Source organism: Microcoleus sp. Pol8_D6 (genome assembly GCF_036700965.1).
Classification (GTDB): Bacteria; Cyanobacteriota; Cyanobacteriia; order Cyanobacteriales; family Microcoleaceae; genus Microcoleus.
Genome location: NZ_JAUBPW010000013.1, coordinates 1 through 105,560, shown reverse-complemented (window position 1 = coordinate 105,560; position 105,560 = coordinate 1). Strand labels below are relative to the sequence as shown.

Annotated in this window: 88 protein-coding genes and 1 pseudogene; 32 read left to right on the top strand and 57 right to left on the bottom strand. The window is 47.2% G+C overall.

Annotated features, from left to right (window positions below):
• Positions 1-72: 72 nt before the first annotated feature.
• From QUA10_RS08240 to QUA10_RS08230, 3 genes are read right to left on the bottom strand one after another with little or no spacing between them, the layout of a single operon-like run.
• On the bottom strand, positions 73-1,017 hold the full coding sequence (locus QUA10_RS08240; protein WP_333082075.1) for a serine/threonine-protein kinase: 945 nt from the start codon (positions 1,015-1,017) through the stop codon (positions 73-75).
• A 39-nt stretch (positions 1,018-1,056) separates the two neighbouring features.
• Positions 1,057-1,500: a hypothetical protein gene (locus tag QUA10_RS08235; protein ID WP_333082076.1), complete on the bottom strand. Its 444-nt coding sequence runs from the start codon at positions 1,498-1,500 to the stop codon at positions 1,057-1,059.
• Positions 1,501-1,512: 12 nt separating this feature from the next.
• Complete coding sequence (locus tag QUA10_RS08230) at positions 1,513-1,911, bottom strand: hypothetical protein (RefSeq protein ID WP_333082077.1); 399 nt, start codon at positions 1,909-1,911, stop codon at positions 1,513-1,515.
• A 271-nt stretch (positions 1,912-2,182) separates the two neighbouring features.
• Between QUA10_RS08230 and QUA10_RS08225 the strand changes: the two genes are divergently transcribed.
• The 3 genes from QUA10_RS08225 (at position 2,183) to QUA10_RS08215 (ending at position 3,254) form a co-directional block, all read left to right on the top strand.
• On the top strand, positions 2,183-2,377 hold the full coding sequence (locus QUA10_RS08225; RefSeq protein WP_333082078.1) for a hypothetical protein: 195 nt from the start codon (positions 2,183-2,185) through the stop codon (positions 2,375-2,377).
• A gap of 69 nt (positions 2,378-2,446) precedes the next feature.
• Positions 2,447-2,992 (top strand): pentapeptide repeat-containing protein, encoded by a 546-nt coding sequence (locus QUA10_RS08220; RefSeq protein WP_333082079.1) that lies wholly within the window; start codon positions 2,447-2,449, stop codon positions 2,990-2,992.
• Between the two features lie 112 nt (positions 2,993-3,104).
• Entirely contained in the window at positions 3,105-3,254 is a 150-nt protein-coding gene (locus QUA10_RS08215) for a hypothetical protein (RefSeq protein ID WP_333086218.1), read from the top strand.
• A 1-nt stretch (position 3,255) separates the two neighbouring features.
• Here the strand turns inward: QUA10_RS08215 and QUA10_RS08210 are convergent, their stop codons facing one another.
• From QUA10_RS08210 to QUA10_RS08200, 3 genes are all read right to left on the bottom strand, one after another.
• Positions 3,256-3,546, bottom strand: coding sequence for a helix-turn-helix domain-containing protein (locus QUA10_RS08210; RefSeq protein ID WP_333082080.1), 291 nt, complete (start codon positions 3,544-3,546; stop codon positions 3,256-3,258).
• Positions 3,547-3,654: 108 nt separating this feature from the next.
• Positions 3,655-4,008: a helix-turn-helix domain-containing protein gene (locus QUA10_RS08205; RefSeq protein ID WP_333082081.1), complete on the bottom strand. Its 354-nt coding sequence runs from the start codon at positions 4,006-4,008 to the stop codon at positions 3,655-3,657.
• Between the two features lie 43 nt (positions 4,009-4,051).
• Positions 4,052-4,417, bottom strand: a complete 366-nt coding sequence (locus QUA10_RS08200) for a helix-turn-helix transcriptional regulator (protein WP_333057801.1) — start codon at positions 4,415-4,417, stop codon at positions 4,052-4,054.
• 136 nt (positions 4,418-4,553) lie between these two features.
• On the opposite strand from QUA10_RS08200, the gene QUA10_RS08195 reads away from it, so the two are divergent.
• Positions 4,554-4,970: a hypothetical protein gene (locus QUA10_RS08195; RefSeq protein ID WP_333082082.1), complete on the top strand. Its 417-nt coding sequence runs from the start codon at positions 4,554-4,556 to the stop codon at positions 4,968-4,970.
• Positions 4,971-4,985: 15 nt separating this feature from the next.
• Here QUA10_RS08195 and prfA read toward each other — a convergent pair whose 3' ends face one another.
• From prfA to rplC, 31 genes are all read right to left on the bottom strand, one after another.
• On the bottom strand, positions 4,986-6,080 hold the full coding sequence (gene prfA / locus QUA10_RS08190; protein WP_333039635.1) for a peptide chain release factor 1: 1,095 nt from the start codon (positions 6,078-6,080) through the stop codon (positions 4,986-4,988).
• 209 nt (positions 6,081-6,289) lie between these two features.
• Complete coding sequence (rpmE, locus tag QUA10_RS08185; protein ID WP_333059812.1) at positions 6,290-6,598, bottom strand: 50S ribosomal protein L31; 309 nt, start codon at positions 6,596-6,598, stop codon at positions 6,290-6,292.
• 317 nt (positions 6,599-6,915) lie between these two features.
• A complete protein-coding gene (gene rpsI, locus QUA10_RS08180) occupies positions 6,916-7,326 on the bottom strand; it encodes a 30S ribosomal protein S9 (protein ID WP_106147490.1) in 411 nt (136 codons plus the stop codon).
• Positions 7,326-7,781: a 50S ribosomal protein L13 gene (rplM, locus tag QUA10_RS08175; protein ID WP_172190410.1), complete on the bottom strand. Its 456-nt coding sequence runs from the start codon at positions 7,779-7,781 to the stop codon at positions 7,326-7,328. Before rplM ends, rpsI begins: the two co-directional genes overlap by 1 nt.
• 146 nt (positions 7,782-7,927) lie before the next feature.
• Positions 7,928-8,770 carry a tRNA pseudouridine(38-40) synthase TruA gene (truA, locus tag QUA10_RS08170; RefSeq protein ID WP_333082083.1) on the bottom strand — a complete coding sequence of 281 codons (843 nt, stop codon included), beginning with the start codon at positions 8,768-8,770 and terminating at the stop codon, positions 7,928-7,930.
• A 29-nt stretch (positions 8,771-8,799) separates the two neighbouring features.
• Entirely contained in the window at positions 8,800-9,150 is a 351-nt protein-coding gene (gene rplQ, locus QUA10_RS08165) for a 50S ribosomal protein L17 (RefSeq protein ID WP_242719721.1), read from the bottom strand.
• A gap of 125 nt (positions 9,151-9,275) precedes the next feature.
• Positions 9,276-10,220 (bottom strand): DNA-directed RNA polymerase subunit alpha, encoded by a 945-nt coding sequence (locus QUA10_RS08160; RefSeq protein ID WP_202798589.1) that lies wholly within the window; start codon positions 10,218-10,220, stop codon positions 9,276-9,278.
• Between the two features lie 174 nt (positions 10,221-10,394).
• Positions 10,395-10,793 carry a 30S ribosomal protein S11 gene (gene rpsK / locus QUA10_RS08155; protein ID WP_006634980.1) on the bottom strand — a complete coding sequence of 133 codons (399 nt, stop codon included), beginning with the start codon at positions 10,791-10,793 and terminating at the stop codon, positions 10,395-10,397.
• 84 nt (positions 10,794-10,877) lie between these two features.
• A complete protein-coding gene (rpsM, locus tag QUA10_RS08150) occupies positions 10,878-11,261 on the bottom strand; it encodes a 30S ribosomal protein S13 (protein WP_006634981.1) in 384 nt (127 codons plus the stop codon).
• Between the two features lie 83 nt (positions 11,262-11,344).
• Positions 11,345-11,458, bottom strand: coding sequence for a 50S ribosomal protein L36 (gene rpmJ / locus QUA10_RS08145; RefSeq protein ID WP_015178722.1), 114 nt, complete (start codon positions 11,456-11,458; stop codon positions 11,345-11,347).
• A gap of 367 nt (positions 11,459-11,825) precedes the next feature.
• Positions 11,826-12,050, bottom strand: a complete 225-nt coding sequence (gene infA / locus QUA10_RS08140; protein ID WP_006276978.1) for a translation initiation factor IF-1 — start codon at positions 12,048-12,050, stop codon at positions 11,826-11,828.
• Positions 12,051-12,343: 293 nt separating this feature from the next.
• Positions 12,344-12,928 carry an adenylate kinase gene (locus tag QUA10_RS08135; protein ID WP_333082085.1) on the bottom strand — a complete coding sequence of 195 codons (585 nt, stop codon included), beginning with the start codon at positions 12,926-12,928 and terminating at the stop codon, positions 12,344-12,346.
• Positions 12,929-12,933: 5 nt separating this feature from the next.
• A complete protein-coding gene (gene secY, locus QUA10_RS08130; RefSeq protein ID WP_333082087.1) occupies positions 12,934-14,238 on the bottom strand; it encodes a preprotein translocase subunit SecY in 1,305 nt (434 codons plus the stop codon).
• A 102-nt stretch (positions 14,239-14,340) separates the two neighbouring features.
• A complete protein-coding gene (rplO, locus tag QUA10_RS08125; RefSeq protein WP_333082088.1) occupies positions 14,341-14,787 on the bottom strand; it encodes a 50S ribosomal protein L15 in 447 nt (148 codons plus the stop codon).
• Between the two features lie 146 nt (positions 14,788-14,933).
• Entirely contained in the window at positions 14,934-15,482 is a 549-nt protein-coding gene (gene rpsE, locus QUA10_RS08120) for a 30S ribosomal protein S5 (RefSeq protein ID WP_190745441.1), read from the bottom strand.
• A gap of 162 nt (positions 15,483-15,644) precedes the next feature.
• Entirely contained in the window at positions 15,645-16,007 is a 363-nt protein-coding gene (gene rplR / locus QUA10_RS08115) for a 50S ribosomal protein L18 (protein ID WP_333039624.1), read from the bottom strand.
• Between the two features lie 2 nt (positions 16,008-16,009).
• Positions 16,010-16,558: a 50S ribosomal protein L6 gene (rplF, locus tag QUA10_RS08110; protein WP_333039622.1), complete on the bottom strand. Its 549-nt coding sequence runs from the start codon at positions 16,556-16,558 to the stop codon at positions 16,010-16,012.
• Between the two features lie 123 nt (positions 16,559-16,681).
• On the bottom strand, positions 16,682-17,086 hold the full coding sequence (gene rpsH, locus QUA10_RS08105) for a 30S ribosomal protein S8 (protein WP_332978141.1): 405 nt from the start codon (positions 17,084-17,086) through the stop codon (positions 16,682-16,684).
• Positions 17,087-17,108: 22 nt separating this feature from the next.
• Positions 17,109-17,654 (bottom strand): 50S ribosomal protein L5, encoded by a 546-nt coding sequence (gene rplE, locus QUA10_RS08100; protein WP_333082089.1) that lies wholly within the window; start codon positions 17,652-17,654, stop codon positions 17,109-17,111.
• Between the two features lie 142 nt (positions 17,655-17,796).
• Complete coding sequence (gene rplX / locus QUA10_RS08095; RefSeq protein ID WP_242719707.1) at positions 17,797-18,159, bottom strand: 50S ribosomal protein L24; 363 nt, start codon at positions 18,157-18,159, stop codon at positions 17,797-17,799.
• A gap of 1 nt (position 18,160) precedes the next feature.
• Entirely contained in the window at positions 18,161-18,529 is a 369-nt protein-coding gene (gene rplN / locus QUA10_RS08090) for a 50S ribosomal protein L14 (RefSeq protein ID WP_006634991.1), read from the bottom strand.
• A gap of 127 nt (positions 18,530-18,656) precedes the next feature.
• A complete protein-coding gene (rpsQ, locus tag QUA10_RS08085; RefSeq protein ID WP_015178711.1) occupies positions 18,657-18,905 on the bottom strand; it encodes a 30S ribosomal protein S17 in 249 nt (82 codons plus the stop codon).
• A gap of 37 nt (positions 18,906-18,942) precedes the next feature.
• Positions 18,943-19,254: a 50S ribosomal protein L29 gene (rpmC, locus tag QUA10_RS08080; protein WP_333082090.1), complete on the bottom strand. Its 312-nt coding sequence runs from the start codon at positions 19,252-19,254 to the stop codon at positions 18,943-18,945.
• 160 nt (positions 19,255-19,414) lie between these two features.
• Positions 19,415-19,834, bottom strand: coding sequence for a 50S ribosomal protein L16 (rplP, locus tag QUA10_RS08075; protein WP_333082091.1), 420 nt, complete (start codon positions 19,832-19,834; stop codon positions 19,415-19,417).
• 114 nt (positions 19,835-19,948) lie between these two features.
• Positions 19,949-20,677, bottom strand: a complete 729-nt coding sequence (rpsC, locus tag QUA10_RS08070) for a 30S ribosomal protein S3 (RefSeq protein ID WP_242719701.1) — start codon at positions 20,675-20,677, stop codon at positions 19,949-19,951.
• A gap of 114 nt (positions 20,678-20,791) precedes the next feature.
• Positions 20,792-21,151 carry a 50S ribosomal protein L22 gene (gene rplV / locus QUA10_RS08065; protein WP_006634996.1) on the bottom strand — a complete coding sequence of 120 codons (360 nt, stop codon included), beginning with the start codon at positions 21,149-21,151 and terminating at the stop codon, positions 20,792-20,794.
• Between the two features lie 97 nt (positions 21,152-21,248).
• A complete protein-coding gene (gene rpsS, locus QUA10_RS08060) occupies positions 21,249-21,530 on the bottom strand; it encodes a 30S ribosomal protein S19 (protein WP_006634997.1) in 282 nt (93 codons plus the stop codon).
• 131 nt (positions 21,531-21,661) lie between these two features.
• A complete protein-coding gene (gene rplB, locus QUA10_RS08055; RefSeq protein WP_333057787.1) occupies positions 21,662-22,525 on the bottom strand; it encodes a 50S ribosomal protein L2 in 864 nt (287 codons plus the stop codon).
• A gap of 175 nt (positions 22,526-22,700) precedes the next feature.
• On the bottom strand, positions 22,701-23,009 hold the full coding sequence (locus QUA10_RS08050) for a 50S ribosomal protein L23 (RefSeq protein ID WP_006634999.1): 309 nt from the start codon (positions 23,007-23,009) through the stop codon (positions 22,701-22,703).
• The gene (gene rplD, locus QUA10_RS08045) at positions 23,002-23,634 is read right to left on the bottom strand and encodes a 50S ribosomal protein L4 (protein WP_333082092.1); all 633 of its coding nucleotides are present in this window, start codon (positions 23,632-23,634) and stop codon (positions 23,002-23,004) included. The genes QUA10_RS08050 and rplD overlap by 8 nt, the downstream gene beginning before the upstream one ends.
• Before the next feature lie 183 nt (positions 23,635-23,817).
• Positions 23,818-24,453, bottom strand: coding sequence for a 50S ribosomal protein L3 (gene rplC, locus QUA10_RS08040; protein WP_333039608.1), 636 nt, complete (start codon positions 24,451-24,453; stop codon positions 23,818-23,820).
• A gap of 431 nt (positions 24,454-24,884) precedes the next feature.
• Between rplC and QUA10_RS08035 the strand changes: the two genes are divergently transcribed.
• The 3 genes from QUA10_RS08035 to QUA10_RS08025 all read left to right on the top strand — a co-directional run bounded on the left by QUA10_RS08035 (position 24,885) and on the right by QUA10_RS08025 (position 26,661).
• Complete coding sequence (locus QUA10_RS08035; protein WP_333082093.1) at positions 24,885-25,361, top strand: NAD(P)H-quinone oxidoreductase subunit N; 477 nt, start codon at positions 24,885-24,887, stop codon at positions 25,359-25,361.
• 118 nt (positions 25,362-25,479) lie between these two features.
• A complete protein-coding gene (locus QUA10_RS08030) occupies positions 25,480-26,082 on the top strand; it encodes a VWA domain-containing protein (RefSeq protein WP_333082094.1) in 603 nt (200 codons plus the stop codon).
• A gap of 72 nt (positions 26,083-26,154) precedes the next feature.
• A complete protein-coding gene (locus tag QUA10_RS08025; RefSeq protein WP_333082095.1) occupies positions 26,155-26,661 on the top strand; it encodes a salt stress protein, Slr1339 family in 507 nt (168 codons plus the stop codon).
• A 241-nt stretch (positions 26,662-26,902) separates the two neighbouring features.
• Here QUA10_RS08025 and QUA10_RS08020 read toward each other — a convergent pair whose 3' ends face one another.
• The 5 genes from QUA10_RS08020 to QUA10_RS08000 all read right to left on the bottom strand — a co-directional run bounded on the left by QUA10_RS08020 (position 26,903) and on the right by QUA10_RS08000 (position 34,412).
• A complete protein-coding gene (locus tag QUA10_RS08020; protein WP_333082096.1) occupies positions 26,903-27,442 on the bottom strand; it encodes a dCMP deaminase family protein in 540 nt (179 codons plus the stop codon).
• Complete coding sequence (locus QUA10_RS08015) at positions 27,439-28,968, bottom strand: thymidylate synthase (protein WP_333082097.1); 1,530 nt, start codon at positions 28,966-28,968, stop codon at positions 27,439-27,441. Before QUA10_RS08015 ends, QUA10_RS08020 begins: the two co-directional genes overlap by 4 nt.
• Before the next feature lie 98 nt (positions 28,969-29,066).
• Positions 29,067-30,398, bottom strand: a complete 1,332-nt coding sequence (locus tag QUA10_RS08010; RefSeq protein WP_333082098.1) for a response regulator — start codon at positions 30,396-30,398, stop codon at positions 29,067-29,069.
• Entirely contained in the window at positions 30,391-33,159 is a 2,769-nt protein-coding gene (locus tag QUA10_RS08005) for an ATP-binding protein (protein ID WP_445243565.1), read from the bottom strand. Before QUA10_RS08005 ends, QUA10_RS08010 begins: the two co-directional genes overlap by 8 nt.
• A gap of 629 nt (positions 33,160-33,788) precedes the next feature.
• Positions 33,789-34,412, bottom strand: a complete 624-nt coding sequence (locus QUA10_RS08000) for a Uma2 family endonuclease (RefSeq protein ID WP_333082100.1) — start codon at positions 34,410-34,412, stop codon at positions 33,789-33,791.
• A 144-nt stretch (positions 34,413-34,556) separates the two neighbouring features.
• On the opposite strand from QUA10_RS08000, the gene QUA10_RS07995 reads away from it, so the two are divergent.
• The 3 genes from QUA10_RS07995 (at position 34,557) to QUA10_RS07985 (ending at position 37,074) form a co-directional block, all read left to right on the top strand.
• Positions 34,557-35,126, top strand: a complete 570-nt coding sequence (locus QUA10_RS07995) for an HD domain-containing protein (RefSeq protein ID WP_333082101.1) — start codon at positions 34,557-34,559, stop codon at positions 35,124-35,126.
• Between the two features lie 51 nt (positions 35,127-35,177).
• Positions 35,178-36,311 carry an ABC transporter ATP-binding protein gene (locus QUA10_RS07990; RefSeq protein WP_333082102.1) on the top strand — a complete coding sequence of 378 codons (1,134 nt, stop codon included), beginning with the start codon at positions 35,178-35,180 and terminating at the stop codon, positions 36,309-36,311.
• A 358-nt stretch (positions 36,312-36,669) separates the two neighbouring features.
• Entirely contained in the window at positions 36,670-37,074 is a 405-nt protein-coding gene (locus QUA10_RS07985; RefSeq protein WP_333082103.1) for a hypothetical protein, read from the top strand.
• 86 nt (positions 37,075-37,160) lie between these two features.
• Here QUA10_RS07985 and QUA10_RS07980 read toward each other — a convergent pair whose 3' ends face one another.
• The 3 genes from QUA10_RS07980 to rbfA all read right to left on the bottom strand — a co-directional run bounded on the left by QUA10_RS07980 (position 37,161) and on the right by rbfA (position 39,900).
• Positions 37,161-37,394: a DUF4327 family protein gene (locus QUA10_RS07980; RefSeq protein ID WP_333057778.1), complete on the bottom strand. Its 234-nt coding sequence runs from the start codon at positions 37,392-37,394 to the stop codon at positions 37,161-37,163.
• 362 nt (positions 37,395-37,756) lie between these two features.
• Positions 37,757-39,394 (bottom strand): glycoside hydrolase family 3 N-terminal domain-containing protein, encoded by a 1,638-nt coding sequence (locus QUA10_RS07975; RefSeq protein ID WP_333082104.1) that lies wholly within the window; start codon positions 39,392-39,394, stop codon positions 37,757-37,759.
• A gap of 71 nt (positions 39,395-39,465) precedes the next feature.
• Positions 39,466-39,900, bottom strand: coding sequence for a 30S ribosome-binding factor RbfA (gene rbfA, locus QUA10_RS07970; RefSeq protein WP_333082105.1), 435 nt, complete (start codon positions 39,898-39,900; stop codon positions 39,466-39,468).
• 196 nt (positions 39,901-40,096) lie between these two features.
• Between rbfA and QUA10_RS07965 the strand changes: the two genes are divergently transcribed.
• Complete coding sequence (locus QUA10_RS07965) at positions 40,097-40,300, top strand: hypothetical protein (protein WP_333086217.1); 204 nt, start codon at positions 40,097-40,099, stop codon at positions 40,298-40,300.
• A 134-nt stretch (positions 40,301-40,434) separates the two neighbouring features.
• Positions 40,435-40,674 (top strand): regulatory protein SipA, encoded by a 240-nt coding sequence (sipA, locus tag QUA10_RS07960; protein ID WP_333082106.1) that lies wholly within the window; start codon positions 40,435-40,437, stop codon positions 40,672-40,674.
• Between the two features lie 122 nt (positions 40,675-40,796).
• On the opposite strand, the gene QUA10_RS07955 is transcribed toward sipA, so the two are convergent.
• The gene (locus QUA10_RS07955) at positions 40,797-44,159 is read right to left on the bottom strand and encodes an EAL domain-containing protein (RefSeq protein WP_333082107.1); all 3,363 of its coding nucleotides are present in this window, start codon (positions 44,157-44,159) and stop codon (positions 40,797-40,799) included.
• 530 nt (positions 44,160-44,689) lie between these two features.
• Between QUA10_RS07955 and QUA10_RS07950 the strand changes: the two genes are divergently transcribed.
• Positions 44,690-45,130, top strand: a complete 441-nt coding sequence (locus tag QUA10_RS07950; RefSeq protein ID WP_333082108.1) for a pentapeptide repeat-containing protein — start codon at positions 44,690-44,692, stop codon at positions 45,128-45,130.
• A gap of 152 nt (positions 45,131-45,282) precedes the next feature.
• On the opposite strand, the gene crtH is transcribed toward QUA10_RS07950, so the two are convergent.
• Together crtH and QUA10_RS07940 are read right to left on the bottom strand one after the other, a co-directional pair.
• Entirely contained in the window at positions 45,283-46,827 is a 1,545-nt protein-coding gene (gene crtH, locus QUA10_RS07945) for a carotenoid isomerase (RefSeq protein WP_333082109.1), read from the bottom strand.
• A gap of 270 nt (positions 46,828-47,097) precedes the next feature.
• Positions 47,098-47,271 carry a hypothetical protein gene (locus QUA10_RS07940; protein ID WP_333082110.1) on the bottom strand — a complete coding sequence of 58 codons (174 nt, stop codon included), beginning with the start codon at positions 47,269-47,271 and terminating at the stop codon, positions 47,098-47,100.
• A 37-nt stretch (positions 47,272-47,308) separates the two neighbouring features.
• Here QUA10_RS07940 and upp point away from each other — a divergent pair, with 37 nt between their 5' ends.
• The 3 genes from upp to QUA10_RS07925 all read left to right on the top strand — a co-directional run bounded on the left by upp (position 47,309) and on the right by QUA10_RS07925 (position 49,005).
• On the top strand, positions 47,309-47,959 hold the full coding sequence (upp, locus tag QUA10_RS07935) for a uracil phosphoribosyltransferase (protein ID WP_333082111.1): 651 nt from the start codon (positions 47,309-47,311) through the stop codon (positions 47,957-47,959).
• A 225-nt stretch (positions 47,960-48,184) separates the two neighbouring features.
• Complete coding sequence (locus QUA10_RS07930; protein ID WP_333074817.1) at positions 48,185-48,652, top strand: TMEM165/GDT1 family protein; 468 nt, start codon at positions 48,185-48,187, stop codon at positions 48,650-48,652.
• 59 nt (positions 48,653-48,711) lie between these two features.
• A complete protein-coding gene (locus QUA10_RS07925) occupies positions 48,712-49,005 on the top strand; it encodes a TMEM165/GDT1 family protein (protein WP_333082112.1) in 294 nt (97 codons plus the stop codon).
• 426 nt (positions 49,006-49,431) lie between these two features.
• On the opposite strand, the gene QUA10_RS07920 is transcribed toward QUA10_RS07925, so the two are convergent.
• Entirely contained in the window at positions 49,432-49,938 is a 507-nt protein-coding gene (locus QUA10_RS07920; RefSeq protein WP_333082113.1) for a hypothetical protein, read from the bottom strand.
• A gap of 315 nt (positions 49,939-50,253) precedes the next feature.
• On the opposite strand from QUA10_RS07920, the gene QUA10_RS07915 reads away from it, so the two are divergent.
• Positions 50,254-51,513, top strand: coding sequence for an MFS transporter (locus QUA10_RS07915; protein WP_333082114.1), 1,260 nt, complete (start codon positions 50,254-50,256; stop codon positions 51,511-51,513).
• A 274-nt stretch (positions 51,514-51,787) separates the two neighbouring features.
• On the opposite strand, the gene hisIE is transcribed toward QUA10_RS07915, so the two are convergent.
• On the bottom strand, positions 51,788-52,438 hold the full coding sequence (hisIE, locus tag QUA10_RS07910; protein ID WP_333082115.1) for a bifunctional phosphoribosyl-AMP cyclohydrolase/phosphoribosyl-ATP diphosphatase HisIE: 651 nt from the start codon (positions 52,436-52,438) through the stop codon (positions 51,788-51,790).
• A gap of 351 nt (positions 52,439-52,789) precedes the next feature.
• Here hisIE and hemL point away from each other — a divergent pair, with 351 nt between their 5' ends.
• A complete protein-coding gene (gene hemL / locus QUA10_RS07905) occupies positions 52,790-54,088 on the top strand; it encodes a glutamate-1-semialdehyde 2,1-aminomutase (RefSeq protein ID WP_333067929.1) in 1,299 nt (432 codons plus the stop codon).
• An 86-nt stretch (positions 54,089-54,174) separates the two neighbouring features.
• Here hemL and QUA10_RS29075 read toward each other — a convergent pair.
• The 4 genes and pseudogenes from QUA10_RS29075 to QUA10_RS07890 all read right to left on the bottom strand — a co-directional run bounded on the left by QUA10_RS29075 (position 54,175) and on the right by QUA10_RS07890 (position 56,467).
• Positions 54,175-54,669, bottom strand: a pseudogene (locus QUA10_RS29075) (IS630 family transposase).
• 197 nt (positions 54,670-54,866) lie between these two features.
• Positions 54,867-55,109, bottom strand: a complete 243-nt coding sequence (locus QUA10_RS29070) for an IS630 transposase-related protein (RefSeq protein ID WP_445243563.1) — start codon at positions 55,107-55,109, stop codon at positions 54,867-54,869.
• 313 nt (positions 55,110-55,422) lie between these two features.
• A complete protein-coding gene (locus QUA10_RS07895) occupies positions 55,423-55,824 on the bottom strand; it encodes a biopolymer transporter ExbD (protein WP_333082116.1) in 402 nt (133 codons plus the stop codon).
• Positions 55,808-56,467, bottom strand: coding sequence for a MotA/TolQ/ExbB proton channel family protein (locus QUA10_RS07890; protein ID WP_333082117.1), 660 nt, complete (start codon positions 56,465-56,467; stop codon positions 55,808-55,810). The genes QUA10_RS07895 and QUA10_RS07890 overlap by 17 nt, the downstream gene beginning before the upstream one ends.
• 762 nt (positions 56,468-57,229) lie before the next feature.
• On the opposite strand from QUA10_RS07890, the gene QUA10_RS07885 reads away from it, so the two are divergent.
• The 3 genes from QUA10_RS07885 (at position 57,230) to QUA10_RS07875 (ending at position 62,318) form a co-directional block, all read left to right on the top strand.
• Entirely contained in the window at positions 57,230-58,696 is a 1,467-nt protein-coding gene (locus QUA10_RS07885; protein ID WP_333082118.1) for a TonB family protein, read from the top strand.
• A 90-nt stretch (positions 58,697-58,786) separates the two neighbouring features.
• Complete coding sequence (locus QUA10_RS07880; protein ID WP_333086216.1) at positions 58,787-59,872, top strand: hypothetical protein; 1,086 nt, start codon at positions 58,787-58,789, stop codon at positions 59,870-59,872.
• Positions 59,873-60,230: 358 nt separating this feature from the next.
• Positions 60,231-62,318, top strand: coding sequence for an acylase (locus tag QUA10_RS07875; RefSeq protein WP_333082121.1), 2,088 nt, complete (start codon positions 60,231-60,233; stop codon positions 62,316-62,318).
• 220 nt (positions 62,319-62,538) lie between these two features.
• Here the strand turns inward: QUA10_RS07875 and QUA10_RS07870 are convergent, their stop codons facing one another.
• From QUA10_RS07870 to QUA10_RS07860, 3 genes are all read right to left on the bottom strand, one after another.
• Positions 62,539-63,801 carry an MFS transporter gene (locus tag QUA10_RS07870; protein ID WP_333082122.1) on the bottom strand — a complete coding sequence of 421 codons (1,263 nt, stop codon included), beginning with the start codon at positions 63,799-63,801 and terminating at the stop codon, positions 62,539-62,541.
• A gap of 325 nt (positions 63,802-64,126) precedes the next feature.
• Positions 64,127-65,269 carry a PepSY-associated TM helix domain-containing protein gene (locus tag QUA10_RS07865; RefSeq protein ID WP_333082123.1) on the bottom strand — a complete coding sequence of 381 codons (1,143 nt, stop codon included), beginning with the start codon at positions 65,267-65,269 and terminating at the stop codon, positions 64,127-64,129.
• A 435-nt stretch (positions 65,270-65,704) separates the two neighbouring features.
• Entirely contained in the window at positions 65,705-68,515 is a 2,811-nt protein-coding gene (locus tag QUA10_RS07860) for a TonB-dependent receptor domain-containing protein (protein WP_333082124.1), read from the bottom strand.
• Between the two features lie 126 nt (positions 68,516-68,641).
• Between QUA10_RS07860 and QUA10_RS07855 the strand changes: the two genes are divergently transcribed.
• The 11 genes from QUA10_RS07855 to QUA10_RS07805 all read left to right on the top strand — a co-directional run bounded on the left by QUA10_RS07855 (position 68,642) and on the right by QUA10_RS07805 (position 105,295).
• The gene (locus QUA10_RS07855; RefSeq protein WP_333082125.1) at positions 68,642-68,821 is read left to right on the top strand and encodes a hypothetical protein; all 180 of its coding nucleotides are present in this window, start codon (positions 68,642-68,644) and stop codon (positions 68,819-68,821) included.
• 499 nt (positions 68,822-69,320) lie between these two features.
• Complete coding sequence (locus tag QUA10_RS07850; protein ID WP_333082126.1) at positions 69,321-77,966, top strand: amino acid adenylation domain-containing protein; 8,646 nt, start codon at positions 69,321-69,323, stop codon at positions 77,964-77,966.
• 101 nt (positions 77,967-78,067) lie between these two features.
• Positions 78,068-82,747 carry an amino acid adenylation domain-containing protein gene (locus tag QUA10_RS07845; protein ID WP_445243564.1) on the top strand — a complete coding sequence of 1,560 codons (4,680 nt, stop codon included), beginning with the start codon at positions 78,068-78,070 and terminating at the stop codon, positions 82,745-82,747.
• Position 82,748: 1 nt separating this feature from the next.
• Positions 82,749-86,021, top strand: coding sequence for an amino acid adenylation domain-containing protein (locus QUA10_RS07840; protein ID WP_333082128.1), 3,273 nt, complete (start codon positions 82,749-82,751; stop codon positions 86,019-86,021).
• Between the two features lie 100 nt (positions 86,022-86,121).
• Entirely contained in the window at positions 86,122-87,810 is a 1,689-nt protein-coding gene (panP, locus tag QUA10_RS07835) for a pyridoxal-dependent aspartate 1-decarboxylase PanP (protein WP_333082129.1), read from the top strand.
• Positions 87,797-89,347 (top strand): condensation domain-containing protein, encoded by a 1,551-nt coding sequence (locus QUA10_RS07830; RefSeq protein WP_333082130.1) that lies wholly within the window; start codon positions 87,797-87,799, stop codon positions 89,345-89,347. The genes panP and QUA10_RS07830 overlap by 14 nt, the downstream gene beginning before the upstream one ends.
• 60 nt (positions 89,348-89,407) lie before the next feature.
• Positions 89,408-90,457, top strand: a complete 1,050-nt coding sequence (locus QUA10_RS07825; protein WP_333082131.1) for a TauD/TfdA family dioxygenase — start codon at positions 89,408-89,410, stop codon at positions 90,455-90,457.
• A 22-nt stretch (positions 90,458-90,479) separates the two neighbouring features.
• The gene (locus QUA10_RS07820) at positions 90,480-93,719 is read left to right on the top strand and encodes an amino acid adenylation domain-containing protein (RefSeq protein ID WP_333082132.1); all 3,240 of its coding nucleotides are present in this window, start codon (positions 90,480-90,482) and stop codon (positions 93,717-93,719) included.
• Positions 93,716-99,451, top strand: coding sequence for an amino acid adenylation domain-containing protein (locus QUA10_RS07815; protein ID WP_333082133.1), 5,736 nt, complete (start codon positions 93,716-93,718; stop codon positions 99,449-99,451). Before QUA10_RS07820 ends, QUA10_RS07815 begins: the two co-directional genes overlap by 4 nt.
• Before the next feature lie 64 nt (positions 99,452-99,515).
• Complete coding sequence (locus QUA10_RS07810; RefSeq protein ID WP_333082134.1) at positions 99,516-103,880, top strand: amino acid adenylation domain-containing protein; 4,365 nt, start codon at positions 99,516-99,518, stop codon at positions 103,878-103,880.
• Between the two features lie 59 nt (positions 103,881-103,939).
• Complete coding sequence (locus QUA10_RS07805) at positions 103,940-105,295, top strand: aminotransferase class III-fold pyridoxal phosphate-dependent enzyme (protein ID WP_333082135.1); 1,356 nt, start codon at positions 103,940-103,942, stop codon at positions 105,293-105,295.
• Positions 105,296-105,560 lie beyond the last annotated feature (265 nt).

Sequence of the window (105,560 nt, the reverse complement as noted above, 5' to 3'; positions counted from 1 at the left end):
CTTCAGTTTGATTGTTTACGAGATGCCATTGAAGATGTCTTACGTCAAGCGTCCTAACTGCCTTGGCGACTGCTATATACTAGGATTTTGTATAAAGTTAGTTACGGCTGTTTGTGAAAGTGACTTGACTCCTGTATAAGATAATTGGAGTTGTTGAGATATTGTCAGGTTCGGTTGAAGAAATTCTAACCACTCTTCTACAGTTTGTGGTCGATTTTTTGGATGAATTTCTAGCCCCTTAAGGATGGCTAAATTTATCCAATTACTAAGATTTTTATTGATCTGATTTGGTGGTACTAAAAGATCTTTTTTAAAGTTTTTTATGGAATCATCTCTATCTATAGATCGTGGTAATCGATGCTCATATCCTCCCTGGATATAACCAGTTAAGAGTACATAAAGTGTTGCAGCCAAAGCATAAACATCGGTATAATTTCCTGGTGTGTGTCGGCGATAATACTGCTCAAGTGGTGCATAACCCTCTGACAAAAACTGAGTCAGACTATTCGTTTGGTTAGGAGTAAATTCACGGGCAATCCCAAAATCGATTAGTACAACTTCTAACTGATTTTTTAAAACAATATTTTCTGGTTTTACGTCTCTATGTAGCATACCTTGTGAGTGAGCGAATGCTAACGCATCACCAACCTGCCGAATATATTCTAAGCCAACAGATAGCGATAAAACGCCTTTTTTTCTAACAAGATCTGCTAAATTTTCACCCTTAATATACTCCATAGCTATGCACCATAGTCGCTCCTCTAGAAATAAATCATAAAACTTGACGATATTCTTGTGCTGGTATTTCCTAAGCCGTTGTGCTTCATCCAGAAAACGCTTTTGAAATTCATTAAAGTCTGGACGCTTTTGCACATTAGCATTGAGGGTTTTAATAACTACTTCTTTTCCTGTGCTGTCTTTGGCTAGATAGGTGATACCAAACCCCCCCTTTCCTAGCTCTCTTTCTATGGTGTATTTACTATTATTTAATTTTTCCCCACGTTGCCAACCACTCATAATAAAAAATAATTATTTTATCGGTTTTATATATTTGCACTATTTGCGTAATCTAGACCAGGCAATAGGACTCAGGGTTACAAGGGCTGTTATTAACAGCAGTATCATTTTCTGCTCAAAAGTAGTTTTCTGCCAGACTTCGCCAAAACCAATAGTAATAAAAGCTGTTCTGCTATTCCTTAGTAAAATGGTTTGTGCAGTTCCTAAGTAAGAAGTATAAGCATCAAAAATTACAGCTACTATGTGAGATGGTCGCAGCACATCTCTCTGAAAGTCATCAGCAGATTTTGACCAAATTGCCCTTGAATTTGCACTCAGCCACAAAATCAACCCACTTCCTACTATGGCACTTATGTAAACTAAAAGATATTCTATTTTTAAATCAGTCACTCCTAAAATACCAACTATACCGAGCAAGCTTGTGACAAAATCCCAAAATACTCCTACTAGAAGTATCCAGCCGAACGTTCCTAATGATGACATTGATTTGCTCCTCTATCTTAAAGCCAAAATAATCCCTACAGCTATTATGGCTGCAATCCAAATGATAAAAAAAAGTAAATTAGTTGAGAGTTTGAACCTGGTTTTTTTAGGGTTATCATCTTTTCTGATTAATTCATATAGGGTAGGCATCTCTTGAATTACCCAGTCGGAGAGCAAAGAGTTAATTTTTTCTCTAGCTGTTGCTTGGTGCCTGTCTTTAGAAGATTTCCAGGAAGCATAGATAAACCATCGAGGTGATTTACCAAACTCTTTATGAAGATGGATAGAAATTAGATCGGGATTTTTTTTGAGAGATACTGCCACCTGCTCCCAATAATTGAGGAATTCTTTTGTTTGCTTAAGTGGCACTTCCAAAAAGTATATTTGTATAGTAGCCTTTTGAAACTTCAACTAAATCCTCCTGTTTCAATCCTAGTAATTGAGTCAATATACTGAAATTAAATTGGACAGATTGCTTGAGGTAGTTACAGGAAAAAAAACTATTTCATATCACTATACCAACACAACCTCAGCTTTGCAGCGATAAAAAGTGATAAAAAGTAGCGACATCGGCTCTGATGTGCTAAAATCTATCCACAGAAAGGTGCAAGGACGAGCAAAATCCTACGCATCCTCCGATCGCAACCTCAACTCGGACACTACCTTTAAGAGGATTTAACCCATGACTGTGGATGAAGCTCTCGCCCTTGTCGAAACAGTCCTAGATGACGACGAACAGTTAAACGACGTGCAAGAGCTAATTTTCAAACAGTGCTGGGAAGGCAGACAGTCTTATGAGGAAATTGCTAAACTTTCTAAATATGACGATGAATATATTAAAGCCGCTGGCTATAAACTCTGGAAGTTACTCTCATAAGCATTTGACGAAAAAGTAAAAAAAAACAATATTAAAGCAGTTATAGAACGATACTTGCGGCGACATAAAGTGATATTACATCGAACTCACGTTATTGGAGTTAACCTCAGCGGTGCTAATTTAACCGGAGCCCGACTATCATTCGCCAACTTAAGTGAATCTGATTCTTCAGCAGATTTACACGGTGCAATTTTATCTGATTATCATACAGTATCAAATGAAATTATCAAGGCTGAAGACGCGCATAACCAGGGAATTTCATCTAGCATAAAAGAACGGATTTATCACTGGAACGATCTGCGCTTTCACAGCCAAGAACAAGTGAAAATTGCCGAAGCACTCGATCGCACAAACACCCTATTCTTCCCCAACTCCAAAGCCCGCCTCACCACACCCGCAGGTAGACAAAACCAAGAACCAGATTTCCTCATATTCCACCAAGGCAAATGGGGTATTCTGGAAATATGGCATCCCGACACAGAAAAAGATGAAACGCGCGATCGACTGTTTGCATCTCACTGTATCAGCATCATCCACTACTGCGACGCTAACAGATGCACAGAAGAACCCGATCGCATTGTCCGAGAATTTTTAGACATCTTGAGTCAGGGATAGGGCGAGTGCTTTTTTCATAAGGGCGATCCTATAGGGGCCCAGAAACCGGGTTTTTTACGAAAAGACTGGTTGTCACCGACAGATTAGGTAAAAACCCGGTTTCTTTGTCGGAGTGCGTAAGTGCATAAGGGCGATCGCACTCCGTAACAAAGTAGATTTGACCTTGACAAATTACTCGATTTGTGATATGCACGAGTGGTGGAAATTTTTAAGGGCGATCGGGATCTACTTCTGCAAAACGGGCGATCGCGATCGATCCTAACTCATTCTCCAGCAGCCTCAGCCGACGCAGCGAATCTCTCCGCTACAGCTTTGCCAATTAGCGCCACCTGACTCAGAGGCAAGAACCTAATTTTATTGACAATATCTTGAATATCTAACGGATCTGAAACTGGCTTCCCATCCAAAAATCTCAGAAGTTCTTCCAGCGAATAACCAGCTCTCGCAGCGAGCTTAGCCAAGTTTTCAGTATCAGGAACCGTATCGCCCCTTTCCCAAAGCTGCACAGCGGTAGCGGAAACGCCCAAAAGCTTGCCAAACGCTCGCTGACTCATTGTTCCGCGCGCTGTTTTGATAATTTCACTAAGTTTTTGTCTATTTTGGATGTTCACGACTCGAAGGTTACTCAACCGTATCTACCAGTCTACTTACGAAGTGATACATCAACTATATTTCCCAGACGACTCAGCCGCCGCCGCGAGTCTATCCATCACGGCTCTACCAACCACGGCTAACTCACTAATTGGTATACATTGAATTTTTTTAAGCAGATCGTTAGTATCTACGGGTTCCTGCACCGGCTTGCCTTCAAGATGAGCCATGAGCTCTTCCATCGTAAAGCCTGCTCTTGTCGCAATCTGAGTCAAATTTTTCGTATCTGGAAGTACCTGCCCCTTTTCCCAATACAAGACAGAAGCAGCAGAAACTCCCAACAGCTTGCCAAAAGCAGTCAGACTCATCGAGCCCCGCGCTAATTTAACAACCTCACTCAGTTTTTTCTTAGCTTCTGCGTCCACGGTATCAGCGACGAGATAACCACAATTCCTACTTTACAGAATATCAACCATACTTCCCAGAAGCTACAGCCGCAGCAGCCAGTCGCTCCATACCAGCTCGAACAATCACTGCTAAGTCACTCAGTGGCATACATTGAATTTTCTTCAGCAGCTCATTGGTATTGACAGGTTCCGGCATTGGCTTGCCTTCGAGATGAGCCATCAACTCTTCCATTGTAAAGCCCGCTCTTGCCGCAATCTGAGTCAAATTTTTCGTATCCGGGAGTACCTGGCCCTTTTCCCAATACTGAACCGCAGACCCAGAAACTCCCAATAGCCTACCAAAAGCGCTAAAACTCAGGTCGCCACGGGCTAGCTTCACAACTTCGCTCAGTTTCTTCCTAGCTTCTGTGTCCACAGTATTAGTCACCAGATCAACACAACTCCTAGTTTACTTATCTACCAAAAAATCTGTCTTTCTTGCTTGACAGCAAAAAGTTTACCAGTTAGAGTGTAAATACTTTTGAAATCATAATTGTATTTGTATCCAATCAGGGGCAGTAAAAATGACTCGCAAGACACGCAATACACGTCAAAGCCTTACAGCCTCCGGTTGGCTCAAACCCATCTGCTGGCAAATCTCCAAAATAGAAGCAGCCGAAGCGCTGAGAATGCCCGTAAAACACATAGTCAAAGTTTACCCCAAACAACATCAAGTAATAGTCGTTTACCTGAACCAGAAAGGACAAAAATGCAGTTCCTTTTTTAGCTACAGACTATTTGCCAGATGGCAGCAGGAGGCGATCGCAGCAATTGCCAGTTGTCGAAACCAGCAAATCCTAACACCCCTAGAAGTCATTGTACAATACGACCTCGAACATTTCAAATATCCAGTGGCGATCGCCGATGCAATTTGGGAGGCTCTACTCAACCAGATCTCCCGCGTAACAAGGGAACTGAGGCTGAGCAAACAATGCGCCTAGCCCCCCATCAGTCCATCAATTAGTAGAAGCAGCCAACTCAGCCAAACGTTCCTGCTGATCCTGAGAAATGCAAGTTTGAATAATCCCCTCAATATCCCCTTCCAAAACACTATTGAGCGAGAAATTCTCCCCCAAACGGTGGTCTGTAGCCCGATTGTCCTTATAGTTGTAGGTGCGAATCTTCTCCGATCGCGAACCAGTACCAACCTGAGCCAAACGCCGCGACTTCACCTCATCCTGCTGCTCTCGCAACTTCATCTCATAGAGCTTAGCCCGCAAAATCTGCATCGCCCGCTCCTTATTCTGCAACTGACTGCGCTCCTCAGTACAGAAAATCCGAATTCCCGTCGGCTTGTGAAACAAATCCGCAGCAGTTTCCACCTTGTTCACGTTTTGACCGCCAGCGCCGCCCGATCGAGCCGTACTCATCTCAATATCCTTCGGATCGATGTGAATCTCCACATCATCAACCTCCGGCATCACAGCCACTGTCGCCGTCGAAGTATGCACCCGGCCGCCAGCCTCAGTCACAGGCACTCGCTGCACCCGGTGTACCCCAGCCTCAAACTTCAGCTTGCTGTAAACGCTGTCGCCTGTAACTTCCAGAATCACTTCTTTAAACCCGCCCATTTCCGCCAGCGACTCGCTCACCAACTTCACCTGCCAGCCTTGAGTTTGAGCGTAACGGGAATACAGGCGGAGCAGATCTCCAGCCCAAATACTAGCCTCATCTCCGCCAGTACCCGCCCGAATTTCCAGCATAATATTCTTGTCATCGTTCGGGTCGCGGGGGAGCAGCAAAACCTTCAAACGACTTTCCAAACTCTCCAACTTCGCCTCAAGTTCCTGAACTTCCAGCGCAGCCATTTCTTGCATATCTCGATCGCCCGCGGCTTCCTTGAGAACCTGTCGGGCACCTACTAAATCTTCCTGAGTGGTTTTCCACAAAGCAAAAGTATCGACCACTTCCTCCAAGGACGATCGAGCTTTTGCTACCCGTTGAAACTCTTGATTGTCCCTAGCCACATCCGGGTCAGCCATGCGGCGAGTCAACTCATTAAAAGTTTGCTCTACCGACTTCAATTTATCCAGCAAATAAGATTCAGCCATTGTCAGTTGTCCTTTGTCAATCGATTTTAGATTTTAGATTTTAGATTTTAGATTTTAGATTTTAGATTTGAAGAACAGTTGGGATAGAATCTCGATCGAACTCAACTGCCTGTATAGCAAGTCTTCAATCTAAAATCTAAAATCCGAGGGCCGTAAGTTGCCAGTAGAAAGAACTACTCTCAACAAACTGCGGACAAATGACAATCCGGCTACTTCTTCTTTTTGCCTTTACCAGCAGCCTTAGCAGCGTCTGCTTTCGGATCTTCCATTTTTAGAGGTCCAGAGGAAGCATCTGCCTTCGGCATTTCTACCTCAGTCATGCCGTATTTCCGCATAAAGCGCTCCACACGACCTTCAGTATCAATAATCTTCTGAGTGCCAGTATAAAAAGGATGATTTCCCGACCACACATCAACTTGAAGCTTTGGTCTAGTGGAACCAACAGTCATTACCAGTTCCCCGTTGCAATAAACCTGAGATTCCGGATACCACTCAGGGTGAATGCCATCTTTTGCCATTGTTTTTTACTCTCTAATTTTTGACTTTACAACCATTTTAGCTGCCGCAGGACTTGTACACCAACAACAGCAGGATTTTTGCCTTATATCTGTTGGAACCAGGAATCAGGAATCGGAAATAAACTTCAAAAAAAGGCAGATAAAATCTGGATAGATAATTTTTGCCTTTTCCTTCGTCCTTCTTCCTTCTTCCTTCTTCCGTCAATCCGTCAATCCGAACTTCCGTTACATCCGTTACATCCGTTAAAAAATCCGTTGCCGAACTTCTATTACATCCGTTACATCCGTTAAAAAATCCGTTGCCGAACTTCCCTCGATTACCGCTTCGAGTATTGAGGAGCCTTGCGAGCTTTCCGCAAACCGTACTTTTTCCGTTCTTTTGCCCGCGGGTCGCGAGTCAAATAGCCCTCTGTCTTCAGAGGCTTGCGGTTGTCCGGGTCTAATTGACAAAGTGCTCTAGCGACACCCAAGCGAATCGAGTCAGCTTGGCCTGTCAACCCGCCGCCTTCTACTTTCACCAAAATATCGTACTCATTTTCCAGACCCAAAGTTTCCAGAGGAGCCTTAGCGAGAGCCAAATAAGTAGGGTTGAATTGCAGGTACAAATCCCCCTCTTTACCATTGACAGTCAATATGCCAGTGCCCGGAACCAAGCGCACCCGCGCTACTGAACATTTGCGCCGACCGGTACCCCAGTACACAGCGCGGCCGGTATCTGTTGCTTGCATTAGTCATTTCCTCCCGGAATCGTGTGAACAATTAATTCTTCTGGTTTTTGAGCTTGGTGCGGGTGGTTGGGGCCAGCGTACACCTTCAGTTTAGTAAACAGTTGTCTGCCTAGAGAAGTGTGAGGTAGCATTCCCCGAATAGCTTCTTCGACAATTCTTTCGGGCAAACGTGCTTGCAATTTGGCAAAAGTTTCTGTTTTCATGCCGCCGGGTCTTCCAGAATGGCGGCGGTAGATTTTCTGGGTACGTTTTTTGCCAGTAACAGCGATTTTGTCGGCATTGATGACAATTACGAAGTCGCCGGTATCCATAGAAGGAGTGTAAGTCGGTTTGTGTTTCCCCCGGAGGTACATGGCAACTTCAGTTGCCAGACGGCCCAGCCGCTGGTCGGCGGCATCGACCACGTACCACTTGTGCTCTAGGGAGTCTTGAGTAGGGACGTAAGTTTTGTTCATTGTTTGTTGTTAGTTGTCTATTAACTGTTAACTGTTGTCAATTGTCAGTTGTCAGTTTTTAATTGTTAGTTGTCCTTAGTTTTTTATTAGTAGTTACCTAATGACTAATGACTAATGACTAATGACTAATGACTAATGACTAATGACTAATGACTAATGACTAATTTTGGCTGAGTGTCGTACCAGACCTCTGGGGGAAAGGGAAATTCTGAGTAGCCAACCCGCAGCAGGCACAAACCTTGAGCGGGAGCGGCATATTTTACCATTTCTCGGCGTTCGTTGACCCAGATATCTGTGAAATTGTCGATCGGCCTTTCCCCTTGACCCACCTGCACCAGCAACCCCACCAGCAGCCGCATCATCCCGTACAGAAACCCGCTCGCCTGAACCTCAATATAGATAAGAGGCCCAGAACGCTGACACTCTGCCGCTTGTACGTCCACCCAGGAATGGGGGCGGGCAGACCCCGCGCGGTGAAAAGCAGCCAGGTGATGCCGCCCGATGAGCGGTGTCAAAGCTGTCTGAATCAAAGATTCATCCACAGGGGCGTGATAGCAGTGCCAAGCAAAAGGACGCACAAACAAATTAGGGGTCGGATCTGTATAAATGGTGTAGCGATAGCGCCGCCAACTGGCTGAGAACCGAGCGTGCCAGGTAGGTTCCACCTTTGCCGAAGCTCGAATTAAAATATCTTTTGCCAGTCGAGAGTTGAGAACGCTTGCCCAGCGGTGAGCCGGAATTGGGCCGTGGGCGTCAAAATGGGCTACTTGAGCAGCGGCGTGAACTCCCGCATCGGTTCTCCCGGCAGCGTGCAGCGTTACCGGGCGTTCCAGAACAGTCGATATTGCTGTTTCAATTTCTTCTTGTACTGTACGCTGGTTCGGCTGTCGCTGCCAACCGTGAAAGTTAGTGCCGAGGTATTGGATTACTAGAGCAACGCGCTTTATCGATTGGGGATTTTCGATTGGGGATTTTGGATTGTCAGTCATAAATCACAAATCTCCAACCCAAAATTGAATTAAACCAGTTCAACGATCGCCATTTCGGAATTGTCTCCCTGACGGGGGACTGTTCGCACGACGCGGGTGTAGCCACCGTTGCGCGATCCATACCGTTCTTGTGCCGCCTCAAACAAGGCGTGTACTAACTGTTTATCGTAGATATAGCCCATAGCTTGGCGGCGAGCGGCCAAGGAGCCATCTTTGGCCAGGGTAATCATCCTGTCCGCCTCTGAGCGCAACGCTTTGGCGCGAGCTAGAGTGGTAGTGATTTTACCGTGGCGGATTAATTCGGTGGTCAGCGAGCGCAGTAGGGCGCGGCGCTGGTCAGCCGGTTTGCTGAGTTGGGGAACGCGACAGCGGTGACGCATAGCAGTTGGTAATTGGTAATTGGTAATTGGGTGCCGGGATAGTCCGCGAGTTTTGAGCGGTGAATTCTTTAACTTAAAAACTCACCTACTTAAAATTCAGAACTTTTTTACCCGTTACCCGTTGATTAACTTTTAGCTGATTTTTCCTGTGGCAAGGTAATGCCCAAGCGTTTTTGTAAAGCTTCAATCACTTCTTCGGCGGACTTCTGCCCGAAATTCTTGATCTCGAGCAAGTCTTCTTGGGTATAATCCAATAAGTCTGCAACTGAGTTGATCTGAGCCCGCTTGAGACAGTTGTAAGCCCGGACGGACAACTGCAATTCTTCGATCGGAATTTGGCTGGTAGGATCGGCTTCACCTGGATACTCTGGTTTGAGAGAATCTTGGGTGATGTCTTTGAGAGGTGCAAATAAATCTACCAGGATGTTGGCAGATTGACTCAAAGCTTCTTGAGGAGTGACGCTGCCATCAGTCCAGATTTCCATAATCAGCCGATCTTTCTCGACCGTACCGCCTACCCGAGCATCTTCAACGCTGTAGTTGACTCTGCGAATCGGCATAAAGATGGCGTCAATTTGGAGAAAATCCAAAGCCGATCCATCATCGCGACTGCGGTCTACTGCTCGGTATCCGATGCCTTTTTCAATTCTGAATTCCATTTCCAGAACTGAGCCGGGGGAGAGAGTTGCAATGTACTGGGATCGATCGATCAATTCCACCTCTGAGGGCAAATCGAATCGATCGGCCGTAACTGTTACAGGCCCCTCAATCCGCAACCTGCCGATTTGCGGCTGCTGAGAATGAGTTTTGAGGACCACCTCTTTCATGTTCAGGAGAATTTCTAGAACATCCTCACGTACCCCTTCGATCGTGGCAAACTCGTGATTGACGCCCGCGATTCGGACTGAAGTTACTGCTGTTCCTTCCAAATTTGACAGCAAAACTCGCCGAAGCGCATTCCCAACAGTTGTTCCTTGACCGCGATCGAGCGGTTCCAGGACAAATTTTCCGTACTGACTGCGGTCTTTGTCAGTGTTAGACTCTATACATTCAATTTGAAACTGCGCCACGGAGTGACCTCCCTTTTCCACTTTGGATTTTTGATTTTGGATTTTAGATTGCAGAGCATACCCCTGAACGGATTTCGGATTTTGGATGGACGGGGCAACAGTTAGAACCATTAGTTTTTGACTTTAAGCAGTTAGCCATTATCCAAAATCTAAAATCTAAAATCTCAAATCGTTTTAGACTCTACGCCGCTTGGGAGGGCGACAGCCGTTGTGAGGAATTGGGGTAACATCTCTAATCAGGGTGATTTCCAGTCCCGCCCCTTGCAGCGCCCGGATTGCAGTTTCTCTACCTGCTCCAGGCCCGCTCACCATTACTTCTATTTGGCGCATTCCTTGGTCGTTGGCTCTGCGGGCAGCACTTTCTGCTGCTGTTTGAGCGGCAAAGGGAGTTCCCTTTTTAGCTCCTTTAAAACCGCTGGAACCTGCCGATGCCCAGGATATCACTTCGCCGTTGAGGTCGGTAATAGTTACTATCGTGTTGTTAAAGGTAGACTGGATGTAGCCTACCCCATTGGGTACATTCCGTTTCTGCTTTTTTGCACCAGATTTCTTGCCTGTTTGTTGTCGCGCCATATTAGTCTCTTTAACGTTTCTCTCAACTAATGTCCCGAAGCGCTAGGAGCCAGCAGCCCCCAGCGTATTTTTCCCAAAAAGATGTTACTTCTTGGAAGGTGCCTTTTTCTTGCCCGCAACTGTTCGGCGGACGCCACGACGGGTTCTGGCGTTGGTACGGGTTCGTTGTCCCCGCACCGGCAGACCCAAACGGTGACGCCGACCGCGATAAGTTCCGATGTCCATCAGGCGCTTGATGTTCATTGACTCCCAGCGCCGGAGGTCTCCTTCGATTTGGTATGTTGTTTCTACATGAGCCCGCAGAGCTGTCACGTCGGCCTCTGTTAAATCCTTGACGCGAGTGTCAGGATTTACGCCTGTTGCAGCAATAATTTTTTGAGCCCGCGACAAGCCTATTCCGTAAATGTATGTCAGACCTATTTCGACGCGCTTATCGCGTGGAAGGTCTACCCCGGCAATCCGTGCCACACTTTTTGTCTCCCTAGTTTTCCTGTTTGGCTACAATGTTCAATTAGGATGCACCTGCGTGCATTGCCCAATCTTCCTTTTTTCTAACCTTGGCGCTGTTTGTGTTTCGGGTTAGTGCATATCACCATCACTCGACCGCGACGGCGGATGACGCGACATTTCTCACAAATTTTTTTGACAGATGCTCGAACTTTCATCTTTCTTCCTGCCTGGAGAACCCCGCTCTACCGGAGAGCAGGCACGCTGGGACTGCCCGTAGAGCGGTGGGAGGAGAGGCTGGGCAAGGTGTAGGCCTCTCCTCGATTAAATTGTATAAAGTGCGGGTTGTTTCATGAAGGAGCCCGCTTGCACCCACTCCCATTGCTGGGTAAAGTTCGCCTGCGCCAGAGTGTTGGCGAGCGATTCTTTTACGGTGTAACAATGACTTAACCCGGTACACCGGTGGGTTGTTGACGCCCTTCTCGGCAACACTACAAACGTAGCATTATAGCATAAATTTGAAGCTTTTTACCAAATTCTCTCTAATTAAACTTAGAATTAGTTTTTAGAAAGTTTTATCTAAGCCTATTTTTTCCGAAGGCGATAAGTAATCCTGCCTTTGGTCAAGTCATAGGGAGTCAATTCGACTTTGACGCGATCGCCAGGCAGAATTTTGATGTAGTTGCGGCGGATCTTGCCGGAAATGTGAGCCAGCACGTTAAACCCATTATCTAGGTCAACGCGAAACATCGCATTGGGCAGGGATTCCGTCACGGTCCCTTCCATTTCAATTAAATCTTGCTTAGACAATTTGGTATTTACCTCAACTCTACATTTGATTAACTAGGAGTGTCCCGGCGTTGGCCTCAAAACCTATTTACTGGTAGGAGTCAAACGGGAACGAGGGGCAATAATTAGGGCGACTCGATCAACTTAAAGACTCAATTAACCGCTCACTTTGGCTTTACTTGAGTAAAATTGTGGCAATTAGTATCGAGTTCAATCCGGTCTCTAGCAACCCTCACAAAACCTGATAGCACAAAAAGCTCCTAGTTAACATATCTTAGCAAAAGCTTGTGAGTAACAAGCTGTATTGAGAGGGTTCAAGAGTCGATCGAGAGAGCTTGCTGCAGTTCTGCGGTGATTAATTCCATGTCGCGATCGCCATCAACCGCAACTAACTGTTGGCGGGCGCTGTAAAACTCAATCAAAGGCTCAGTTTGCTCGCGATAAACTTGCAACCTCCGGCGGATCGTCTCCTCATTGTCATCGAGGCGACCCCGCGACAGCAGGCGAGCCACCAAAATGTTGTCAGGCACCTCCAAATTGACAGCTCTGAGATCGCAGTCCTTACCAGACGTACTTCCCCCAGCACCCCTAACATCACAAAGGAGTTTGTCAAAAAACGCTGCCTGTGCCACAGTGCGGGGAAAGCCGTCCAGAATCCAACCAGCACTAGCATCTGGTTGATTCATGCGTTCTTGCACGATATCCATCAATAACTCGTCGGGAACCAACTCACCACCATCCATGTAGGCTTTCGCCTTTAGACCCAGGGCAGTTTTGGCAACCACGCAGGCGCGCAGGATATCGCCCGTAGAAATGTGGGGTATTTTCCAGTGAGCGGCTAATATCTGAGCCTGAGTTCCTTTTCCCGCCCCTGGAGGCCCCATAAAAATCAATTTCATTGCGATTACTTCACCATTCCTTCATATCGCTGGGAGATGACGTAAGTTTGAATTTGCTTAGCAGTTTCGATCGCCACACCTACTAGAATCAGTAGGGAAGTTGCGCCAAAACCTCTAAAAGTTTGCACACCGATCGCGCTTTCTACAGCAGTTGGTACAATAGCCACCAGACCGAGAAAAATCGCTCCCAAGAAAGTCAAACGGTTCAAAACCTTCTCCACATAATCACTCGTTTTCTGACCCGGACGAATTCCAGGAATGCTAGCGCCCATTTTCTTCAAGTTCTGAGACATATCTACGGGGTTGACAATCAACGAAGCGTAGAAATAGCTGAAGAACAGAATCAAAGTTAGATAAAACAGCGCGTAAGCCCAAGGGGCAGGGCCGTTCGGACTCAAAACATTAGCAACTTGAACCAAAAACGGGTTATTGAGAGACTGAGCGAGGAAAGAAGGCACAATCAACACCGAAGATGCAAAAATAATCGGCATCACTCCACCTTGATTCAAGCGCAGGGGCAGATAACTCCGGCTCTCCCGATAAACTTTGCGGCCGACTTGGCGACGTGCCGAAATAATCGGAATGCGACGAGTACCTTCCTGAACAAAAACAATCCCAACAATCGTTACCAAAAAGACCAGCAGCAGAACGACTACGCGGCCGACAACTTGCGTGTCGCCGCTTTGAGCCAATTCAAAAGTTTGTCCCAAAGAGCGCGGCAATACCGACACAATATTGATAAAAATCAGGAGCGACGCTCCGTTCCCGATACCTCGTTCCGTCACCACTTCCGATATCCACATCACAAACATTGAGCCGGCTGTCAGAGCCAAAGCAGTTTGTGCTATGAATAAAGGCGCTGGAGATTGAGCAAAAGGGCTGACCCAAATCGCAATGCCAATACTTTGCAGAATTGCCCAGCCCAATGAAACGTAGCGAGTAATTTGAGAAATTTTGCGTCGCCCTGCTTCTCCTTCATTTTTCTGCAAGTCTTCTAAGCTTGGCAGAGCCGCAGTTAGAAGTTGCACAATAATTGAAGCATTAATGTAGGGCAAAATCCCCAACGCGAAAATCCCCAACGCTGACAAGCCGCCTCCTGAAAACAAGTCCAGAAAGCCAATTAAAGGGCTATTTTGGACGTTTTGGGCAAAGGCGACTCGATCGATGCCGGGGACTGGCAAGTGGACACCCAGGCGTACTAAAATCAGTAAGCCAACGGTTACGAGGATGCGGCCTCGCAAACCAGCAGCTTGAGCCATCTGCATGAACGTCTCTTGTGCAGTTGGCGCTTTCTCTCTACTAACGTCCATAGTTACGATTTTGGATTTTAGATTTGGGATTTTCGACTAAATCATTTTCTGATAGCAAGCTTGAGGATTTGAGATTTGGACAGACTCTCAAACCTCAAATCTTCACGCAACTAATTCGCAACTTCCGCCTGCAGCTTCAATTTTGGCGCGAGCACCTGCGGTAAAAGCCGAGGCGCGCACTTGCAAAGGTACATTCAGTTCACCATCTCCTAAGATTTTCAGCGGCCCGTCGTCTGTGGTGACAATTTTTGCTTGGATCAGAGATGTGAGAGTAACTTCGGTGTTTGCTGGCAGCGATGCTAATTTACTCACATTAATGGTAGTGTACTCTTTCCGGTTCACTAGAGGGAAGCTTTTCAACTTGGGGAGACGGCGGTAGAGAGGATTTTGACCTCCTTCAAAACCGGGTCTAGTGCCGCTACCGGCTCTAGATTTTTGACCGCGCATCCCTTTGCCGGAGCTCGCGCCTTGACCGGCAGAAATACCTCTGCCCAAGCGTCGGGGGCGCTTTTGGGAGCCTGCTTTGGGTCGGGCGTCTTGCAATCTCATAGTTTTAGTAATTGGTAATTGGTAATTGGTATTTAGAGAGGGGGTACGCAGTAGTTTTGAGTGCGTGAGTTTTAAGTTGCAGATTTTTTTATTTTCACCGCAAGCACTTAACACTCAAAACTTACAGTTTCCCATTCTCGCGTGCCCTAACCGTAGAGATTTTCTACTGGAATTCCGCGCTCTTGAGCAACTTCGGACAAGGTGCGGAGGGTGGAGAGGGCATTGACTGCGGCTCGGGCGTTGTTTAAGGGATTTCCAGAACCTAGCTGTTTGGCTAAGATGTTGCGGACTCCTGCTAGTTCGAGAACAGTTCGTACTGCTCCCCCTGCAATTACCCCGGTTCCTGGAGCGGCCGGCCTCATCATCACTTTAGCTCCGCCACCGTCACCGTTGATGGGGTGAGGGATGGAGTTAGATTTGGTGAGGGGGACTTCAATTAGGTGCTTTTTGCCGTCAGCAACGCCTTTTTTAACGGCACCGATTACGTCGCTAGCTTTGCCGACTCCTACTCCAACTTGACCGCGTTCGTTGCCAATAATGACTATGGCGCGGAAGCTGAGTTTTTTACCACCTTTGACTACTTTGGTAACGCGCCGAATCTGAACAACCCGTTCTTGCCATTCGGATTCTTTTTCGCGCCCTTTGTTGTTGCTGCTGCTTTTTTTCTTGTTGCGCTGTTCTTTTTGTTCTGCCATAGTTTTGTCCTGTGGGAATTAGTAATTGGTGAAAGGCGATCGGCAAGTGGTAATTGTTTGAGTAAAAAGTAAAAATAGAAGAAATCTGGATTTTGCCTTTTAACTTTCAACTTTTGACTTTTTACTTTTTAATTACTCATTACCCGCTACCCATTACCCCCTCTAGAAGTCTAACCCCGCTTCGCGAGCTGCTTCTGCGAGGGCTTTGACACGACCGTGATAGAGGTTGCCCCCCCGATCAAATACGACTTTGACTATGCCAGCGCTGGAACAGCGTTTGGCAATCAACTGACCGACTTGCACGCTCGCGGAGCAGTTGCCCCCAGAACTGAGAGTTGACTTCAATTCGGGATCGAGGGTTGACGCGGCGGCCAAAGTGTGCTGGGCGGTATCGTCGATTACTTGAGCGTAGATGTGCTGCTCTGAGCGAAATACCGCTAATCTGGGACGTTCGGCGGTGCCGAACACCTTGCGCCGAACACGGCGGTGTCTGCGCTGGACTGATTCTTTGCGAGTAAGCTTCATTGTTACTTCTTACCTGTTTTGCCTGTTTTACCAGCTTTGCGCCGGACGACTTCGCCGCTGTAGCGAATGCCTTTGCCTTTGTAGACTTCGGGCGGACGCACTGCGCGGATGCGGGCTGCTGTATTGCCTACGAGTTCTTTGTCAATGCCGGAGACAATGACGTTGGTGTTGCCTTCAACTGCCATTGTGATGCCTTCTGGAGGGGGCATTTCAACGGGTTTGCTGTAACCGACGTTTAAAATCAGGTTCCGTCCTTGAACCTGTGCCCGATAACCTGTGCCGATAATTTCGAGGCGCCGCTGAAAACCTTGAGATACACCTTCGACCATGTTGGCGACTAGGGTGCGGCACAATCCGTGCAGTTGTCTGGCGACGCGAGATTCGTCTCGGCGGGTAACGAGTAAAGTCTCGCCTTCAATTCCCATGAGGATTTCGGCTGGAATCACTCGGGAAAGTTCACCTTTGGGCCCTTTGACGGCTACTTTTTGGCCGTCTAGGGTGACGGTGACTTTCGTGGGGATGCTAATCGGACGCTTGCCAATTCGCGACATAGTTTTTTTGTCCTTTGTTTTTAGTTATTAGTCCTTGATTATTAGTGCTTAGTTATTAGTCCTTAGTTATTGATTTTTGAGTCTCTTGCCAACGACCAGTGACTAATGACTAATGACTAATGACTACCAAACATAACAAAGCACTTCACCGCCCAAACCTTGGCGTCGAGCTTCTCTATCCGTCATAATGCCACTGGAGGTGGAAATAATGGCTATGCCAATTCCGCCTAATACTCTGGGCAATTCTTTACGGTTCGAGTAAACGCGCAGTCCTGGTTTGCTGACTCGCTTAAGTGCCGTGATAATGGGCTTGCGAGTTTTACCTTTGTACTTTAGAGAAAGCACTAAATGTCGCTTGATCCCTTCTGGTTCTGCTTCTTCAAATTCGCTGATAAATCCTTCACTTTTGAGGACTTGGGCGATGCTGCGGGTCATTTTTGTAGCTGGAATTTGCGTTGTTTGGTGGCGCGCCATGCAAGAATTGCGAATGCGCGTCAACATATCTGCTATGGTATCGTTAGCTGCCATCTTTTGCTTCTTACTCTAGTGCTTAGTTGTCCCGGAACGGCATTCCCATTTCTTTAAGCAAGGCGCGTCCTTCTTCGTCGGTGTTTGCTGTGGTGATAATTGAAATGTCCATGCCTCGAATTTGATCGATGCGGTCATATTCTATTTCTGGAAAAATTAGCTGTTCTCTCAGACCCAAGCTGTAGTTGCCGCGCCCGTCGAAGCTTTTGGGGCTGATGCCGCGGAAGTCGCGAATTCGGGGGAGTGCGAGGTTGATCAGCCGATCGAGAAAATCGTACATCCGATCGCCGCGCAGCGTCACCATAACGCCGACGGGTACTCCTTTGCGGATTTTGAAGCCTGCGATCGCTTTTTTCGCCCGCGTTACCACTGGTTTTTGCCCGGTGATGATGCTAATTTCGTTGATCGACGAATCCAGTGCCTTAGCGTTTTGAGATGCTTCTCCCAAACCTCGGTTCACTGTGACTTTAACGAGTTTGGGCACCTGATGGATATTAGTATATTTAAACTGATCCATCAGTGTGGGAACGATTTTTCCTTGATAAAGAACTTTGAGTTTGTCCGGCATAGTTTTTGTGTTTCGTTAACTGTCCCTGGGCTTGGTCAGGGAATTTGTCGATTGTCCGTCCCACCGATCTTAGCTGTTAGTTATGAGTTGAAAAGTCACTTGTCAGAAGGCGGACTAATGACCGATGACTGATAACAAATCACTATTGATCGATGATTTCTCCAGTTTTTTTGAGCTGTCGCAGTTTCCGACCGTCTTCGCTAAATGTATAGCAAACGCGGCTAGCTATTTTTTCTTTTTCGGAATAGTGCATGACGTTTGAGCTGTGAATGGGAGCCTCAAACGTCAGTATTTTCCCGGACTCTCCCTCTTGCTGGGGCTTGACGTGCTTTGTTCTGATGTTTACACCTTTAACAATTACTTTGCTGACTTTAGGATATGTCTTTAAGATTTCTCCGACTTTTCCTTTCTCTTTGCCAGTAATTATTTGCACGGTATCGCCTGCTTTGACGTGCATTCTGTAGCGCTGCGGCTCGCTAGTTGGTTTACCCTTTTTTCCGTACATTTTAAAGTACCTCCGGGGCTAAGGAAACGATTTTAGTAAAGTTTTTGTCGCGCAATTCGCGGGCGACGGGGCCGAAGACGCGAGTGCCTTTGGGGTTGCCGTCTACGTTGATAATAACGGCGGCGTTATCGTCAAAACGAATGCTCATGCCACTGTCGCGGCGCAAACCTTTGCGGGTTCTGACAATGACAGCCCGAACGACATCGGATTTTTTGACTGCCATATTGGGGATGGCGTCTTTGACGACGGCAATGATGACATCGCCGACTCCGCCGTAGCGACGGTTGCCGCCTCCCAATACGCGGATGCACATGAGTTTGCGGGCTCCGCTATTGTCGGCGACATTGAGGTATGTCTGGGGTTGAATCATGGTGATTGGGGAAAAGGTAATTTGATGCTTGCTAACTGCTAAATGCTAATTGCTAATTGATGGGTAATCACAGAGTTGATCGATTGATTAGACCATCGCACACTTCAAAGCAATTAATAATTAACTGTTAGCCATTTTTTGCACCGAAAATCTCAGCAACCGTCCAACGTTTGGTTTTGCTCAGTGGGCGAGTTTCAGTGATGCGGACACGATCGCCCGATTTGCACTGATTTTCTTCGTCATGAGCTTTGTACCGCTTGGTGCGGACTACGATTTTGCCGTATTTGGTGTGGGAGGAGCGGTTTTCGATTGCTACCACGACGGTTTTATCCATCTTGTCGCTGACTACTACGCCAACTCGTTCTTTAATTGCCATAGCTACCTATTTTTGTTGTGCAATTGACTGTTTTTAGCTACTGTGCGATCGTCGGCTCGGCTGCTTCTGACTCTTGGCTGACTGCTGCGGTTGCAGCAGGCTGTGCTACCTGTTTAGATGCGGCTAATTTTTCTGCCACTTCTTTCTCAGCAACGATTTGGCGCTCGCGTTCAACTGTCATCAATTGAGCTAGCCGATGTTTGGCGTGCTTGAACAGGTGAGGCTTTTCCATGCGGCCGGTAGCTTGCTGGAGCCGCAATTCCATTAGTTGGCGCTTGACGGCTAAAATTTGCTCTGCTACGGCAGCATCGCTTAATTCTCTAGCTTCTTTAATCTTGGTCAAAGACATAATTGTGTGCTTTCTCGTTAGCGAGCGGTATGACAGAAGACAGAATTGTCTCGCTTGGCTGAAGGTCGAAGGAAAGAAAAGTTATGAAAGCCAGATTTTAAATTGCTGTAGCTGTTTAAAATGCTGATTAATACAGACCTAATTCTACCTTCGCTCTTCGCTATGACTGGTCTTCTTCGCGAGTGATGAACTTGGTTTTAATTGGTAATTTGAAAGATGCCAAACGCATTGCTTCGCGGGCAGTTTCTTCACTTACGCCGCCAATTTCAAACATTACCCGGCCGGGTTTGACCACAGCAACCCAAAACTCAGGATTACCTTTACCGGAACCCATCCGGGTTTCTGCTGCGCGCTGGGTGACTGGTTTGTCGGGAAAAATGCGAATCCAGATTTTGCCGCCCCGGCGGATATAGCGGGTCATGGCGCGCCGTCCGGCTTCTATTTGGCGAGAAGTGATCCAGGCGGGTTCGACAGCTTGGAGCGCGAAGTCGCCAAAGCTAACTGTATTGCCGCGGGTGGCAATACCGCTCATTCGCCCGCGCTGTTGTTTGCGGAATTTTGTTCTTTTAGGGCTTAACATGGCTTTGGGAGTTGGGTAATTGGTAATTGGTAATTGGTAATTGGTGATTGCTAATTGCTAATTGGTTTGGAACAACTCACACTTAACAAATGACAACTAACAGTTAACAATTAGCTAGCCTTCGTTCGATCGATCTTCAAAGTTCTGGCGGCGGCGCTTTTGTTTGGTGCGGGGCACTGCTGCATTTGGTGCAGCCTCTTGTTCCTGTCCGGGAATAATTTCGCCTTTGAAAACCCAAACTTTAATGCCCAGAATACCGTAGATGGTTTGAGCAGTGCAGTAGGAGTAGTCGATGTCTGCCCGCAGCGTGTGCAAGGGGACTCTTCCTTCCCGTGTCCATTCCGTACGGGCAATTTCTGCACCGTTGAGGCGTCCACTGACTTGAATTTTGATGCCTTGGATGCCGACTTTTTGGGCGCGGGTGATTGCTTGGCGGACGACTCGGCGGAAGGATACGCGCCGTTCTAGTTGCTGAGCGATGTATTCCGCGATCAGTGTGGCATCGGCGTCTACTCGCTGGACTTCGACGACGTTGATGCGGATTTGGCGGTTGCTACCGAGTTGCTGCTGCAAACCGACGCGCAAGGTTTCGATGCCTGCTCCGCCGCGGCCTACGACAACGCCTGGTCTGGCGGTGAACACTTCTAGGTCGATTTGATCGGCTTTCCGCTCAATTCTGACCGAGGAAATCCCAGCATTGCTGAGGGTTTTACGAACGTACTTGCGAATTTTATAGTCTTCTTGCAAGAGTTCTGGATAGTTTTTGGGATCAGCAAACCAGCGAGAGCGGTGCTCTTGGGTAATGCCGAGGCGAAAACCAATTGGATGTATTTTTTGGCCCATAATAGTTGATGAGTTAATTGGTAATTGGTAATTGGTAATTGGTAATTGGTAATTGGTGATTACCCATTTTTTTCAACTTTAAGCTGTTTATTACCTCTTACGTTCTTCCCTGGTTTAGTTTTCTACAAGCGGAGCTACTACTACGGTAATGTGACAGGTTGGCTTGCGGATTTGGTAGGCGCGACCTTGAGCGCGGGGTCTAAAGCGTTTGAGGACTGGGCCTTGGTCTGCGTAAGCTTGAGAAACTACCAGCTTGGATTTATCCAATCCTGCGTTGTGTTCGGCGTTGGCTACTGCTGATCGCAAAACTTTGACAATTGGTTCGCAGGCGCGGTAGGGCATGAATTCGAGTAAAATCAGCGCTTCTTGGTAGCTTTTGCCACGAATTTGGTCGAGGACTCGGCGCACTTTGAAGGGGGATGTCCGGATGTAACGGGCGATCGCCTTAATTTCGGATGTGGTATCTATAACCATTTCGATTTGGGTAATTGGTAATTGGTAATTGGGAAAAAGGTAATTGGTAATTGGGAAAAAGTTTGTCCGATTACCTATTACCTGTCACCTAATTCGGCTATCTTTTTGCCTTTTTATCACCACTTTTCGCGTGACCTCTAAAGGTGCGAGTGGGGGAAAATTCTCCGAGTTTGTGACCTACCATTTGGTCGGTGAGGTAGACGGGTACGTGCTGTCTGCCGTTGTGAACGGCGATCGTGTGACCTACCATTTGGGGCAGGATGGTGGAAGATCGCGACCAAGTTTTAATTACTTGTTTTTGACCGGCGGCGTTGAGTTTTTCGATTTTTGTCATCAGAGCATCTGCGACAAAAGGCCCTTTTTTTAGCGATCGAGACATGATTTTTGTAATTAGTAATTAGCAGTTGGAATTGAATGGGGAAGAAAGTCGGAGGAATAAAAGAGCGCGGAAAACTGTTTTGTTGTTCCTTCTTCCTTCTTCCTTCTTCCTTCTTCCTTCTTCCTTCTTCCTTAACTTTGTCTGCCGCCCTTGCCGCGCTTGGAAGCTTTGCGGCGGCGGCGGACGATTAAAGCGTCGCTGCGCTTGTTTTTGCGTCGAGTTTTTGCACCCAATGCTGGTTTACCCCAAGGAGTGACAGGCCCCGGACGTCCGATGGGAGCTCTGCCTTCGCCACCGCCGTGCGGGTGGTCTACCGGGTTCATGACACTACCGCGAACGGTGGGTCTGCGACCTTTCCAGCGGGTGCGACCTGCTTTACCCAGGCTGATGTTTCTGGCGTCGGTGTTGCCGACTTGACCGATGGTGGCGTAGCAGTCGGCGCGGACTTTGCGCTGTTCGCCGGATGGCAGTTTGAGGGTGACGTAGCTACCTTCTTTTGCCATTAGCTGAGCGCTGGAGCCGGCGGAGCGAACGATTTGTCCGCCTTTTCCGGGTACTAGCTCGACGTTGTGGATGCTGGTACCGAGGGGAATGTTCTTCAGGGGGAGGGCGTTACCGATTTCGATCGGCGCGTCTGGGCCTGAGACAATTACTGTACCGACGTTTAAGTTGAGCGGGTGCAGGATGTACCGTTTTTCGCCGTCTTTGTAGAACAGGAGGGCGATGCGGGCGTTGCGATTGGGGTCGTATTCGATCGCCTTGACGGTAGCGGGAATGCTATGTTTGTCGCGGCGGAAGTCGATGTCTCTATAAAGCCGTTTGTGACCGCCTCCCCGGTGGCGACAGGTGATGACGCCTCGGTTGTTGCGGCCTTGTTTGGTGTGTTTATTGCTGGTTAGAGACTTTTCTGGCTCTGATCTGGTAATTTCAGCAAAGTCCGAGACGGTTTGTTCTCGGGTGCTGGAGGTATAAGGTCGGTAAGAACGGATGCCCATAATCGATCTATTTTAGATTTTGGATTTTGGATTTTGGATTTGACGTTTATCGATTTTAGATTTTAGGTTGAAGATTGGCGATGTTTGGTTAACTTACGAGTTTTCTGGTTCGAGAATTTCCACCAGTTAACCGCAATTTAAAATCTAAAATCTAAAATCTAAAATCCAAAATCGTCTAGACTTCTGGGAATAGGAGTTTGCGGATCGAGTCTCCGTCGGTCAGAGTTACGGTTGCTCGCTTGTAACAAGGTTTAAAGCCGACGAATTTGCCAACTCGACGCTTTTTACGCGGCGGGTTTTGGGTGTTGACGCCGATGACTTTGACCTTAAATAGTTCTTCGATTGCAGCTTTGATTTGAGGCTTCGTCGCTTTGGGGGCTACGTCGAATGTGAATTGATTTAATTCCATCATTCGGGTAGCTTTCTCGGTGAGAATCGGACGCTGGATCAAATCTGCGTAGTCGCGGGGGTCGATTTTACTCACCGTAAATCTCCTGAATTTTAGCTATGGCTGTAGATGTGACGATAATTTTGTCAGCCGCGAGAACGTCGTAAACATTCAGGGAGGTTGCCAAGATGACGTTTACTAATTCGATGTTGCGTCCGGATAAGTAGACGTTTGGTTGCGGTTCTGGCAAGATTAACAGAACTTTTGTATCGGGTTCGATGCCCCAGCGGCCGATCGCACTCAGCAATTCTTTGCTTTTCGGTCTCGGAAATTGCTCTGCAAATTCTTCAACCACAATGATGTCTTCGGTGCGACTTTGGAATGCTGTCCGCAAAGCGAGACGGCGTTCCTTTTTGTTCATTTTGACTTCAAAGTCTCTCGGTTTTGGTCCGAAGATGACACCGCCGCCCCGCCACAGCGGAGAACGGATTGAACCTGCTCTGGCTCGGCCGGTGCCTTTTTGACGCCAAGGTTTACGGCCACCGCCTCTAACTTCCGATCGAGTTTTGGTGCAAGCATTTCCTTGACGAGCGTTATTCAGTTGCCGCGTCAATGCTCTGTGAACGATGTGAGACGCATTTTCTTCTTTGGCTACGCGCAGTTCTAAAGTTGTTTCTCCAACTTCTTCGCCTTGCCAATTTCGCACTACACAGTTAACCATATCTTTTGTCCTTTGTCTGTTGTTAGTTGTCTGTTGTTAGTTGTCTGTTGTCTGTTGTCGGTCGTCTGTTGTCTGTTCTCAGGTCTTAGTTTTCAGCTCTTAGTTTTCAGCTCTTAGTTCTTGCTTGCTACTAACGGCCAACCACTATCTACTGACTGCTGACTACTGACTACTTACTACTGACTAACGTCCTACTTTTTTCTCAGGCACAACATTGACTAAGGCGCCAGCTTTGCCGGGAACTGCTCCCTTAATTAGCAGCAAATTCTGCTCTGTATCCACCCGGACAATTGTTAGTTTGCGGACGGTGACTTGAACGTTGCCCATACGTCCTGCCATTCTTTTGCCGGGATAAACGCGACCGGGAGTAGTTCCAGGCCCGATCGATCCAGGCTCGCGGTGGTTCTTGGAACCGTGAGACATGGGGCCTCGTTTAAAGTTGTGGCGCTTTTGAAAACCTGCAAAACCTTTACCGATGCTGGTACCGATGACATCTACTATTTGTCCCGGTGTAAAGGTATCTGCTTTTAGTTGTTGACCTAATTCAAATGAACTGGTGTCTTCCAATCGGTATTCCTGCAAGTGGCGCAATGGATTCGCCCCCGACTTGGCAAGGTGTCCTAGTTCTGGCTTGTTGAGAGCCTTTGGTTTGACTTCGTTGTATCCAACTTGAACGGCACCGTAGCCGTCAGTTTGTTTTGTTTTGATTTGAGTTACTGTACAAGGCCCTGCTTGTATGACGGTGACGGGGATGGCTCTCCCTTCGGCGTCAAACACTTGAGTCATGCCTAGTTTAGTGCCAAGAATGCCTACAGACACGGATTTTCTTCCTTTTATTTACGCAAGAGGTTTCGGATTGCGAAATTTACGTCAATCCGCTTGCTCTTGTGCAGAAACATTTATTTCAATGTTCCTGCAATTAACTGTTATCAACCAACAGCCTTCCTCGGTGTTTAAAATTTGAGTTTTAAATTTGGGAGCGAGCTTGTGGAAGTCTTGCAAGGGTTGAGATTCGCGGCTTTTTACCGACTCGATCTCCGAGTTTTGTCTCGGTCTTGCTTGTTTGTGCCAGGACTTGAGCAGCAAACCACTCAGTATCCTTTACGGCGACAATTCACAATAGTACATGAAGTGTTTGCCGTTTGTCAAGGCCGGGATGAGAATTTTTAGGCTCAACTTTAAGATTTATAATATTTCCAGCTCGCAAGCAGCGATCGACCAAATTTTGATACAGCAGGAAACACAAATTTATGGGACTGATTACGACGGGATCTGATCTGATTCGGGATTTGGAAAAGTCGGGGTCGCTGGCCCTGTACGTTCCTTTAGAGGGAGGATTTGAGGGGCGCTACCTCCGCAGGCTGAGGGCTGCGGGCTACGGTGGGTACACGATTTCGGCGCGGGGTTTGGGCGATTTGGCGATGTATTTAACGGGGGTTCACGGCGTGCGGCCGCCGCATTTGGGCAAGAAAACTACTGGCAACGAAGCGGCTGTTGGTTATACATACTACGTGCCACCGATGTTGAAAACTCAATTAGACAATTTGCCACCTAAAGCAAAAGGACTGGTGCTGTGGATTATTGAAGGGCAGATTTTGTCGAGTCAGGAGATTGAGTATTTGACTGTTTTGCCGACGTTAGAACCGCGGGTTAAAATAGCAGTGGAGATGGGGGGCGATCGAGCTTTTAGCTGGAAGCCACTTAAAGATGCTTTAGTTGCAGCTTAAATTCCGGTATTTGCGATCGCAAATCAACTAAAAAACGCAGCGAGCAACTAAAGCTCAACAGCTTCTGCTCGCTGGTTTTGATATTTTTGGGAAAAACTTAATTAACAGGAAAAATCTTATGCTTCAGAATCGCGATTATATCATCATTGACAAAAGCGGTAGTATGTACACAAAAGACCAGATGGGCGGTAAAAGTCGGTGGGCGCTCATGCAAGAATCGACGATCGCATTGGCGAATAAATGCGAAGAACTCGATCCTGATGGCATAACAGTTTATGTGTTTTCCGGTCGCTTCAAGCGCTACGACAACGTAACATCAGCTAAAGTCGTGCAAATTTTCCAAGAAAACGAACCTTCGGGAACTACGAATTTAGCGGCAGTGCTGCAAGACGCTCTGAACAGTTATTTTCAGCGCAAAGCATCCGGTAAGACCAAGCAAAATGGGGAAACAATATTAGTGGTGACGGACGGGGAACCGGACGATCGCAAAGAAGTGATGAAAACTATTATAGAGGCTTCTCGGAAGCTCGATCGAGATGAAGAGTTGGCGATTTCTTTCATTCAAGTAGGGGATGCGCCGGAAGCTACTAAGTTTCTCAAGATATTGGATGACGAACTGCAAAGCGCCGGGGCTAAATTCGATATCGTTGATACTGTCACGATGGATGATATTGAAGGAATGACCCTGACAGAGGTATTGCTGAATGCAATAACTGATTGAGGAGGCGGGCGAAGTTCACGCGATTATATTTGTGCTAGTTGAGCCAGCAGCATTTTTTAGGGGGTTTAAGTTATGGAATCTATCGAGCGCCTGTTAGGTGAACTTAAGGCAGAGTATCAAGCATCTCAAAAAAATGCTGAGTTGAAAAGTCAGACACCAGTGCAAGCACAAGCGCCTGTAGCACAAGCAGCAGTGCCGTCAAATCAAACATTTAAAACATCAGATATAAATTTGTATGCTAGTCCTTTGGATAAGGATTTGGCTCAAATTAAGGCTGAGTACGAAGCGCAAAATAAAGCTCAGGAAGCGGCTTTACAGCAACCGCTTAAGGCTGAACACGAAGCACAAAATCAAGCTCAGGAAGTAGCTTCACTGGAACCACAGCCAGCAGAAAAAGTCGCGGGGCCACAGTGGGACGTACAAACCCACAGACAGAAAGTTAGGCAAGCTCAGGTTTGGCTGAAAAAGTTGGATAAAAATTCCGATGAGGGATATTGGTTCGATCAGTTTGCTTTTAAGTATTCTTCGAGGATAGATGCGGCGATCGACTATTTGCAAGCTGTGAATGAGTTTGATTGATTGAACTACACGGTATTCACAATTTGTCAGGACGTTTTTTGGTTAATCCCCATCTCTATTTTTTGTAAGGACACAGCACTGCCGTGTCCTTACAAAGCGTAAAATAAATATCATTTGTATCACGCGGGATTTAGGATACTGCACTGCCGTATCCCTACAAATTACCAGCAAATAAATATCATTTATAGGAACACAGCACAGTTATTTCCTCTGGCGGCAACAACCACGAGGAGGATTGATACTATACTAATTTTTGGGACACAGATGTAGGATTTAACAAAAACAAAGAGGCTTTTTTGGCTGTATCTTCAGATAGCTTAATTTGTTTTAACTCAACAATACCTTCACTGATAAAAGTATCTCTCAAAGCAGCTTTTTCTCCGCTGTTAAAACTCGTTTCGTAAAACACTTCTCTAATTCCAGCGGCAATGACTAATTTCAAACAATAGATGCAGGGTTCTAAGGTGACGTAAATACTAGCCCCAGCAGTAGATATACCGTGTTTAGCAGCTTTGGCGATCGCATTTGCTTCCGCGTGAACCGCCCTTGATGGCAAAGTTTTGCTGGCGTCGCAACTACTCAAACCAGGATAGCAGAAGCCTTGAGTAGTACAGTGTGCCGAACCAGACGGCGAACCGTTGTAACCCGTTGCTAAAACTTGCCTGTTTTTAGTGATCACCGCGCCTACAGGAAAAGCCAAACAAGTCGATCGAGTAGCAGCCAATTTTGCTAACATTAAGAAGTATTCGTCCCAAGTCGGTCTTTCTTCTTCTAGATTCATTTTCTATCCTGAATGTATTGGTTGCTGGTTTTCAGACACTCGGCCGCCTTTTGCAATTCTATTCCCAAATAACCAATATGATCGGGTTGGATGGCAGGGGAAGCCGCACAAATTTCTCGCACTAACTTGAGAGGGTTTTTTCCAGAATAACAGGTGACAACTTCGCCGCTGCCGGGGGTGGTTTGCGTGACAACTATTTGATTGTCGGCTACTTCAACTAAAAAATTGCCTGCTGCATCGAAAAAGTCTCGATCTTCGCAGATTTTAGCATATTGGGTTTGAATTAGTCGATCGGCATTTTCAAAGGTATCGTCATACAAGTGAGCCGATTGACTCAGCGTTACCAACGGGCCCATTGTCAAATTATAATCGGAACGCCTCGCAATTTCATCTCGAATGTGCTGCTGCAAAGCCCGCAAACCCATTGCATTTGCCGGCCACGCCGCAAACATATCGTTACTGCGGAGAGTTGCAGTTAGAGATATTTCACCGTCTACAACTCGCACCCAAATGTGATTTAAACAAGGACTGCCGCTGTGCTGGTGGTCGGATGAACCGTCAGGCCTTCTGTTAATATTTCCGCCGGCATCCCACAAACTAATTACAGCACTTGCTGCGTCAATTTCTTTAATTAGTTTGGCAATAACTTCTTCAATTTGATCTCGTCCAAACCACGACCGCATCCGCTGTGCGTAGGTATATTTAATGCCTTCGTTATACGGGGCATCTTCCAGCATTTGCGGTTTGTACTGTTCGAGGAAATCACGGTCTATTGGTAAGTAATTCGGTTCTGGAAAATAGAACTCCGCAGGTTCATCTGTAATCACTGCCATTAAGTCGATTAATTCTTGCCACTGTCCGTCGTAACCAGTCGGCCTTAAGGTGCCAGTGGTCTTAATTCGGTGGATGATTTTTACCCAAGTTTCGGCTATAGTTTTGCCTTCGATTCTGTGTCCGTATTTCTGACCGGGGAGTACAGTCGGGACGATTTCGACTAACGGAAAAGTTACGGTTTCTCCCCAAGGTTCAACAGATTCTTTTTGGGCAAAAGACTTGACAATAGTCACTGTTTCTGCTATGTTATTTGCTTCTTTCCATTCTATTGAATGACGCAAGAGTTCTAAGGCTTCTGCTGCTATTTCAATATCAATGTAGCCAAATATTGAAGATTTAATCAGCCAGCAATCTCTACCAGTATCGCTTTTGCCTGCTTCAAAGCCGTTGCGAAAAAAGTCGATCAAGCACGCTGCCGCACCCGAATTGCGGTCTTCTTTCGTAGCGTTGAGAATTACTAAAAAGCGGACGTGGGGATTGCACAGCAAGTTTCTAATTAAGAAGTTGATGCCGCGAGTAGGAGAGTACAGTTGTCCGATCGCAGCATATTCTTGAGCTTGTAAATGTTTGCCGATCGCACTTTTTACCGTCCAACCGCTGACAATGGCTGTTTGCCCCGTTCCGCAAATTAATTGATTTGGTTTATATAGGGGTTTGTACTCAAACTTATTGACGAGATTTGTGGCTGTCATGGTTTACCGTTTTTTGCACCGCGTACTACTATATCAATAGTTTGGATGGTTTTAAGGGTCGATATCAATCATCTTTATGCCGCCACTGCAACGATTTGTTATGCTGCGTCAACGCAGATCGTTGCCTGAATGTCTTTTACAGCGAGAGCCTTCACCGGAATTGAAATCACAAACTCTGTACCTTGACCTAAAGTTGAGTTGACTTCTAGACTGCCACAGTGTTTCTCGACTACGATTTGACGAGCGATCGCCAATCCCAGCCCTGTTCCTTGCCCCACGCCTTTGGTGGTAAACAGATGGTCAAAGATTTTTGGCTTCACCGCCTCCGTAATGCCAATCCCATTATCCTGAATTCGGATCACTGCCTGAGCTCCCGACAATTGCGTCTTGACAGTAATCTGGTTGGGGTTAGCTTTGATCTGAGCAAAACTGCGTCCTTGATTTGATTCCTCAAGGGCATCGATCGCATTTGCCAGCAGATTCATAAATACCTGATTCAACTGTCCGGCAAAGCATTCTACCTGTGGCAGATCGCCATAATCTGTGATGACTTGAATTTCCGGGCGAGATTCGTTGGCTTTGAGGCGATGCTTGAGAATCAAGATCGTGCTGTCAATGCCGTCATGGATATTGTAAGCAATGGGGCGCTCGCAATCAGAACGCGAGAAGGTTCTTAAACTGGTGCTGATTGTGTTAATGCGATCGACTCCTTCTTGCATCGAATCGATCAACTTGGGTAAATCCTCTTGTAAATATTCCAAATCTATTTCCTCCAGGAATGCTTGTAGCGTGTCACTTGGATAAGGGAGTTCTTTTTGGTAGAGAGCGAGCAGTTGAAAGATGTCTTTAATATATTCCTGAGCGGGTTTCAGATTGCCAGCAATAAAGCAAAGCGGGTTATTAATTTCGTGCGCGACACCAGCGACTAAATTGCCCAAAGCAGACATCTTTTCGGTTTGGACTAACTGACACTGAGACTGTTGCAGTTGTGTGAATGCTGCTTCTAAATCAGCCGTTTGCTCAGCTACACGGTGTTCAAGATTTTTAGTTAACTGCCGTAGCTGCAAATGAGTTTTCACCCGTGCTAGCACCTCCTGTTCTTGAAATGGTTTGGTGATGTAGTCCACAGCACCCAGGACAAATCCTTTCACCTTACTGTCGGCATCCGAGAGAGCAGTCATAAAAATGATCGGAATACTGGCTGTGGTGGGATCTGCCTTCAGACGCTTGCAGGTTTCAAAGCCGTCAATTCCTGGCATTTGAACGTCGAGCAAGATCAGATCGGGAGGATAAGCTTGGACTCTCTTAAGAGCGCGATCGCCATCGATTGCGGTTGCTACGTCGTACCCCGCATCACTTAAGGTTTCACAAACCACTTCTAAGTTCGCAGGGGTATCATCCACCACCAGGATTAATTCAGGACTAGACATCGGCTTTCTTCTCTGTGAGGTATTGTTGTAGCAACTCTTCAATCTCTTCGGCTTTAAATTGCTTGGCAAGCCGAATAATTTGTGAGGTAAAATCTGCGTAACCAGGGTTAGAGTGAGCAATATGCTCTGTGTGCGCTCGTAGCCGTTTTAAGTTGCCTTTCTGGGCCATTTCTAGTAACGTTTTTAACTCTACAGGAGAAGGAATAATAATCGTTTCTGGGTTCTCTAATGGAGTCGTTGGAGGGGATGATCCAGAGCCGTTTGAGGCGATAATTTCATATTTCCACTTTAATTCCAAATGAGTGGCTAAGAGGTTAAATAATTCACTGACTTCCACTGGCTTTGCTAAGAAATCATTTGCCCCTGCATCTAAACTCATCTGTCGATAGGCTTGTGATACTGATGCGGAAGAGACAATGATTTTCTGGTGTTGCAAATCATTGGCACTGCGAATTTGTTTGAGCAGTTCAAAGCCGTCCATGACTGGCATTGCCAAGTCTGTAATCACTAAGTCAGGTTGAGACTGTCGTATTTTTTCCAATCCTGCTTGTCCATTTTCGGCCTCACTAACTTGGAATCCTAGTGGCTCTAACAAATTGACGAGAACGGCTCGGTTTTCCCAACGATCGTCTATCACAAGTATGCTGCGTCGTTGTCCTTCGTAACCAATAATTTGTTTTCCTGTTGTGAAGGAGTTTTGCTGTACCCAATCGGTGGCGATCGCCAGTTCCACCTCAAAAAAGAATTGACTGCCGACTCCGGGTTGGCTATTAACTTGGATTTGTCCGTTCATAAGTTGGACAATTCTTTGGCTGATAGCGAGTCCTAAACCCGTGCCCTCGGCTTGGCGCTGGCGATCGCCCACTTGTTCAAAAGCCTGGAAAATTTTATCCAAATGATCGGGCGCAATTCCTACGCCCGTATCTTCAACTTGAAATTTGAAAGAGCGAGTAGACGGATTGGGAGGATTCTCAACTACGGCAACCTTGAGCGTGACAGAACCTTTGTCGGTGAATTTAATCGCATTTCCCACCAAGTTGAGTAATACCTGACGCAGCCGTTTTTCATCGGCAAAAATCCCTTCAGGCAACTGCGGATCGGTATCGTAAACGAAGTCAATGCCTTTTTGGTCTGCACGAATGCGACAGATTTCAGCGACACCTTGGAGGAATGAGGGAAAGTGAATTGCTTGAGGTGTGAGTTCTAATTTACCGGCTTCTATTTTGGACAAGTCCAGCACATCGTTAATCAGTGTCAGCAAATGAGAACCGCACTGGTAAATGACTTCTACCCCATGACGTTCTTTTGCTGGCAATGCGCTGCTGCGGTTGAGGATTTGAGCATAACCCAAAATACCGTTGAGGGGAGTGCGGAGTTCGTGGCTCATGTTGGCGAGAAATTCGCTTTTTGCTTGGTTCGCGCCATCAGCTACCAGTTTTGCTTCTTTTAGTTGTGCGGTACGTTCCTCGACACGGCTTTCCAGTTCGATAAAGGAGGTTTTGAGTTGAGCCGCCATCTGGTTAAAGGAATCTGCCAGCGATTCTAGTTCACTAATACCTTGCACTTGAAGTGTTTGATCCAACTGTCCAGAACTAATCGCCTGACTGGCTTTTTGTAGCTGCAAAATCGGTTTGGTAATCCAACGCGAAGTAAAAAGACCCAGTATTGTCGTCACCACCAAAGCCCCTAGACACAACAAAATTGTGGTGCGAGTATTGGCATTGATTTGTGCCATGAAATCTGATTCAGGCACCACAACGACGCTGAACCAATCGATACCTCGTTCGTCTCGAATGGCTGAAACTTGAACGAACTGCCGTTGGTTTGCCAGCATAAAATCAAGCTGTCGATTCTGTGCAATAGCCTTGAAGTTGCCAAATCGATCGACGATGGCTTGCGCGGTGCTACGAATTACAAGATTTTCAGACTTGACCGCAGGAATTTGTTGCAACTCCTCATTTTTAAGATCCAAAATGTAAGGCTGTTTGATCGTTGAACTGGCAATCAGATTGCCCGATCGATCTACGATAAACGTTTGTCCCGTTTGACCCACCTTCAACTCACTCAGAAAACGATGAATCTTGTCCAGCCGAAAGGTACTTTTTTCCACCCCTAGTAACGTTCCATCGCTCTTGTAAATCGGTTGCGATAGAGCCAGCGTAGCCGATTTATACGAACTGCTGACGTAGGGCACAGATGTCCAAGCTGGTTTTCCAGCTTCTTGTACAACTTGATACCAAGGTCGAGTCCGGGGGTCAAACTCTGCCTGAGTTTTGAGCAGTGCGATCCGTTGACCTCGATTATCAAGTTTGTAGAATTGACGTTGAGGTAGACGCGCTTTGTCACTGAGGCGAGAAACGATGCCGTCATTGATTGTTGTATCTAGGGCAATATTCGTGCCATCCTCTAAACCAATTTGCACATCTTCGAGGGTATTTTGGCTGACTAACCGCCACAACGTTCGTTCCAGTTTGGTGAAATCTGTTAAATCAACCTGACCCTCTTCAGCCGCAGCTACGATCACTTGTCCGGCAATATAAGGTTTTTCCAAATAGTTCAGAACTTGCAGGTTGAGGCGATCGCTCATCTCTTGACGTAACTGACTGGCAACATCATTGACTGCCTTCTGTCCATTTCTCAGAGAAATATATCCCGTTAATCCAACTGCTGCAAAGATTTGTAGAACAAACGGGACAATCAAGAGCGATCGCAGGGAAAGTTTGCGCTTAAGTTTAAATAGATTCAGGGATGAGTTTGACATAGAAATGCGAGTGGCTTGTATGGAAAATAGACTTTGAGGAATTGCTAGCTTGATGTTCAATCCACCTGGGTAGAGGTTTCAAGGCGCTTAAATTCCTGGCTAGACACCGACGCTAACAATTAATCTTGTACCTCCAACAAGCAGTCGCATTAGCCAGTTGCCAGTGGTTTTCTCTTGTTCACTGAAGTGCAACAATTGCTGAGTTGGTTGATGTGCCGTTGATTGGTGGAGTGGCTGGGAGACTGTGCTCGGCTGTGATCTGTTAGCCGAGGGTGATTGTTAGTAGATCGGGCGATCGTTCTGGCTCAAATTTAAAGGCGATCGTACTCCACCAAAAATCTCTCAACCCCATTCCCATCGCAGACTACCGCTTATAGAAAATCTCAGATAAAGCCCATCGCTTCTAGTCGTGGGATGAATCTGCTGACCGTAAAGGGTCAGTCCTTTTCAGTCTACGCCGCAGTCCCTTAATCCGATGTTAACTGTATCAATACTTCAAAGTTACCTTTAGGTCGATCTTAAACTCGATGTGAGCGTTCCCGCATTCTCATTAAACCCAGTCTTAAGCTAAACTTTCTCACCTGGAGTTTCTCTTTTTATGGTTTTAATAAATTAGTTTAACAAATACCTCAAGCCAACAATTCACTCACAGCTACGCTAAAACCTGCAAGCACACTTTGAGTTTTAACAACTTCATCGGCATTAAACAACCGCCAGCGTTGCCCTGCATTGACAAATATTAATCTAGCTTCAGGAAACAGCAACCAAACTTCTAAACATCCCGATTCCAAATATTCCTGAGCTTTGGCAAATAACTCTTCGCCGCTATCTTCGGGCGAAGCAACTTCCGCTATCAAAGGAAAACTTTGGGAAAATGCTGTAAAATTGCCTGATTCTGGCAGCAATTCAGGAGTAATGTAAGCAACATCGGGACGGCGGCCACGCTTGCTAGTGCGGCAAAGGATTTCTGTAAGCACTTCTCCTCCCTGTCCGCTGGAGTCTTTATAATTTCCCCAGAAACGAGCTAATTTAGATTGAGCTAGACTGTGCTTGAATGTCATTCCTGTTTTCTCCACTAAGTTGCCGTCAACCCATTCCATTCTATCAGCAGGTATGACTAAAAACTCTTCAAGAGATATGACTTTTTTAGGTTCAGATTCGGGGGATATTTTTGGTGTATTTTCTAATTGAGGAGGTGATTCTAACTCTGAGTTTTGGTCGGCATTTTTGGGTATAATTATAGTAGCTGTCATGCTCGCAACCTCTGTTTAACTATTATAAGTTTACAAGCGATCACTCTCGATCGCATTCGATGACATGATTGAAATTGGTAGATTTGGTTTTTTCAACTTAGCCGGACAATTTATATATCATAGCAATTCAGAAAGGTGACTTTCATGATTCTCTCAAACCGTTTTTCTGAAGCCCTCACCTATGCCGCCGAATTGCACGCTACCCAAGTTCGCAAAGGTTCCGGGGTTCCCTATATTGCCCATTTGTTGGCCACTGCTAGTATAGCTTTAGAATATGGGGCAAATGAAGATGAGGCGATCGCAGCTTTGCTTCACGATGCGATCGAAGATCAAGGCGGCGCCACCACCCGCGAAGCCATCCGCCACCGCTTTGGCGATACCGTCACAGCGATTGTAGACGGCTGTACCGACAGTGACGAGACGCCGAAACCCCCTTGGCGTCAGCGAAAGCAAGCTTATATCGATCGCATTTCTACAGCTTCTGGCTCAGTCAGATTAGTGTCGGCTGCTGATAAACTTTATAATGCCCGATCGATCCTGAAAGATTCCCGTCAATTAGGAGATACTGTTTGGGAACGCTTCAAAGGTGGCAAAGACGGTTCTCTCTGGTATTATCGTTCTTTAGTAGAAGCATTCCGCAAAGCTGAGTTAACGCCTATAGTTGAAGAATTGGAGCGCACCGTTTTAGAAGTGGAACAGTTTTTTGACGGCTGAATTCTGAAGGTAAAAAGCACTAATTTATTAATTACCAATTACAATTAAAAAATGGCAAATGTTCGCTTAGAAAATATTACCCGACGTTACCAAAACGTCACCGCGATCGAAAACATCAGCTTCAAAATCCCGGACGGGGAATTTTGGGTATTAGTCGGGCCATCCGGCTGCGGGAAATCCACAATTATGCGGACAATTGCAGGTTTAGAAACCGCAACTTCCGGCAATCTTTACATCGGAGATAATTTAGTTAACAACATTCCTGCTAGACAGCGGGATGTAGCAATGGTGTTTCAAAATTACGCGCTTTATCCACACATGACTGTCGCAGAAAACTTGGCATTTGGATTGCGGATGCGGAATGTTGACCCGACTACAATTCAAGAACGAGTCGAAACAGTAGCCCGATCGCTCTCGATCGACCACCTCCTCAAACGTAAGCCCAAACAGCTATCAGGCGGACAGCAGCAGCGGGTAGCACTCGGAAGGGCGATCGCCCGCGAACCGAAAGTATTTCTTTTAGATGAACCACTTTCTAACCTCGATGCTCAACTACGAGACGACACTAGAGCAGAACTCAAACAACTGCATCAACGGCTGGGAATTACCACAATTTACGTCACCCACGACCAAGTGGAAGCGATGACTTTAGCTGATAAGATAGTAGTCTTAAATGGGGGCAAAATTCAACAAATTGGAGACCCGCAAAGCATTTACGCCAAACCAGCTAACCGCATGGTTGCCACGTTTTTAGGCAATCCCGCCATGAACATTTTGCCTGTAATATATACTAACGAATCCTTTCAAGTAGGAGATCAATCTTTAGCCTGTCCGCCCTCGATTCAGAAAAAATTGCAGGCGAGAGAAGGACAAGGATTTGATTTGGGCATCCGTCCAGAAAATATAGAAATCTTTACCCCACAAACAGTAGAAGATGATGATTTGAAAAGCGATGTTTGGGCCTTAGAAAAAGTTCCTCTCGATGTAGAGGTAAAAGTAGTGGAACCTCTGGGGCGAGAAACTTTAATTCGGGCTAGTTTGCCGTTGTTGAGTGCTGAAACTACTGTACAGTTACAAATACCTGCGAGTGTTCGCTTGCGATCGGGCGATCGGCTGACGGTACAGCTTGACTTTGATCGACTATTTATATTTGACCCCTCCACCGGTGAGGCGCTGTATCCTTAATGGGCTTGAACAGGATTTACGCACGGGTAATCAGCCACCGGTTTTTTTTAGTCGCAGTGCCTAAGTCCTGTTCAATCTAAAATCTAAAATCTAAAATAGACTGATCCTTCCTGTGGGAAAGTCTCGATTCGTAGTTACAAAAGTTTACACTTGACATTTATTAATTTACGCAGTAATGATACGATTAGTATTGGCACAACGGTAAAACGTCCCCCCAAAAGCTGATATTTCCTGAATCGGGGGGGGCGATCGCTACCCAGAAGGCAAGCATCTTTTCCCTAAGAAGCGGCTTTACGCCCCGGCTGGGGAGCAATTAGCGAAGCAAAAACTCAGAAAAACGTTCTAGCGGCATTTTTAGATGAATCCCGACAACCTGCCTCAAATGCTGCAAACCGGATTTCACCTAACTTTAGGTGCAACTTCCTTTTTAATTGAGACATTGCAAGATCCTCTGAAGCGAGAAGAAAATCTTGACAAACTGAAGTCTGATTTGGGGTTACTCGCCGATGAGTTGCTGGAAAAAGGAGAAATGACTGAGCGAGAAGCCCGGAATTTTGTAGATACTATTTTCTCTCAACCGGGCGATCGGGAGAATGCAGACAATGAATCTGTCTCGCCCAAGCAATCAGATGCAGCGACTGATGCTCCTCCCGATTCGGTTGTACAGCCTAACGTAAAGCTAGAGATTCAAGAATTAACTGCACACATGGCAGCGCTGAGGGCCGAGTTGGAAAATTTGCGCGCCGAAAATTCCCAGTATTAAAGAATCAAGAGTCTTTAACACAGCCGGAGTTGACTTGGAAAATTACTTGCAAACTTATTTGCAAACTTATTTAAGAGAACCCAACTTTAGTCATTGTCCCATTTTTCAGAACCGATCAGGTCGGCAATGCGATCGCGCAGCAAGAAGTCGCATTTTTCTAATTCGCACTCTACACAAGCCCATTCCCGGGGCGGAATGAATTGGCAAAGCGTGTATATAGGCTGTTGGCGGCTCAGTACGCCCTCGTGGACGAGGTGACGCGCTTCATCTTGGATCACATCTAAAGAGTATTGGATTTGGGGAATAGTGGAGTGAATCATAATGCGCCCTCAATGTTTTACTAAAAAATTTTATGGCCCTGGTAATAATATAGTCCAAACTTACGAATATGGAAGTTAAATTTTGTCCGTATCCAGCTATACAATTCACTGCCGTAAATAAAAATAAATTATACGAATCATCAGTAAGTGATGGGATCTGTCTTAGGATATTGATAAACAGCACATTTTCCTGACTAGGAAGCGGATCTGCTGGAAAGCTCAATTCAGAACTTAGGAACCCGCATCCGATTCCCGGTTTCTCAATGCTTTGCCACCAAAGGCAACATTTCTTGCGAGAAACCGGGTTGATGAATTTAAGTCCTGACGGAAACAGCAAAGGAAAGATTTAGGAGTCCGGCAACTCAAGCATTACCAGTCCCGTCAATGCCGAATAGCACTTCTAGAACAAGAGATTGCGCTGCCGGCATTTGCCCATAACAAAATACATAAGGAATACTCGGAGGCAAGTGTGGCAAAAATTGCTCTAAAACGTAGGGACTGCCGTAAATTAACACAGCTTGCAGTTCTCCCGTTTTTAATAATTTCTTAAACCAATCTTGAGCTGCTTCGGTCAAACCAGCACTGCCTCGGAAGCAATTGCCGCGAATGAAAATTTGCAGCAGTGTCGGAGAAAAATGCTCTGCACCTGTATTATCAGCGATCGCCCCTGTGCGATCGTCAATCAGTTGCAATTCGTAACCAAACTGTTCAGGAATGGCGATCGCCGGAGTGTGGTTGCCCAAAAACTCGCACCCCAAAACATCATCTACAACAATCAAATTCCGCAAAAGCTGGTTTTCTGGGGGTTTTCCAACCTGCAAAGGTAGATTGCCACCAAATTTCAAAGAATCTCGCAAAATATCGGCAGCAGTTGCCCTTGCCTGTGGGTTTGCCAGCAAACTTAAGTCGATCGACTCCAAGGATTGTAAATTCTTGCTCCCCCCCTTAACAAGTTGGGGGGGGTCCGAAATCAACATACCCACCTTTATTTTCGCTTTCCAAATGCGGTTGACAGATTCCTTGATTTGTGAAATTGAAAGTCGCCCTTGAGTGACAGCTTCGCAGACAGCGAGAATCGCCCCCTCCGGGTCAAGCGGCATCAGCAAAACATCAGCACCAGCCTCAGCAGCCAAAACACCAGCTTCATTAGCGCCGTACTTATTGGCGATCGCACCCATCACCAAAGCATCCGTCACGATCAAACCTTCAAATCCCAACTCTTCTCGCAGCTTCCCAATCAAAATTTTGCGAGAAAGAGTAGCAGGAAACTCAGCATCCCAAGCCGGAATCAGCAAGTGAGCACTCATCACAGCATCGACCCCAGCAGCCATCGCCTCAACAAAAGGAGGCAACTCAACCTCAGTCAATCTCGCTGGCGAATGTGGCAAAACCGGCAATTCCAAGTGAGAATCAACCGCCGTGTCGCCGTGGCCGGGAAAATGCTTAGCTGTGGTCAAAACCGGGTGCTCACCTGCGCCTCTAATAAAAGCAGCAGCTAATTTCCCGACAATTTCCGGTGTCTCGCCAAAAGCGCGGACATTAATCACAGGATTGTCGGGATTGTTGTTAACATCAACCACCGGTGCGAGAATCCAATTTAGACCGATCGCCCTAGCTTCGATCGCAGTGACAGCGCCCATTTGTTCAGCATATTGATCGGCTTTACCTGCATCGTGCGGCGCAATTTCAGCAATTGCCATCGGCGGCCCGAACCAAGTCGCCCCCGCGAACCGCTGGCCGACACCTTCTTCAATATCAGCAGCCAGCAGTAGCGGAAACTTAGCCCAAGACTGCAATTGGTGCGATCGAACTGCCAACTCCGCAGCACTTCCCCCGACCAAAATCACCCCGCCGACGCCCAACTTTTCCAGATAATAGCGGAGTTTGCTAGCAGTTGGTTCCCATTCGGGATAGCGAATTTGGTGGTCGAACAAGCAGCCAGAAGCGCGCACCACGAACATCTGGGCCACCAGTTCGGGTAAGGAAAGATTGTCAATCATGGGAAATTAGGAATTGTTTGTTGACTGTTGACTGTTGACTGTTGACTTTGGGCTGTTGACTACCTTCAGACCTAATCCTCGTCTGGTTCTAAATCATCATCATCATTTTCATTGCCATCGGCCAATTCTTCGTCATCAAACATACCCGGTTTGCGATCTGCAGAAAGCTGATTCAGCAGTATCAACATTTTATCGCCCCGTTCCAAAGAACGGTCTTCCAGAAAAATCACCTCCGGCGTCCGGCGCAGTTGCAATCGTTGGCCCAACTGGTTGCGGACGTAGCTAGTAGCAGATTTCAAACCTTCCATAGTTTCAGCCTTCGCCTCATCAGTACCGTAGATGCTGACAAAAATTTTTGTATGCTGAAGGTCTCCAGAAACAATTACCTCAGTAACGCTAACCATACCGGCACCTACCCGATCGTCCTTAATGCCGTTCAGCAACATCAGGCTGACTTCCCGCTTAATCATTGAAGCTACGCGCTCAATGCGACGACTTGTAGCCATAACAACTATCCCCTACTTTTAGATCGGCCGTTTTCATCCCAATAGACAATTGTAGCGCGATCGGTCAGGCGTGTTACGGGCGATCGTCCGAGTTAGGGGTGAGATACAGCTTAGAGGAAAAAAATGTTTGATTGCCATAGGTGAATATATAGCTAATATAGAGAGGTAGAGTGAGATACAGCTTAGAGGAAAAAAAATGTTTGATTGGATTGTCAAAACCGTAGCCGATGCTTCAGGGGTAACTAACCAGCTAACGATAGCTGAATGGGCCAGATTGAACAGGACTAACCCTTTCGATATGGGAGCCAAAAACTACCAGCGATGTCTTCATGACTTAGGGTTAGGGGGAAAATATCATGAACTTGAATATAACGAAGATGGCAGCCTAAAATATCACTAATTTTGCGGTAATTCCCTTGATAATGCTTCAGAATCACCCATTTTATTATCCATCCCTAATCAATCAATCAATTAAACAAAAACATTTCTTGTCAAAATTCCTTTATCGCTGTGTTTTTTTAGGAAATAAAATTCATGGAAAAAGAATTTACAGTCGGTCAAAAAGTCCGAGTTGTGGCGATGCCGCCTTATGTTAAAACTGCCGAACCGATGCCGATGCTGCGGCCAGCGAATTTAATTGCGATCGGCGCTGAAGGCGTTGTGATCGATCGGCGTCCCGGCAATTATTGGGGAATTCGCTTTGAAAAAGGTGCTTTCCTGTTAGACAGTCAGTACATTGAAGCAGCGGAAACAATTTTAGAAGGTAATGGGTAATGAAAAAAGGGGGAATGGGGAATTGAGATCACCACTTAACATCTCCCTTTTCCTTGTTCCCTCAACATCCCTCCCTTAAATCGGTTAAATCCCTTTGCTTGCTCGTTGCCGAACTTCCTTATTCAACAAGCCAGCTTAGCCTCAAAAGCCAAAGAATTAACAGGAAACTCCCCCAAAACTTCCTCGAAAATAGGAGATGTGAAGTTACAAGGTTGAGGCTTGCCCAAATGATAACCTTGAGCGTAATCTACCCCAAGTTCATTGAGTTTATCCATAATTGTTTGATTTTCAACATACTCGGCAATAGTTTTAATTCCCATGACGTGAGCGATTTTGGTAATAGCTTCCACCATTGCGACATCAATAGGATTGTCTACAATATGCTTAATAAAATTGCCGTCTATTTTGAGATAATCAACCGGCAAGCTTTTTAGGTAAGCAAAGGAAGACATCCCGCTGCCGAAGTCGTCCAAGGCAAACTGGCAGCCTAGTTCTTTGAGTTGCCAAATCAAGCTGGCTGCCTTACTGAGATTACCAATGGCAACGGTTTCGGTAATTTCAAAACAAATTATTTGCGGCGGTATTTGATGGATAGAAAACTGCTCCTGAATAAACTCGATAAACTTTTCTTCGTTGAGGCTGTCCCCAGAAAGGTTGATGGAATAAAGGTTGGGATATTTGCCAAATGACGATTGCAGCTCAGAAAGAGAGCAAGCAGGGAAGGTAACTATTTTATCGCTGCCTACCCCAGGGTTTTGGACTAATAAATTGGCCGTGAAAATTTTAGATAAATGGCTAAATAAAGTGCTAATTACCCAGCGGTCGATCGCGTGCATCAAGTTGTAGCGTTCGGCTGCCGGAATAAACGCCATCGGCGACACCAACTCACCAGTTTCCAACTGGAGGCGCAGGAGGATTTCGCAGTGGGTTCCGGTGGTTGGAGAGTTGAGCAAAGGTACGATCGGCTGAGAGTACAAGCAAAAGCGATTCTCTTCTAAAGCTTGATGAATTTGCACCACCCACTCGGTTTCGCCATGCTGTTTGATTAATTCTTGATCGCCGGCTTGATAAACCTGTACCCGGTTGCGACCTTTATTTTTAGCAGCGTAGCAAGCCATATCGACCGCGCTCAAAATCGCAGATGTCGAGGCTGCTTTGGGATTGATTGCTACCAAACCGATACTGACGCCGATCGAAAAAGTTTTATCCTGCCACGCAAAGCGGAATCGCTGAATGCTTCGCAGCAGCGATTCTGCAACATTCAATCCTCGTTCGACGGGACAATGGTACAGGAGTACGGCAAATTCATCGCCACCCAAACGCGCCAAAATATCGGTTTTGCGGATATTGCTTTTAAATAGCTGGCTGACTTGGCGCAGTAGTTCGTCCCCTGCCGCATGACCGCAGGTGTCGTTAACTATTTTGAAGCGATCGAGATCCAGGTAAAGCATCACGTGTTCTTGCCCGTAACCTTGAGCGCCGTGTAGGGCGTGCTCTAGCTGGTACTCAAATTCCCGGCGGTTGACTAATTGCGTCAGGGGGTCATGAGTTGCCTGCCAGGTGAGTTGCCGCGCTTGAGTTCGCACTTGGGTGACATCTCGGAACACAACGACGGCGCCGACAATTTCGCCGCTGCTAGCGTGGATGGGGGCGACGCAGTGGTCGATCGCAAATTCGGTGTTGTTGTGGGCAATCAGCAAATTGTTGCGCCCTTGGTCAACAATCCGACCTTCGGACAAAGCGATTTCGGCGATATTTTCGATCGGCAGCCTGGTAGTTTCGTCAACTATTCTCAGCACGCTGGCGAGGGGCAAACCTTTAGCTTCCAATGTAGACCAACCCGTGAGTGTTTCGGCAACTGGATTCAGGGTGGAAATGCAGCCGTCGGCGTCAGTAGTAATGACGGCATCGCCGATCGATTGTAGTGTTACCTGAGCGAGTTCTTTTTCTTCAAAAAATGCTTGTTCCATGCGCTTGCGATCGGTAATATTTCGCTGCACCGACACCCAGTTGGTAACGTTCCCGGAGGTATCGGCAATGGGTACACTGTTGAGTTCCACCCAATAAGTTGAACCGTCTTTGCGGTAGTTAATCAATTCCAGGCGTAGGGGTTCTCGGCGAGAGAAAGCACGGCGAATTTTAGCGACTTGGGTGGGGTCGCTTTCTGGGCCGCGCAAGCAACTGGGGGTTTGTCCGATGATTTCTTCGGGTAGGTAGCCCGTCATTTGGGTAAAAGCTTCGTTGGCATAGATGATGGTGGGGTCGGAGATATCGCTGTCTCCGGCATCCATAATCACGATTGCGTCGTTAGCGTTCACTACAGCAGATTCTAAAAGGTGGAGTCTGGCCTCGGCCCTAACGCGGATAGCAATTTCGCTTTCTAGTCTGGCGTTAGTCAAGCTGAGGGAGGCGATCGCTTGTTGCAATTCCCTAGTTCTTTCTGTCACTGAATCGTGCAGAACATCGATCGCCCCGGACATTTCCATCGGGTCAAGTACGCGCAGTATGTTGGTTTGAGTAACTATTCCCAGGAGTTCTCCCTGTTCCCCCGTTACTACCAACCTACGGACTAAACGCTGGTGCATTTCCTGATGAGCTACCCACAGCGAGTCTTCTTGCTTGAGGCTAAATAAGGGGGTACTCATCACAGTTTGGGCGATCGTTTGCGACAAATCTATATCTAAAGCTTGAAATTCGATAATATCCCGTTCTGTGACTATACCTACTGGAATTGGGAACGGTAAATCCCTCGATAATTCTGTTGATTCCGTAATTACTACGCAGCTAACGCGGTGCTGCGCCATCAACTCGGCTAAACTCCTAACTGACGCGGAGCGAGGCGCTTGAATGACTTGTGCGGTCATTACTTCTTTCACGCGCCGCATTTTTAAGATATTTGCCGGTTTAAGCATGGCTTGGCGAATGCTTTCCGGCGTAATTACTCCTAATAGTTGACCTTCACTATCCAATATTGGCAAATGCTTAATTCTTCGTTGCCCCAGCAGAATTAGGGCGCTGAAAATGTCTTGAGTCTCGGATTTTGTCAGAGTTGCTGTCGGCTGCCTCATCACTTGTGCAATGGTGACACCTTTTAAGTTTTTGCCCGAGGCAATCAAATCGACAAGATCCCTTTCTGTGAAGATTCCTTGCAATTGAGAATGTGGATCACAGTGCGAGGATAATTTTAAGAGTGATTTTTCCACGACAAAGACGCAGATACCTGTCGCGTCTCTGAATGCACTTGAGGTGGGCGGATTTACGATTTCTGTTAGTGGCTGATAGATATCGGTTGGTGGAATGACTGCGTTTAGAGAGCAACTTGGGCGCCGTTGGCCCATCAGGGTAATTACTTCTGCTAGTGGGGTATCGGGCGCCACTGTCAAGGGGTAGCGGTCTATTACTTGAGCTAAGGTTGGCAGATACTTGGATGAATCGTTTTTGAGCATATTTAATTGAGTTTTGCGATCGCGTGGACTCTGCGACATTCCAAAAAAGTGCTGATTTCCAAGCACTAGGTGGATTTTTACGGCGCTGGTGAGACCTAATTAAAATTTATTGTTAAAAATGCAGCAGAGCTCGGGCTGGGGATCGGGCCAGTGACTGCTTTTCTTCTACCTATAAAGTTAGAAGCTTATCTTTATTTTAAGTTAAATTTTCTATCCCGTGACACATTTATTAAAAATAATGTATTTGTTGTGAACTTTTTGCGATAAGATTATCGGCTAAAATCATCCATAGCATTGCGAATCATCTCCCTCTTCAGAAAGACGCATCTGTTTGCTGTATTAGCTAACCTAGAAAAGGTTACTACAAAAAGGCACTGTATTAAGTTCGGCAGTGTTAAGTTTTGCGAAATAAAGTTTTGCAAGCTGGTCGAGACCATGTATGCGTTGTTGAGGGCAATCGATATCACAGCCAATGTGTGAATTAGATCGCAACTTGCGAAAACAACCATGGTACGATTGTAGATATCAAGACAAGAACTTGAATACAGAGTCTGTGAGGAAAAGAGATTATGAAACGCAATCTATTAGCCGCTACTTTTTTAATTGCTCCCCTAGTGTTGGCAGGACCGGCTCGGGCTGAAAATCCCGTTCACGTCGAACAGTTATTGTCAACCGGGCAATGTTTTAAGTGCGACTTGTCTGGAGCAGATTTAAAGGGAGCTCATTTAATTGGTGCTGATTTGAGAGAAGCAAATTTGCAAGGAGCAAACCTATCTCAGGCCAACCTCGAAGGTGCTGACTTGACGGGTGCTAACTTGACGGGTGCTAACTTGACCGCAGTTTTCCTGACTAATGCCAGTTTAAATGACGCAGACCTCGATCGGGCAGATCTGACCGCAGCAATCATTAACACCGCTGACGTATCCGGCGCCTCAATGGAAGATATGACCATCACAGATGCGAAAATCTACAATACCCAAATCGGCGTCGGCGGCAGCTACGACCAGTAAACTCATTAAAAGAATGGAAAACACTAATTTTGAGGTTAAAAACCCGGTTTCTCCCCTGAAACCGGGTTTTTAGTCTTTTTGTAGGCTGCCCCGGAGCCTCACATTTTATGTCGTATTTCAAGCGAACAATCTGACGCACCCTACCATTACCACTAAAAACCCAAATCAACCGCTATTCGGTGCGCGCAAGCAAACCCAGAAAACGCCACCGCATTTAAACCCTGTCCGGGAAACGTACTGTCGCCCACACAATACAAACCAGGCATAGAAGTTCGATTAAACGGCATTCCCAGCAAACCCATTAGCTTCTGTCGCGGAATCGGCCCGTAAGTTCCATCTTCGCGCCCCAAAAAGCGGCGGTGAGAACGCGCTGTCCCAACTTCCATATAATCCAAACCGGCGTCTAAACCGGGAAAAATCTTTTCTAATCTTTCAATAATTCTCCCTGCAGCCTCTTCTTTTTTATCCTCATATTCCTGCTGCGAAAGTCCTTCCCACTCTTCCATCCAACTCGAAGTAAAAGCGTGAACGATGTGATATCCTGCGGGAGCTAAATCCGGGTCTAGTACGGTCGGAATTGACACTAAAACTGTTCCCTCCGGCGCTTCCATTTTGTCCCACTCTTCTAACAAAATGTGGTGGCAGGCTCTACCAGCAGGGATTACGCTTGCTTCCACTCCCAAATGCAAACTCAAGAAACTGGGGGCTTTTTGATAGCGCTGCTGCCATTTCTTCTCGCTAGCGGGCATCTCTTCGGTCGGCAGCAATTTCTCAAAAGTATCCCACCGCGTGGCGTTAGAAACTATGCGCTTTGCCCGGTAAACTTCGCCAGTTGCTAGCTCGACTCCGACAGCGCGGCCGTTTTCTGTGATAATTTTTTTCGCTTTAGCTTTGTATTGAATTTGCCCGCCACATTTTTCTAATCCTTCTACTAATTTTTGGGCGATTTGACCGACTCCGCCTTTGGGATAATTTATGCCACCATAATGTCTGTCGGAAAATACCATTCCGGCATTAATCATCGGCGTCAAGTCGGCAGGTACTACAGACCAGTAGTAGCATTCCATGTCGATAAATTTCAGCAAAGTAGGGTCTTTTATGTAGCGCCGCGCAATGTCGCCAGTATTTTGAGGCAGATATTTTACTAATCCCAAACAGGCTAAAGGATTCTGAAAAAAGACTCGGACGAGATATCCGGGTTCTTCTAGGGATAGCAATTCCATGCCGTTGAGGCAGTTAAAGACGTTCCAGCATTCGCCGTAAAATTTTTGGATTCCTTCGCGTTCGTGAGGGAACCTGTCTGTTAATTCTTGCAAGTATTTGTCATAAGGCTGGGGAACTTCAAGTTCCAAGCCGTCGGGTAAGTGATAGTGAAGCTGTACGGGGTCGGGAATAGTTTCTAGGGTGACGTTAACTGCTTTCAGGGCGCGGGTTAGGAGGTTGGTGGTGCCACGCTGTCCGAAACCAAAAATCATGGAGGCGCCGACATCGAATCTGTAGCCTTCTCGATCGAAATATCCAGCGCTACCCCCCGGAATTGTATAGCTTTCGAGCACTAAAACTTTGGCTTTTTTAGCCGCTAGCTGGGTGGCTGTCACGAGTCCACCAATGCCGGAACCGATGACAATCACATCAAACTCTTGCTGTGTAGGGCGGGAGTTGGGAGAAAATAACTGGGATTGGGTAGGAGCTGACATTAGGTTAAAAATCTTAATATTTCTATGATTTTACAGTCGATCGCTCCCGAAGCAAGAAGTTCGGCAAGAGATTTGTAGCAGATGTAACGGATGTCAGGAAGACCGAAGTTCGGCAATGCCCAATGCCCAATATCCAATGCCCGATGCCCGATACCCGATGCCCGATGCCCCTGCTTCCCAAAAAAATGCGGGAACAGTCTACCATTGCCGACTGCCCCCGTCTGCCGATCCTTTGAGAGGAGAACACTAAAAATTACTATAGCCTTGTTGCTAATTAATGTCAATACTATTGGAAAAATATTTCAATAAGCTGATGGAGGTCGATCGGCGAATGGGTTCTAACTCAATCTCTGGCTTGTATGCGCCATCAAGGATGTGATAAGTTGCACAGAGCGATCGATCGCCCGTTGGGGAAGCCCTCAAAGAAGATCGATCGCACCGCATAAAATCCCTCAAACCTAGCAATCTCCCCAATTTCCTAATGTCCCTGCAACTGCGCGTTTACGTTCCTCCGCATCCATTAATTAAACACTGGCTGGCTGTTGCCCGCGACGCCGCCACCCCCTCGGTACTTTTTCGTTCTGCGATGACAGAATTGGGACGGTGGCTGGCTTACGAGGCGATTCGAGAATGGCTGCCTACAGTGGAAACAACGGTGCAGACTCCTTTGGGCGAATGTCCGGCGACTTTTATCAACCCAGAAGCTCCGTTAGTTGTGGTACCGATTTTGCGGGCGGGTTTGTCACTGCTCGAAGGAATTCAGACGGTTGTACCGCTGGCTTCGGTTTACCACCTCGGCATGGCAAGAAATGAGGAGACCCTGGAACCGACTTGTTATTTGAACAAATTGCCGGCGCAGTTTAACCCGGAAACGCGGGTGATAATTAGCGAGCCGATGCTGGCGACTGGCGGGACGATTATAGCGACTATGCAGGAATTGACTGCACGGGGAATTGACCCGAGCTTGATTCGGATTATCTCTGTGGTGGCTGCTCCTCCGGCTTTGAAGAGGCTGAGTGCAGAGTACCCGAGTTTGATGATTTACACGGCAACGATCGACGAAATAGTCAACGAACAGGGCTTTATTGTACCTGGTTTGGGAGATGCGGGCGATCGAACTTACGGCACATGAACCAGTCAGCCAGTCAATTTTAGATTTTAGATTTTAGATTTTAGATTGACTCGACAGATAAATCTGGGGGCTTGTATCCCTTTGTGGGTGCGGTGAGTGGTTCCAGGAATCAGTTGCTGAAATATTGGGGGAAAAAGATGACCCTGGTTTGGTAAAAGCAGGCACAGAGAGAGTTAGAATCAAAAGTACAAGTCAAAAATAAATAGCTTTTAGCACTCATTGCCTGTGAAACTTGATTCTGTTCCGCCAAGCTTGTCTGCTTCTGACTCAGTAAACCTCAATTATGATTTGCCACAACAGGTACAACTACAAATAAAAGAGGTTACTGATATTTGTGCTGCTTTAACCCCGGAGCCCGCTGAACTCTCAGTGACTGTAAATCCCGATATTTGTCAGGAACAAAAGAAACTGAAGTCGAAGCACTGGGCAATTTTTGCTTCGACTTTTGCAACTATTTTTTTAGCTGAAATTGGAGACAAAACTCAGCTCGCAGTTTTGTTGATGACGGCTGAATCTCGAAATCCTTGGATCGTTTTTGCGGGTGCGGGTTCGGCTTTGATAGCCACCAGTTTGCTGGGGGTGTTGCTGGGAAGGTGGCTGGCTAGTCGGATTGCTCCGAGAACTTTGGAGAGAGCAGCCGGAGTGATTTTGCTGGCAATTTCGGCGGTTTTGCTGTGGGAAGTGCTGGGTTAATTGTCTGCCTGTCGGTAAGTCGTAGATTTCTACAATAGCTAACTAAGAACTAAAAAAACATGGACTGGCAACTTTTGGGAATCAGTTTTATTACAGTGTTTTTGTCAGAATTGGGAGACAAAAGTCAATTAGCTGCGATCGCCCTGGGTAGTAGTTGTAACTCGCCGCGGGCTGTATTTTTCGGTACGGCGTCGGCGCTGCTGCTGGCAAGTTTAATCGGTGTGGGCATTGGCTTCAGCACGGCTGAGGTGTTGCCGGAACGACTGGTAAAGGGACTCGCGGCGATCGGATTTGCGGTGATGGGCTTGCGCTTGCTGTGGCCAAAAGCAGATTTACCGGAAGCATCCGAGTAGGGCTGCCGTCGGTCGATTTTAGATTTTAGATTTACTCCACAGATGAATCTGGGAGTTTGAACAAGAGTCTAAAATTTTGCTCTCTCCACAACAGTAATCGTTCGCAAGTATCCGTTTTTGGGCGGTCAAAAAACTTGCAAATATAGTTATCTCAAATTTGTTAGCATCGAAATTATTCCTATCTCTCTTCTTGATATCTGCGTGAATCTGCCTCAATCCATTGTCATCTGCGGTTAATACATTCTATTTTTTTAACCGCAGATGAGGGTAGATAAACACAGATTAACGCCGATGAATACAGAAGGGCTGCAATTCAAGGCTCGTTTTCGATCGCTAAAATTTAAAAAATTAGCGGGGGGCGTGAATTCACGCCCCCCGCTGCTGGTTGAGTTTTTTTCTGCACTCAACCTCTGAGTATTGTGTCGATTAAACTTGGTTTTGGTAGCACCAGCCTAGCAGCGTACCGGCGACAGCTAACTTCAGCGCTTCCAATGCAAAATAGCCTTGGTGCAGTAGATTCATCCCGGCGGGCACTTCTGCTGCAGAATCGAACAGATTTAGCTGCATTCCCAAGGCGCTCATTTGAGGTGTCAGGGCGTAGGTGTCAATCAGGGCGATCGTCAGAAGTACCAATGATAATAAGATTGCTGTGCGGCTGCGCTTGCCGAAGTCACCAACTAAATTGCTCAAAACCATCAAACCCGTTGCCACCACGCCCGAACAGATTAACTCAACGCGGTTGAATCCCCAGAACATTAAATTGCCGGCTGTTGCAAACTCCGGTGATGTCGTCATGCCAGATACGTAGAGACTGGGCATAATTACTAGATCCAAAATCAGGCTAACGCTGAGCCAGAAAATTAGGGCAACCATGACAATTGCTTGCCAGCGCGGTTTGATTGATTCCACTCTTGATGTTGTAATAGCTGTCATATAATTCCCTCTAAAATTTTCTTCTGCCTTTTCTAGAGTTTAACTAACTTTTTTCTAAAATCGTGTTAAGTATTTTTAAATTAATGGTAACTTTTCTGTAACAGACGCTGAAGAATTGTTAAGCTCACTTATGTTTGTCCTCACCTCGGTTAACTAATACTAATTCGGAAAAAGTACGGAATAAATTAATAATTACTCACAGGACTTATGCACTGCGACCAAAGACATCGGTTTTTAACTCTTTAAACACCGTAACGTATTTTTTATAAAAAACCAGGTTTCTGCGTCCAGAAATAACTCCTAATTTAACTGTATATGCCTAAATTTCAATTATCCTCTTGGTTGCCCCGTCTCCCCCCTCAAGTCTGGATTCTTGCCGCCGGCAGATTCCTCTCCCAAAGCGGCACCGGTTTTACTTTATTTTACGCGCCGATATTTTTTGTCGATCGCGTCGGTTTATCTGCTACTGCTGTTGGGATTGGTTTGGGTAGCGGTTCAGTTTCGGGAATATTCGGCAGAATTTTGGGCGGTTCTTTTTGCGATTCTAAATTTTGGGGAAGGCGCCGAACTTTACTACTGGCGGCAATTATTTCGGCTGCCGCTTCTTTTGTACTGGCGGCGACTAATGATTTCTTTGGCTTAATTGCGGGCAATTTACTGATGGGTTTTGGTGTGGGTTTGTATTGGCCTCCAACCGAGACGATGGTGGCGGATTTAACTGAGGGCGAACAGCGACAGGAGGCTTTTGCTTTGACGCGGCTTGCTGATAATTTGGGTTTGCAAGTTGGGATTATTTTGGGCGGTTTGTTGATTGCTGTAACGGGGAATTATCGATCGCTCTTTATTATTGATGGTATCTCGTTTTTAGTGCTGTTTGCGGTGGTGGCGATCGCGATCGCTGAAACCTACAAACCAGCTAATCCAGCGGATAAAGGCAAAAAAAATCGGGAAAATGGCTGGATGGTGGCGCTGAGCGATCGAAGTCTTCTAGTTTATGCTTTAGTAAATACTCTGTTCACATTATATATTTCCCAAATCCAAACCACAATGCCGCTGTACTTTAGCAAGTTTGTGGCGGTGGGGACATCGGGAAAAGGCTTTTCAACAGGTACAATTACCGTTTTGTTTGCTTTTAGCACGTTTTTAACTGTGGCTTTGCAACTGCCGGTTGTTAAAGCTTTGAGACCATTTTCCCACTCGAAAGCTTTGATGATTTCTGCGCTGCTATGGGGAATGGGATTTATCGCGATCGGCTTGACGGGAATGGCTGCCACTGGCAATCTATTTTTAGCTGTTTTAGGCTTGAGCTTTTTGTCGCTGGCGACTGTTACTTATACGCCTTTTGCTTCTGCTTTGGTGGTGGATTTAGCGCCGGAGTCTTTGCGCGGCGTGTATTTGGCGGTTAGTTCTCAGTGTTGGGCAATCGGCTATTTAATCGGGCCGCCGCTAGGTGGTTTGGCTTTGGATGGAGGTAAATGGGCGGCGGATAATTTTTGGTTGGGTTTGGCTTTGAGTGTGGCCGCGGCTATTTTTATTTTGCAAAAGCTCGATCGAATGTTGAAAAGTAGAATCTAATATAGCCTTTCTCAGTAACATGACGTACACGCTTGATAAGCGGGCATAGGGCATAGGGCATAGGGCATAGGGCATAGAGCATACCTCACGAAGATTGAGAACTACTATATTCATTTGTTTGTTTAGGACTAAGACAAAAAAAACCGGTTTCTGCGTCAATATCTCTCGGTTCGATACCATGATTTTTCAGAGAAACCGGGTTTTTGACTCCCCGTGCGTCCAAGACTGTAGTTATTAGCATTAACAGTCAACAGTCAACAGTCAACTAACTAATTTACTTTCGTCGATCGCCCAATTTGCGGTAAACTTCTCTTAAATCAACTTGATGGTGAGCCAAAGCAACCAAAGCGTGATAAAATAAATCCGCAACTTCCCCAGCAATCCCCTCTTTGTCGTCATCTTTGCAAGCCATCACAACTTCCGCCGACTCTTCGCCAATTTTCTTGAGAATTTTGTTGTCGCCGCCCTCGAACAACTTGCAAGTATAAGAACTTTCGTTAGGATAGTCGCGACGATCGCAAATTACCGCAAATAATTGAGATAACATATCCCCTGGCGGCGGTGAAATTTCCCCATCAACTTGGTGAAAACAACTTCTTTCTCCCGTGTGACAAGCAATATCTCCGACTTGTTCGACAGTGATTAGCAAAGCATCGCTATCGCAGTCGTAACGCAGCCCTTTGACATTTTGAACGTGTCCCGAAGTCGCCCCTTTGTTCCAAAATTCGGCGCGCGATCGACTCCAGAACCAAGTTTGCCCGGTAGAGAGCGTTTTTTGCAGCGACTCCCGGTTCATCCAAGCCATCATTAACACCGTACCGTCCAAATAATCTTGGACGATCGCAGGCACTAAACCGCGATCGTCGTAACGAATCTTTTCAATTGGGATCGATCGGCTCAAACTCGATAAATCAGTAGTAGACATAATTTTATTTCAACTTGATAATATAGATTAACGCTTTCCTGTCGGAGATTGTTTTTTTATTAACCGCAGAGAACGCAGAGGAAGCAGAGGAAGAGAGAAGATTGAGCAAGGGATGGGTAAATTGTCAAGAACTCTTTTACAAAAAATTACACTTTAGGGCGATTCCCTACGGGATAGCTTCGCTTCACGATGTGGGTGCTACAAAGCCTGAAAAGCCCAAGCTAGTATTGCTACTCATTGGTTTGTACCCTAAAATCTACTAGAATAGTTTCCTTGAATCTACCTAACCTTTATGTTGAACTGGTTATAAAATTATTCTACCAACAACAGACGTTCACTAAGGAGAAAACATTGGTTTCCACAACCTTGAAAACGACCAAATCAGAAGAAATTTTCGCTGCAGCCCAGAAGTTGATGCCCGGTGGCGTCAGTTCCCCCGTCCGCGCCTTCAAATCCGTAGGCGGACAGCCCATCGTCTTTGACAGGGTAAAAGGAGCTTACATTTGGGATGTTGACGAAAACCAATACATTGACTATGTAGGCACTTGGGGCCCAGCCATCTGTGGCCACGCCCACCCGGAAGTCATCAAAGCCCTGCACGAATCTCTAGAAAAAGGTACGAGTTTCGGCGCACCATCGCTGTTGGAAAACGTACTGGCCGAAATGGTCATTGATGCCGTTCCCAGCATTGAAATGGTGCGATTTGTCAACTCCGGCACCGAAGCCTGTATGGCCGTTTTGCGGCTGATGCGAGCTTTCACCGGACGCGATAAACTGATTAAATTTGAAGGCTGCTATCACGGGCACGCCGATATGTTCTTAGTAAAAGCAGGTTCCGGCGTGGCAACTCTGGGCCTTCCGGACTCTCCGGGCGTCCCGAAAGCCACTACTGCCAATACCCTCAACGCTCCCTACAATGATTTAGAAGCAGTCAAAGCTTTATTTGCCGAAAATCCCGGCGAGATAGCAGGCGTAATTCTCGAACCAGTGGTGGGGAATGCCGGTTTTATTACCCCGGATGCAGGTTTTCTCGAAGGTTTGCGGGAAATTACTAAGGATAACGGCGCTTTGTTAGTTTTTGATGAAGTAATGACAGGTTTCCGCATCGCCTACGGCGGAGCTCAGGAAAGATTCGGTGTCACCCCGGATTTGACTACTTTGGGTAAAGTTATCGGTGGCGGTTTGCCGGTGGGAGCTTACGGGGGAAGGCGGGATATTATGGGGATGGTGGCTCCTGCTGGCCCGATGTATCAAGCGGGTACGCTTTCGGGAAATCCTTTGGCGATGACTGCTGGGATTAAGACTTTGGAATTGCTGCAAAAACCCGGCACTTACGAACAGTTGGATAAGATTACCAAAAAACTGTCTGATGGATTGCTAAAAATTGCTAAGGAAGCTGGACACGCGGTTTGGGGCGGGCAAATTAGCGGGATGTTTGGCTTGTTTTTTGCGGCTGGCCCGGTTCACAATTACGAGGATGCGAAGAAGTCGGATTTGACGAAGTTCAGCCGCTTTCACCGGGGAATGTTGGAGCACGGAATTTATCTTGCTCCTTCGCAGTTTGAGGCGGGATTTACTTCTTTGGCTCATACTGACGAAGATATCGATCGAACTTTGGCTGCAGCGCGTGAAGTGATGGCAAGTATTTAACGTGTGTAGTAAGGATGTTTGTCCGTAAAACTCAGGAATAAATAATTAAAGTCCTTGCTGTTTGTTGGCAGTAAGGACTTTAATTTTTAACTAAGGACTTTAATTTTTAACGGCTTTATCAAATAATATAGCAACCGCCAAGGCGGTGAGGATGCAAGGCGTAGGACATCTTCGATCGCATCACGTAAACAGTCAAACCGCTTTAATTGTTTGCGGATGCGACTTTTGAGCCAAGACCAGCATTGTTCAATCCTGTTCAAATCAGGGGAGTACGGCGGTAAATACAACAATCTACACCCTACACTTTGAATCAATTCCTCAATTCGACCACCTTTATGAAACGTGGCATTGTCCATCACCACCACCTGTCCTGTCACAAGTGTTGGCAGTAAACTTGTTTAAGGTCAAATTTCAAAAACTGTTCGATTACACGCTCCAACGACGGTAAAAGGGGCGAGCAATTTTTGGTTACATAGAGCAGCAATCATATTTACCCTACCCTCACGTCGGCCCGATTTCAGTGCATGAAACCGTTGCCCCTGTTCGTTCCAACCATAATCATACTGGTCTCTATTATCCATGCCAGATTCATCAACATAGACAATCTGAGCCGAGGGAATGGTGGACAATTCGGTTACAAAAGCCTGCCGCTTGACTTCATCCCGCTCCCGGTAGCCGTAGGTTTTTTTTTCGAGTAAAACCAATTTTTCTCAAACCCCGCGAGATTGTGCGTGAGCTAATTTCTCCATCCCAAAGTGAGGGCATTTCAACTTGAGTTTTATCCCCATGAGTCTTGGCTTGCCTCACGAAATTTCTCCCAATCACTAATTTTATGACCGTTACCGTTGGGCTTATTAGGTAATGCTAAAAAGTCTCCTGTTTCGGTTTGTCGCTTCAACCATAAGCCGATTGTGTTGCAACTGATATTAAACAGTATACTCGCTTCAGTAATCTTTAAACCATCTAGTTTGATAGCTTGAATGACTTTCTGACGTAAGTCGTAACTGTAGGGTTTTGGCATGGGTCGTGCGATCGGGGCAGCATCAGAGACTACTTCCAGTTTACACCCTAACCGCCTTGGCGGTTGCTATATCATTTCCGGTTACACTGCTTATGATGTTGACGGTTGACTGTTGACGGTTCACTGTCAACAGTCAACAGTGAACTCGAATTTACTATTCCGAGGCTAACGGATGTGATATAAAGTCCTGAATCATACCGACTATTCAGGACTACCTTTTAATCAGGCTTACAGGCTTTTTTAGGACATTTTCACTGGGTAATTCCTGTTTAATGGTGTGAGGAAATTAAAAATTAGTAATTATAGAAGCTCTCTACCTTGCGGTAGCAATCCCTAACTTAGCTCCCTTAATTCGGCGTAATCGATCCATAACTTCCACCACATTTCCGTGATTGACGCTTTTATCCGCATTCAGCACAATTAATGAGTTCTGATTTGACCCCATCGTCTGCCGCACCGTACTCTCAATCTGGTCTAAGTTGACTGATTTTTTATCAACCATTAATTTTCCATTAGGATCAATGGTGACGGTAATTTTAGAAGGCGAGTCCTGAACTTGAGAGGTTGCTGCTTTCGGTAAATTTACGGGCAGACCTTCGGATTTGGATAAAGACAAAGAGGAAACAATGAAAAACGTCAATATGGCGAAGGTTACATCAATCAGTGGCACGATGTTAATCTGGGCAATACTCTCAGGTTCATCGGGTAGGCGCATAATTAGATTCTCTTGGTAGTTTTTCGTAGTGGTGACGGTACAATAGCTCTAGCTGGCCTCCGGCTTCCTGAATAAAAGCAATCTGCTGTAAGTAAAACCCGCGAAACATATTGGCAAATAAGAGTGTAAAGATTGCCACCACTAACCCCATTGCCGTAGAAACGAGGGCTTCGCTAATCCCCCCGGTAACGCCCGCGGCATTGGTGCCTGCAGCATCTCCCAGTTTGAGGGAGTCAAAGGTGGTAATTAAGCCCAAAACTGTTCCGAGCAACCCAAATAGCGGGGAGAGGGTGATAATGGTGTCAAATATTGTATTGAATCGCTTCAAAACGGGGATTTCTGCCTGAGCTGCACTCTCTAAGACCAAACAAAATTCTTCGATGTTGGGCGAGTCTAATTCTAATGCTTCCAAAAAAATTCGGGCTAAGGGCAAATCAGCGTTTACTTGTAACTTTTTGATGGCGGAATCCGGGTTTTGAGTGTAAAGTTTTAGCACTTCCCGGACGACCCGCCGCTGTCGCCGATTCACTTTAAACCAAAAGACAAGACGCTCTAAAATCAGTGCGACTGCTGCGATTGACGAGGCAAGCAGCGGCCAAGAAACAATGCCCCCAGCGCGAAAAATGTAAATGAAATTATCCATTAGTTTGTATTCTCGTTAGCTGTGTTGAGTGATCGCAAGCTGCCTAATGGTGCAATTAGCCCGTGAGAAGGCTGGTAGAGTTTCTGCGTCAAGTCGGCACAAGTGATTCAGGCTGCGAATTGTTTCACTCAAGCGCGATCGCGATCACAGAAACGCACTACCTGTATGTGACTATCTTCGTCTGTACCCAAAATGCTCCTAATGTGATCACGACGGAGATCGCGACAGATTATTCTGCCAGTGCTTCTTTGCTAAATATTTGCGTTAGGACTTGACAATAATCTTCAATAATTTAAAAGATTCTCAACTAGGTTTCCACAAAATTCAGGGTTTGTCAAGTCATGACCCACGTCTATACATAAAAATAACCTATCGATAAAAAAAACGAAATCAATTTTACTTATTTAAAAAATATATGAAAATCTTGAGAATGTGGAAATTTGTTCGTAGATTACGGGCTAGAGTATTGTATTTAAGGCATTTGTGAAGCTTCCCCTAGCAGAATCAGAATATTGACAGCGCCCATAAGAGCAAGGTAGACGCCCCCAAAGGAAATGCTGATTGGTAGCGTCTAGTCGCTATCTCAAAATTAAATAATGAAAATTAATTGCAAGAGTCTTGAACAGGGTGACAGTCTTCTTATAGGATGGGTAGGTTCATCAGTGATAGCAAGCTCAACCCGCAGTTGGTAGCTTGTTTCGGGTTATGTCGGGGAGCCAGCGAGGACGTTGCCAACCCATCCATCAAGGAGAGTCATAAGGCATGAGTTTTTCAAATATTTCGGCGACGCAAAGACAACAACAAGAAGAAGCTCTCAAAAAAGTTCTGGCGATCAGTCTGTTAGCCTCAAGCTTCCTACACGGTGTCGCGCTGCCGTTGAGCCTCAACTTGGTCAAACCTGCTGAATTTGCAGAGGAACCCATTGAAGTTGTTGTGCTTGATGAGCCCAAAGTAGAGGAAACCCAGCCAGAGCCGACTATTCCAGAAAAGGTATCTCCCCCACCTGAGACGTTAAAACCAGAACCGCCAGCAGAGCCAACCCCCGCAGAGGAGTCACCCGTAGCGGTAACGCCCCCGCCGATTCCAGAGGAGCCACCCGTAGCGGTAACGCCCCCGCCGATTCCAGAGGAGCCACCCGTAGCCGTAACGCCACCGCCAATTCCAGAGGAGCCACCCGTAGCCGTAACGCCACCACCAGAGATTAAGAAAGAGCCGCCCTTAACGGAAACTTCGCCACCAACTCCTATCGAGCCTTCCCCCGCACCTCAACAGGATTTAAATTCCCCAGAAACTCCTAAAACCCCGATCGCCCAGGAACCCGAAACCCCTTCGCCCGATCCTCCAAAAAGCGAACCACCGGTTAGCGACTCCCGCCCCAAGGGTGCTGCGAGTCTCCCAGACTTTACAAAAGATGCTGGAAATCCCAACTCCTCCGACAGCCCTGAAAAAAATAACCCGCTCTCGTCATCTGCTTCGGCGGGTAGCGGGGAGCCTTCCTCACAGCCATTAAATCCTTCTTCCGGGCCATTGGCACGATCGCCCGCGGCTGGCCCACCCGTCACACCTACTAGGCCAGGAGGCGGTGGCAATTCTGGAAATGCGATCGGAGGTTTAGGAAACCTTGCCTCTGGTGGCCCCGGAGGCGGAAGCCCTGGAGGTGGAAGCCCTGGAGGAAGTGGGTCGAACTCACCATCTGGCGCCAGCGAAAATGGCGACCTACCTTCCTCAGAGCCATTTGGGGATGGTTCGGGGCGATTGGGAAGATCGACGACGGCTGGCTTACCAGGCTCTGGAGGCGGAGGCTCTGGAAGCGGAGGCTCTGGAAGCGGAGGCTCTGGAAGCGGAGGCCCTGGAGGCGGAGGTTCTGGAGGCGGAGGTCGTGGAGGCGGAGGCTCTGGAAGCGGTTCCGGGCCAGTGCCGAAACCGACAAATCCAGGAAGAGGGAGGAGTCCTTCAGGCCCTTCCGGTCGGCTTCCCGACACTTGCATTAGCTGCGGTAGACCTGAATATCCGAGCGCAGCCAGAGAAGAAGGGCGGCAAGGCGAAGTGGAAGTCGTGTTTGACATTGACCCCAGCGGTAAGCCATTCAACATCAAGATCTCGACTCCTAGCAAATACAACGACTTGAATAAGGCAGCGATTAAAGCAGTAGAAAAATGGAAACTTGCCTCATCAGAGAGTGGCATTCAAGGAGAAAGAGCATCCATTACCTTCCGGCTCACTGACTAGGGATTTTTTTGAGACTCTAGCAATTTGGCTGGGAATTCTATAGCACCGTCCAAGGAATAGCAAAGTTAAAAATTGAATTTTTGGTGAATTATGAATTTGGGAATGTCGTCAGCAATATTAAGTAAACTTCAGCGAGTGGGACTAGCTCTATTACTTGGTTCCAACTTGGGAATGACTTTGTTGTTTGCCAACCCTCACAGCGCAATGGCAGGAGTAATTACTTTACCCGATGGCGGACGTTGCGAGGGAGAATTGAGTGAGGGAAAACTCAGCGGGCCCGGCAGTTGTCAATATGCCAACGGCGATCGCTACGAAGGCAAATTTCTCAACGGCAAACCTCACGGTCAAGGCATCTATACCTTTAAAGAAGAAGGTCGATACCAAGGAGAATTTGGGGATGGGGAATTCAACGGTAAAGGTGTCCGCGAATTTGCTAACGGCAACCGCTATGAAGGCACTTTTAAAAACGGTGAGTTCGAGGGTACAGGAACTTTTACCTCAACTAACGGCATTCGTTACGAAGGCTCTTTTACCAATGGTTCTCCCAGCGGTCGCGGGGCTTTTACGTTCAGTAACGGCACTCGTTGCGAAGGAGATATTAAAGAACGAAAAGTTAACGGCAAATGCGTCTGTCAATATGCTAATAAGAACCGCTACGAAGGAGATTTGCTGAATAATGTGCCTCACGGGCAGGGAATTTATACCTTTGCTGAAGGAGGTCGTTATGAGGGGCAATTTAGTGAAGGGCAGTTTCACGGTAAAGGGGTTCGCGAATATCCGAATGGCAACCGCTATGAAGGAGAGTTTGTCAAGGGCAACACTCAAGGTCAGGGGTTGTTTACTTTTAAAGAAGGGGGACGTTATCAAGGGCCGTTTGACAATGGAGAATTTAGTGGTGAAGGTGTCCGTGAGTTCGCCAATGGAGATAGCTATAAAGGCACTTTTCTCAATGGTAAGATGAGCGGGAAAGGAGTTTACATTTTTAAGAATGGCGATCGCTGCGAAGGCGAATTTACCGATGGTCAGTTCAACGGCAAAGGTACTTGCATTTACGCCAATGGCGATCGCTATCAAGGTGAATTCCTCAACGGTCAGAAACACGGGCAAGGTTCCTACATTTATGCAGATGGAACGAAAGTAGAAGGAAATTGGCAACAAGGTCAAATTAAAAAATAACCTTATAACCTATCTCGCCCTTCTTGTTTACCCCCCTCCTAACCAATGACATTAATGCACTTTAGAGCCGCCACACCAGCGTTTTATAGCGCTTTTCAATTTGGTGAGGTTAGGAGAGGGCTTTTAATTTCACATCCGATTTAGACAGGGTATTTTTTCGGGTTTTATGGAGTTCTCGAAGAGGTGGTATTTTTTTAACCGCAGATGGACGCAGATAGGTTAGCTTTTTGGGCATCTAATTTGGTATAATTTTCTCCCTTGTTCTCCATAAAAAGGATTTAAATCCTCGGCGTTGTGTTTGTGCAGTTTGTTGAAAAGGCTGCAATGTCTCAGTTTAACCCTAGCGAATTAATTTTCAGTGTTTCTACAACAAAAAAAACAAAGCCGACGGATTGTCTCGTTATTAATGAGTTTTATTTTAGTTTTACTTCTAAATAATGGGGTTCAATCCTCGCCAGAAACCGGCACTCAAATTCTTTGGGATACCTATGGAATTCCACATATTTATGGAGAGAATAGTAAAAGCCTTTTCTACGCTTTTGGGTGGGCGCAGATGCAAAGTCATGGTAATCTGATTTTGCGTCTTTACGGGCAAGCTCGCGGGCAAGCTGCCGAATTTTGGGGCGAAGATTATCTGGAATCCGATCGCTGGGTGCAAACTATGGGAATTCCTAATCGCGCCAAGGCGTGGTATGAATCACAAAATCCTATTTTTCGCAACTATATCGATGCTTTTGTTGGCGGAATGAATGCCTATGCAAAAGAACACCCAGAGGCACTCACCAAAGAATTAAAGGTAGCATTGCCCCTCAAACCGGTAGATGTATTGGCACACGCGCAACGTGTCATCAATTTTACTTTTGTAGTCGATCCAGAGCGCCTTGAAGATATCGCTGAAAATGATACCCCCAAAGGCTCTAATGGTTGGGCGATCGCTCCTTCGCGCTCTGAAAGCGGCAATGCCATGCTATTGGCAAATCCTCACCTTCCTTGGTCGGATTTATATTTATGGTACGAAGCGCAACTGATTGCCCCAGAAATTAACGCTTACGGAGCGACTCTCGTCGGATTTCCTGTATTAACGATCGCCTTTAATGACAATTTGGGATGGACTCATACTGTCAACACTCACGATGGCTGGGATGCCTACGAATTGCCCCTCGCTAACGATGGCTATCGCTTCGATGGGAAAATCCGAAGTTTTGACAGGGAAGAGAAGGTTTTAAAAGTCAAAGAAAAGAATGGGAATTTGCGATCGGAATCTCTAGTCGTGCGGCGTTCTGTTCACGGGCCGATTATCACAGAAAAACAGGGCAAAGCGATCGCCCTGCGCGTTGTCGGACTCGATAAACCAGCAGCCCTTCAGCAGTGGTGGGATATGGCACGCTCAAATAATTTTTCTGAATTTGAAGCCGCTTTAAAGCGCTTGGAAATTCCCATGTTTACCGTCATGTATGCCGATCGTGAGGGGCATATCATGCACTTGTTTAACGGTCAAGTCCCTATACGCAAAAAAGGAGATTTTAAATACTGGTCAGGCACGATTCCAGGCAATACGTCAGAGACTTTGTGGAGCAAAAATCATCCCTATGCGGATTTGCCGCGCGTTGTCGATCCGCCCAGCGGTTGGTTGCAAAATACTAACGATCCGCCTTGGACGACGACGTTTCCCAGCGCGATCGCACCCGATAATTATCCCGCCTACATGGCACCGCGCGGCCCGATGGATTTGCGATCGCAACGATCGGCAAAAATGCTCTTAGAAGATGACAAAATCTCTTTCGATGAATTGATCCAATACAAACATTCCACTCAGGTAGAACTCGCCGATCGCCTCCTCGATGATTTAATTCCCGCCACGCGGCAAGGCAGTGAAAAAGCGCGCCGCGCTGCGGAAGTTCTCGCCACTTGGGATCGCAAAGTCGATGCTGACAGTCGCGGTGCGGTGCTGTTTGCCTTTTGGAAACAAGCGATGGATGCCGATCGGTTATTCGCTAAACCTTGGAGTGAAGATGCGCCGCTAACGACGCCAGACGGGTTGGCAAATCCTGCGGAGGCGGTGCGGGTGCTGGAAGCGGCAGCTACCAAAGTTGAGGTAACTTATGGCGCGTTAGATGTGGCATGGGGGGAAGTCTTCCGATTGCCTGGGGTGGCGAATCTGCCTGCAAATGGAGCTGACGGTGCTTTGGGTGTATTTCGCTCAGTATGGTTCGCTCCCGGGAAGGACGATCACTTTCAAGCGGTTGCAGGAGATTCTTTTGTCACTGCGATTGAGTTCTCAAATCCGGTGAAAGCGATGGCGCTAAACAGTTACGGCAATGCCACTCAACCTGGTTCGCCCCACGCAGGCGATCAGTTGCAGCTCTTTGCTCGCAAGGAATTGCGGCCTGTATGGCGATCGCGATCGGAAATTGAAGCTCACCTGAGTTCGCGCCAGAAACTCTAGAAGAAGGAAGTTCGGCAACGGATTATGTAACGGATGTAACGGATGTAATATCAATTCCGGTTGCACCGTCCGTGATTGTTGACTGTTGACTGTTGACGGGCGGGTCGAAAAACTGAATGGTTGAGTGTTAACTGTTGACTCGATTTTATGATTTCGATGCAACCGGAAACGATATAACGGATGTCAGGAAGAAGGAAGAAGACCTTTTTCCGTTTCCCCTTTACGCATCGGGCAACTGTCGGCAAGCATACCCACCGACTGCAACGAGGAATAAGCCTAGCGCGGAGATAGCGTATAACAAAGCCATGCCAGCACCGGCACCTGTCCCGATAATTGGGCCAAAAATAGCTGCTAAAAAACCTCCTGGTTGCATGGCGGGTTCAAAGACGCGATCGGCAAGCGGCCCTGCGATCAATAAACCGATCGCTGACGCCAATTGCACGATAACTGCTCTGGTAGCAAAAACACGCCCCTGTACTTCTGGTGCGACTTTCGCCAGCCAGATTGCCTCGTTGGAACTGCCGAGGATGGGAAAATTGAAAGACGAACAAAATTGAGCGGGAATCCAGATGGAAAGCGCCTGACCGAAAGCAAAGACTATTTTACTCAAGCCCGCGCCTGCCATGCCGAGCAGAAAGCCCCGGATTCGGCGTTTGGGACCGCCCCAAATACTGACGATTGATGCTCCTAAAACGCCGCCGGCGCCGGCGGCTGAAAGGATAGTACCGAGGATTCTGGCATTGTTGCCGGTGCGTGCCAGTATCATCGGTGAGTAGAGGGCCGCGCCGATGTCGTGAGCGAACCAGAATAGCGAAACGGACACCAGCAAGGCAAGCAGGCTGGGACGCTGGATGATGTAGCGGAATCCGAAGCTGAGTTCTTGCAATAGGTGAAAGCGAGTCGGCTGGGGATTGGAGGCGATCGCGGGCTGGGGTATTTTGACAGATACTAGGGTGGCGATCGCGATTGTAAAAGTTGCCAGGTCGATCGTAAAAATCCCGCTCAACCCGATCGCAGAATAGAGAATCCCCGCCAGCGTCGGAGCAATAATACTCGCGCCGTAATTTGCCAAAAAACTTAAACTGCTAGCACGGCTGTAATGCTTTTCTGGCATCACTGTGGCGATCGCTGCTGAGTAAGCTAATTGCTGAATTTGGTCAAAAATTCCGTTAATCGCAGCCGCTACATATATATGCCATATTTGCAGGTTTTGGCTGATATAAAGTAATAGGATAGCGAGCGTTAACAAAGCTGAAACCGCATCGCCGATCCCCATCAAAAATTTTCGATTCCAGCGATCGACGAGAATGCCAGCAACCGGAGCAAGCAAGATGCGCGGCAATTGAGTAAAAAACATCAACAAAGCCAAAGCCGTCGCTTGACTGGTGGACTCCCAAATCCAAATAGTCAGCGCAAACCCGGACATAGCGCTGCCAATCATCGAAGCAGTTTGTCCGAGCCAGAGTTGAATAAATTTTTGCATTAAAGAAGCGATTGATAGGATTTAAAATTCAGAGGAGCTGGTTTTTTAGGCAGGATAATCATATCAATTCCGGTTGCCTCGAAATAGTCAAATCCAGTCAACAGTAAACAATTTCCGAGGGAGGGTGAAACCGGACTCGATTGGATTTATCTGCGTTAATCTGTGTTAATCTGCCTGTATCTGCGGTCAAAAAAAGATAATTTCTCGAACCGCAGATGAGAAGAGATTGACGCAGATTCACGCAGATTAAGAGAGGAGAGATAGGAATAATTCCGATGCTAACAGATTTGATATCACACCCGCATTAAACCGAAGGCCGCTATCATTAAAACCAAGGCCATTGCTGGCTAAGTGGAGATAATTCTTCATATTGCTGTCTCGCCTCGCGGTAAAATTTCGCCAAATGCCGCTGCCGCCACATCATTACACCCGTAACAAACAGTACAATCGCTGGTAATCCGGCGATCGCGTGTACAAGTCGCAAGTAAATTCCGCCATAGCTGCCAATATGTAGCGGATAAAGCGAGTTGAGAATTCGATTTGCTACAGAAGCTGAATTTACACTGTCAGCTTGCAATATTTTGCCACTATATTGGTCGATATAAATGGTGCTAACCCCGTTTGGGTGCGGCTCATTGGGAAATTTTTTCCGTACTTTAAAAATTGCTTCAGGCTTCAAAGGTAGAGAAATAAAAGTGGTTTTAGCTTCCGGCCAAACGGTATTAACTTGGTGTAATATTTCGTCAATGTTTTGCCTCGAACTGCTAGAGTGGGGATGAGAAGTCAATGCTGGCTGGGGCTTTTCATTGGTTAGCCAATACAAAGTCGATTCAACAGGCGCGTAAAAAATTATCGCTGTCCCTGTAGCGGAGATGAGTATGAGAAAAGCGACCGATACAATGCCCGAAACGTTATGTAAATCAAATACAGTTCGCTGCCAGTGAGCTTTCCACTTAATAGAAAATCCGCGAGCCAAATTGCGCCAACCCGTCCAGAGTACCAAGCCAGTGAAAGTTAGTCCTAGCATTACTAAACCGCAAATGCCGACAACAAGATGACCGAATTCTCCTCCCGCTAATTCCGCGTGTAACGTAAAAATAAAACCTGTCAAAGTTTCTTTCCAAAGCCGCGCACCCGTAATTATTCCGCTGTAAGGATTGACATAAACGCTAACTATTTCCTCACTCTTTGACAGCATTGAAACTTGGCAAACATCCTTCGCTGAGCGTGGCAGCAAGATACTAAGAGCTTGATTTTGGGGATAAGCTTTTTCGACAATCTGCAGGACATTTTCCAGCGGTATCTGTTCGGCTTGAGGAATAACTTGCAGGATTTGAGGATTGAAGAACCGCTCGATTTCGGGACTGAAAACCAGCAAGCTACCCGTTAAAGCAATTACTGCTAGAAATATTCCTACCACCAACCCCAAATACAAGTGCAGTTTGAATGCGAGTTTGCGGAACTTCATCTCGAAATTTTCCTCGAAACCGTTATTTGTAGGGGGCGTGCCCCCGTGCCGACCCCTCCCCACCAACGAAATTCTAGGTATTTCAGGGATTGGGGCAGCCACGGGGGGCAGCCCCTACAAGAGAATGAAACAGCCCTGCGTTAGCAAGAGGAGGTAGATTTGTAACTAGCAACTTGAGTCTCTAGAGGGAGAGTACCCTTGTTATCATTCTCATAAAAACACCTGATAGCGACAGTTAGGGGGAGCATCTCATATTTGTAAAAACACTTCTGCTTCCTGCTTCCTTCTGACTCTTTCCTCCTGACTCCTGACTCCTGGCTCCTTCCAATTTCTAGATGGGCTGCTTTCATTGAGATGCTCCCCAGTTAGGTGGCCAGCGCTTACCTCACAAATCTCTACTTTTGCCTCAGTATGAAATCCCCAGGCGATAAATAATTACCAGTTAAGGCGGTAATTAACACTGAGAGTTAAACCTCTGCCTGCATAATTACCGCTGTCCGATTCAAATCCAGCGGAGTATTGCGAAATCACGGGAAAATATTGATTATTCAATAAATTCTCGACTTTGACTTGTAGCAGTCCCGATCCAATTTTAACCGCGCTGACGTAATCCAGTGTGAGATAGCTGCTAATCGGGCCGCCATCCGAGCCGTCTTTGAAGGCTTGATCGCGATTTCCAGAATATAATAACTGTAACCGATTGTTCCATCCCGGCAAAGTTTCGTTTTGAACATAAGCTGTTAGCTTGAGCGGTGGAATTCGGCTGCTATCGAGGGCGATGTAACGGTTGTCCTCCTCATATTGGCCTTGAATATAAGTAGCTGTCCCGCCGAGCGACCATGCTTGTGCAGGTTGCCAATCCACAGTCCCTTCTAAGCCATAAATGCGTTCTGGGGCGCGCTGTAGTTCCAGGCGGCCTGTGTTGCCAACTGGTTCAAAACGGACTCCTAGATCCGAGGTATTATAAAAAGCTGCAAGCGACATTTGCACGGATGGCCACCCTCCTCGAATGCCAATTTCGTAGTTGTTGACTTTTTGCGGTTGAGTTACTTCTAACGAAGATTCAATTCCGACAAAATTATCGGGGGGTTGGCGGAGGATGCGGCCGAAATCTGGAACTGAGAAACCTTGAGAAAAGTTGCCAAATACGTTGAAGGTGTCATTAATTTTATAGACAGCCCCTGTATTAAATAGGGTGGCGTTAAATTTGCGATCGCCTCCTTCGATCTGGCGCTCATTAAAAGTGGTATAATCATTGACGTTTAACCCGAGACGTTCGTGACGTATCCCACCACTTAAAATGACGATATCGTCAATATTCCATTCCATTTGACCGAAAAAGCCAAGGCTGTTGAAAGTGTAAGGAGGGACGAAAGGACGCTCGGAAATTTTCCGGTAAACCCGGCCGCCACTTGCGTCAAATCTCTCCGGGTCGTACAGGTCGAAACGCTGTCTGCTATCTTCAGTAACATAGTCAGATCCCCAAGTTAATCGAAGATTTTCGGCACGCGATAAAGGAGTGTTGATCGCAAGCCTTCCTCCTATTTGTTCGGTGTTGGTGCGCGAACGAGTAACACCGACAAACGGCCCAAAGAAATCGGAGGTGCGGTAATCTGAAGGAACACCTACATTGGAATGCGTTCGATAGTAAATTTGACTTTGAAGGCTGCTGCCAAAAAGGTTTTGGTTGGTGTAACTTAGGTTGAGGAGTGTATTCCTATTTCCCGGTGTTTCCCCGGCGATATCCAAATCTCCGGTTCGGATAGCGCGGGCTTTTTGCCGTCCTTCCTGTTCGTCAACACTAAAGTCGGGAATTACATTGGGATCTTGAGTTTCCCGATAGTGATTGACAGTTAGTTGCAGCCGCTGTTGCGTGTCCAAATCTACCCCGACTTTGCCCATGACGTTGAAGAGGGTGCTGCTATCTCCGCCGAGTTCAAAAAAGGGAATACGATCGCCTTTGGCATCGTAAAAAGCTCCACTTCTAGAGAGCGAGACAGTGCCGGTCATATCGAAATTGCCACTTCGGCCAGAAATCGTCTGCTGAGCGTTAAAGCCTAAAGCATCTCTTGTGTTTGTTAAAGCGCTACTGACGCCCACTTCAGTAACAGCAGTTAGCCTTTCCTCAGTTGGCCGACGAGTAATAATATTAATCACGCCACCTGTAGCCTGAGCGCCGTAGATTGCGGTAGACCCCCGCACTACTTCAATACGCTCGATCGCGCTGGGATCAATGTTTCTAAAATCTCTGACAAAAGATTGAAGATTAGTCGTTTGTGGCACGCCGTCAATCAGAACGGAAACATCGCGACCCCGCAAAGTTTGTCCATAAGTGGCAGTAGTTTGAGTCGGGGGCGCGAAACCGGGAACCTGAGTTGCCAGAGCTTCCCCGATATTTCTCGATGCCCCTGTGTCCCGCTGAAGTTCTTGTGAGTCTATCACCGTTATAGAGCGCGGCACGTTTGACACTCTTTCTGAGGTTCGTGTTGCAGTAACGACAATTTCAATCGGGGATCTCCCCGCCTGTGGCGTCCCTGGTGGCTGCGCTGTAGGTGGCAAGGGTTCTCCGGGTGTCCCAGGCGGCTGCGCTGTAGGCGGTAAGGGTTCTCCTGGCGTTTCTGGCGGCTGCGCGGTAGGCGGTAAGGGTTCTCCGGGTGTTCCTGGCGGCTGCGCGGTAGGCGGTAAGGGTTCTCCCGGCATCCCTGGTGGCTGCGCGGTCGGTGGCAAAGGTTCTGCGGGTATCTCTACCTGCTGCCCTGTCGATGGCAAGGGTGCTGCGGGTGTCCCCGGCCGCTGTGTTGTAGGAGCCGGTGCAGGCGGGCGAGCCGTCATCTCCGAGGTGGGTTTTAAGCTGAGAATCAGACCCGCAGCATTAGGAATCACCCGTGCCACTGGTTGACCCCTCTCGCCAATGACTCTGATTCGGATGCTGTTGTTATCTAAAGGAGTAACGGTGACAGAAGCAATTCCCGCAGCCGGTTTGTCTTGACGAAACTCATTTCCCCCCGGTAGTCGCAGTTGAGCGGTGATGGCATCAATTTGTAAAGTTTCGCCAAAGGTGGTGGTGAAGACTTGCAGGGGTCTTCCATCTTCAGTGTCTAGGATGATTTCAATGCCTTCTGACGTGGGGTTGAGGCGAACTGCCGTCACTTGCGCGATGTTGGAAGCGCACGCCGACTGAGCGACTACCGCCGATACGACTCCTGCCAGCCCAAGGCTACTTAATAATTTCTGCGATCTGTTCATTACTCTTAAATCAACAATTAATGGAACTTCGGATATGTGGTTTGCGTTGCTTGCACAACATGATTTGTGGCAGCGTTGCTGCTCTTGTCTGGCTCCTGAAACTGACCTACGGAAGATCCGGCCCAGTTGTCGGGCGCAGTTCGATCCGATTCTCCCGTCGCTAGTGGCATTTGTCTGGGAATACAGCAGGCGCGTGAGGGCGAACTCCTCAGTCCGGTGGCGCTCTGGACGATCGCCCACGGTGGACTACTTCCTCGGTTAAAGGAAGTAGTCGCTCGACGCTTAATGAGAAAGTGCCTTAATTAGATAACAGAGGACTTGCATCTGTCAAGAGTTAACTAATGAAAACTTGTTGCATTTTAATATAGGGGGTGTGACCCCTCGATATGGTTGTACACCACTTGCCTATTATGGTTTATTGTTAGGGCTAGACAAAGGATCACCTAAAATGCTATGGCAAAAGTTAGAAAAGATTGTCATATAGGCAATGATAGGAGTCAATAAATTCTCTCAACTACTCTTGACAATAAATATCATCTAGCCTACTATGCTTAAAGTCGATAGCCGTAAAGCCCCTGAAGCTGATATCGAAGCTGGCGCGGACTGAAATCGCCCCGGAGCCATTGCCGAACAGCCCGATCGACAACAAAACGTGAAAACAAGCGCTCATACCCGGATTGAAGACTCAAACACGCTGATGGGAGACTCGTAACGCCCGAAAACTGTTCACAGAACGTCTATGTGGAAAGAATTTGGCGGAACTGGTTGGCGTACTGCAAACAAGATTTATAGGTAAAAAGAATCGATGAGTGACGCAAACATTAAGGGAAACCAACTCACCGAAAGTTGTACCAATTTAGTAGAACTTCTAAAAAACAGAGCATTACACCAACCAGAGCAGAAATATACATTTCTGTTAGACGGAAAAACTGAAACCGCGAGTTTGACTTATCGAGAGTTAGATGCGATCGCCCGATCGCAGGCCGTGCGACTTCAGACATTGGGAGTCACTGGCGAACGAGCCTTACTGCTTTTCCCGCCAGGATTGGACTATCTCGCCGCCTTTTTTGGATGCTTGTACGCCAAAGCGATCGCGGTTCCCCTCTATCCGCCGAAGCTGAAACGGAATTTAGCGAAAATTAGTGCGATCGCCAAAGACGCAGGAGCAAAAGTTGTGATCGCTCCGGCGCGACACTTGGAAAATTTAGAGCGGCTATGCGATCAAGCGCCGGAACTCAAAGGGCTGCACTGGTTGACAGCAGAGGCGCTTGCCGATGACGGCAAAAAGTGGCAGCAGCCACCCATCCATCCCAACGAAGTGGCTTATCTTCAGTACACCTCCGGCTCAACCTCTACCCCCAAAGGCGTAATGGTGAGCCACGCCAACGTTTTGTACAACATCGAATACATTCACCTAGGCTTTGACCACGATGCCGAAAGCGTTGCCGTAACGTGGCTTCCCCCCTTTCACGACATGGGGTTAATTGACGGATTGCTCAAACCTTTGTATCTGGGAATTCCCTCTTACTTCATGCCGCCAGCGGCGTTTATTCAGAACCCGATGTGCTGGTTGGAAGCGATTTCGCGATACAAAGCTACCCACAGTGGCGGGCCAAATTTTGCTTACGACTTGTGTGCCAGCAAAATCAGCAAAATCTTGGGCGATGGCCAAAAAATGCTCGACTTGAGTAGTTGGCGCGTGGCCTATAACGGCGCAGAACCCATCCACAAAGAAACCCTAGAGAGATTTACCAAAGCTTTTGAGCCCTGCGGTTTTCACGCCGATGCCTTTTGTCCTGCTTACGGAATGGCAGAAACCACGCTAAAAATTGCCACGGTTGGCAGCGGAATAACACCGACTTTCTTACCTGTTGACGCTGGGGCGCTGGAAAATAATCACATTGTAGAAGTTGGCGAAGGCGAGGGGGGCGCGAGAACTTTAGTCGGCTGCGGTTTCCCTGAATTTGGCACTCTAGTTGCGATCGTCAATCCCGAATCTCTGACGCAATGCCAGCCGCAGGAAGTCGGAGAAATTTGGGTAGCTGGCGAAACAGTTGCGCGAGGCTATTGGAATCGCCCAGAAGAAACAGAAAAAACCTTTCAAGCATATCTTTCAGATACCAGTGAAGGGCCATTTTTGCGAACTGGAGATTTAGGCTTTTTACGCGATCGAGAACTGTTTATTACAGGGCGACTCAAAGATTTAATTATCATCCGAGGTCGCAATCTTTACCCCCAAGATATAGAAAGAACTGCAGAGCGCAGCCATCCCAGTTTGCGGCAAGGGGCGATCGCGGCATTCTCGGTGGAAGTCGCAGGGGAAGAACAGCTCGTTATCGTACAAGAATTACAATCTCGCAAAGCGCCGGATAATGCCGAGGAAATTATCAGCGCCATCCGATCCCGCATTGCTCAAGAATATGAAGTGCAAGTTTATGAAGTAGTGCTGATTAAGCCCGGAAGCATTCCCAAAACGACCAGCGGTAAAATTCAACGTCGCGCCGCCTGTGCTGACTTTCTAGCTGACAATTTGGAAGTTGTCGCCAGTAGCGTTTTAGAGTTAGCTGATTCGGTGGAAATCGACAATCAACTCACGCGAGAAATTCTGCTGACAGCCGAGTTAGAAGAACGGCAGTCGCTTCTTGAGGCTTACCTTTGGCAGCAGGTAAACCGCCGGGGAATGAATTCCCCGGCTAATAGCCAAAGTCGGCTAAAGGCGACTGAAGAGGAATCTTCAATCCACTTCAGTGCCAACGAGAAAACACAAGATATTATAGATCGACCGCTCAGTAGCTTTGGGCTAGATTCTTTAAGAATTTTTGAGTTAAAAAATCAAATTGAGAGTGACTTGGGCGTTACTGTATCGGTTGCCGATTTGTTTGAGGATAGGAGCATTGCTCGACTGGCAGTGCAAATTCTAGAGCAACTGACAGGAAATACCAAAGCAGCCGTCATTGAACCTGTTTCTCGATCGCGCCATCTTCCCCTGTCTTTTGCCCAAGAGCGCTTGTGGTTCTTCGACCAATTGGAACCGGGAAATCCCTTCTACAACCTCTGCGGTGCGGTTCGGATGACGGGGCAACTTAATGCAGAAGCACTCAGGCAAAGTATTGAGAAAATTATCGATCGGCACGAGGTTTTGAGAACTGCATTTGCCGCTGTGGAAGGGCAACCGATACAGGTTGTCGCTGCTGCGGGCGATTGGACGCTGCCGCTGATTGATTTGAGCGATCGCTCCCCAGACGAACGCGAAAAAGCAGCGCAAAAACTGTCTGCCGAAGCAGCACAATTACCCTTTGATTTAACTCAACCAAATCTGCTCTGTGCCAAACTACTGCGCCTATCAGAAATAGAACATACTCTGCTTTTATCCGCCCACCATATCATTTTTGATGGCTGGTCTTTGGGCGTATTTTTACGGGAACTAGCTGCCTTTTATGAAGGTTTTACTAATAAAAATTTAGCCCCGCTTCCACCGCTGCCAATTCAGTATGCAGACTTTGCAAGTTGGCAGCGCCAACAAATGCAGGGAGAAATATTAGAAACTCAACTTACTTACTGGAAGCAGCAGTTAAGTGGCAGTGCAGCGGTTCTAAATTTACCAACAGACTTTTCTCGTCCCCCTGTTCAAAGTTACAAGGGAGGTCGGGAATTATTTGAATTGCCCGAACAGTTAACCGAGGCAATTAGGCAATTGAGTCGCCGCGAAAAAACTACTTTCTTTATGACATTGCTGGCAGCATTCAAAACACTGCTTTACCGCTACACGGGGCAAGAAGATATCCTCGTCGGTTCACCAATTGCCAGCCGCAACAGCAGCGAAACCGAATCATTAATTGGATTTTTTGTCAATACTTTAGTCCTGCGATCGGACTTAACCGGAAATCCAACTTTTCGAGAGTTGCTGAATCGAGTGCGAGAGGTTGCATTAGGCGCTTACGCGCATCAAGATGTAGCATTTGAGAAGTTGGTAGAAGAATTGCAGCCGAATCGAGATTTAAGTCACTCGCCTTTATTTCAGGTGATGTTTGCCTTTCAAAATGCCTCTGAATTAGCCTTAGAATTGCCGGATTTAAGCTTGAACTGCCAACAGATTCACAGCGGCACAGCAAATTTCGATTTAACCCTGGAATTAGAAGCCACAGCAACAGGTATTAGAGGCTGGTTTGAGTACAGCCTAGACTTATTTGAAGCGGCTACAATCGCGCGAATGGCGAGGCACTTTCAGAACTTATTAGAAGGCATCGTTGTGAATCCCTCCGCGCGTCTATCAGATTTGCCCCTGCTTGCAGAAACAGAACGCCAGCAACTTCTATTTGGGTGGAATAACACTGGGATAAATTACTCCCAAAATGAGTGCATTCACCGTTTGTTTGAAGCGCAGGCTGCGAAAACGCCTGATGCGGTTGCGGTGCGATTTGAATGCCAAAGTTTGACTTACCAAGAATTAAATAATCGCGCGAATCAACTTGCCCATTACTTGCACCATTTCGGCGTAAAACCAGATGCCATAGTCGGTGTTTATATGGAGCGATCGCTCGATGCGGTCGTCGGAATCTTAGGCGTATTAAAAGCAGGGAGCGCTTATTTGCCCCTCGATCCGAATTATTCCAAAGAACGTCTTAATTTCATGTTAGAAGACGCTGGAGTTCACGTATTGCTAACGCAAGCACAATTAGCCGCAGACTTGCTAGTCCCCAATATTTCCGCGATTTGCTTGGATGCAGAATGGCAGACAATCGCTCAACAACATCAGTCAAATCCTGATAGCGCCGTTGGGTCAGAAAACCTAGCGTATATCATCTATACATCCGGGTCTACTGGCAAACCAAAAGGAGTGATGGTGCAGCATCACTCTTTGGCGAATTATACGCAGGCTGCAAGTGTTGAATATGGCATTGAACCGAGCGATCGCATTCTTCAATTTGCTTCCCTCAGCTTCGACGCCAGCGCCGAAGAAATCTATCCCTGTTTAACGCGAGGCGCAACTTTGGTACTGCGCGGAAATTCCATGTTAGACAGCATTTCTTCCTTCCTGCAAAAATGCCGGGAATGGCAAATCACCGTCTTAGATTTACCAACCGCTTACTGGCGCGAATTAACTGCCAGACTCAGCATCGAAAACGCAGAATTTCCCCCGTCAGTGCGCTTGACAATTATTGGCGGAGAAACCGCACTTTCAGCATCGCTGAATCAGTGGCAAAAGTGCGTATCAGAAAAAGTGCGGCTCGTCAATACTTACGGCCCCACAGAAACAACCATTGTCGCGACGTGGTGCGACTCTTCCTCCTCTTCTTCTCTCCCCTCTGCGCCCTCTGCGTCCTCTGCGGTTAAAAACTCTAAAAACTCCGCAAAAACCTTGCCAATTGGACGCCCGATTCCAAATGCCCGCACCTATGTACTCGATGCTAATTTGCAACCCGTACCGATCGGAGTCTCCGGCGAACTTTATATCGGAGGTGCGGGCGTTGCCAGAGGCTATCTCAACCGTTCGGATCTGAATCGAGAAAAATTTATTCCCGATCCTTTTAGCAGCAAACAAGGCGATCGCCTTTACAAAACAGGCGATTTAGTCCGCTATCTCCACGACGGGAATTTAGAATTTCTCGATCGCACCGATCGCCAAGTGAAAATTCGCGGTTTCCGCATAGAGTTAGGAGAAATCGAATCCGCACTCAGCCAACATCCAGACGTGCAAGAAGCAGTCATTCTGGCCCATGAGGAAGATTCAGGCAGCAAGCGCTTAGTTGCTTACCTCGTTTTAAACTCAGCACCCAGCATTGGCAACTCTGCACTGATTAAAAATCTGCGTTCTTTCCTCCGGGAACAACTGCCAGATTATATGGTTCCTGCCAGTTTCATGTTTTTAGAATCGATGCCGCTGACGCCAAACGGCAAGGTAGATTTTAAGGCACTTCCCGCACCGGAAACCAACAGGTCAAACGCAGATTTTATCGCACCTCAAACTTTAGAAGAACAAGTATTAGCTGATATTTGGGCAGAGGTTCTGGGTTTAAAACAGGTGGGAATCAATGACAATTTCTTCGAGTTGGGAGGTCACTCTTTGCTGGCAACTCAACTGATTGCCAAGGTGCGCGATCGCTTTCAAGTCGAGCTATCATTGCGCTGCTTGTTTCAATCCCCTACAGTCGCCAGTCTGGCAGTTGCGATCGCACAAGCTAAGAGCCAGCAGTCGCCCGAACCCCTGATTTCACTGCCCGCGATCGCCCCCGCTCCTCAAAATCGCTACCAACCATTTCCGCTCAATGAAATGCAGCAAGCCTATTGGATCGGGAGAAATAGCTTTTTTGAAATGGGCAATGTTGCCATTCACGGCTATGTAGAAATTGAGAGCGACGAGTTAGATTTAGAGCGGTTTAGCCTCGCGTGGCAGCGAGTTGTAGAGCGCCACGATATGCTGCGGGCGATCGTACTTCCGAACGGACAGCAGCAAATTCTGGAAAACGTACCCGCTTATAAAATTGAGGTTTTGGATTTGCGCTCGCTCGCTCCAGAGGTTGCCGGCGAACAACTCGAAGCAATCCGTGATCGCCTTTCTCACCAAGTGCTGCCGCTCGATCGCTGGCCGCTGTTCGAGATTTGCGCTTCCAAAATTAAGGGGCGCCGCACCCGGCTCCACATCAGCATTGACGCCTTGTGCATAGATGGCTGGAGTTTTCAAATTTTGTTTGGCGATTTGGTACAGTTTTACCGCAATCCCAATACTGCGATCGCGCCCTTGCAACTGTCTTTCCGCGACTGCGTGTTAGCCGCGATCGCCTTAGAAAACTCCCCATTTTACCAGCAATCCTTAGATTACTGGCTCCCTCGCCTCAAAACCCTGCCACCAGCGCCGGAATTGCCGCTCGCCAAACACCCGAATTCCTTAACGCAGCCGCGATTTAAACGCTGGAGTGATCGCTTAGACTTGCAAACTTGGCAGCGCCTCAAAACGCGCACAGCTCGCGCCAGCCTGACTCCTACGGGTTTATTGCTGGCCGCCTATGCTGAGGTTCTCGGACTGTGGAGCAAAACGCCTCGGTTTACCCTCAACGTGCCGCGCTTCAATCGCCTTCCCCTGCACCCTCAAGTTGAGGAGATTATCGGAGAATTTGCCTCCTTTACTTTGCTAGAAGTAGATAACTCCAAGCGAGAGAGTTTTGAAACGCGGGCCAAGCGACTGCAAGAACAGCTTTGGCAAGATTTAGAGCACCAGTACGTCAGCGGGGTGCGCGTTTTGCGAGAACTCGCCCAAGCGCAAGGCACCACCTCCGCGCTGATGCCGGTCGTGTTTACGATCGATCCGCAAAACGCGCCTGGGGAAGATTCCTCTATCTTTTCTCTCATTCAAGAATTGGGAGAACTGGTTCACATCATCGGTCAAACGCCGCAAGTTTGGATAGACGCGCAATTTACCGAAACCGCCCAGGGGCTTTCTTTTAGCTGGGATGCGGTGGAAGAACTCTTCGGGCCAGGGCTAATCGACGATATGTTTGAGGCTTACTGCCGCCTGTTGCAGCGCCTGGCAAGCTCGGAGTCAGCTTGGCAAGAAGAGGCGCAGTTGCAGCAGCAAGCCGTCGCTAACGGCATCGAAGCACCTATTCCCGATGTATTGCTGCACGAACTGTTTGCTCAGAAAGTCGCCTTGCGATCGCAGCAATCCGCCGTGATTACTTCAACGCGCACCCTTACTTATGAGGAACTATACCGGAGCTCGAATCAAGTCGCTCACCGATTGCGGAAGCTGGGAACTCGCCCTAACCAGTTGGTTGCCGTGGTTATGGAAAAAGGATGGGAGCAAATCGTCGCTGTGCTGGGCATTCTGGCATCCGGGGCCGCTTATTTGCCCGTAGATGTGGCGCTACCAAAAGAGCGGCTGTGGTATTTGCTGGAAAATGGCGAAGTTGAGATTGTTTTGACGCAATCTCAGTTAAATCAGCGATTGGAATGGCCGGAAAATGTGCGGCGAATTTGTCTCGATACCGACGAATTGGTGGCCGAAAGCAGCGAAGCTTTGGAGTCGGTGCAGGAACCGGAAGATTTAGCTTATGTGATTTATACTTCCGGCTCAACTGGCTTGCCGAAAGGCGTGGCGATCGCGCACCGAGGTGCAGTCAATGCGATCGCTCAGACCAACCAAGTGTTTAATGTGGCCGAGTGCGATCGCGCGATCGCAGTCACCGCACTGCACCACGATATGTCGGTTTACGATATTTTCGGCATCCTAGCAGCCGGGGGAGCGATCGTCATTCCCGATGCCGCACAACGGCTAGACCCCGCTCACTGGACTCAATTGATGGTAAAAGAGCGCGTCACCATTTGGAACTCGGTTCCGCCGATGATGGAAATGCTGCTCGATTACGCTGCCGGACGTTCTGAGGTTTTGCCAGAGTGCTTGCGCTGGGCGTTTCTCGGCGGAGATTGGATACCGATAACGCTGCCTCAGAGGTTGAGGGCGATCGTCAAAGGATGCCGAGTTGTCAGCGTCGGCGGGCCAACCGAAACTACCCTTTGGAATATTTGGTATCCGGTAGAAACTGTTGATCCTTCTTGGAAGAGCATTCCCTATGGCAAGCCGATCGCCAATACACGCTATTACATTTTGAATGAAAGGCTAGAAGACTGTCCCGTCTGGGTTGCCGGCGAGATGTGCTGTGCCGGAGTTGGACTGACAAAAGGATACTGGCGGAATGAAGAAAAAACTCGCGCCAGCTTCCTCACGCACCCCGTCACGGGCGATCGCTTGTACCGAACGGGAGATTTAGGGCGCTTCCTCCCGGACGGCAATATCGAATTTTTAGGACGAGAAGATTTCCGCCTTAAAATTCGAGGATTCCGCATCGAAGCCGGAGAAATTGAAGCTGCTTTGAACGAGCACCCAGCAGTCAAGGCATCCATTGTCACCGCATTCGGAGAAAATCACAGTCAAAAGCGCTTAGTAGCATATATCGTTCTCCAACAAAAGGCTGTCCTGGCGGTTGAAGAATTGCGCCAATTCCTGAGCGAAAAACTGCCCGATTATATGGTGCCTTCTGCATTTATAATTCTGGACGCGCTGCCACTTTCGGCGAACGGCAAAGTTAACCGCAAGGCTCTACCAAAACCGGATGCCGCAATTCCAGAAACAAAGATTTTTGTCGCACCGCGCACTCCTATTGAGGCAATGTTAGCGAGCATTTGTTGTGTGGTTCTCGGCCTTGAAGAGTTAAGCATTACCGATAACTTTTTTGAACTAGGAGGAAATTCGCTGCTGGCAATTCAATTAGCCGCAAAGATACGAGAAGATTGTCAGCTAGAATTGCCTTTGTGCGATATTTTTGCAGGGCGATCGCTAGCCGTACTTGCAGAAAAGATTGCTGAAGCAAAAAGCAAAAACGCGACAGTTGAAGAACCCGCGATCGCGCCTGTTTCGCGAGCGGCGTACCGCATGAAATTGTCCTCTTTGCGCTAAGCACAAATCAGTGATGAGTCATGGGATTGCAGCCCATAACTCATAACCAATCCCCAAATATCGGCGGCAATCCCAATTACCAATTACCAGTTACTAATCCCATGACGGTGCATTTTTCCGAAAAACCTCCAACAGATACTCGCGACTTGGCGAATGCTTCTGAAGAAGAAGTATTTGCATTTCCCACCTCTTTTGCCCAGCAAAGACTGTGGTTTATCGATCAATTGGAACCGGGAAACCCTTTTTACAACCTTCCGGCGGCTGTGTTACTAAAAGGCAGGCTAAATGTAGTAGTGCTAGAACGAAGTTTCAAGGAAATTGTGCGCCGTCACGAAGCTTTGCGGACGACATTTACCACTGTAGACGGTCAACCCGTGCAGGTGGTTGGTCAGCAATTTAATTTCGGGCTGCAAGTTTTAGACTTGCAAAAATTGGCGAAAACTGAGCGAGAAGAAAAAGTAAAACAACTGGCTGCAGAAGAAGCTAGTAAACCTTTTGATTTAACCAAAGGGCCGCTGTTGCGAGCTAGTTTGCTACAGTTAGAGGCTGAGGAATATGTCTTGCTGTTGACGCTACACCACATTATTTTTGATGGCTGGTCAATCGGAGTCTTTCTGCAAGAATTAGCAGCACTTTACGAAGCGTTTTTGATGGCAAAACCATCCCCACTTCCCGAACTTTCCATACAGTACGCCGATTTTGCTATTTGGCAGCGGGAATGGCTGGCGGGCGATTCCCTGCGGGATAGCTTCGCTTCACGCTTGCAAACTCAACTTAACTACTGGAAAAAGCAGCTCAGTGGCGCTCCTCCCTTGCTGGAATTGCCAGCCGATCGCCCTCGTCCCCCCGCGCAAACCTATCGGGGCGCGAAAGAATCCTTTCTCATCCCGAAAACGCTAACAGAAGCCCTCAAAAAGCTCAGCCGCCAGGAAAATGTCACCCTGTTTATGACGCTGCTAGCAGCCTTTAAAACGTTGCTCTATCGCTATACAGGACAGGCAGATATCCCCGTTGGCTCTCCCATCGCCAACCGCAACCGAGCGGAAATTCAAGGGCTAATCGGGTTTTTTGTCAATACTTTGGTATTGCGAACTGATTTGTCAGGTGCTCTCACTTTTCGGCAGTTGCTCGATCGCATTCGGAAGGTGAGTTTAGAAGCTTACGCTCACCAGGATTTGCCGTTTGAAAAACTGGTTGAAGAGTTGCAACCAGATCGCAATTTGAGCTACAATCCGCTGTTTCAAGTTGCTTTTGTTTTGCAAACTGCACCTGTTGCTGCCGAATCAATCGCCGGACTCAATCTCACTCTTTTAGATGTTGACAATCAGACAGCAAAAGTAGACTTAACGCTGTATTTAGAAGAAAAACAGGAAGAAATTTACGGTCAGTTTGAATACAGTACCGATTTATTTGATGCAGCCACAATCAATCGGATGGCGGGGCATTTTATCACGTTGCTGGGGGGCATAGCTGCCAACCCAGAGCGGCGGATTGAAGAGCTACCGTTGCTGGGGGAAAAAGAGCGGCATCAGTTGTTGGTAGAGTGGAATGACACCCGCGCCGATTATTCGAGCGATCCCTGCATTCATCAATTATTTGAAGCGCAGGTCGAGCGAACTCCCGATGCCATTGCAGTCGTATTTGAAGACCAAAAACTCACCTACCGCGAGCTGAATGAACGAGCGAATCAACTCGCGCATTACCTGCAAAAACTCGGCGTCAAGCCAGAAGTTTTGGTGGGAATTTGTGTTGAGCGATCGCTTGAGATGGCGATCGGCATTCTCGGTATTCTCAAAGCTGGGGGCGCTTATGTTCCGCTCGATCCAGGCTATCCACCAGAGCGATTGGCTTTCATGTTAAAAGACGCTCAAACGCCTGTGCTGCTGACACAAAAGCATCTGGTAGAAAAGCTGCCCTTCGCGGGAACGAGCGCGATTTGTCTGGATGCCGATTGGCAAGCGATCGCTCGACAAAGCGAAGAAAATCTCACCGTCGCAGTTACTGCTGAAAACCTAGCTTACGTCATCTATACGTCAGGCTCGACTGGAAAGCCAAAGGGAGCTGCTAATACTCACAGAGGCATTTGCAATCGCTTGTTGTGGATGCAGGATGCCTACGAATTAACTGCAAGCGATCGTGTTTTGCAGAAAACACCCTTTAGCTTCGACGTATCAGTATGGGAATTATTCTGGCCGTTGCTGACAGGAGCGCGTCTAATCATAGCTCGACCAGAAGGCCATCGCGAGGGTTTTTATTTAGTGGAACTCATTGCTAGGCAGCAAATTACCACACTCCATTTCGTTCCCTCAATGCTGCAACTGTTCCTCGAAGAACCTGGACTTGATTCTTGTCACTGCCTCAAGCGGGTCATCACCAGTGGCGAAGCGCTATCCTTTGAACTTCAGGAGCGCTTTTTTAACCGTTTGAATGCTGAATTGCACAATCTTTATGGCCCCACTGAAGCGGCTGTAGACGTAAGTTTTTGGGCTTGTACGCGCCAGCGCTATCCTGGAATTGTCCCCATCGGTCGCCCCATAGCCAACACGCAGCTTTACATCTTAGATCGCTATTTGCAACCTTTGCCAATTGGAGTGCCAGGGGAACTGCATATCGGTGGCGCAGGATTGGCCAGAGGCTATCTGAATCGTCCCGAATTAACGGCCGAGAAATTTATTCCAAATCCTTTTAGCAACTCACCCGACGCGCGCCTTTACAAAACTGGCGACAGGGCGCGTTATTTGCCAGATGGAAATATCGAATACCTGGGGCGAATTGATAGCCAAGTGAAAATCCGGGGCTATCGCATCGAATTGGGAGAAATTGAGGAAACCCTGAGACAGCACTCCGCCGTGCGGGATGCTGTGGCGATCGCCCGCGATGACGGTTCGGGCAACAAGCGCTTAGTCGCTTATGTAGTGCTTAACCAAAACCAACTTCCAAGCATCAGCAACCTCCGCGGCTACCTGCAAGAAAAGCTGCCCGAATACATGGTGCCTGCTGCCTTCGTGATGCTGGAATCGCTGCCTCTAACTCCCAACGGCAAAGTCGATGGCAAGGCACTACCTGCACCGGATCGCGATCGCCCAGAACTCGAAGAGGCATTCGCCGCGCCAAGCACGGCTATTGAGAAAATCCTGGCAGAAATTTGGGCGCAAGTATTGGGGTTAGAACAAGTGGGAATAGACGACAATTTCTTTGAATTGGGCGGCGATTCTATCCTCAGCATTCAAGTCATTTCTAAAGCCAATCAAGCGGGGTTGCGGCTTACTCCAAAACAACTGTTTCAACACCAAACTATTGCACAGTTAGCCACCGTCGCCGATACAACTGGGATTCAACAATCGGAACAGGGATTAATCGTTGGCGAAGTTCCTCTGACACCGATTCAGCACTGGTTTTTCGAGGAAAATCTCTCCGATCCACACCACTGGAATCAGGCGGTGCTTTTAGAGTTGCAGCAACCTCTCGAACCTGCATTAATTGAGTCAGTTTTGCAAGAATTGCTGAAGCACCACGACGCGCTGCGCCTGCGTTTTGGGCGAAGAGAATCTGGCTGGCTGCAGGAGTTCGCCAATCCCGACGAAGTTGCTCCGTTTACCTGCATTGATTTGTCGTCGCTACCTCCAGAAGAACGAGAGGCCGCTTTCCAAACCGCCGCCGCTCAGTTGCAAGCCAGTTTGAATTTGTCAGAGGGGCCATTACTTCGCGCTGCCCTATTTGACTTGGGCAAACATCAGCCAAATCGCTTGTTATTGACCATTCATCACTTAGCGGTTGATGGGGTTTCGTGGCGAATTTTAATTGAGGATTTCCAGACAGCTTACGGGCAGATTAGCCGCGGCGAAACAGTCGCGCTGCCGCCCAAAACAACCTCATTTAAGCAGTGGGCAGAACGTTTGCAGGAGTGGGCGCGATCGCCCGAATTGCAGGGAGAGTTCGATTACTGGTTCGCCCTTTCTCACCAACCAACTTCTCGCTTGCCGGTGGATTTCCCAAACGCAGCGAATTTAGTTGCATCTGAAAAGACAGTATCCGTTGCTTTGAGTGTTGAAGAAACAAAACTGCTCTTACAAGAAGTACCTGCAGCTTACCGCACTCAAATTAATGATGTATTGCTAACTGCTTTAGGTCAAGCATTTGAACGCTGGACAGGCAATAACTCACTTTTAGTTGACTTAGAAGGTCACGGGCGCGAAGATATATTTGAAGGAGTAGATTTGTCGCGCACAATCGGCTGGTTCACAGCAGTTTTCCCCGTCCTGTTTAATTTAGAAAAACATTCCGATCTAGGGGCTGCAATCAAATCAGTGAAAGAGCAGTTACGCGCAGTACCCAATCGCGGTATTGGCTGCGGCATCCTACGATATTTAAACCCAGAAATTGCAAAAAAATTGCATAAATTGCCGCAAGCTGAGGTAAGCTTTAATTATCTCGGACAGTTTGACCAATTGCTGCCGAAGTCTTCTTTATTAATGCTGTCTTCCAATCCTAGTGGCTCCCTTCGCAGCCCGCGTGGAAATCGGCGTTACCTGCTGGAAATTAACGGATTTATTACCAGCAACAAGCTGCAATTAAATTGGACGTACAGCGAAAACATTCACCGACGAGAAAGCATTGAAAATTTGGCAACGGCCTTTATAGAATCGCTGCGATCGCTAATTCAATACTGTCAGTCCCCCGACGCCGGCGGCTGCACTCCTTCTGACTTTGCAGAGTTTAAGTGGAGCCAGTGGAACCAGGACGATTTAGACAACATTACCGCAATTTTGGGAGAGCTTTAATATGACCAAAGGCAATATCGAAGATTTTTATCCCCTCTCCCCAGCGCAGCAGGGCATTCTCTTTCATTCCCTTTACCAGGCAGAATCGGGCGTATATTTCGGGCAACTGCTGTGCGTCTTACGCGGCGATCTCAATGTTTCTGCGTTGAGAAATAGTTGGCAAAAAGTTGTAGAACGGCATCCCATTTTGCGGACTTGTTTCGTGTGGGAAAAATTGAAAGAACCCGTGCAAGCGGTGCGTAAGCAGGCTGCATTATCTTGGCAGCAGATGGACTGGCGATCGCTCTCGGCTTCCGCACAAAAACAGCAGCTAGAAACGTTCCTAAAAGCCGATCGCGAGCAGGGCTTTGACTTGACATCAGCTCCCTTAATTCGCATTGCACTGGCGCAGTTAGAAACAGATACTTTTCAGTTTATTTTGAGCCACCATCACTTAGTTTTAGATGGGTGGTCGCTGGCGATCGTTCTTGAGGAAGTTTTTGCATTTTATCAAGCCTTCTCCCAGGGCGAGGAATTGCACCTCAAACGCCCTCGCCCTTATCGGGATTACATCGCGTGGCTGCACCAGCAAGATTTATCTGCGGCTGAGTCATTTTGGCGGCAAACTCTCAAAGGTTTTGCAGTTCCAACTGCGATCGCCCGGGGCAATATTGCCGGGGGACACCGTTTAGAAAGTAGTGGCGAACAGCAGGTGATATTTTCTGCAACAGCCACCGTCGCACTGCAATCCTTAGCGCGGCAGCATCAGCTAACATTAAATACCCTCGTACAGGCAGCTTGGGCGCTACTTTTGAGCCGATACAGCGGCGAGGAAGATGTGGTTTTTGGTACGGTTGTCTCCGGGCGACCGCCAGAGTTAATTGGTGCGGAATCGGTAGTGGGGCTGTTCGTAAATCCTCTGCCAGTGCGCGTAAAATTTGACCCACAGGATTCTATTTTATCCTGCTTGAAAGAACTCCAAGCGCAACAAGTTGAGGCGCGACAGTATGAGTTCACCCCCCTCGTTGAGGTGCAGGGGTGGAGCGAAGTTTCTCGGAGTTTGCCTCTATTTGAGAGTCTCGTTGTCTTTGAAAATTATCCTTCGGATGCTTCTTTGCAGGAGAAGATTCAAAACTTAAAAGTAGAGAATATTCGCTCCTTGGAAACAACGAATTATCCTCTAACGGTGATGGCAATGCCGGGTGCGGAATTGACGCTGAAAATTATTTTCGATCGTAGCTGCTTTGAGGAAAGTGCGATCGCACGGATGCTCGGACACCTGCAAACTTTACTGGAGGGAATGACTGCCAATCCTGAGCGGAAACTGTCAGAATTGCCCCTATTGAGCGCCGCCGAACGCCAGCAATTACTTGTCCAGTGGAACGACACCCAAGCGGATTACCCCAAAAATTCCTCCATTCACGAATTATTTGCAGCGCAAACAGAGCGAACCCCAGATGCAGTGGCTGCAATTTGCGAAAATGAACAATTGACTTACCGCGAATTGAATGCCAAAGCCAACCAAATCGCGCATTACCTGCAATTTATCGGTGTAAAACCCGAAGTTTTGGTGGGAATTTGCTTAGAGCGATCGCTGGAAATGCTGGTGGCTATTTTGGGCATTTTAAAAGTCGGTGCCGCTTACGTTCCTGTCGATCCTGCTTATCCCCAAGAACGCCGATCGTTCATGCTGGCCGACGCAAAAGTTCCGGTGCTTTTGACTCAAAAAAACCTCCTAGAAATCCTCCCCGAACACAGCGCAAAAGTCGTCTGTATCGACGCCGAATGGCAGGAAATTTCCCGCCAGAGCGATCGCAACCCCGCTGTTAAAGTGGAAGCCGATCACCTCGCTTACGTCCTCTACACTTCCGGCTCCACAGGCACTCCCAAAGGCGTACTCGGCACCCACCGAGGCACAGTCAATCGCTGTTTCTGGAACCCCTACCCTTTTATCGAAGAAGATATTTGCTGTCAAAAAACGTCCTTAAATTTTGTCGATTCGGTTTGGGAAATCTTTGCTCCTTTGCTGCATGGGTTGCCCACTGTGATTATTCCCGATCGAGCCGTCAAAGATATTAACCAATTCCTTCAAACCTTATCAAAGCAAAATGTAACGCGACTGGTGCTGGTTCCTTCTTTGTTGCGCGCTCTCTTAGATTCATTCCCTGATTTAGACAGCCGTTTGCCTCAATTAAAATATTGGATTTGCAGCGGAGAAACTCTGCCGGTGGAACTTTGCCAGCAATTTCGAGAGCAGATGCCCCAACGGGTATTAATCAATCTTTATGGCTCTTCTGAAGTAGCTGCGGACGTGACGTGGTACGATGCAACTCACTGTGTCGAGAAAGTTCCAATCGGTCGCCCGATCGCCAACACGCAAATTTATCTGCTCGATCGCAATTTGCAACCCGTTCCCATAGGAATTCCCGGCGAGATTTACGTCGGCGGCGATGGATTGGCACAGGGCTACTTAAACCGCCCCGACTTAACCTCGGAGAAATTCATTTCTAACCCGCTTGGGCAAGAAAAATTACATTTTCTCGGTAATTATTATCAAAAAGTTTTCTTCAAAACAGGCGATATCGGTTGTTACCTGCCGGATGGTAATATAGAATTTCTGGGTCGTGGCGATTGCCAAGTAAAAATTCGCGGTTTCCGCATCGAACTAGGAGAAATAGAGGCAGCACTTTCTCAACATTCTTCTGTGTCCACTGCTGCTGTTTTGCTTCAGGAAAACACACCAGGTAGTCAACGCCTAGTCGCTTACCTAGTTCCTAACTCAGGGTTCAGAAATCCGCACCCAGAACTTATTTCCGAATTGCGTTCATTCTTGAAGCACAAACTGCCCGATTACATGGTGCCTTCAGCTTTTGTGCTATTAGATGCGCTGCCATTAACGCCCAACGGAAAAATTGACCGCCTCGCCTTATCTCAAAGGTGCGATTATGTTTCTGATGAAACAGCCTTCACTGAGCCACAAACGCCCACCGAGAAAGAAATTGCTGAGATTTGGACTGCTCTTTTAGGGCTAGAAAAAGTAGGAACTAACCAAAACTTTTTTGACCTCGGCGGTCACTCTCTGATGGCAACACAGTTAATATCGCGAGTGCGATCGTGCTTTGGGATAGAGTTAGCGCTGTGCGATTTTTTTGCTGCTCCCACCATTGAGAATTTAGCTGAACTAATCGAGGAAGAAATTCTGGCAAACGCCGATTCTAACCAGATAGATAAATTGCTCGATCTCTTAGAAAAGAGTGATGGAGAGTCAGCACAAACTGTGATGCTGGTTGAGTAAATATTGGCTTGGCGACAAAAAAACAAAAATCCCTTTTCTCTTTAAGGCTTCGGTGGGGAATAGGAGATTTTAAAAGCCCATTTAACAGGATGAACTCGGGATGAATAAACTAACAGTAAAAGCCAAAGAGTCTCAAGACGTAATGCAGCCATTAAAAGCCTCTGTTACCCCACTTGAAGAAAAGTTAATGGAGCTATTCAGTGCTTCAGAAAAATCATTTTTGGCAGAAGAAGCAATGGAGGAGCGAATTTCTGCCCTAGTTCAAGACTTTTTGTACGCAAAAACCGCTAGTACAGATATTGACTTAGAGTTAATTATTCAGGAGTTTAGGGAAAACAAAATTCCCGCCCTTCCTACAGATGTTGGCAATTATATCGATGGTTTGACCGAAACCCTCGTTGCCCATTCCATTCACACATCTTCCCCCCGATATATCGGTCACATGACTAGCGCACTTCCCTATTTTGTGCGCCCGATCGCGAAGCTGTTAACCGCGATGAATCAAAATTTGGTCAAGATGGAAACGGCCAAAGTTTTAAGCCCCTGCGAGCGCCAGACTTTGGCAATGATCCACCGATTAATTTACGATTTTTCTGAGGATTTTTATAACCAGCACATTCAAAAAAGTGACAGCACGCTCGGTATCATGACAACGGGCGGCACCCTAGCTAATATCACAGCTTTGTGGTGCGCTCGCAACGCTTCTTTAGGACCAAAAAATAACTTTAGTGGCATTGAAAAAGAAGGCTTGTACGCCGCTTTAGAGTTTTACGGCTACAAGGGAATGGTGATAATCGGCTCCAATTTGATGCACTATTCTTTTGAAAAGGCTGCCGGTTTATTAGGCATTGGCGATCGCAATCTCCTAAAAATCCCCACCGATTCCAATCACCGCATGGATTTGGCAGCGCTGCGCCAAACTGTGGCCGAATGTCGCGATCGCAACCTGCACATTCTGGCAATTATCGGTATTGCAGGCAGCACCGATTCGGGAAGTATCGATCCGCTTCCAGAAATAGCGGCGATCGCCCAAGAAGCAAACGCTCACTTTCATGTCGATGCAGCTTGGGGCGGCCCCGTGCTTTTTTCCGAACGTCACCGGCACAAATTCGCAGGCATTGAACTAGCAGATTCCGTCACCATAGATGGACACAAACAAATGTATTTGCCAATGGGAATCGGTCTGGTTTTATTCCGCAATCCCCAAACCGCCAAAGTTATTGAAAAACACGCGCCCTACACGGTGCGAAAAGACTCGATCGATCTAGGCAAGCGCTCTCTCGAAGGCTCTCGACCAGGTGCGAGTTTGTACTTGCAAGCCGCGTTGAATATCATCGGCCATCAAGGCTATGAGTTTTTGATAGATGGAGGAATCCATAAAACGCAGCACTTGGCCAATTTAATTCGGGAAAATCCAGCCTTTGAATTGCTGCTAGAGCCAGAAATTAATATTCTTTTATACCGCTACATTCCAGAAACATTCAGGGAAAAAGCAGCCAAAAAACAACTAGCCGAAGCAGACAACCACTTCATTAATCAATTTAACGAGCGCCTTCAGGAGGCCCAGCGGCGAGCCGGTTACACCTTCGTATCGCGAACAACCTTGCAAAACACCTGTTATGGCAAAACCATTCCCATTGTTGCTTTTCGAGTCGTCCTTGCCAACCCCCTTACTACTGAAGCAGATATCAACGTTGTTTTAAACGACCAGCTAAAAATAGCAGCAAAGCTTTCCTTAACTATTACAAACAGCGACCACTGCGAGGAGGTGAATTATGATGTCTACTAATCGTTCAGAACGGCTGAAAAACCTCTCGCCCCAGAAGCGAGCACTCCTCCTCAAAGCATTGGGCAAAGAGGCAGTACAGGCTGAGCAATCTAAGCGCATTCCCAGGCGATCGCAGCAAAATTCTGCTCCCCTTTCTTTTGCCCAGCAACGGCTGTGGTTTCTCGATCGATTGTCTCCCGAAAACCCTGCCTACAACCTTCCTGCTGCTGTGCGTTTGCAAGGACAATTGAATTTGTCGGCACTGCAACAAACACTCAATGAAATTGTCAGGCGTCACGAAGTTTTACGGACTGCTTTTGCAGAAGTGGACGGGCAACCTGTTCAACTGATTTCTCCTTCCTTGAATTTCGCTTTGTCGGTGGTAAACTTGCGACATTTACCAGAAACTGAGCAGCAAGCTGAAATTGAGCAGCGTACTCTTGAAGAAGCCCAACGCCCCTTTGACTTAACGCGAGATCCCTTACTGCGGGCCACTCTGCTGCAACTGGGTGCGGCAGAATATGTGTTGCTGCTGACAATACACCACATTATTTCTGATGGTTGGTCTATGGGGGTATTGGTACGAGAAGTAGCCGCACTTTATGAAGCTTTTTCGACTGACAAACCCTCCCCGCTGCCTGAACTTCCCGTGCAGTATGCGGACTTCGCGAGTTGGCAGCGGCAGCATTTCCAGGGAGAGAAATTAGAAAAACAACTGGCTTATTGGAAACAGCAATTAGGAAACGGTTTAGCTGTACTGTCAACAGATAAGCAGCGATCTCCCGTGCAAACTTTCCGAGGGTCGCAGCAATCTTTTGTGATTTCTGCTTCTTTAACTAACCGACTGAAAATCCTCAGTCAGCAACAAAATGTCACCCTATTTATGACGTTGTTGGCAGCATTTCAATCCTTGCTATACTGCCAAACAAAGCAGGACAACCTGGCTATTGGCTCTCCTATTGCCAACCGCCACCTCCGGGAATTAGAGGAACTAATTGGATTTTTTGTCAATAATTTAGTGCTGCGAATTGACACGGCAGGTAATCCAACTTTCCGCGAACTACTCGGTCGAACACGCGAGGTAGCGTTAGCAGCTTACGCTCACCCGGATGTTCCTTTTGAAAAGCTTGTGGAGGAATTGCAGCCGGAGCGAAATCTCAGCTATAACCCGCTGTTTCAAGTGTGGTTTGTACTCCAGAATGCACCCATGCCCCCCCTGGAGTTAGCTGGTTTGACCTTGAGCATTCTGGAATTCGATGTCGGTATGTCGAGACACGACTTAAGCCTCACTCTCTGGGAGGTTTCAGAAGGAATCCAAGGCTTATTTGAGTACAAAACAGACTTATTTGAGGCTAGGACTATTGCCCGAATGGTGAGAGGTTTCCAAATCCTCCTCAACCATGTAGTCATCCAGCCAGATATCAAGCTCGACGACTTGGCAGAAATTCTTGCCGAAGCAGAAAGGCAGCACCAAATCGAGCAGGAAAAACAAATTCATCTTTCGGGAATTCAAAAATTAAAAATGGCTAAACGCCAAGTCATGAAAAGTTTAAAATGATGGCTCAATCTCTCAGGTTTTTTCGGGAAAAATCGCAACAATTTCACCAAAGCAAAAGTTATGACAAATACAGAAACAAAGAATCTCAATTCCCAAAAGTTAGGCTCAGTTAGGCGCAAAGCCGTCACCCTGTCCTCCGAGGAATTAGTCAAAACCGCCTACCTCCAGCCCGAAAACCTTCTACCTCTAGTTGTTGAGCCAACAGTAGAAAAATTAAATCTCGCAGGTTGGGCACAGAACAATCGCTCATCAATTGAAACACAGTTATGGAAGCACGGAGGAATACTTTTTCGAGGCTTTGAAGTCGGCGGGGTGAATGGTTTCGAGCAGTTTATTCAAACTATTGCTGGCGACTTGTTGGAATATTCTTTTCGCTCAACTCCGCGCAGTCAGGTGAGCGGAAATATCTACACTTCCACCGAGTATCCTGCCGAGCAATTCATCCCCCTGCACAATGAAATGGCTTATTCTCGCAATTGGCCGCTGAAAATTGCTTTTTTCTGCGTCAAGAAAGCTGAACAGGGAGGAGAAACCCCGATCGCTAACAGCCGCAAAGTGTTTGAAAGCCTGGATGCAAAGATTAGAGAAAAGTTTGCCCAAAAACAGGTTATGTATGTGCGAAATTACGGCGGTGGCGTAGATTTACCCTGGCAAAATGTCTTTAATACTGATAGCAAAATTGAGGTAGAAGAGTATTGCCAAAAAGCCGGAATAGAGTTAGAATGGAAAAAGGGCGATCGCTTGAGAACTCGGCAAATATGTCAAGCCGTCGCCCAGCACCCAAAAACTCAGGAAATGGTGTGGTTTAATCAAGCTCACCTCTTCCACATTTCCAATCTCGAACCCGCCGTTCGCAAAGAGCTTTTAACTTCTTTTAAGCAGGAAGATTTACCCCGCAATGCTTATTACGGCGATGGCTCGCCCATTGAAGATTTTATATTAGACGAAATTCGTCGCTGCTATCAGCAAGAAACGATTGTTTTCCCTTGGGAAGAAGGAGATGTCTTGCTGTTAGATAATATGCTAGCCGCGCACGGACGCACGCCATTTTCGGGTTCGCGTCGGGTTGTTGTCGGTATGGCAGAAGCGTTTACCTGTCAAGATATTTAGGCTTATTAAAGGAACTTTAGAAATGCAAAAGGAAACAATCGAAGGGTTTAGACTCTCTCCACAGCAACGGCATCTGTGGGGGTTACAGCAAAATAAAAGCCAACAGACTTATCGCGTTAGAGGTGCAATTTTAATTACCGAAAATCTCGACAAAGAGATGCTTAAAAGTGCGCTGCAAAATGTCGTGAATCGGCACGAAATCCTGCGTACCAGCTTTCACTGCTTTTCTGGGATGACACTACCCCTGCAAGCGATCGCCAGCACTGGTGAAGTTCCTATCTCGGAACACAATCTCAGCGGTTTGTCTCCCGAAGAACAAGAAGCTAAAATCGCAGTGCTTTTTCAGCAACTAAATCTGCTTCCTTTTGATTTTGAGCGCGGCCCACTTTGGCATCTATCTTTAGTCACTCTGGCCCAAAACAAGCACCTATTGCTGGCGAATTTCTCTGCCTTAATTGCAGATAGTGCCACCCTGAAAAATTTCATCCGCGAACTCAGTCTTTCCTACTCAGCCTGCGCGTGCGGGGAAGAGTTCTCTGACAACTCAATGCAATATGCCGATATTGCTGAGTGGCAAAATGAGCTACTCGAATCAGAAGAAACGGCAAGCGGCCAAGAATACTGGCGAAAGCTGAACATTGAATCTTGGGATTTATTAACGCTTCCTTGGGAAAAGAAGAATGGAGAAGCGGAATTTCAGCCACAAGTAGAAAGGGTGGAAATTCGGGGTGATTTGTTGAACAGGCTGAAAGCGATCGCCCCAAAGCACAAAAGCGATATTTCTGCCTTCCTGCTGACTTGCTGGCAAATTCTCATTTGGCGGCTTACCAGAGAGCAAAACCCGATAATCGGCGTAGCGATTGACGGCAGAAAATATGAAGAATTAGAACACTCTCTGGGGCTGCTGTGCAAATACTTACCCCTACGATGCCCAGTGCAAGACGAGTTAAATTTCTCACAAGCGAGGCAGCAAGTTGAGCTTAATCTCAACGAGATGTCCAACTGGCAAGAATATTTTAGCTGGGAACAAATCCTAGAAAAAGAAAAAAGCAGCAGCTTTTGGCCCGTCTGCTTTGAGTTTCAAGGAGAGCCTAAGAACTATGATAATTCAGACGTTTCATTTTCCCTTGTTCGGCAAGATGCCTGCCTAGAGCAATTCAAACTCAAGCTCTCCTGCCTTCGCCTGTGCAATTCCATAAGCGCTGAATTTCACTACGATTCCGCTTTATTTGCTGCGACAGATATAAAGCGCTTGTCACAACACTTTCAGGCGCTCTTAGAAAGTGCGGTAAAAAATCCCGAAGCTGCCATCAGTCAGTTAAATATACTGAGCGATCGCGATCGGCTGCAACTTCTCATTGACTTTAACCAAACTCAAAAAGATTACCCGAAAAATAAATGCGTTCATCAGCTTTTTGAAGAACAAGCAGAACGCAACCCAGACAACATTGCCGTCGTCTTTGAAAGTGAAAAAATCACCTACCGAGAACTTAACGATCGCGCCAATCAACTCGCCCATCACCTGCAAAACTTGGGAGTTGAACCAGAGGTCGTTGTTGGCATTTGCGTCGATCGCTCCTTAGAAACAATCGTAGGAATGCTGGGCGTACTCAAAGCCGGTGGCGCCTATTTACCGATCGATCCAACGACGCCAATAGAGCGCAAAGCGCTAATGCTAGAAGACGCTCAGGTGAAGGTTTTGCTCGTACAAGAGCGGCTCATCGAAAGCTTGCCAAAAATTCAGGCAAATATTGTTTGCATCGATACAGACATTCCCACTGTTTCTGCCTCTTACACCGCTCGCGCCTCTTCTGACAATTTAGCTTACGTCATCTATACTTCCGGTTCCACTGGCACGCCCAAGGGAGTCGCGATCGAACACCGGCAACTGCTCAATTACCTGCACAGCATTCAGGAAAAATTAAACCTGCCATCAGGTGCCAGTTTTGCCACCGTTTCCACCTTCGCCGCCGACTTAGGAAACACAGTGATTTTCCCCGCCCTGTGTTTCGGCGGTTGCCTGCATATTATCTCCCAAGAACGCGCCACCGATCCAGAGGCACTGGGTGAATATTTCTGCAGCAATCCTATCGACTGCCTCAAAATAGTTCCCTCTCACCTAGCCGCCCTTTTAAATTCCTCTCAACCCAAGTCAATTTTGCCTGGGAAACGGCTTATTTTAGGAGGTGAGTCTGCCAACTGGAGCTTAATTAAAACACTTCGCAATCTTGCTCCCAGTTGCTCAGTATTCAATCATTACGGGCCAACAGAAACAACTGTAGGTGTGCTGACTTATCAAGTCGAATTTGATAAGATAGGGTGCGATTTTGACACAGTTCCACTCGGTCATCCGATTGCCAACACTCAGATTTATATCCTGGATTCTTACTTGCAACCAGTGCCGATAGGCGTACCTAGTGAACTGTACATCGGTGGTGATAATTTGGGACGCGGATATCTTAACCGCCCTGAATTAACCGCAGAAAAATTTATTCCCAATCCATTTGACACGCAAGCAAAAACGCGACTGTACAAAACCGGCGACTTGGCTCGCTATTTGCCAGACGGAAACATCGAATTTATCGGGCGAATTGACGGCCAAGTAAAAATTCGCGGTTTCCGCATTGAATTGGGAGAAATTGAGGCGGTGCTGGGGCAACATCCAGATATCGTGCAGGCTGTAGTTGTGGCGCGGGAAGACGAGATGGCACAAAAGCGCCTCGTGGCTTATTTGGTTTCCGAGCAGAAACAAGCACCTACCCACAAGGAAATTCGCAATTTCTTAACGTCAAAATTGCCGGAGTACATGGTGCCTTCTGCTTTTGCGATACTCAAAAGTTTGCCTTTAACTTCTAACGGAAAAGTAGACCGACGAGCGCTGCCCGCACCTGACGAAATGCGACCGGAGTTAACAGGAAACTTTGTCGCGCCTCGCACAAATATCGAGGAAGTTTTAGCCGCTATCTGGGCTGAAGTTCTCAAACTTGAAAAAGTCGGCATTTACGACAACTTTTTTGAATTAGGAGGGCATTCCCTATTAGCAACTCAAGTAATTTCCCGAGTGCGCCAAGCATTTCAGGTCGAGTTGCCTTTGCACCGTTTATTTGATTCGGCCACTGTCGCTGATTTTGCAGTAGCGATCGCGCAAAAGCAAGCCGAACAAACAGACAATGAAATGCTCGCTCAGGTGTTAGCAGACCTCGAGCAACTGTCAGAAGCACAAATTCAGGAAATTCTCGCCCAGCAAGGAGTCAGCAAATGAGTGATTTAATCGAACGCATCGCGGCTCTTTCTCCTGAAAAGCGCGAGTTGCTGTTGCAGCGACTAAACCAGAAAAAAGAAAGCGTTTCGCTAGAAAAAATTCTGCCTCAAAGTCGAGAGTCTAACACTTTTCCTCTATCGTTTGCTCAACAGCGGTTGTGGTTTTTTGAGCAACTAACTCCAGGCAACTTTACCTATCACATTCTCGCCGGCGTGCGCTTGACGGGAACACTCGACGCGAGATCTCTCGATCGCAGTCTCAACGAACTTGTCAAGCGTCATGAAGTTTTGCGAACGGCTTTTAAGACAATAAACGGGCAACCCGTTCAGGCGATCGCTTCAAATCTGGAATTGAAAATTTTAGAAATAGATTTGCGATCGCTTCCTGAAACTGAACGATATCGCGAAGTAGAACGGTTAATCGCCGCAGAAGCAAAGCTTGCTTTCGACCTGTCACAAGCACCCTTATTGCGTGCCAAATTGCTGCACTTTAGCGATTCAAACTGGGTGCTGCTATTGAGTACGCACCACATCATTTCCGATGCCTGGTCAATGGGAATATTCATCCAGGAACTCGCCACGTTTTATCAAGCCTTTTCCACTGGCAAACCTTCTCCCCTTCCCGAACTGTCGGTACAGTACGCAGACTTTGCAAGTTGGCAGCGCCAGTGGTTGCAGGGAGAAGTTTTAGAGACGCAGGTTGCTTACTGGAAAAAACAGCTTGGAGGCAATCTCCCCGTACTCAATTTGCCAACCGATCGCCCCCGCTCGGCAGTACAAACCTTCCGAGGTGCGGTGCATAAATTCACCATTCCCAAAGCAATAGCAGAGGAAATCGCCCAATTAAGCCAGCGGGAAAAAGCTACTTTATTTATGACCCTACTGGCAGCGTTTAAAACGTTGCTCTATCGCTACACCGGGCAAGAAGATATTTTAGTCGGCTCCCCCATTGCTAACCGCAACAGACGCGAAATCGAGGAAGTAATTGGCTTATTTGCTAACACCTTAGTTTTCCGCACCAATCTGTCGAGCAACCCGACTTTTAAAGAGTTACTGGGTCGCGTGCGAGAAGTAGCTCTTGGCGCGTATAACCACCAGGATTTGCCCTTCGAGAAACTGGTAGAAATCATCCACCACGAACGAGATTTAAGCCATAATCCGCTATTTCAGGTATTGTTTTCTCTGCGAAATATTCGGACGCCGGAGATAAAATTGCCAGGAGTGACGTTGAGCAGTTTGGAAATAGAACGGAACACCGCGAGATTTGATTTAGCGCTTGACCTAGAGGAAGGATTAGAGGGTATTAATGCAACGCTTGAGTATAGCCAAGATTTGTTTGATGCTAGCACAGCACGGCGCATAGCCGGACATTTTCTAACCTTACTAGAAAGTATAGCTGCTAATCCCGAACAGCGCCTTTCAAATTTGCAAATTTTGACGAAACCTGAACAGCAGCAACTGCTGTGTGAGTGGAACAAGACTCAATTGGAAATTCCGAAAAATCAGTGCGTACACGAATTATTTGAAGCGCAGGCAGAGCTGACGCCGGATGCGATCGCTGTCGTCTTTCAAAATGAATATCTGACTTACCGGGAACTGAACAAAAAAGCAAATAACCTCGCAAGTTACTTGCAAGAAATCGGTGTCAACCCAGAATTTTTGGTGGGAATTTATGTCGATCGCTCCTTAGACATGGTGGTAGGGCTTCTCGGCATTCTCAAAGCCGGTGGCGCGTATGTTCCCCTCGATCCAGCGTATCCACCAGAGCGCCTGGGATTCATGCTGGAAGACGCGAAAATTTCAGTGTTGCTCACTCAGAAAAAGCTATTAGAAACCCTGCCAAAAAATAGCGCCTCCATCGTGCTTCTGGATGCAGATGGGGAAGGCATATCGAACTGCGACGAGCCAGTCGTGGGTTTACAAAATTCCTCCAATTTAGCCTATGTCATCTATACTTCAGGCTCAACAGGTAAACCCAAAGGAGTGCAAATTTCCCACGCCTCTGCCGTTAACTTCTTGAGTTCTATGCGTCAACAACTTGCGATCGCAGACGGCGATGTTTGGCTAGCAGTAACATCCTTATCTTTTGACATTGCAGCGCTGGAACTGTTCCTGCCTATTACAACAGGTTCTCGCGTTGTTGTAGCCAGCCGAGAAGTGGCATCTAACGGCGAAAAGCTTTTAGAAACATTAACAAATTCTGGCGCGACATTCATGCAAGCTACTCCAGCCAGTTGGAAAATGCTTTTAGCAGCAGGATGGCAGGGAAACAATCAATTAAAAATACTGTGCGGGGGAGAAGCTTTACCGCGACAACTAGCAAATCAGTTGCTTTGGCGCGGCGCTTCTGTGTGGAATTTATATGGCCCTACAGAAACCACTATCTGGTCTACTCTCTATCAGGTCGATCGCAAACATGAATCAGTTTCCATCGGTCGCCCGATCGCTAACACTCAAATTTTCATATTAGACCGCTATTTAATGCCCGTTCCCGTTGGCGTTTTTGGCGAACTGCACATCGGCGGTGCCGGCTTATCTAGAGGCTACCTAAACCGACCGGAACTGACCGCAGAGAAGTTTATTCCTAACCCCTTTGCAGAGGACGGAATTCATGCTTCATTCATCCTTCATCCTTCATCGTTTATTCTTTCAGAACGCCTCTATAAAACCGGGGACTTGGCTCGCTATCTCCCAGATGGAAACATTGAATTTATGGGGCGCAGCGACCACCAGGTGAAAGTTCGCGGATTTCGCATCGAATTAGGCGAAATTGAAGCGGTACTCAGCCAATACCCAGCCGTGCGAGAAGCGATCGCACTGGTTCGAGAGGACAATCCGGGCGACCAGCGTTTAGTAGCTTATATCGTTGCTAACTCAGAACTCAAAACTCAAGACTCAGAACTTATTAATGATTTGCGCTGTTACCTGAAACAAAAACTGCCGCAGTACATGATGCCGTCAGCGTTTGTGCTGTTGGAAGCAATGCCTTTAACGCCTAACGGAAAAATCGACCGGCGATCGCTAAGAGCACCTGACACAAACACAGCAGAATTCGAGAGCAATTTTGCCGACCCTCGAACTCCCGACGAGCAATTAATAGCAGAAATTTGGGCGGAAGTTCTCGGTTTAGAGCGAGTGGGAATTCACGATAACTTCTTTGAATTGGGAGGTCATTCATTGCTGGCTACTCAGGCGATTTCTCGCCTGCGAGAAGCTTTTCAAGTTGAAGTGCCTTTGCGCTCTCTTTTTGAATCCCCTACCGTCGCAACAGTCACCGAAAGCCTCTGGCAATATCGCGCCGAGCAAAAACTGAAAGCACCCCCCATCAAGCGGGCGTCAAGGCAGGGAGAATTGCCCCTTTCTTTTGCACAACAACGGCTGTGGTTTCTCGACCAATTGCAGCCGGGGAATCCTGCCTATAATATCCCAGCAGCCGTGCGCTTGAAGGGGGCGCTCAATGTAGCGGTTATAGAGCAAACTTTTCAGGAAATTATCAAGCGACACGAAGCATTGCGGACCACTTTTAAATCGGTGGAAGGACGACCCGCTCAGGTTATTATTTCATCTTTTAATTTCACATTGCCGATCGTAAACTTAAGAGACTTATCGCAAGCGGAACGAGAAGCCGAGGCAATGCGACTCGTCGCTGAAGAAGCGCGACAGCCTTTTGACCTAACAAAATGGCCGTTACTGCGTGTCACTTTGTTACATCTTGACGAGACAGAATACCTGCTGTTACTGACAGTACACCACATCGTAGCTGATGGCTGGTCGATGGGGGTACTCGTGCGGGAAGTGGCGGCGCTTTATGAAGCTTTCTGCAGTGGCAAACCTTCTCCCCTGCCCGAACTTTCTGTACAGTACGCAGACTATGCTGTTTGGCAAACAAACTGGCTGCAAGGCGAAGTTCTGGAAGCAAAACTCGCTGACTGGAAGCAGCAGTTGGGTCAAATTTTGCCCCCGCTGCAATTGCCAGCAAAACAACCGCGTTCTGCTGTTTCTAGCAATCAAGCTGAGATTCAAAATTTCCAGCTTTCAGGGCAAATTTCAGAAGCGCTAAACGCACTCAGTCGGCAACAAAATGTCACCTTATTTATGACCTTGTTGGCAGCACTTCAAACGCTGCTTTATCGCTACACAAATCAAGAAGATATTGTAGTCGGTACTGACCTGGCAAACCGCACACAAGTTGAGACAGAAGCTTTAATTGGTTTCTTTGTCAATATCCTCGTCTTGCGAACCGATATGCGCGGCAATCCTACATTTCGCCAACTGCTCGATCGCGTCCGCGAAGTCACCTTAAAAGCCTACGCTGACCAGGATTTACCATTCGACAAATTTGTGGAGGAATTGCGGCCCGATCGCACCCTGAGTCAGACACCGCTCTTTCAAGTTTTATTCGTCATGCAAAATGCGCCTATGCCGACTTTAGAAATGGCGGGTTTAACTTTAATGCCGGTGGCAATTGATAGCGGTACAGCTAAATTTGATTTGGCGCTATTTGTCTCGGAAACAGAGACAGGAATTGTCGGCAGTTGGAAGTATAATTCCGACCTATTTGACAGGGAGACGATCGCTCAAATGTCAAATCGCTTTGAAACCCTCCTCGGCAGCATTGTGGCCCAGCCTGACAGTCGTTTGAACACTTTAGAAATTCTCACAGAAGCCCAGAAACAGAAACAAGCCATGCAAGAATTAAAGCGTGAAAAAAGCAATTTTAGTAAATTCAAAAGCGTCAAGCCAAAAGTAGTGGCTTTGCCGCAAGGCGAATTGATAAAAACCGAGTACCTGCACCCCGACGAACCCTTTCCTTTAGTGGCAAAACCCGCAGTAGCCGATGTCGATCTCGCAGACTGGGCGAAAAATAACCGCGAATTTATAGAGGCAAAATTGCTACAGCATGGAGGGATTCTTTTTCGAGGGTTCATCGGCCCTGTGGTTTCCGCATTCGAGCAGTTTGCACTCTCAATTTGTTCGGAATTATTTGGGGAGTACGGGGATTTGCCACGCGAAGGAGTTAGCGGAAAAGTTTACGGTTCAACTCCTTACCCAGCAGATAAAGCTATCTTATTTCACAGCGAGAGTTCGCACCTGCACCGCTGGCCGATGAAAATCTGGTTTTTCTGCGTTCAGCCAGCGCAACAAGGCGGAGAAACGCCGATAGTTGACTGCCGTAAAATTTACCAGTTGCTAGACCCGAAACTCAGAGAAAAATTTGCCCAAAAGCAAATTATGTACGTTCGTAACTACACAGACGGACTCGATGTAAGCTGGAAAGATTTTTTCAAAACGGAAGACAAATTCGTGGTAGAGGAATACTGCCGGCAAGCCGGGATGGAATTTGAGTGGAAAGCAGGAAATAATTTGAGAACTCGCAAAATTTGCCCCGCAATTGCCAAGCACCCAAAAACCAAAGAGATGGTATTTTTCAATCAACTTCCCTTGCACCACATTTCCTGCTTAGATGCGGCAACCCGCGCTTCCTTGCTCTCTGTTTTTGGAGAAGAGAACCTCCCCCGCAATGTCTATTACGGTGACGGCACTCCTATTGAAGACTCGGTAATGGAAGAAATTCACGCCGTGTACGCGCAAGCTGCTGTTAGTTTTCCCTGGCAAGCAGGAGACATCTTAATGCTAGATAATATGCTTGCCGCTCACAGTCGCAATCCATTTATCGGTTCGAGAAAAATTGTTGTAGCGATGGGCGAAATGATTCCTGAGTCAGGAATTTAATTCCCTCTCATCTCTTCCAGGCAAAGGTAACGAGAATAAAGTAGTGCTTTGATAAATAGGAACAATGCAAACAATTAATGGATTTCGGCTTTCACCCCAGCAAAAATATCTGTGGCTGTTGCAGGGAGACAGCCCTGCTTATCGCGTTCAATCGGCTATTTCGATCGAGGGAAGTCTTCAAACCGAGCGCCTAAAGAAAGCTTTAGAAAAAGTTAGCGATCGCCACGAAATTATCCGCACAACCTTTCAGGGAAAAGCCGGGCTAAAAATTCCTATACAAGTTATATCCGAACATAGCTCTGTTTCGTGGAACTGGGTTAACTTGAGTGAAGTAAATCCCCAGGATAGAGAAGCCAAACTAGAAGTTATTTTTCAGCAAGAAAAGAGCGCTTTATTCAACTTCGCTCGCAATCCTGTTTGGCACTTGTCTTTAATTACACTTTCATCGGAAAGGCATATTTTACTGGTTAGTTTGCCCGCACTGTGCGCCGATACTCGCACACTAAAAAATCTGGTTCAAGAAATCAGCCAGTGCTATGCCGCCTGCCTTCGCGGCGAAGAAATTACCGATGAAGTTGTGCAATACATTCAATTTTCCGAATGGCAAAATGAATTGCTCGAAGATGAGGAAGCGGCGGAGGGCAAAGAATACTGGACTGGGCATAATTTTTCAGCCATAGCGAGTTTAAGGTTGCCGTTTGAAAATAGATTAATTAACGCGCCAGCTCAATTTAGTCCCCAAGCTTTGGAGGTCAAATTAGAGTTAGCTTTGCTGGTTCAAGTGGAAGCGATCGCCCGCCAGTACAACACCTCACTTTCTACATTCTTGCTCGCTTGCTGGAAAATTTTGCTCTGGCGGCTGATTGGCCGATCGGAGATCGCTGTTGGCGTGGCCTTCGACGGTCGAAAATACGAAGAACTAGAGCCAGCGCTTGGGCTGTTTGCCAAATTTTTACCGCTGTCGAGCCAACTAACAGAAAACTTTTCCTTCGCGGAAACCTTGCAGCAAATTCAGCAGGAAGAACGCGAGGCATACAAGTATCAAGAATATTTTTCCCACGAATATCTAGGGAACTCTTCCGGCTTTCCATTTGGTTTCGAGTTTGAGGAACAGGTCGAAAAGCATTCGGCTAGTGGCGTAGGTTTTTCGATTTACAAGCAGTATGCGTGCTGCGATCGCTTCAAAGTTAAACTCTCTTGCCACCGCCAAAATGACTCGCTCGCCGCTGAGTTTCACTACGATCCTATCTTCCTTGCAGACAACAGTATCCGGTGCTTGGCAGACCAATTTTACGCCTTGGTGCAAAGTGCAGCCAGCAACCCACAAACCGCAATCGGCAAGCTCGAAATGCTGAGCGATCGCGCCCGACATCAATTATTAGTAGAATTCAACAGCACAAAAGCAGATTACCAGCTCGATAAGTGCGTTCACCAGCTATTTGAAGAACAAGCAGAGCGATCGCCGCACCGCATAGCTGCTGTTTGTGAAAAGCAGCAAATTACCTACAGCGAACTCAATGCCCGCGCTAACAAAATCGCCCATTACTTGCAGCAATTAGGCATAAAACCAGAGGTGATTGTCGGCATTTGCGCCGATCGCTCTTTAGAGGCGATCGCCGGAATGCTCGGCATTCTCAAAGCAGGCGGCGCGTACTTGCCACTCGATCCGGCCCTGCCAAAAGAGCGCCTCGCCTTGATGTTGCAGGATGCCGGAGTGGCAGTGCTATTAACGGAACAACAGCTAATCGAAAAATTGCCAAAAACTCAGGCAAAAATCGTTTGCTTAGACGCAGAAATTCCCTCTGTCTCCCCCTCTCCCTCTCCCCCTCTCTCTGGTGAAAATTTAGCTTATGTCATTTACACTTCCGGTTCCACTGGCACGCCAAAGGGAGTGGCAATTGAACACCGATCGCTCGTCAATTACCTCTACAGCATTCAGGAACGGCTAAACCTGCCATCAGGTGCCAGTTTCGCAACCGTTTCTACCTTAGCAGCAGACTTAGGAAATACAGTAATTTTTCCAGCTTTATGTACCGGAGGAAGCCTTCACATAATTTCCCAGGAACGCGCCACCGATCCAGAGGCGATCGCTGCTTACTTTCAGCAGCATTCCATTGACTGTCTCAAAATCGTTCCCTCCCATCTAAAAGCTTTATTAACTGCTTCCGATCCGGCGCAGGTTTTGCCGAAAAAGCGATTAATCCTTGGCGGCGAAGTCTTAAGTTGGAATTTGCTCGAAACTATTCAGAAATACGCCCCCGACTGTTCAGTCTTCAACCATTACGGGCCAACAGAAGCAACCGTAGGCGTGCTGGCTTATCCCATCAAAGACCGAGAAAATTGCATTTCTGAGACAGTTCCTCTCGGTCGCCCTATCAATAACGCGCAGATTTATTTACTTGATTCGCACTTGCAGCCAGTTGCCATTGGCGTGTCCGGCGAGTTATACATCGGCGGTGCTTCTTTAGCTCGCGGCTATCTAAACCAACCCCAATTAACCGCAGCAAAATTCATCATCAACCCTTTGAGAAATGCCGAAGGCATTCTTCGTTCTGATTCCTTAGCTATACCTTCAAATCGCCTTTATAAAACAGGAGATTTGGCTCGGTATTTGCCGGACGGAAATATTGAGTTTTTAGGGCGCATCGACAGCCAAGTTAAACTGCGAGGGTTCCGCATTGAATTGGGGGAAATAGAAGCAGCGCTATCTCAACATTCCGCTGTGCGCGAAGCAGTTGTTTTGCTACTGGAAAATGAACCTGGGAACCAGCGCTTAGTTGCCTATGTTGTACCCGCGAGGGAATCAGCGCTCTCTATTAACGAGCTGCGCTCATTTTTAAAAGAAAAACTGCCCGACTACATGGTTCCTTCTGCTTTGGTGGTAATCAAAGCATTGCCCCTCACTGCTAATGGAAAAATAGACCGGCGGGCGCTGCCAGCGCCGGAGGCGGCGAGAGCCGATTTAGCAGATACTTTTGTCGCTCCTAGCACTCCCATTGAGAAAATGCTTGCTGAGATTTGGGCTGAGCTGCTAGGGCTGGAAAAAGTGGGGATTTATGACAATTTCTTTGATTTGGGGGGACACTCATTACTGATTACTCAGTTGTTAGCCAAAGTGCGAGAAATTTTTCAGGTGGAATTGCCTTTGCGCGTTTTGTTTGAAGCTCCTACTGTAGCTGGTTTAGCTGAAAAAATCGAAAGGCAACAAGGGGGAAACACAGCGGGCGATCGCACTACAAGTTTCGATATTAACGCTGAAGTTGTTTTAGACCAGGCAATTCGCCCTGCAACTCCATTGAGCGAGCCAAAAACTGAACCAGCTTGCATTTTTTTAACAGGGGCGACGGGCTTTTTGGGAGCATTTTTACTCCGCGACCTCTTGCAACAAACTCAAGCAGAAATTTATTGCCTAGTCCGTTCTGCCGATGCAGAATCAGCCAAAAAACGGATTCAAAGCAGCCTCGAATCCTATTTAATTTGGGATGAAAGCAGCAGCGCTCGCATTATCCCAATTGCTGGAGATTTGTCTCAACCACTTTTGGGGCTTTCCGAGGAGCAGTTCCAAGTTTTAGCCAGTAAAATTGATGTCATTTACCACAATGGCGCGTTTGTCAAGTTTACTTATCCCTACTCGGTTCTCAAACCCGCTAACGTTTTGGGGACGCAGGAAGTTCTGAGATTGGCGAGTCAAAGTAAGCTAAAACCAGTGCATTTAATTTCTACAATTTCCGTTTTCTCGGCAAGGGGAGAATCTGGGATTAAGGTTGTGCGAGAGGAGGATGAACTCACTCCGGGAGAGGGTCTAAAAGGCGCTTACACTCAGACGAAGTGGGTGGCAGAAAAGTTAGTAGAGGTCGCGCGCGATCGGGGAATTCCTGTTAGCATTTACAGGCCAGGCCGCATTTCTGGGGACAGCCAAACAGGGGCCTGTAATCCCAGTGACTTACTGTACAGGTTAATCGCTGGTTGCGTGCAGCTTGGATGTGCGCCCGATGGCGATAAACTGATGAACGTAGCGCCTGTTGACTATGTGAGTCGAGCGATCGTTCATCTTTCGAGCCAAAAAGAATTGCTCGGAAAGACTTTTCATTTAGTCAACACTCAGTCGTTTCAAATGAGTGAATTGCTTGGCTGGATTGGCTCAATGGGTTATCCAATCAAACGAGTTTCTTCTGAGGCTTGGCAAGCAGAAATAATCAATCGCGCTGGAAATTCTCCCGATCATGCTTTGTACCCGCTAGTCGGTCTTTTTTCCGAAAAAGTTTCTGAAGCGGAAATGCCACAATCAGGAACGCTACATTTCGATTGCCAAAATACGCTAGATGGACTTGCTACCACTGACATCACCTGTCCCCAAGCGGATGCGAATTTGTTTCGCACTTACTTTTCCTATCTCGCCGATTCGGGCTTGATAGGTAGCCGCAATTAAAACCTGTAAGGGCGCAAAGCATTCCGCCCCTACCTGACTCAATCTCTGGAGAATTCAAAATGAACGAACAATTGCAGCAAAGACACATGAAAGCGCTCATAGATCGCTACACCGATCGCACAAAAACCTCTAAGAATTTCGCGCAAAAATACCGTCCGGTTCTCGCTGACAATCGGGCTTCAGAGGGGTTTCGCTTTCCCGTCAAGGAGATGTTTTATCCTATTGTCGCCGATCGCTCGCTTGGCTCTAAAATGTGGGATGTTGATGGCAACGAATACATCGATATCACGATGGGATTTGGCATCAATCTTTTCGGTCATAATCCGCCCTTTATTAAAGAAGCCCTATTAGAGCAACTCGATCGCGGCGTGCAAATTGGTGCTCAAGCAGACCTTGCCGGAGAAGTTGCGGAATTAATCTGCGAATTAACTGGAATGGATCGCGTCGCTTTTTCTAATACCGGCACCGAAGCAGTAATGGCAGCTTTACGATTAGCTAGAGCCGCAACTAAACGCAATAAAATTGCTTTATTTTCTGGTTCTTATCACGGTCATTTTGACGGAACTCTGGCAGTTGTAAAAAAGATAGATGGCGATTTATGCACCATTCCCAAAGCGCCAGGAATTCCCGCTAATTTTATTGAAGATGTTTTAGTTTTGGAGTACGGCAGCCCTCATGCCCTGGAAATTATCAAAGCTCATCAGCACGAATTAGCCGCGGTTCTCGTGGAGCCGGTGCAAAGCCGCCGTCTCGATTTGCAACCCAAAGAATTTCTCCAGCAACTCAGGCAATTAACAAAAGAATCAGAAATTGCGCTGATTTTTGATGAAATGGTTACTGGTTTCCGAATTCATCAAGGTGGCGCGCAGGCGTGGTTTGGTATTGAGGCAGATATTGCAACTTACGGTAAAATTGTCGGGGGCGGTATGCCCATTGGAATTATCGCTGGAAAAGCTGCTTATATGGATAAAATTGACGGCGGTTTGTGGAACTACGGCGATGATTCCTATCCCCAAGTAAAAACAACAATTTTTGCGGGCACTTTTTGCAAGCACCCACTTGCTCTGGCCGCTGCGCGTTCCGTGTTGCGCTATCTTAAAAGTCAAGGCCCAGTCCTTCAGCAGCAGTTGAATCAGCGAACTTCGCAGCTAGTTGAAACTCTGAATGCTTATTTCAAAGAAAATGAAGTCTCTGTCTGGCTTGTAAATTTTGGATCGCAATTTCGCGCTGCTGCATCCGTTGAGATAGATCCGCTACTTTTTCACTTACTCGACAAGCGTATTTTCATATCGGAAGGTCGTAGCTGCTTTCTCTCTACCGCCCACACTCATGAAGACACAGAGTGCATTATTCAGGCGGTTAAAGAGAGCATTCAAGAAATGCGCGAAGGAGGCTTTTTCCCGACTCAACAATAAACTTTGATTTGTGATCTCGCGCATTTTTAACGGAATCAGATTTAACTCACTTCCGAACCTCAATTTTCAGGAATGGAGAACTGCATGAGCATTAGGGACAGAAATTATTGAATATTTCTACTTACCATTGTCTCGGATGATTCACTTTGATCTACTAAATCCATGTAGGCTGCCCGTTGGGGGTTGCGGGTAGTCCTAAACAAGTAATGATAAATTGTAGTGATGGATAAAATACCAAATCGCACCGATGTGATTATTTAATGAC

Excerpts from the sequence above, each read along its gene's own strand:
- rplO (WP_333082088.1), bottom strand. The coding sequence starts at position 14,787 with ATGAGATTGCAAGACGCCCGACCCAAAGCAGGCTCCCAAAAGCGCCCC.
- QUA10_RS07885 (WP_333082118.1), top strand. The coding sequence starts at position 57,230 with ATGAGTTTTTCAAATATTTCGGCGACGCAAAGACAACAACAAGAAGAA.
- QUA10_RS07975 (WP_333082104.1), bottom strand. The coding sequence starts at position 39,394 with ATGATTGACAATCTTTCCTTACCCGAACTGGTGGCCCAGATGTTCGTG.
- rpsE (WP_190745441.1), bottom strand. The coding sequence starts at position 15,482 with ATGGCAGAACAAAAAGAACAGCGCAACAAGAAAAAAAGCAGCAGCAAC.
- QUA10_RS07920 (WP_333082113.1), bottom strand. The coding sequence starts at position 49,938 with ATGACAGCTATTACAACATCAAGAGTGGAATCAATCAAACCGCGCTGG.
- QUA10_RS08235 (WP_333082076.1), bottom strand. The coding sequence starts at position 1,500 with ATGTCATCATTAGGAACGTTCGGCTGGATACTTCTAGTAGGAGTATTT.
- rpsI (WP_106147490.1), bottom strand. The coding sequence starts at position 7,326 with ATGCAAGCAACAGATACCGGCCGCGCTGTGTACTGGGGTACCGGTCGG.
- QUA10_RS07950 (WP_333082108.1), top strand. The coding sequence starts at position 44,690 with ATGAAACGCAATCTATTAGCCGCTACTTTTTTAATTGCTCCCCTAGTG.
- QUA10_RS08210 (WP_333082080.1), bottom strand. The coding sequence starts at position 3,546 with ATGAGTCAGCGAGCGTTTGGCAAGCTTTTGGGCGTTTCCGCTACCGCT.
- QUA10_RS07815 (WP_333082133.1), top strand. The coding sequence starts at position 93,716 with ATGAGTGATTTAATCGAACGCATCGCGGCTCTTTCTCCTGAAAAGCGC.
- rplN (WP_006634991.1), bottom strand. The coding sequence starts at position 18,529 with ATGATTCAACCCCAGACATACCTCAATGTCGCCGACAATAGCGGAGCC.
- upp (WP_333082111.1), top strand. The coding sequence starts at position 47,309 with ATGTCCCTGCAACTGCGCGTTTACGTTCCTCCGCATCCATTAATTAAA.
- prfA (WP_333039635.1), bottom strand. The coding sequence starts at position 6,080 with ATGGCTGAATCTTATTTGCTGGATAAATTGAAGTCGGTAGAGCAAACT.
- QUA10_RS07830 (WP_333082130.1), top strand. The coding sequence starts at position 87,797 with ATGATGTCTACTAATCGTTCAGAACGGCTGAAAAACCTCTCGCCCCAG.
- QUA10_RS07980 (WP_333057778.1), bottom strand. The coding sequence starts at position 37,394 with ATGATTCACTCCACTATTCCCCAAATCCAATACTCTTTAGATGTGATC.
- sipA (WP_333082106.1), top strand. The coding sequence starts at position 40,435 with ATGGAAAAAGAATTTACAGTCGGTCAAAAAGTCCGAGTTGTGGCGATG.
- QUA10_RS07985 (WP_333082103.1), top strand. The coding sequence starts at position 36,670 with ATGAATCCCGACAACCTGCCTCAAATGCTGCAAACCGGATTTCACCTA.
- QUA10_RS07820 (WP_333082132.1), top strand. The coding sequence starts at position 90,480 with ATGCAAAAGGAAACAATCGAAGGGTTTAGACTCTCTCCACAGCAACGG.
- panP (WP_333082129.1), top strand. The coding sequence starts at position 86,122 with ATGAATAAACTAACAGTAAAAGCCAAAGAGTCTCAAGACGTAATGCAG.
- QUA10_RS07965 (WP_333086217.1), top strand. The coding sequence starts at position 40,097 with ATGTTTGATTGGATTGTCAAAACCGTAGCCGATGCTTCAGGGGTAACT.
- QUA10_RS08035 (WP_333082093.1), top strand. The coding sequence starts at position 24,885 with ATGGGACTGATTACGACGGGATCTGATCTGATTCGGGATTTGGAAAAG.
- rpsC (WP_242719701.1), bottom strand. The coding sequence starts at position 20,677 with ATGGGCCAAAAAATACATCCAATTGGTTTTCGCCTCGGCATTACCCAA.
- QUA10_RS07805 (WP_333082135.1), top strand. The coding sequence starts at position 103,940 with ATGAACGAACAATTGCAGCAAAGACACATGAAAGCGCTCATAGATCGC.
- rpmC (WP_333082090.1), bottom strand. The coding sequence starts at position 19,254 with ATGTCTTTGACCAAGATTAAAGAAGCTAGAGAATTAAGCGATGCTGCC.
- rplP (WP_333082091.1), bottom strand. The coding sequence starts at position 19,834 with ATGTTAAGCCCTAAAAGAACAAAATTCCGCAAACAACAGCGCGGGCGA.
- QUA10_RS07850 (WP_333082126.1), top strand. The coding sequence starts at position 69,321 with ATGAGTGACGCAAACATTAAGGGAAACCAACTCACCGAAAGTTGTACC.
- rplE (WP_333082089.1), bottom strand. The coding sequence starts at position 17,654 with ATGCCGGACAAACTCAAAGTTCTTTATCAAGGAAAAATCGTTCCCACA.
- QUA10_RS08010 (WP_333082098.1), bottom strand. The coding sequence starts at position 30,398 with ATGTCTAGTCCTGAATTAATCCTGGTGGTGGATGATACCCCTGCGAAC.
- QUA10_RS07860 (WP_333082124.1), bottom strand. The coding sequence starts at position 68,515 with ATGAACAGATCGCAGAAATTATTAAGTAGCCTTGGGCTGGCAGGAGTC.
- rplM (WP_172190410.1), bottom strand. The coding sequence starts at position 7,781 with ATGAACAAAACTTACGTCCCTACTCAAGACTCCCTAGAGCACAAGTGG.
- QUA10_RS07925 (WP_333082112.1), top strand. The coding sequence starts at position 48,712 with ATGGACTGGCAACTTTTGGGAATCAGTTTTATTACAGTGTTTTTGTCA.
- QUA10_RS08005 (WP_445243565.1), bottom strand. The coding sequence starts at position 33,159 with ATGTCAAACTCATCCCTGAATCTATTTAAACTTAAGCGCAAACTTTCC.
- QUA10_RS08030 (WP_333082094.1), top strand. The coding sequence starts at position 25,480 with ATGCTTCAGAATCGCGATTATATCATCATTGACAAAAGCGGTAGTATG.
- QUA10_RS07865 (WP_333082123.1), bottom strand. The coding sequence starts at position 65,269 with ATGAAGTTCCGCAAACTCGCATTCAAACTGCACTTGTATTTGGGGTTG.
- rbfA (WP_333082105.1), bottom strand. The coding sequence starts at position 39,900 with ATGGCTACAAGTCGTCGCATTGAGCGCGTAGCTTCAATGATTAAGCGG.
- QUA10_RS07825 (WP_333082131.1), top strand. The coding sequence starts at position 89,408 with ATGACAAATACAGAAACAAAGAATCTCAATTCCCAAAAGTTAGGCTCA.
- hisIE (WP_333082115.1), bottom strand. The coding sequence starts at position 52,438 with ATGTCTACTACTGATTTATCGAGTTTGAGCCGATCGATCCCAATTGAA.
- rpsH (WP_332978141.1), bottom strand. The coding sequence starts at position 17,086 with ATGGCAGCTAACGATACCATAGCAGATATGTTGACGCGCATTCGCAAT.
- QUA10_RS07890 (WP_333082117.1), bottom strand. The coding sequence starts at position 56,467 with ATGGATAATTTCATTTACATTTTTCGCGCTGGGGGCATTGTTTCTTGG.
- rplF (WP_333039622.1), bottom strand. The coding sequence starts at position 16,558 with ATGTCGCGAATTGGCAAGCGTCCGATTAGCATCCCCACGAAAGTCACC.
- QUA10_RS29070 (WP_445243563.1), bottom strand. The coding sequence starts at position 55,109 with ATGCCAAAACCCTACAGTTACGACTTACGTCAGAAAGTCATTCAAGCT.
- QUA10_RS07995 (WP_333082101.1), top strand. The coding sequence starts at position 34,557 with ATGATTCTCTCAAACCGTTTTTCTGAAGCCCTCACCTATGCCGCCGAA.
- QUA10_RS08015 (WP_333082097.1), bottom strand. The coding sequence starts at position 28,968 with ATGACAGCCACAAATCTCGTCAATAAGTTTGAGTACAAACCCCTATAT.
- rpmJ (WP_015178722.1), bottom strand. The coding sequence starts at position 11,458 with ATGAAAGTTCGAGCATCTGTCAAAAAAATTTGTGAGAAATGTCGCGTC.
- QUA10_RS08225 (WP_333082078.1), top strand. The coding sequence starts at position 2,183 with ATGACTGTGGATGAAGCTCTCGCCCTTGTCGAAACAGTCCTAGATGAC.
- rpsQ (WP_015178711.1), bottom strand. The coding sequence starts at position 18,905 with ATGGCAATTAAAGAACGAGTTGGCGTAGTAGTCAGCGACAAGATGGAT.
- QUA10_RS07915 (WP_333082114.1), top strand. The coding sequence starts at position 50,254 with ATGCCTAAATTTCAATTATCCTCTTGGTTGCCCCGTCTCCCCCCTCAA.
- rpsS (WP_006634997.1), bottom strand. The coding sequence starts at position 21,530 with ATGTCTCGATCGCTAAAAAAAGGGCCTTTTGTCGCAGATGCTCTGATG.
- rplR (WP_333039624.1), bottom strand. The coding sequence starts at position 16,007 with ATGAAGCTTACTCGCAAAGAATCAGTCCAGCGCAGACACCGCCGTGTT.
- QUA10_RS07810 (WP_333082134.1), top strand. The coding sequence starts at position 99,516 with ATGCAAACAATTAATGGATTTCGGCTTTCACCCCAGCAAAAATATCTG.
- QUA10_RS08000 (WP_333082100.1), bottom strand. The coding sequence starts at position 34,412 with ATGACAGCTACTATAATTATACCCAAAAATGCCGACCAAAACTCAGAG.
- truA (WP_333082083.1), bottom strand. The coding sequence starts at position 8,770 with ATGACTGACAATCCAAAATCCCCAATCGAAAATCCCCAATCGATAAAG.
- secY (WP_333082087.1), bottom strand. The coding sequence starts at position 14,238 with ATGGACGTTAGTAGAGAGAAAGCGCCAACTGCACAAGAGACGTTCATG.
- crtH (WP_333082109.1), bottom strand. The coding sequence starts at position 46,827 with ATGTCAGCTCCTACCCAATCCCAGTTATTTTCTCCCAACTCCCGCCCT.
- rplQ (WP_242719721.1), bottom strand. The coding sequence starts at position 9,150 with ATGCGTCACCGCTGTCGCGTTCCCCAACTCAGCAAACCGGCTGACCAG.
- rpmE (WP_333059812.1), bottom strand. The coding sequence starts at position 6,598 with ATGGCAAAAGATGGCATTCACCCTGAGTGGTATCCGGAATCTCAGGTT.
- QUA10_RS07955 (WP_333082107.1), bottom strand. The coding sequence starts at position 44,159 with ATGTCGCAGAGTCCACGCGATCGCAAAACTCAATTAAATATGCTCAAA.
- QUA10_RS07870 (WP_333082122.1), bottom strand. The coding sequence starts at position 63,801 with ATGCAAAAATTTATTCAACTCTGGCTCGGACAAACTGCTTCGATGATT.
- rplB (WP_333057787.1), bottom strand. The coding sequence starts at position 22,525 with ATGGGCATCCGTTCTTACCGACCTTATACCTCCAGCACCCGAGAACAA.
- QUA10_RS07895 (WP_333082116.1), bottom strand. The coding sequence starts at position 55,824 with ATGCGCCTACCCGATGAACCTGAGAGTATTGCCCAGATTAACATCGTG.
- QUA10_RS08135 (WP_333082085.1), bottom strand. The coding sequence starts at position 12,928 with ATGAAATTGATTTTTATGGGGCCTCCAGGGGCGGGAAAAGGAACTCAG.
- QUA10_RS08020 (WP_333082096.1), bottom strand. The coding sequence starts at position 27,442 with ATGAATCTAGAAGAAGAAAGACCGACTTGGGACGAATACTTCTTAATG.
- QUA10_RS08025 (WP_333082095.1), top strand. The coding sequence starts at position 26,155 with ATGGAATCTATCGAGCGCCTGTTAGGTGAACTTAAGGCAGAGTATCAA.
- QUA10_RS07880 (WP_333086216.1), top strand. The coding sequence starts at position 58,787 with ATGAATTTGGGAATGTCGTCAGCAATATTAAGTAAACTTCAGCGAGTG.
- rplD (WP_333082092.1), bottom strand. The coding sequence starts at position 23,634 with ATGGTTAACTGTGTAGTGCGAAATTGGCAAGGCGAAGAAGTTGGAGAA.
- QUA10_RS07990 (WP_333082102.1), top strand. The coding sequence starts at position 35,178 with ATGGCAAATGTTCGCTTAGAAAATATTACCCGACGTTACCAAAACGTC.
- rplX (WP_242719707.1), bottom strand. The coding sequence starts at position 18,159 with ATGTACGGAAAAAAGGGTAAACCAACTAGCGAGCCGCAGCGCTACAGA.
- rpsK (WP_006634980.1), bottom strand. The coding sequence starts at position 10,793 with ATGGCGCGACAACAAACAGGCAAGAAATCTGGTGCAAAAAAGCAGAAA.
- rplV (WP_006634996.1), bottom strand. The coding sequence starts at position 21,151 with ATGGTTATAGATACCACATCCGAAATTAAGGCGATCGCCCGTTACATC.
- QUA10_RS07940 (WP_333082110.1), bottom strand. The coding sequence starts at position 47,271 with ATGCGGTGCGATCGATCTTCTTTGAGGGCTTCCCCAACGGGCGATCGA.
- QUA10_RS08240 (WP_333082075.1), bottom strand. The coding sequence starts at position 1,017 with ATGAGTGGTTGGCAACGTGGGGAAAAATTAAATAATAGTAAATACACC.
- QUA10_RS08195 (WP_333082082.1), top strand. The coding sequence starts at position 4,554 with ATGACTCGCAAGACACGCAATACACGTCAAAGCCTTACAGCCTCCGGT.
- QUA10_RS07845 (WP_445243564.1), top strand. The coding sequence starts at position 78,068 with ATGACGGTGCATTTTTCCGAAAAACCTCCAACAGATACTCGCGACTTG.
- QUA10_RS07840 (WP_333082128.1), top strand. The coding sequence starts at position 82,749 with ATGACCAAAGGCAATATCGAAGATTTTTATCCCCTCTCCCCAGCGCAG.